At 62.5% G+C, this 93,572-nt stretch carries 92 protein-coding genes and 2 tRNA genes; 52 read left to right on the top strand and 42 right to left on the bottom strand.

What is annotated here, in order from left to right:
- Window positions 1-99 precede the first annotated feature (99 nt).
- The 7 genes from FJ979_RS21350 to FJ979_RS21320 all read left to right on the top strand — a co-directional run bounded on the left by FJ979_RS21350 (window position 100) and on the right by FJ979_RS21320 (window position 4,130).
- Entirely contained in the window at window positions 100-456 is a 357-nt protein-coding gene (locus FJ979_RS21350) for an HNH endonuclease signature motif containing protein (protein ID WP_140583484.1), read from the top strand.
- Window positions 453-1,085: a hypothetical protein gene (locus FJ979_RS21345; protein ID WP_140583481.1), complete on the top strand. Its 633-nt coding sequence runs from the start codon at window positions 453-455 to the stop codon at window positions 1,083-1,085. Before FJ979_RS21350 ends, FJ979_RS21345 begins: the two co-directional genes overlap by 4 nt.
- Window positions 1,078-1,719 carry a hypothetical protein gene (locus tag FJ979_RS21340; RefSeq protein ID WP_210239646.1) on the top strand — a complete coding sequence of 214 codons (642 nt, stop codon included), beginning with the start codon at window positions 1,078-1,080 and terminating at the stop codon, window positions 1,717-1,719. Before FJ979_RS21345 ends, FJ979_RS21340 begins: the two co-directional genes overlap by 8 nt.
- Complete coding sequence (locus tag FJ979_RS32625; RefSeq protein ID WP_181175163.1) at window positions 1,716-1,880, top strand: hypothetical protein; 165 nt, start codon at window positions 1,716-1,718, stop codon at window positions 1,878-1,880. Before FJ979_RS21340 ends, FJ979_RS32625 begins: the two co-directional genes overlap by 4 nt.
- A gap of 154 nt (window positions 1,881-2,034) precedes the next feature.
- Window positions 2,035-2,232 (top strand): hypothetical protein, encoded by a 198-nt coding sequence (locus FJ979_RS21335; protein WP_140583478.1) that lies wholly within the window; start codon window positions 2,035-2,037, stop codon window positions 2,230-2,232.
- Window positions 2,229-2,723, top strand: a complete 495-nt coding sequence (locus FJ979_RS21330) for a hypothetical protein (RefSeq protein WP_140583476.1) — start codon at window positions 2,229-2,231, stop codon at window positions 2,721-2,723. The genes FJ979_RS21335 and FJ979_RS21330 overlap by 4 nt, the downstream gene beginning before the upstream one ends.
- A gap of 219 nt (window positions 2,724-2,942) precedes the next feature.
- Complete coding sequence (locus FJ979_RS21320) at window positions 2,943-4,130, top strand: site-specific integrase (RefSeq protein ID WP_140583469.1); 1,188 nt, start codon at window positions 2,943-2,945, stop codon at window positions 4,128-4,130.
- A gap of 85 nt (window positions 4,131-4,215) precedes the next feature.
- Here the strand turns inward: FJ979_RS21320 and FJ979_RS21315 are convergent, their stop codons facing one another.
- The 4 genes from FJ979_RS21315 to FJ979_RS21300 all read right to left on the bottom strand — a co-directional run bounded on the left by FJ979_RS21315 (window position 4,216) and on the right by FJ979_RS21300 (window position 8,834).
- On the bottom strand, window positions 4,216-5,505 hold the full coding sequence (locus tag FJ979_RS21315; RefSeq protein WP_140583467.1) for an O-antigen ligase family protein: 1,290 nt from the start codon (window positions 5,503-5,505) through the stop codon (window positions 4,216-4,218).
- Entirely contained in the window at window positions 5,502-7,037 is a 1,536-nt protein-coding gene (locus FJ979_RS21310; protein ID WP_140493986.1) for an undecaprenyl-phosphate glucose phosphotransferase, read from the bottom strand. The genes FJ979_RS21315 and FJ979_RS21310 overlap by 4 nt, the downstream gene beginning before the upstream one ends.
- Before the next feature lie 93 nt (window positions 7,038-7,130).
- On the bottom strand, window positions 7,131-8,261 hold the full coding sequence (locus tag FJ979_RS21305) for a glycosyltransferase family 4 protein (RefSeq protein WP_140583464.1): 1,131 nt from the start codon (window positions 8,259-8,261) through the stop codon (window positions 7,131-7,133).
- A 9-nt stretch (window positions 8,262-8,270) separates the two neighbouring features.
- On the bottom strand, window positions 8,271-8,834 hold the full coding sequence (locus FJ979_RS21300) for a polysaccharide biosynthesis/export family protein (RefSeq protein WP_140493982.1): 564 nt from the start codon (window positions 8,832-8,834) through the stop codon (window positions 8,271-8,273).
- A gap of 253 nt (window positions 8,835-9,087) precedes the next feature.
- Between FJ979_RS21300 and FJ979_RS21295 the strand changes: the two genes are divergently transcribed.
- Window positions 9,088-11,337, top strand: coding sequence for an exopolysaccharide transport family protein (locus FJ979_RS21295; protein ID WP_140583461.1), 2,250 nt, complete (start codon window positions 9,088-9,090; stop codon window positions 11,335-11,337).
- Between the two features lie 46 nt (window positions 11,338-11,383).
- Here the strand turns inward: FJ979_RS21295 and FJ979_RS21290 are convergent, their stop codons facing one another.
- Complete coding sequence (locus FJ979_RS21290) at window positions 11,384-12,610, bottom strand: GNAT family N-acetyltransferase (RefSeq protein WP_140560588.1); 1,227 nt, start codon at window positions 12,608-12,610, stop codon at window positions 11,384-11,386.
- An 88-nt stretch (window positions 12,611-12,698) separates the two neighbouring features.
- On the opposite strand from FJ979_RS21290, the gene FJ979_RS21285 reads away from it, so the two are divergent.
- Window positions 12,699-13,757: a polysaccharide deacetylase family protein gene (locus FJ979_RS21285; RefSeq protein ID WP_140583458.1), complete on the top strand. Its 1,059-nt coding sequence runs from the start codon at window positions 12,699-12,701 to the stop codon at window positions 13,755-13,757.
- 17 nt (window positions 13,758-13,774) lie between these two features.
- Here the strand turns inward: FJ979_RS21285 and FJ979_RS21280 are convergent, their stop codons facing one another.
- A complete protein-coding gene (locus FJ979_RS21280; RefSeq protein ID WP_140522178.1) occupies window positions 13,775-13,990 on the bottom strand; it encodes a DUF2842 domain-containing protein in 216 nt (71 codons plus the stop codon).
- 183 nt (window positions 13,991-14,173) lie between these two features.
- On the opposite strand from FJ979_RS21280, the gene FJ979_RS21275 reads away from it, so the two are divergent.
- Window positions 14,174-15,262, top strand: coding sequence for a COX15/CtaA family protein (locus tag FJ979_RS21275; RefSeq protein WP_140565223.1), 1,089 nt, complete (start codon window positions 14,174-14,176; stop codon window positions 15,260-15,262).
- Window positions 15,263-15,344: 82 nt separating this feature from the next.
- Here the strand turns inward: FJ979_RS21275 and FJ979_RS21270 are convergent, their stop codons facing one another.
- Genes FJ979_RS21270 through speB form a run of 3 tightly spaced genes read right to left on the bottom strand, consistent with a single transcriptional unit; the run spans window position 15,345 to window position 18,147 of the window.
- On the bottom strand, window positions 15,345-16,187 hold the full coding sequence (locus FJ979_RS21270; protein ID WP_210241477.1) for an aminoglycoside phosphotransferase family protein: 843 nt from the start codon (window positions 16,185-16,187) through the stop codon (window positions 15,345-15,347).
- The gene (gene argC, locus FJ979_RS21265; protein ID WP_140493968.1) at window positions 16,184-17,110 is read right to left on the bottom strand and encodes an N-acetyl-gamma-glutamyl-phosphate reductase; all 927 of its coding nucleotides are present in this window, start codon (window positions 17,108-17,110) and stop codon (window positions 16,184-16,186) included. Before argC ends, FJ979_RS21270 begins: the two co-directional genes overlap by 4 nt.
- A 29-nt stretch (window positions 17,111-17,139) precedes the next feature.
- Window positions 17,140-18,147, bottom strand: coding sequence for an agmatinase (gene speB, locus FJ979_RS21260; protein WP_140493966.1), 1,008 nt, complete (start codon window positions 18,145-18,147; stop codon window positions 17,140-17,142).
- A 123-nt stretch (window positions 18,148-18,270) separates the two neighbouring features.
- Here speB and FJ979_RS21255 point away from each other — a divergent pair, with 123 nt between their 5' ends.
- From FJ979_RS21255 to FJ979_RS21245, 3 genes are all read left to right on the top strand, one after another.
- A complete protein-coding gene (locus FJ979_RS21255; RefSeq protein WP_140583452.1) occupies window positions 18,271-19,479 on the top strand; it encodes an acyltransferase in 1,209 nt (402 codons plus the stop codon).
- Between the two features lie 96 nt (window positions 19,480-19,575).
- Entirely contained in the window at window positions 19,576-20,634 is a 1,059-nt protein-coding gene (locus FJ979_RS21250; RefSeq protein ID WP_140583449.1) for a glycerophosphodiester phosphodiesterase family protein, read from the top strand.
- 81 nt (window positions 20,635-20,715) lie between these two features.
- Window positions 20,716-22,104, top strand: a complete 1,389-nt coding sequence (locus FJ979_RS21245) for an MFS transporter (protein WP_224684444.1) — start codon at window positions 20,716-20,718, stop codon at window positions 22,102-22,104.
- Between the two features lie 61 nt (window positions 22,105-22,165).
- On the opposite strand, the gene rpsI is transcribed toward FJ979_RS21245, so the two are convergent.
- From rpsI to FJ979_RS21225, 4 genes are all read right to left on the bottom strand, one after another.
- Window positions 22,166-22,648: a 30S ribosomal protein S9 gene (rpsI, locus tag FJ979_RS21240; protein WP_140493960.1), complete on the bottom strand. Its 483-nt coding sequence runs from the start codon at window positions 22,646-22,648 to the stop codon at window positions 22,166-22,168.
- 1 nt (window position 22,649) lies between these two features.
- Window positions 22,650-23,114, bottom strand: a complete 465-nt coding sequence (gene rplM, locus FJ979_RS21235; RefSeq protein WP_010915638.1) for a 50S ribosomal protein L13 — start codon at window positions 23,112-23,114, stop codon at window positions 22,650-22,652.
- Window positions 23,115-23,388: 274 nt separating this feature from the next.
- Window positions 23,389-24,036 (bottom strand): LysE family translocator, encoded by a 648-nt coding sequence (locus tag FJ979_RS21230; RefSeq protein ID WP_140521827.1) that lies wholly within the window; start codon window positions 24,034-24,036, stop codon window positions 23,389-23,391.
- A 62-nt stretch (window positions 24,037-24,098) separates the two neighbouring features.
- Window positions 24,099-24,545: a PaaI family thioesterase gene (locus FJ979_RS21225; RefSeq protein WP_140583446.1), complete on the bottom strand. Its 447-nt coding sequence runs from the start codon at window positions 24,543-24,545 to the stop codon at window positions 24,099-24,101.
- 152 nt (window positions 24,546-24,697) lie between these two features.
- Between FJ979_RS21225 and FJ979_RS21220 the strand changes: the two genes are divergently transcribed.
- The 6 genes from FJ979_RS21220 (at window position 24,698) to FJ979_RS21195 (ending at window position 29,126) form a co-directional block, all read left to right on the top strand.
- Window positions 24,698-25,519 (top strand): enoyl-CoA hydratase, encoded by an 822-nt coding sequence (locus FJ979_RS21220; protein WP_140583443.1) that lies wholly within the window; start codon window positions 24,698-24,700, stop codon window positions 25,517-25,519.
- 11 nt (window positions 25,520-25,530) lie between these two features.
- On the top strand, window positions 25,531-25,953 hold the full coding sequence (locus FJ979_RS21215) for a VOC family protein (protein WP_140521831.1): 423 nt from the start codon (window positions 25,531-25,533) through the stop codon (window positions 25,951-25,953).
- Complete coding sequence (locus tag FJ979_RS21210; protein ID WP_140521833.1) at window positions 25,953-26,735, top strand: AAA family ATPase; 783 nt, start codon at window positions 25,953-25,955, stop codon at window positions 26,733-26,735. Before FJ979_RS21215 ends, FJ979_RS21210 begins: the two co-directional genes overlap by 1 nt.
- Window positions 26,732-27,253 carry a CoA-binding protein gene (locus tag FJ979_RS21205; protein ID WP_140583440.1) on the top strand — a complete coding sequence of 174 codons (522 nt, stop codon included), beginning with the start codon at window positions 26,732-26,734 and terminating at the stop codon, window positions 27,251-27,253. The genes FJ979_RS21210 and FJ979_RS21205 overlap by 4 nt, the downstream gene beginning before the upstream one ends.
- Window positions 27,254-27,411: 158 nt before the next feature.
- On the top strand, window positions 27,412-28,692 hold the full coding sequence (locus tag FJ979_RS21200) for an O-acetylhomoserine aminocarboxypropyltransferase (protein WP_140583437.1): 1,281 nt from the start codon (window positions 27,412-27,414) through the stop codon (window positions 28,690-28,692).
- 83 nt (window positions 28,693-28,775) lie between these two features.
- On the top strand, window positions 28,776-29,126 hold the full coding sequence (locus FJ979_RS21195; protein ID WP_181165167.1) for a cupin domain-containing protein: 351 nt from the start codon (window positions 28,776-28,778) through the stop codon (window positions 29,124-29,126).
- A 35-nt stretch (window positions 29,127-29,161) separates the two neighbouring features.
- Here FJ979_RS21195 and FJ979_RS21190 read toward each other — a convergent pair whose 3' ends face one another.
- Window positions 29,162-30,412, bottom strand: coding sequence for a cytochrome P450 (locus tag FJ979_RS21190; protein WP_140583434.1), 1,251 nt, complete (start codon window positions 30,410-30,412; stop codon window positions 29,162-29,164).
- 104 nt (window positions 30,413-30,516) lie between these two features.
- Between FJ979_RS21190 and FJ979_RS21185 the strand changes: the two genes are divergently transcribed.
- Entirely contained in the window at window positions 30,517-31,620 is a 1,104-nt protein-coding gene (locus tag FJ979_RS21185; RefSeq protein WP_140583431.1) for an FAD-dependent oxidoreductase, read from the top strand.
- 2 nt (window positions 31,621-31,622) lie between these two features.
- On the opposite strand, the gene FJ979_RS21180 is transcribed toward FJ979_RS21185, so the two are convergent.
- The gene (locus FJ979_RS21180; RefSeq protein WP_140583428.1) at window positions 31,623-32,213 is read right to left on the bottom strand and encodes a hypothetical protein; all 591 of its coding nucleotides are present in this window, start codon (window positions 32,211-32,213) and stop codon (window positions 31,623-31,625) included.
- Window positions 32,214-32,548: 335 nt separating this feature from the next.
- Between FJ979_RS21180 and clpP the strand changes: the two genes are divergently transcribed.
- From clpP to FJ979_RS21160, 4 genes are all read left to right on the top strand, one after another.
- Window positions 32,549-33,178, top strand: coding sequence for an ATP-dependent Clp endopeptidase proteolytic subunit ClpP (clpP, locus tag FJ979_RS21175; RefSeq protein ID WP_027028064.1), 630 nt, complete (start codon window positions 32,549-32,551; stop codon window positions 33,176-33,178).
- Between the two features lie 295 nt (window positions 33,179-33,473).
- Window positions 33,474-34,748 carry an ATP-dependent Clp protease ATP-binding subunit ClpX gene (clpX, locus tag FJ979_RS21170; RefSeq protein ID WP_140493939.1) on the top strand — a complete coding sequence of 425 codons (1,275 nt, stop codon included), beginning with the start codon at window positions 33,474-33,476 and terminating at the stop codon, window positions 34,746-34,748.
- Between the two features lie 272 nt (window positions 34,749-35,020).
- Complete coding sequence (gene lon, locus FJ979_RS21165) at window positions 35,021-37,432, top strand: endopeptidase La (protein ID WP_140583425.1); 2,412 nt, start codon at window positions 35,021-35,023, stop codon at window positions 37,430-37,432.
- A gap of 196 nt (window positions 37,433-37,628) precedes the next feature.
- Window positions 37,629-37,901 carry an HU family DNA-binding protein gene (locus FJ979_RS21160; protein ID WP_006201846.1) on the top strand — a complete coding sequence of 91 codons (273 nt, stop codon included), beginning with the start codon at window positions 37,629-37,631 and terminating at the stop codon, window positions 37,899-37,901.
- A gap of 90 nt (window positions 37,902-37,991) precedes the next feature.
- Here the strand turns inward: FJ979_RS21160 and FJ979_RS21155 are convergent, their stop codons facing one another.
- Entirely contained in the window at window positions 37,992-39,014 is a 1,023-nt protein-coding gene (locus FJ979_RS21155) for an aldo/keto reductase (RefSeq protein ID WP_140583422.1), read from the bottom strand.
- Between the two features lie 187 nt (window positions 39,015-39,201).
- On the opposite strand from FJ979_RS21155, the gene FJ979_RS21150 reads away from it, so the two are divergent.
- Together FJ979_RS21150 and FJ979_RS21145 are read left to right on the top strand one after the other, a co-directional pair.
- Window positions 39,202-39,768, top strand: a complete 567-nt coding sequence (locus FJ979_RS21150) for an SIS domain-containing protein (RefSeq protein WP_140583419.1) — start codon at window positions 39,202-39,204, stop codon at window positions 39,766-39,768.
- Window positions 39,769-39,772: 4 nt separating this feature from the next.
- Window positions 39,773-40,516, top strand: a complete 744-nt coding sequence (locus FJ979_RS21145) for a creatininase family protein (RefSeq protein ID WP_140583416.1) — start codon at window positions 39,773-39,775, stop codon at window positions 40,514-40,516.
- A gap of 45 nt (window positions 40,517-40,561) precedes the next feature.
- On the opposite strand, the gene FJ979_RS21140 is transcribed toward FJ979_RS21145, so the two are convergent.
- From FJ979_RS21140 to FJ979_RS21130, 3 genes are all read right to left on the bottom strand, one after another.
- Window positions 40,562-41,479 (bottom strand): carbohydrate ABC transporter permease, encoded by a 918-nt coding sequence (locus FJ979_RS21140; RefSeq protein WP_140493928.1) that lies wholly within the window; start codon window positions 41,477-41,479, stop codon window positions 40,562-40,564.
- Window positions 41,480-41,492: 13 nt separating this feature from the next.
- Window positions 41,493-42,614 (bottom strand): sugar ABC transporter permease, encoded by a 1,122-nt coding sequence (locus FJ979_RS21135; protein ID WP_140515760.1) that lies wholly within the window; start codon window positions 42,612-42,614, stop codon window positions 41,493-41,495.
- Window positions 42,615-42,710: 96 nt separating this feature from the next.
- Entirely contained in the window at window positions 42,711-44,375 is a 1,665-nt protein-coding gene (locus FJ979_RS21130) for a sugar ABC transporter substrate-binding protein (RefSeq protein ID WP_140493924.1), read from the bottom strand.
- Between the two features lie 289 nt (window positions 44,376-44,664).
- On the opposite strand from FJ979_RS21130, the gene ugpC reads away from it, so the two are divergent.
- The 3 genes from ugpC to rbsK are packed head-to-tail and all read left to right on the top strand — an operon-like array spanning window position 44,665 to window position 47,128.
- Window positions 44,665-45,714 carry a sn-glycerol-3-phosphate ABC transporter ATP-binding protein UgpC gene (gene ugpC / locus FJ979_RS21125; RefSeq protein ID WP_140515762.1) on the top strand — a complete coding sequence of 350 codons (1,050 nt, stop codon included), beginning with the start codon at window positions 44,665-44,667 and terminating at the stop codon, window positions 45,712-45,714.
- A gap of 27 nt (window positions 45,715-45,741) precedes the next feature.
- The gene (locus FJ979_RS21120; RefSeq protein WP_140515764.1) at window positions 45,742-46,194 is read left to right on the top strand and encodes an RbsD/FucU family protein; all 453 of its coding nucleotides are present in this window, start codon (window positions 45,742-45,744) and stop codon (window positions 46,192-46,194) included.
- A gap of 4 nt (window positions 46,195-46,198) precedes the next feature.
- On the top strand, window positions 46,199-47,128 hold the full coding sequence (gene rbsK, locus FJ979_RS21115; RefSeq protein ID WP_140560598.1) for a ribokinase: 930 nt from the start codon (window positions 46,199-46,201) through the stop codon (window positions 47,126-47,128).
- Between the two features lie 25 nt (window positions 47,129-47,153).
- Here the strand turns inward: rbsK and FJ979_RS21110 are convergent.
- Window positions 47,154-47,229 (bottom strand) — tRNA-Val (locus tag FJ979_RS21110).
- Between the two features lie 216 nt (window positions 47,230-47,445).
- Here FJ979_RS21110 and FJ979_RS21105 point away from each other — a divergent pair.
- A tRNA-Asp gene (locus FJ979_RS21105) sits at window positions 47,446-47,522 on the top strand.
- A gap of 115 nt (window positions 47,523-47,637) precedes the next feature.
- Here the strand turns inward: FJ979_RS21105 and FJ979_RS21100 are convergent.
- The 10 genes from FJ979_RS21100 to FJ979_RS21055 all read right to left on the bottom strand — a co-directional run bounded on the left by FJ979_RS21100 (window position 47,638) and on the right by FJ979_RS21055 (window position 57,349).
- Window positions 47,638-47,823: a hypothetical protein gene (locus FJ979_RS21100; protein ID WP_140583413.1), complete on the bottom strand. Its 186-nt coding sequence runs from the start codon at window positions 47,821-47,823 to the stop codon at window positions 47,638-47,640.
- Window positions 47,824-47,847: 24 nt separating this feature from the next.
- On the bottom strand, window positions 47,848-49,563 hold the full coding sequence (locus tag FJ979_RS21095; protein ID WP_181181804.1) for a sulfatase-like hydrolase/transferase: 1,716 nt from the start codon (window positions 49,561-49,563) through the stop codon (window positions 47,848-47,850).
- Window positions 49,564-49,635: 72 nt separating this feature from the next.
- Window positions 49,636-51,042, bottom strand: coding sequence for a class I SAM-dependent methyltransferase (locus FJ979_RS21090; protein ID WP_140583407.1), 1,407 nt, complete (start codon window positions 51,040-51,042; stop codon window positions 49,636-49,638).
- On the bottom strand, window positions 51,039-51,161 hold the full coding sequence (locus FJ979_RS33375; RefSeq protein WP_281406007.1) for a hypothetical protein: 123 nt from the start codon (window positions 51,159-51,161) through the stop codon (window positions 51,039-51,041). The genes FJ979_RS21090 and FJ979_RS33375 overlap by 4 nt, the downstream gene beginning before the upstream one ends.
- A 936-nt stretch (window positions 51,162-52,097) precedes the next feature.
- Window positions 52,098-52,301, bottom strand: a complete 204-nt coding sequence (locus FJ979_RS21080) for a CsbD family protein (RefSeq protein ID WP_140493912.1) — start codon at window positions 52,299-52,301, stop codon at window positions 52,098-52,100.
- Window positions 52,302-52,458: 157 nt separating this feature from the next.
- Entirely contained in the window at window positions 52,459-53,244 is a 786-nt protein-coding gene (locus FJ979_RS21075) for an SDR family NAD(P)-dependent oxidoreductase (protein ID WP_140583404.1), read from the bottom strand.
- Window positions 53,241-54,236, bottom strand: coding sequence for an ABC transporter permease (locus tag FJ979_RS21070; RefSeq protein WP_140556947.1), 996 nt, complete (start codon window positions 54,234-54,236; stop codon window positions 53,241-53,243). Before FJ979_RS21070 ends, FJ979_RS21075 begins: the two co-directional genes overlap by 4 nt.
- Window positions 54,237-54,341: 105 nt before the next feature.
- Window positions 54,342-55,382, bottom strand: coding sequence for a sugar ABC transporter substrate-binding protein (locus FJ979_RS21065; RefSeq protein ID WP_140515774.1), 1,041 nt, complete (start codon window positions 55,380-55,382; stop codon window positions 54,342-54,344).
- A 39-nt stretch (window positions 55,383-55,421) separates the two neighbouring features.
- Window positions 55,422-56,186 carry an ATP-binding cassette domain-containing protein gene (locus tag FJ979_RS21060; RefSeq protein ID WP_140583401.1) on the bottom strand — a complete coding sequence of 255 codons (765 nt, stop codon included), beginning with the start codon at window positions 56,184-56,186 and terminating at the stop codon, window positions 55,422-55,424.
- Entirely contained in the window at window positions 56,186-57,349 is a 1,164-nt protein-coding gene (locus FJ979_RS21055) for an ROK family transcriptional regulator (protein WP_140515776.1), read from the bottom strand. The genes FJ979_RS21060 and FJ979_RS21055 overlap by 1 nt, the downstream gene beginning before the upstream one ends.
- A 148-nt stretch (window positions 57,350-57,497) precedes the next feature.
- Here FJ979_RS21055 and FJ979_RS32620 point away from each other — a divergent pair, with 148 nt between their 5' ends.
- On the top strand, window positions 57,498-57,665 hold the full coding sequence (locus FJ979_RS32620; protein WP_181168489.1) for a hypothetical protein: 168 nt from the start codon (window positions 57,498-57,500) through the stop codon (window positions 57,663-57,665).
- A 36-nt stretch (window positions 57,666-57,701) separates the two neighbouring features.
- Here FJ979_RS32620 and FJ979_RS21050 read toward each other — a convergent pair whose 3' ends face one another.
- On the bottom strand, window positions 57,702-59,006 hold the full coding sequence (locus tag FJ979_RS21050) for a M23 family metallopeptidase (RefSeq protein WP_140583398.1): 1,305 nt from the start codon (window positions 59,004-59,006) through the stop codon (window positions 57,702-57,704).
- Between the two features lie 159 nt (window positions 59,007-59,165).
- Complete coding sequence (locus FJ979_RS21045; protein WP_140583395.1) at window positions 59,166-59,633, bottom strand: peroxiredoxin; 468 nt, start codon at window positions 59,631-59,633, stop codon at window positions 59,166-59,168.
- Window positions 59,634-59,728: 95 nt separating this feature from the next.
- Between FJ979_RS21045 and FJ979_RS21040 the strand changes: the two genes are divergently transcribed.
- Window positions 59,729-63,118 (top strand): DUF3971 domain-containing protein, encoded by a 3,390-nt coding sequence (locus FJ979_RS21040; protein ID WP_140583392.1) that lies wholly within the window; start codon window positions 59,729-59,731, stop codon window positions 63,116-63,118.
- Window positions 63,119-63,125: 7 nt separating this feature from the next.
- Here FJ979_RS21040 and tyrS read toward each other — a convergent pair whose 3' ends face one another.
- Window positions 63,126-64,379 carry a tyrosine--tRNA ligase gene (tyrS, locus tag FJ979_RS21035; RefSeq protein WP_140583389.1) on the bottom strand — a complete coding sequence of 418 codons (1,254 nt, stop codon included), beginning with the start codon at window positions 64,377-64,379 and terminating at the stop codon, window positions 63,126-63,128.
- Between the two features lie 299 nt (window positions 64,380-64,678).
- On the opposite strand from tyrS, the gene FJ979_RS21030 reads away from it, so the two are divergent.
- Genes FJ979_RS21030 through FJ979_RS21015 form a run of 4 tightly spaced genes read left to right on the top strand, consistent with a single transcriptional unit; the run spans window position 64,679 to window position 68,290 of the window.
- Window positions 64,679-65,413, top strand: a complete 735-nt coding sequence (locus FJ979_RS21030; RefSeq protein ID WP_140493891.1) for a glycosyltransferase family 2 protein — start codon at window positions 64,679-64,681, stop codon at window positions 65,411-65,413.
- On the top strand, window positions 65,406-65,738 hold the full coding sequence (locus FJ979_RS21025) for a lipid-A-disaccharide synthase N-terminal domain-containing protein (RefSeq protein WP_140493889.1): 333 nt from the start codon (window positions 65,406-65,408) through the stop codon (window positions 65,736-65,738). The genes FJ979_RS21030 and FJ979_RS21025 overlap by 8 nt, the downstream gene beginning before the upstream one ends.
- Window positions 65,739-65,781: 43 nt before the next feature.
- On the top strand, window positions 65,782-67,431 hold the full coding sequence (locus FJ979_RS21020; RefSeq protein ID WP_181168488.1) for a glycosyltransferase family 39 protein: 1,650 nt from the start codon (window positions 65,782-65,784) through the stop codon (window positions 67,429-67,431).
- 25 nt (window positions 67,432-67,456) lie between these two features.
- Window positions 67,457-68,290 (top strand): phosphatase PAP2 family protein, encoded by an 834-nt coding sequence (locus FJ979_RS21015; protein ID WP_140560975.1) that lies wholly within the window; start codon window positions 67,457-67,459, stop codon window positions 68,288-68,290.
- Between the two features lie 17 nt (window positions 68,291-68,307).
- On the opposite strand, the gene FJ979_RS21010 is transcribed toward FJ979_RS21015, so the two are convergent.
- Complete coding sequence (locus FJ979_RS21010) at window positions 68,308-68,958, bottom strand: FMN-binding negative transcriptional regulator (RefSeq protein WP_140583386.1); 651 nt, start codon at window positions 68,956-68,958, stop codon at window positions 68,308-68,310.
- Window positions 68,959-68,974: 16 nt separating this feature from the next.
- A complete protein-coding gene (locus FJ979_RS21005) occupies window positions 68,975-69,649 on the bottom strand; it encodes an alpha/beta hydrolase (RefSeq protein ID WP_140493883.1) in 675 nt (224 codons plus the stop codon).
- A gap of 241 nt (window positions 69,650-69,890) precedes the next feature.
- Between FJ979_RS21005 and FJ979_RS21000 the strand changes: the two genes are divergently transcribed.
- The 7 genes from FJ979_RS21000 to sufA all read left to right on the top strand — a co-directional run bounded on the left by FJ979_RS21000 (window position 69,891) and on the right by sufA (window position 77,133).
- A complete protein-coding gene (locus FJ979_RS21000) occupies window positions 69,891-71,054 on the top strand; it encodes a cysteine desulfurase family protein (RefSeq protein ID WP_140522190.1) in 1,164 nt (387 codons plus the stop codon).
- A 185-nt stretch (window positions 71,055-71,239) separates the two neighbouring features.
- Window positions 71,240-72,757, top strand: coding sequence for a Fe-S cluster assembly protein SufB (gene sufB / locus FJ979_RS20995; RefSeq protein ID WP_140583383.1), 1,518 nt, complete (start codon window positions 71,240-71,242; stop codon window positions 72,755-72,757).
- Between the two features lie 27 nt (window positions 72,758-72,784).
- On the top strand, window positions 72,785-73,540 hold the full coding sequence (sufC, locus tag FJ979_RS20990; protein WP_140583381.1) for a Fe-S cluster assembly ATPase SufC: 756 nt from the start codon (window positions 72,785-72,787) through the stop codon (window positions 73,538-73,540).
- A 25-nt stretch (window positions 73,541-73,565) separates the two neighbouring features.
- Window positions 73,566-74,834 carry a Fe-S cluster assembly protein SufD gene (gene sufD / locus FJ979_RS20985; RefSeq protein ID WP_140583378.1) on the top strand — a complete coding sequence of 423 codons (1,269 nt, stop codon included), beginning with the start codon at window positions 73,566-73,568 and terminating at the stop codon, window positions 74,832-74,834.
- Between the two features lie 183 nt (window positions 74,835-75,017).
- Complete coding sequence (locus tag FJ979_RS20980; RefSeq protein ID WP_140494998.1) at window positions 75,018-76,253, top strand: cysteine desulfurase; 1,236 nt, start codon at window positions 75,018-75,020, stop codon at window positions 76,251-76,253.
- Between the two features lie 5 nt (window positions 76,254-76,258).
- Window positions 76,259-76,651 (top strand): SUF system Fe-S cluster assembly protein, encoded by a 393-nt coding sequence (locus FJ979_RS20975; protein ID WP_140547766.1) that lies wholly within the window; start codon window positions 76,259-76,261, stop codon window positions 76,649-76,651.
- Between the two features lie 101 nt (window positions 76,652-76,752).
- Window positions 76,753-77,133, top strand: coding sequence for a Fe-S cluster assembly scaffold SufA (sufA, locus tag FJ979_RS20970; RefSeq protein ID WP_140560976.1), 381 nt, complete (start codon window positions 76,753-76,755; stop codon window positions 77,131-77,133).
- 161 nt (window positions 77,134-77,294) lie between these two features.
- On the opposite strand, the gene FJ979_RS20965 is transcribed toward sufA, so the two are convergent.
- Window positions 77,295-77,792: a GFA family protein gene (locus FJ979_RS20965; protein ID WP_140583375.1), complete on the bottom strand. Its 498-nt coding sequence runs from the start codon at window positions 77,790-77,792 to the stop codon at window positions 77,295-77,297.
- Between the two features lie 91 nt (window positions 77,793-77,883).
- Here FJ979_RS20965 and FJ979_RS20960 point away from each other — a divergent pair, with 91 nt between their 5' ends.
- Window positions 77,884-78,207 (top strand): TfoX/Sxy family protein, encoded by a 324-nt coding sequence (locus FJ979_RS20960; RefSeq protein WP_140583373.1) that lies wholly within the window; start codon window positions 77,884-77,886, stop codon window positions 78,205-78,207.
- A gap of 197 nt (window positions 78,208-78,404) precedes the next feature.
- Here FJ979_RS20960 and FJ979_RS20955 read toward each other — a convergent pair whose 3' ends face one another.
- The gene (locus FJ979_RS20955) at window positions 78,405-79,322 is read right to left on the bottom strand and encodes a pseudouridine-5'-phosphate glycosidase (RefSeq protein WP_140583370.1); all 918 of its coding nucleotides are present in this window, start codon (window positions 79,320-79,322) and stop codon (window positions 78,405-78,407) included.
- A 46-nt stretch (window positions 79,323-79,368) separates the two neighbouring features.
- Window positions 79,369-80,313 carry a carbohydrate kinase family protein gene (locus FJ979_RS20950; RefSeq protein ID WP_140583368.1) on the bottom strand — a complete coding sequence of 315 codons (945 nt, stop codon included), beginning with the start codon at window positions 80,311-80,313 and terminating at the stop codon, window positions 79,369-79,371.
- Window positions 80,314-80,595: 282 nt separating this feature from the next.
- Between FJ979_RS20950 and recA the strand changes: the two genes are divergently transcribed.
- Window positions 80,596-81,693, top strand: a complete 1,098-nt coding sequence (recA, locus tag FJ979_RS20945) for a recombinase RecA (RefSeq protein ID WP_010909075.1) — start codon at window positions 80,596-80,598, stop codon at window positions 81,691-81,693.
- A 304-nt stretch (window positions 81,694-81,997) separates the two neighbouring features.
- Complete coding sequence (alaS, locus tag FJ979_RS20940) at window positions 81,998-84,664, top strand: alanine--tRNA ligase (protein WP_140583365.1); 2,667 nt, start codon at window positions 81,998-82,000, stop codon at window positions 84,662-84,664.
- A 150-nt stretch (window positions 84,665-84,814) separates the two neighbouring features.
- On the opposite strand, the gene FJ979_RS20935 is transcribed toward alaS, so the two are convergent.
- Window positions 84,815-85,441 carry a glutathione S-transferase N-terminal domain-containing protein gene (locus FJ979_RS20935; protein ID WP_140583362.1) on the bottom strand — a complete coding sequence of 209 codons (627 nt, stop codon included), beginning with the start codon at window positions 85,439-85,441 and terminating at the stop codon, window positions 84,815-84,817.
- Between the two features lie 86 nt (window positions 85,442-85,527).
- Window positions 85,528-86,739 (bottom strand): NADP-dependent isocitrate dehydrogenase, encoded by a 1,212-nt coding sequence (locus tag FJ979_RS20930; RefSeq protein WP_140493857.1) that lies wholly within the window; start codon window positions 86,737-86,739, stop codon window positions 85,528-85,530.
- A 213-nt stretch (window positions 86,740-86,952) separates the two neighbouring features.
- On the opposite strand from FJ979_RS20930, the gene FJ979_RS20925 reads away from it, so the two are divergent.
- Genes FJ979_RS20925 through FJ979_RS20915 form a run of 3 tightly spaced genes read left to right on the top strand, consistent with a single transcriptional unit; the run spans window position 86,953 to window position 88,902 of the window.
- The gene (locus FJ979_RS20925) at window positions 86,953-87,876 is read left to right on the top strand and encodes an RNA methyltransferase (protein ID WP_140583360.1); all 924 of its coding nucleotides are present in this window, start codon (window positions 86,953-86,955) and stop codon (window positions 87,874-87,876) included.
- The gene (gene murI / locus FJ979_RS20920; protein WP_140493853.1) at window positions 87,869-88,657 is read left to right on the top strand and encodes a glutamate racemase; all 789 of its coding nucleotides are present in this window, start codon (window positions 87,869-87,871) and stop codon (window positions 88,655-88,657) included. Before FJ979_RS20925 ends, murI begins: the two co-directional genes overlap by 8 nt.
- 59 nt (window positions 88,658-88,716) lie before the next feature.
- On the top strand, window positions 88,717-88,902 hold the full coding sequence (locus FJ979_RS20915; protein WP_140493851.1) for a DUF3008 family protein: 186 nt from the start codon (window positions 88,717-88,719) through the stop codon (window positions 88,900-88,902).
- 169 nt (window positions 88,903-89,071) lie between these two features.
- On the opposite strand, the gene FJ979_RS20910 is transcribed toward FJ979_RS20915, so the two are convergent.
- A complete protein-coding gene (locus FJ979_RS20910) occupies window positions 89,072-89,278 on the bottom strand; it encodes a hypothetical protein (protein ID WP_140583357.1) in 207 nt (68 codons plus the stop codon).
- 412 nt (window positions 89,279-89,690) lie between these two features.
- Here FJ979_RS20910 and rpsD point away from each other — a divergent pair, with 412 nt between their 5' ends.
- From rpsD to FJ979_RS20895, 3 genes are all read left to right on the top strand, one after another.
- On the top strand, window positions 89,691-90,308 hold the full coding sequence (gene rpsD / locus FJ979_RS20905; RefSeq protein ID WP_140493847.1) for a 30S ribosomal protein S4: 618 nt from the start codon (window positions 89,691-89,693) through the stop codon (window positions 90,306-90,308).
- Between the two features lie 129 nt (window positions 90,309-90,437).
- Entirely contained in the window at window positions 90,438-91,331 is an 894-nt protein-coding gene (ttcA, locus tag FJ979_RS20900; protein WP_140493845.1) for a tRNA 2-thiocytidine(32) synthetase TtcA, read from the top strand.
- Window positions 91,321-92,148: an inositol monophosphatase family protein gene (locus FJ979_RS20895; RefSeq protein ID WP_140522050.1), complete on the top strand. Its 828-nt coding sequence runs from the start codon at window positions 91,321-91,323 to the stop codon at window positions 92,146-92,148. The genes ttcA and FJ979_RS20895 overlap by 11 nt, the downstream gene beginning before the upstream one ends.
- Before the next feature lie 47 nt (window positions 92,149-92,195).
- Here the strand turns inward: FJ979_RS20895 and FJ979_RS20890 are convergent, their stop codons facing one another.
- Window positions 92,196-93,464, bottom strand: a complete 1,269-nt coding sequence (locus FJ979_RS20890) for a multidrug effflux MFS transporter (RefSeq protein WP_140493841.1) — start codon at window positions 93,462-93,464, stop codon at window positions 92,196-92,198.
- Window positions 93,465-93,572 lie beyond the last annotated feature (108 nt).

Raw genomic sequence — 93,572 nt, 5'->3', positions numbered from 1 at the left:
GGGCAGTGGCCACGCTAGCGGGCAGGGCGGTGGCGGTGCCGGTCGGCGATCAAATAGCGACCTTGACGACGACATCCCATTTTTTATGGAGTGGCGCTGATGACCGAGGTTTGGAAGCCGTCGGTCGACGGGCTTGAGGTCAGCAGCTTCGGCCGCATCCGCGTCTTGGCTTATCAGAGGGAGATGCCTTACGGCGGTGTCCGCACCTATGGCGGGCATGCTTGGCTTGGCAACATAGCCCGCGATGTCAGTAGGCCGCGCCGCGTGATCCGCTTCCGTGGCAAGACTCACAAGGTTCATCGCCTCGTTTGCGAGGCGTTCCACGGTCCCGCGCCGTTCGACAACGCCGACGTCCTGCACCGCAACGGCGACACGCTCGACAACGTTGAGACCAATCTCCGTTGGGCGACGCGCGCCGAGATCCTTGCACAAGTTCCGCTGGGTATCGCAGCATGAGCGACGATCATATCCAGGCTATTCGCACGCACGTCGAGAAGCACGCCGGCAAGGAGCGAGCGACGTTCTCAGTCGCCGGCATCACAGCTCTGCTTGCCGCGCTACCCGCCGCCAAGGGAGACACGGCACTCGCAGCGCTCACCGATATTTTGCGATGCGATGACGAGGCCCGGCAGGCAACCATGGCCGGTGCCACGTTGAATGGATACGGCCTAACAGACATGTTCGACTACGCACCGAACAAGGCGAGCCGATCCGCCGATTTAGACCAATGCCTCGCACGCGCACGCCTCGTCATCGCATCCCTATCCCCGCCACCCGCTCCAGGGGAGGTCAGGACGGCGTTCTTCGCAGGCTTCAGCGCCGGTGAAGCAGCGGGCAAGTTCGGAGACGACACCGATAGCGAAGCTTGGGACCGCTTTGCCCTTTCCACCCCCACGGCGCCAGAACTGGGAGCGGTGCACCGCATCGAACACGACGGCTTCGAAGGCACGGCGCAGGGCAGCTATGTCACGCGCGAGGGCAAGCATGGCGTCGTTTTGCAGCAGGTCGGCACGAAAGTCGTCCACGTCTATGGGGAACGCTGGCTGAAGCCGGCGGCGGCCTCAGAGGAGGGTGGCTGTGGCTGATCTCCCCATCCTGTTTTCCGCCCCGATGGTCCGCGCGCTGCTCGCCGGCACCAAGACGCAGACGCGGCGGGTCGCTACCGAGACAACTCTGCCGCACCTCCGTCGTGTCGACGATTTCCATTTGTCTACCGGCGCCGGTCTGTTGACGATGAACCATTATTTCCGCATTCCGTATGCCGTCGGCGACCGCCTTTATGTCCGCGAGGCATGGAAAACCCATGCGGCGTACGACGACGTTTCGCCCGCGGCTATGGGCGGCGATGAAGCCATTTTATACGTGGCGGACGGTGTCCATCAGACCTGCGGGTATCCAGCCATCACCAAGCTCGGCCGCTTCCGCCAGGGCATGCACATGCCGCGCTGGGCTTCGCGGCTGACGCTGACCGTCACCGATGTTCGGGTGCAGCGCTTGCAGGACATCAGCGAAGCCGACGCGGTCGCCGAGGGTGTCCAGTCCGTTGATGGGCTGTTTCATATCGCCAACGACCATCATGCCGCCAGCCCGATCACAAGTTATTGCGGGCTATGGGACAGCTTAAATCACGATCGCGGCTTCGGATGGGACACCAACCCGTGGGTTGTGGCCGTCACCTTCAGCGTTGAATGCCGCAATATCGATCAGGTGGCACCATGATCGAAGCCGTCCTCACCCGCCTCCGCGCTGGCGACAGCATGCACATGCAGTTCGTCGCCATCGCCGATCGGCTGAAGACTGCCGGCGAGATCATGGAGTTCGGCGACAGCCTCTTCGGCCTGATCGGCAATTCGCAGTCGTGGGGAGGTGAGCGTGTCTGACCGGACCCCATGCCTCAACCCGCGCTGTGGGCGCACATTCAAAGCTGAAGATGGCGTGGGAACTGTCGTCTGCGGAAAGTGCTGGAAGCTGCTCCCGATGTCGCTCCGCCATCGCGACAGGCAGCTCCGTCGTCGATCGAAGTTGATCACCCGCATGGCTGCCAAGGGCAACGATTTCCGCCGGCGCGGTAGGAAGCACGATTCTCCAGATCGAGGTGCCCCACAGGCGTTCACCATGGGCACCAAATTTGACCGGCTATGGAACCGCCATTGGGATCGCGTCCGCGCGTTCTTCTTGACGCCGGACAAGCCGGCCGGGCTGGAAACCTTCCTCGAGGAGATCGGGCTATGACGCCAACGCTCGTCCACCGCTACACATGGCCGGTCCGCGAAGCGATCGAGCACCTGCTCGGTGGCGCCGCCGGCGATTGTGATGCTTGGCGCATCCGGATCGAGGGCGATGAAGTCGTCATCGATGTTGTCGGGCCGGCGGAGGTCAGTTTCCGCGTTGGCGAGTACGAATACACGGTCGACGGCCGAGCGCAGAGCACATCCGAAGCGGAGGAAAAAATCAACACGGCAACGGCGGCGCCCGTCGATCCGCCACGCAAGGGCGGTCCGCTTGCCCGCCAGGCCGGGATCATCTGCGGTGAGAAGGGGTTCTGGACGTTCTTGGCGAAGAAATATGGAATGACCATCGCGTCGGTTGACGATGCCGCGAAATGCCTGAAGGCGCTGTGCAGCGTCGAGAGCCGGATCGATTTCGACTACGATGAAGGTAAGGCCGCCAGCTTCCGCGAGATCGACAAGACCTACCGGCTTTGGCTGGAGGGCTACGACTGATGCCATATCATCCAGAAACATGGGGACCATCGCCATGCCGCTCTTGACGCCTGAGGAGGCATGCGCGGAACTGGGCATAGGCGAAGACACCTTGCGCGCGATGCGCAAGGCTGGCGAGATCCCGTACATCAACGTCGGGCAGGGAAAAAAGCGCGAAACTCCACGGTACGAGCTCGACGACCTCAATGCCTGGAAGGCGCGGAGAAAGAAGGTCGCAGAATGTCCGTCTATCGAAGGCCCGACGCCAAGGATGGCGCGTTCTCGTACGATTTCCAGCTCGGCGGTCGCCGATTTTCTGGAAGCACTGAACGCAAAACGGAGCGGGAAGCCAAACAGATAGAGAAGATTAAGCGCGAGGAGGCCCGCGCTGTCATCAAGGCTGAGGCCGCCCTGTTTGCGCCAGACCTCACCCTTCTCAACGCCACGGCAAGATATTGGCAGGAAGTCGGTCAGCACCACGAAAACGCGTCAAACACGCTCTGGTCGATGGGCTGGCTGAAGGATCACTTCGGCGAATTGACCCTCCTCCAGGAGATCGGCGACAGCAAGGTTGCCGCTATGGTGGCGAAGCGTCGCGGCGAGTTCGTGCCGTCACAACGATTACCTGGCCGCAAGTACAAGACGCCGGAGGTGCGACGGCGGGTCAGCAACGCCACGGTGAACCGGACGGTGACGCAGCCGCTGCGCGAGATCATTCTGCGCGCCGGCGCCCTCTGGGGCGCCAGGACGGCGACGATCGACTGGTCCGAACATCTGTTGCCGGAGCCCAAGGAGCGAGTTCGCGAAGCCAGCACTGGCGAGGAGGCCGCAATCATGGCCGAGCTCGGCCGCGGCTACGATGTCGCCGTCGAATTTGCCTTCATCAACGGCTGCCGGCGGATGGAGATCCTCGGCCTCGAGTGGTCTCGGGTCGATTTCTTCGGCCGCCAGTTCACCGTGATCGGCAAGGGCAACAAGAGCCGGGTCGTGCCTATGACGAAGCGGACATTCGAGATCCTCTGGGCCCAGCAGAACTTCCACGCCGAGAAGGTGTTCACCTATGTTGCCGCCCGGACGGTCAAGATGGGCAATCGCGGCCTCATCAAAGGCAACCGATACCCGCTCACTGAGGCCGGCCTGAAGATCGCGATGCGCCGGGCGGTGCCGAAGGCGGGCGTCAAGAACTTCCACTTCCACGATACCCGCCACACCGCGGCGACGCGCGTGCTGCGCAACAGCAATCTGAAGGTGGTGCAGCAGCTGCTCGGCCACGAAGACATCAAAACCACGACGAAATACGCGCATGCGATGGTTGAAGATGTCCTCAACGCCCTAGAAGCCGCCGGCGCAAAAGGTCCCACGGAAAGTCCCACGAAAACGAGAGAGACGACGGTCAAGGGCTTGAAAGATTTGGGGAAAGCCGGCTGAGAGCATTTTTCCCCCAGTCAAGTGCGCTACCGGGCTGCGCTACACTCCGGACCGGTCGCGATGTATCGTGATAACCCCGCTCGGGTCAACCGAAATTCGGCGCTTGTCGCGCTGGTGTGAATGCGATGGCTGTTGAGCCCGGCATCGCCAGCCGTAATTGCCGCTGATGACGGTGTTCCAGCGCGATCGCGCCCCAGACCAATCCGAGCAGCAGATAGACGTGGCGCCAATGGTCGATGTCGATGAAGGTGCCGAGCCCGACATTGCCGATGAAGGCGACATAGGCGCACAGGAGATAGGGCTGCCATGGCCGGTCGCGCAGCAGGATACGGAATCCGGCACATATCGTCCAGAGGACAAGCGTCAGGAACGATACGAAGCCGAGCCAGCCATAATCCATCAGCATCTTCAGCCAGATGTCGTGGGTGTCCTCGCCGAAGATGGTGCCGAACACCAGAGGCCCGATGCCGAACGGGTGCTCCATCGCCATTTGGAAGCCGATCGCATAGCGGGCGAAGCGGCCGAGGCGGGCGGTGTCGTAGCTCTGTTCGAGATGGGCACGGTTGGAGAACATTTCCGCCACGCCCGGCAGCTGCAGGATGACGATCATGGCGATCGTCAGCAGCGACAATGCCGCGATGGTCATCACCACCACGCGCAGCCGGAACATGCCGCTGTTGCTCTGCAGGAACAGGCAGCCGGTAAGCAGAACGGCAGAGACGGCAAACATGCCCCAGGCGCCGCGCGAGAAGGAGAAGAAGATGCCTGATGTGATGATGAGCAGCGGCACCGCCAGCAGCGGCATGCGCGAGACCGGCCCGGTCAGCAGCAGATAGAGCAGATAGATGCCGGGCAGAACTAGGAACGGCCCGAACACGTTCGGGTCCTGGAAGGCGCCTGCGGCGCGGTCGTATTTGGTGAACATCTCCGCGCCCGGGAAGGCATGGAAATACCCTGCTATGCCGAGCAGCGAAGTCATCACCGCGGATACGACATAGGCAATGAAGATCAGCCGGTAGAGGCTCGGCTGCGTGGCGGTGACCGATGCGAAGAAGACCGCGCTGAAGGCGAGAAACAGCGACACTGCAAGGTAGAGCGGCGTGTTGGCGAGGTCTGACATCTGCGTCATGGCGATCATGCCGCCGATATTCATCGTCACCAGAAGCACCAGCAGCGGCGCGGCCGCGTGCGAAATCCTCAAACCGAAAAGCGCCCAGATGGCGATCAGGCCGGCCATGTAGATCTCGTAAGGAGCCGGCTCGCTGATGACGAAGCCGGAAAGCAGGATGCCGAGCCCGACCGCGCCCGAGGAAATCAGCGCGATCAGCTTCGCATTGACCGCCGCGCGCGGCAGGTCATGGGTGACCGCGCTCAATAGGCGTTTTCCGTGTTGAGCAGCCGAATCGGCGTCAGGAACAGGATCCGCAGGTCGAACAGCATCGACCAGTTCTCGATATAATAGAGGTCGTATTCCGTCCGCATGCGGATCTTCTCGTTGGTGTCCATCTCGCCGCGCCAGCCATTGATCTGCGCCCAGCCGGTAACGCCGGGCTTGACCTTGTGGCGCGCGAAATAGCCGTCGACCACTTCGTTGTAGAGCAGGTTGTGCGACTGCGCGGCAATCGCGTGCGGCCGCGGGCCGACCAGCGACAGCGAACCCAGCAGCGAATTGAAGAACTGCGGCAGCTCGTCGATCGAGGTCTTGCGGATGAAGCGGCCGACGCGGGTAACGCGCGGGTCGTTCTTGGTGACCGTCTGTCTGGCGGTCGGGTCCGACCGGTCGGCATACATCGAGCGGAATTTGTAGACTTCGATCACCTCATTGTTGAAACCATGCCGCTTCTGGCGAAACAGCACCGGTCCCTTGCTGTCGAGCTTGATGGCGATAGCGGTCGCCAGCATCACCGGTGAGAACACGACGATGCCGATCAGGCTGAAAACGATGTCGAAGGCGCGCTTGGCCACCGAATCCCAGTCGTTGATCGGCTTGTCGAAGATGTCGAGCATCGGCACCGAGCCGATGTAGGAATAGGCGCGTGGACGAAACTGCAGCGCGTTCGAATGCGCCGACAGCCGGATGTCGACCGGCAGCACCCACAGTTTCTTCAGCAATTGCAGCACGCGCGATTCGGCGGTCAGCGGCAGCGACACGATCAGCATGTCGATGCGGGCGATGCGGGCGAATTCGATCAGCTCCGAGATTGTGCCGAGCTTGGGATAGCCGGCGACGATAGGCGGCGAGCGTTTGTCGCTGCGATCGTCGAAAATGCCGCAAATGCGGATGTCGTTGTAGGGCTGCCTCTCGACCGAGCGGATCAGGACCTCCGCTGCCTTGCCGCCGCCGACGATGACGGCGCGCCGCTCCATGTGGCCGTCGCGCGCCCAGCGCCGGATCAGCTTCGACATCACCAGCCGCAGGCCGAAGATGAGAATGAAACCGACGGCGAACCAGGTGCCGAACAGCAATCGTGAATAGTTTTCAGATATCTTCATCACGAATGCCGTCAGCGCCATGAGGGCGAACGTGCCGGCCCAGACCAGCAGCAAACGTCCAAAATTGGCGATCGGCCGCATGAGCGAGACGATCTGGTAGCAATCGGTGACGTCGAGCAGCACCACTGCAAGGAACGACGCGGCGGCGATCGTCAGCGGATATTGCCAGGCGAAATAGTTGAAGAAGCCGACAAAGTAGAAATAGACGCCGAGGCCGGAAAGGAACAGCACTGCGAACTCGACCATCCGCAGGACGCCGCTGACCATGATCGGCGACATCGTATCGCGCCGGTATTGCGAGGCGACCTGACGGGCGACATCATTCATGCCGCCCGGCATGCCGCCATCGGTCGGGGTGTCGAGTTTGCGCACAGCCTCTGCCGAAAAGCGGTGCACGGGATCGATCTCGTTCATGGGATTTCCGCAAGCTTCCCCCAGGCAATAGCAAAAGAGAGCTAAGAAACCCTTGAAACAACGCGTGGCTTTGGAAGGGCTTGGGCTTGTGGTTTATTTGGCCAGCGCCGCGAAATACGCTTTCTCGATCTCGGCGGCCATGACATCGGCTCCGAAGCGTGCCTCCAGATCGGCGCGATCGGGCATCAGTTTTCGATAGGCGGCGGGATCGGCCAGCGCTTCGGCCATCTTGTCGGAAAGCTGCAACGGATCAGGTCTGATCAGGGCAGGGGAATCGGCGCCGAAGATCTCCGGTATGCCGCCAACGGCCGTGGCGATCATCGGTTTTCCTGCCGCCAACGTCTCGAGCACGACATACGGCAATGCTTCGGCGCGCGAAGGAACGACGACCAGCGCGGCCAGCGCAAAGGCATCCCTGGCCGGCATCGGCGGCAGGAAACGCACATTGCCGTCAAGCCCGAGCCGCCTCACTTGCGCGCGGTACCGAGGCAGGTTGTCGCCGTCGCCCACCATGACCGCGCCCAGCGGGCGTCCGAGCCGTGTCCCGGCAAGGGCCAGCGCGTCGATGAAGATGTCGGGTCCCTTGAGGTCACGCATCATGCCGATGTAGAGCAGGTCCACCATTCCGGGCTTCTCCGGAACGGGGTCGAACTCAGCCGCGCGCAGGCCATTGTAGATCAGCGCGTTCGGAATGGGCGGCTCGCCGACCTTCCTGCGATAGGTGCGTCGCTCATAGTCCGAGACGAACAGCAGACAGTCGGTGAAGTGAGCCATGGATCGCTCGAGCGCGAAGAACAGCTTTCCCGTGAACGTGCTCTCGTCATAGTGGAGAGAACCGCCATGCGGCGAATAAAGGCGGGCTACGCGAGACCTTGATACCCGCAACAGTGAGCCGAACAGACGGGCATAGGCGCCACCCTTGGCGCCGTGCCCGTGCAGCACGTCCGGCCGCAATTCCTTGATGATTCCGTAGGTGCGCCAGGCCGAGGCGAGATCGCCCAGTCCGACATGGCGCTGCATCGGCGTGCGATGGATGCCGAGCGCCAGCATGGCCTTCATCCGCTCGAACAGGCGCTCCTCGTATTCCCCGCCTGTGGTCGAATCGCACACGACGCCGACCGAATGGCCGGCGGCGACCTGAGCTTCCGCGAGGTCCCGCACATGCCGAAAGATCCCGCCGACAGGTGAACGAAAGCAATGGACGATCCTGAGTTTGTCCGCCACGTGTGTTCGTCAGAACAGACGTTCACGCACATAGACAGTATCTCCGGGCAGCAGCGGGTCTGACGTGACAACCCGGCCGGTCATCACCTTGCCGTTGATATCTCGGGTGATGTCGACGCTTTCCTGGTTGGCGCGCGGCGTGAAGCCGCCGGCAATGGCGACGGCTTTCTGAACGGTGAGGCCGGGCACATAGGAATACTGGCCGGCGGCGCCCACTTCGCCCATGACGAAGATAGGCCTGTAGCGGTCGATCTCGACGGAAACATCGGGATCGCGCAGATAGCCTTGGCGCAGTTTGTCGGCGATTTCCTTTTCCATCTGCTGGGCGGTGTGGCCGCGGGCCGGCACGGCGCCGACCAGCGGGAAGGAGAGATATCCGGACTGGTCGACACTATAGGTGTTGGTCAGCCCGTCCTGCTCGAACACGGTGACGCGGACGCGGTCACCGGCGCCCAGGCGATAGGGTTGATCGAGCACCTCGTGGAAGGCGGCCGGCGTCGGCCGGTAGCTGGAGCAGCCAGCAAGCATCGACACGGCAAGCAGCGCGCGAAAGAGGGAAGCAGTGCTTTTCATGACAGGACACATACCTTCGACTGGCCGCTGCGGCGGCGCAGCAAACATCTGAGAGCGCGTCCGTTATCGTCCTGTTAGGGTTAATGGCCGGTAAAGGGCGCGATCGATACGGCATCGATCGGCAGGAGTTTTATAATTTTGACGGTTTTGCTTGGCGCCTGCCAGTAAGCCCTGACGGAAGCTTCCTGTGATCTTAACGGCTGAGTTACCATAGTTGTTTACGGTGCATGCGATCCGTATCGGAGTAGGATGCATGTCCGTTCAGTCCACGGCCGCAGACGTTGACGTCGATCTCAGGCAGCTCTTTGCCAGCCTGGCGAGGAACTGGCTGCGAATATTGGTCGTCTCCCTGGTGGTTACCGGGTTGGCGTTTGCGCTCGCTTCGCTGGCAACCAAGCACTACAAGGCCCAGACGCAGGTTCAGATCGATACGCGTGAATCCGTCTACACGCGCCCGGCCGGCAGCAATGACAGCGACAAGCCTATCCTCGATGAGCAAGGCGTCGCCACCCAGGTCCAGATCATTTCGTCCAACGAAATCCTCAAGCAGGTAGCGCAGAAGCTTGATCTGTCGCGATTGCACGAATTCGACGAAACTGTCGATATGTCGCCTCTCAACCGCCTGCTGATCCTGGTGGGGTTGAAGAACGATCCCATGGATATTCCGGTCGACGAACGCGTCCTGAAGAAGATGCGCGAGAAGCTCAACGTCTATGGCGTCGAAAAGACGCGTATCATCGCCATCGAGTTCTCCTCGGAAGATCCCAAGCTCGCGGCTGCTATCCCCGATGCCATTGCCGCCGCCTACATTGCCGGGCAGGGCGCGGCCAAGCTCGAATCCAACACCGCCGCGGCGGACTTCCTGGCTCCCGAGATCGCCGATCTGCAGAAGCAGGTCAGGGATGCCGAGGCCAAGGTCGCCGCCTATCGCGCCCAGTCGGACCTTCTGGTGGGCGGCAACAATTCTGTGCTCGCCACCCAACAACTGGCCGAACTGTCGACCGAATTGTCGCGGGTGCGGGCCAACCGCGCCGCCGCCGAGGGCACCGCCGACAGCGTGCGCAAGGCGCTGCAGAATGGCGGCTCGCTGGATTCGCTGCCCGAGGTGCTGTCATCCGATCTGATCCAGCGCTTGCGCGAACGGCAGGTCGAACTGCGCGCTAACATCGCCGACCTGTCGACGACGCTGCTCGACAATCATCCGCGCATTCGCGCGGCAAAATCACAGCTGGCCGATCTCGACGCGCAGATCCGCAGCGAAGCTCAGAAGGTGATGAAGGGGCTGGCTATGCAGGCCGATGCCGCCAAGTCACGTGAGAGCCAGCTCGTCGCCGACGTCAACACGCTGAAGGCGGCTTCCGCGGAGGCAGGCGAACAGCAGGTCGGTCTCGATGCGCTGCAGCGTGACGCTGCCGCCAAGCGCCAGCAGCTCGAACTTTACCTGACCAACTACCGCGAGGCGGCTTCGCGCCAGGATCGCAATTACGTGCCGGTCGACGCGCGTGTCATCTCGAAGGCCGTAGTGCCTTCCGAGGCCTACTTCCCCAAGATCGGGCCGATCGTCGGTGCTGCTTTTGCCGCCTCGCTTTTGCTCATGTCGGTGTTCACGCTGCTGCGCGAACTCTTTTCCGGCCGCGCCATGCGCCCGGCCAGCGGCGCTCGCTTCGAGCCGATCGACGAGGTGGCGATGCCGGTCGCGGCCAGGGAAACGACGATCATTCCAGAGTCCGGGCCTGAGCACCACGCTGAGAAAGCGGTGGAACCGGAGATGATGGTGGAACCGGATCTGCCCTCGCCGGCGGAATCTGCCATAGAGGTCGAACCCGCCGCCGGCGCACCGGTCGCCGAAACCGTCCCTGTTGCCGAGGCCGTCCCGGTCGCCAAAACCAGGCCGCGTTCGGTGCTGGGCGAGATCGACGTTGAAAAAGCGGCGGAAAAGCTGATCGCAAGCGGCGCCGCGCGCGCCATCTTCGTGTCGCCGGAAGGTGACGAGGCGGCCGCGTCCGCGATCCTGGTGGCGCGCGAGGTCTCCGACGCCGGCCTGCGTGTGCTGCTGCTCGATCTCACGGCTTCCGGCGCCGCCTCGCGACCGATGCTCGACAGCGGACTGTTCCCGGGCATCACCAATCTGCTCGCGTCGCAGGCGCAGTTCAGCGAAGTCATCCACCCCGACCTCTATTCCGACTGCCATGTCATTCCTGTCGGCACCGCCGATCCGGTTCGCGCCATGCGCGCCGCCGACCGGCTGCCGATCATCATGCAATCGCTGACCACCGCCTATGACCTGGTGGTAGTCGAATGCGGTCCCGCCGACGCCCGAGGCATCAGCCGTCTGGGTGGCGATGCGACCGAGGTGTTCCTCTCCATGCTGGAGCCGGATGATGAGGTGACGCAGGCCGCCGTCAAGCTTATCGAGAATGGCTATCCGGAGTTGACGCTGGTGACCCCGCTCGGCCACGAACCGCCGGGCACCCCGGTGCCGGGAAGGCGCTCGGCGGCTTGAGTCCGATGAGCGGCGCTTGTGGTCATCACGTTGGAAGGTGGGCGGGTTAGCTACCGTCCTCGGCGGGCGCCGGCGCCTGGCCAGCGGCCTTGCGACGCAGCAGCTTGGTCAGCTTCCAGATCGTCGGACTGTTCTTGACGACGGCTTTCAGCCTGGCGCTTTGCCGCAGCCCCAGCGCCAGTGCCCGGCCTTTCGACGTCAGCGGAACCAGCACCTCGAAGTGCTGCGTTTCGATATCGCACCATAAACGCTTGTACGGCTCGTCGCCGACCGAGAAATCATAGACGTCGAAACCCGCCTCGCAGGCTTCCTGGATATTGTCGAAGAACAGGAAGTCGCCGGGGCTGGTGTGGGCGAGGTCATCCTCGGCGATCGCGCCGAACTCGCAGATCAGCCGTTTGCCCGAGCGGCTCGATCCGGTCACGGCGCGAAGCTTGCCGGCGACCTCGAGCCCGTGCAGCACGAAGGAGGGCTTATCCTCGGCAAGCGCCTCGGTGAACAGAGCACGGAAGAACGCGCGCACTTGATTGTCGCCGAAGACGTTGGCGATGCCCATCCTGCGGAAGCGGGATTCCTTCATCTCGAAAAAGCCGTCGAGCAGCCGGCCGACCTCGTCCACGGTCCGCGCCTCGATGCGCCGATGGCTGCCGATGGCCTCGAACTTGCGCGTCTGCGAGCGGTGCTTCTTGCGTTTGCGCTTTCCGTTTGCGCGAGAGAGCAGTGCATCGAAACCGCCGACCAGGTCGACGGCGAGCGACAGGTTCGGGCTGTCGAAATAATCGAACGAGGCGAGTGGGTTGGCTACGCCATCGAGGTCGGGCAGCAGGCGTTCGAAGGCGACGAGATCGATGTCGGGGCGAGCCTCGGCTATGGCCGCCAGGGTCGAACGAATAGCCGCACTGTCCGCCCTGGCAAGCCATTGCGGGTCGGCGGCGACGAAATTGCCATTGGCGTGGCGGCCGCCCATGAAGCGCGCAACGCGGAACGGCCCACGGCCGACGACCTCCAGCGCCAGTGCGAAAACCGGTCTGCCTTCGCAATTCAGCATCGCCACGACCGGGTCCGGCTCGACCTGCGCGGCCCAGTTGCGGACCCAAACCGCACTCTGCGCCGGCGCGAACACGGCGGAGCGGCAGAACGCGGCATAGGCCGCGAGCCCATCGGCGGAAGCGGTGGAAACCGACAGCCCAGCCGGCTCTATTGGCGGCACACTGGGCGAGGCTTCGATTGCCGCCAGGCGATTGCCGTCAAATGACGCGGCCGCGTCAACCATACCTCAATCCTTAGGGCGTATTGCTGCCGATTTGGGGGCGCTCAGGCGTATCCGTGCTTGGTTCAGCCTAGGCGCAAAAGGTGAAGGAATGATCGACGGCGGGGAGGCAATCCGAAAGCTGGCGCTCAACGTCGCCCGCTATACCGGCCTCGCACCGCTGGCCAAGCCGCTGGTCGGCGGTATTGGCGCCATCCTCATGCTGCACCGCGTTACGGCAAAGCCCGAAAAGCCCGACAGCGTCAACCGTCATCTCAACATTGCGCCCGGCTTCCTCGACGCCATGATCGCCGGCCTGAAGGCGGATGGCTACGCCTTCGTCTCGATTGACGAGGCGGTGGAGCGTATCGCGGCGCGCGGCAAGGGCGGCCAGTTCGCCGCCATCACCGCCGACGACGCCTATCGCGACAACATGACCGAGGCCTTGCCGGTGCTGGAAAAGCACGGCGCGCCGATCACCATCTATGTGGCTCCGGGGCTTATCAACGGCACTGCGGATCTGTGGTGGGACGTGGTCGAGGATCTCGTCAACGCGGGCGATCGCCTGACCCTGACGACGTCCGAAGGGAAAACGACGATCGACTGCACCAGCCCGGCCAAAAAGCTCCAGGCCATCGCACGGCTGCACACCTATCTCACCAGCGAGGTTCGCGAGGAGGACCTGCGCGCCGTGCTGCGCGAACTGGCGCATGCGAACGGCGTCGACGCCGGCCGGCCGCGCGTCGACACGCTGATGACTTGGTCGGAGATCCGCGCGATCGCAGCGCATCCGCTCGTAACGATCGGTGCTCATACGATCAATCACAGCAATCTGAAGCGGCTTTCAGAAGCCGACGCGCGGCACGAAATCGTCGGGGTGAAGTCCATCCTGCGAGCCGAGCTGGGCGAGGAGCCGCGCCATTTCGCCTATCCCTACGGCTATGCCAGCGCCGTCGGCTGCCGCGAAGTGGGCTTTGTCCGCGATGCCGGCTACACCTCGGCCGTGACCACCCGTCATGGCGTGCTGCGCGCCGAACACGCCGGCTTCCTGCACGCATTGCCGCGCATCTCGGTCAACGGCCGTTATCAGAACCTCGCCCACATCCGCACCATGCTGTCTGGCGTGACGACGCCGCTCGCCAACGCCGGAAGGATGGTGGTCACCATCTGAGGCCGGCCGGCAACGGTTCAGCGCTTGGGCCGAGGCTCCAGCATCAGCCATTTGATGATGCCCATGGCCGGCAGCACCCAGAGCAGGCCGCTTAGCAGGAAGAACAGGAAATGCGTCCACGGGCCCGCCTCGGACAGCCGGGCGACCGCGAAGATCGATGCGACCAGCGCGTAGATGATGACAAGCGCCACCAGCAGGAACATTCCGATCAGCTTTTTCAGGCGCACGGGCATGGTTGGCCTCCTGGAGCCGGGGTAAAGTGCGGCCCAGCTCAATGTGTCGGCTTCGCCATAGGCCTTGACGCGAAGCTGTGCAACCCGACAGACGCGGCGCGACGGCGTGCCGCGCCGCCCGGTCTTGCATGCGGGAGTGCGATGGTCCACCAATCCGCGACTTCAACCTGCCGGGATAAATCCATGGCCGCCATTACTGCCGCGCCTTACGAGGCGCGTGACCGCGATCTGCACAACCGCGCGCTGGTGCGCGGCTGGCTCTACGTGGTGCTTCTGGTGCTGTTCGCGCTGGTGCTGGTCGGCGGCGCCACAAGGCTCACCGAGTCCGGCCTGTCGATCACCGAGTGGCAGCCGATCCACGGCGTCATCCCGCCGCTCAACGACGCCGAATGGCAAGAGGAATTCCAGCGTTATCAGCAGATCCCGCAATATGCCGAGCTCAACAAGGGCATGAGCATCGAGGCATTCAAGTCGATCTTCTGGTGGGAGTGGGCGCATCGTCTCCTGGCGCGCAGCGTCGGCCTGGTCTTCGCCTTGCCGCTGCTGTTCTTCTGGGCGGCGCGCCGCATCGAGCGCGGACTGGGGCCGAAGCTGGTCGGCATCCTGCTTCTCGGCGGTCTGCAGGGCGCCATCGGCTGGTGGATGGTTGCCTCGGGTCTGGTCGACCGCGTCTCGGTCAGCCAATACCGGCTCGCCACCCATTTGACGCTTGCCGCCCTGATCTTCACGGCGACCATGGTCGTCGCGCGCGGCCTGGCGCCGCATTCGGAACCTGCGGCCGATCGTTCGACCCAGAAACTGGCTGGTTTCATAGTGCTTCTGGCGCTGATCCAGATCTATCTCGGCGGTCTGGTCGCCGGGCTCCACGCTGGCCTGAGCTACAACACCTGGCCGCTGATGGACGGCAAGATCATTCCCGGCGATCTGCTGATCCTGGAGCCGGCATGGCGCAATTTCTTCGAAAGCCCCAAGACGGTGCAGTTCGTGCACCGGATCGGCGCCTACACGGTGTTCGTCGTCGCCCTGTGGCACATGATCGCCACGCGTCGCCGTCTGCCCGGTTCAACGCATGCTCGTCGCGCGACGCTGTTGTTTGCCCTGGTGCTGGTGCAGGCCTCCGTCGGCATCGGCACGCTGTTGATGCATGTGCCGCTGCACATGGCGCTGATCCACCAGGGATTCGCGTTGATCGTGCTGGGGTTCGCCGCCGCGCATTGGCGCGGCACCAAGGGCGCATATCCCTTGCCCCACGAGATCGCCCTCGGACGCTGAGTCTCTCCGGTCACATCCAGAACGTTCGACTGCGCCATCGTCTTGTCGCCGTCGAATTCCGCCTGACGCAAGGCGGCACGGATCAGAAGCCGAGCCGTACCGTTCGGATCGCTGCTGCGACCGACAGTTCGCGGTTCTCCTCGATCGCGTTGTCGTCCTCATGGTGCCAGGAAGCCGACAGGCAGCCATAGGCGATGGCGTGATCCAGTATTGCCGCCGGCGTCTGGCTCAGCGTTCGCGCAAAGACTTCAGCCATCCCGGCAATCCGTGGGGGATCGAGACAAAGGTCGTCGCGATCAAGAGGATTGTAGAACATGTTCGCGGCATCGAATCCCGGGTCGCCGAGAACGCTCTTCGGATCTATCGCCAGCCAGCCGCGTGCTCCGTGCATGATGTTGTCGTGATGGAGGTCGCCATGCAGCGGCCTGACATCATGCGGACCACCCAGCAGCCGGTCGGCGATTTCCGCCGCTTCGACATAAAGGCTGTTCCGGCCAACGACACGGTCGGCCTCCGCTTTCTTGAACAGGCTGGAAAATCGTTCCCGAAGCGGCTGCAGGTCGGGCGGAGCGGGGTGATCCGATGGCGAAAACAGCTTTGCCATCACCTCCGCCGCGATTTCCGTGGCGGCCAAATCTCCCTGCTCGGCAAGAACATGCGACAGCATGGTCTCCCCGGCATATTCGAGCAACATGGAATGCCCGTCGCGGCCCAGCAGCCGCACGGCGCCTTCGCCGCGCCGCCAGGCAAGGAAATGCTCGCCGCGCAACTCGTCTGCGACGCCATCGAATGGCTTCAGCGCCTTGACGATCGCCGGCGAGCCGTCCTCGCGCCGCACCTTCCAGATGCGGCTCGAAAAGGTCTCGGCGATGAGCTCGGGCGCGCTGATCTTCCAACGGTCCGGAAATGCCGGTGCCGCCATCAGAGGCCGAGCATCAGGTCCATGTTCTGTACGGCAGCCCCCGATGCCCCTTTGCCGAGATTGTCGTAAACGGCGAGCAGCAGGGCCTGCGCGCGCTTGTCATTGGCAAAGACGTAGAGCTTCATTCGGTTGGTGCCATTGTAGATTTCCGGATCGATCTCCGGAATGCGCTCCACATGCGCATAGGGCGCCACTTCGACCACGCCGCCCTTGATGGCGGCGAAATGGTCGGCGATGGCTGCATGGAGTTCCGCACCGGTCGGCACATGGTCGAGGCCACCGAGCTGCAGCGGCACCACCGTGATCATGCCTTGCGCGAAATTGCCCACCGCTGGCTGCATGATCGGATCGTGCGACAGTTTCGCATAGGCCCTGAGCTCCGGCACGTGCTTGTGCTGGAGGGTGAGCCCGTAGGGCAGGAATTCAGAGGCGTCCTCGCCCTTGGCGACATAGTCCTCGATCATCGGGCGGCCGCCGCCCGAATAACCCGAGATGCCGTTGACTGTGACCGGGAAATCCGCAGGCAGCAGGCCGGCGGCGACCAGCGGCCGCAGCGTCGCGATCGGTCCCTGCGGCCAGCAGCCGGGATTGGCGACGCGTTTCGCCGCCCCGATCTTCTTCGCCTGCTCCTTGTCCATCTCGGCAAAGCCATATTCCCAGCCTTGCGCTACGCGATGCGCGGTCGAAGCATCGATGACCCTGGTGGTCTCGTTGGAGATCAGCGACACGCTCTCCTTCGCCGCATCGTCCGGCAGGCACAGGATCGCAACGTCGGCGGCATTGAGGAATTCGGCTCGCGCCGCCGTTTCCTTGCGGCGCTCGGCGGGAATTGAAATGATCTCCAGGTCGCCGCGCTCGGCAAGCAGCGCCCGGATTTGGAGACCGGTGGTGCCGTGCTCGCCGTCGATGAAGATTTTCGGTTTCATTGGCTGATCAAATTCCCTGATATCGAAAACTATATGCCGTTGCCTTGGTTCACCGCGGCACCGTTGTGGCTGCCGTTGTTCAGCTCTTCGAGCCGTGCTTTCCGCTCGGCCAGCAGGCCGAGATACTGCATGGCGATCATCGAGCCGGCAATCGCCGTTATATCGGCGTGATCGTAGGCCGGCGCAACCTCCACGACATCGGCCCCGACAATATCGATCTGGTTGAGCTGGCGCAGCGTCGACAGGATCTTTGCAGAGGACGGCCCGCCGGCGACCGGCGTGCCGGTGCCGGGTGCATAGGCGGGATCAAGGCAGTCGATATCAAAGGTGAGATAGGTCTTCTTGCCGCCCGTCCTGTCGACGATGGCGTAGGCGATGTCGGATGCACGCATCTCCTCGATCTCGTGACCGTAGAGGATCTTGATGCCGAACGTGTCGGGCGCGTGGGTGCGGATGCCGATCTGGATCGAGCGGTCGGGATCGATAATGCCTTCCTTGACCGCGCGGCCGACGAAGGATCCATGGTCGATGCGTTTGCCGTCATCCTCCCAGGTATCCTGGTGCGCATCGAACTGCACCAGAGCGAGCGGGCCATGGATTGCGGCATGTGCCTTGAGCAGGGGCCAGGTGACGAAATGGTCGCCGCCCAGCGACAGCAGGAAGGCACCTGACTTCAGGATCTTGGCCGCCTCGCGTTCGATCGTCCCCGGCGTCTTCTGGTGGTTGCCGGTATCAAGCAGACAATCGCCATAGTCGACCACCGCGAGGTGCTCGAACAGATCGCGCGAAAAGGGATATTGCGGATCGTTGTCGAGGATTGCCGAGGCGCGGCGGATCGCCTGCGGCCCGAAACGCGCGCCGGGCCGATTGGTGACGGCGGCATCAAAAGGGATGCCCCAAACCACAGCGTCCGCGCCCTTCACATCCTTCGTGTATTTGCGTCGCATGAACGACAGCGCGCCGGCATAGGTCGGCTCCAGCGAAGCGCCCGTCTTCGAGCGGGCTGTGAAGGCATGGTCGATGTTCTTGTTCGCCATTACGGATCCTTGGTTTTCATCGGGGTGCAACAACTACAGAACCGGCACGCAACATGCCAGTCACAGCTTGGGGAAACGAAACGGCGCGGGCGCGGTGCCGCCGCGAGACAGGATTGTATCATCATGACGCAGACCGCGTTTCTTGATTCTCCCCATGGCGCGGCGTCGATCCAGTCCGGCACGGTGGCGGGTGAGCGGTTCCCGGTTCTCGATTCGTGGCGCGGCATCTGCGCCCTGCTGGTGGCGCTGTTCCACTTCCCGACCGCTTCGACGATCTCGCAAAGCGCCTTTGTCGGTTCGTCCTATCTGTTTGTCGACTTCTTCTTCGTTCTCTCCGGTTTCGTCATCGCCAGCTCCTATGGCTGGCGGCTGAACCAGCCGCGGGAGGTCGCACGCTTTGCGCTGGTGCGCTTCGGCCGCATCTATCCGCTGCACTTTCTCATGCTCGCCGCTTTTGCCGGATTCGAGCTGCTGCGGCTGATGCTGCCGCAGGTGCATGGCGCCGGTGCCGCTCCCTTCACCGGCGGCTTCAGCCTCGAGAGCCTGCTTAGCAATCTGCTGCTGCTCCAGGGGGTCGGCTTCGATGACCAATTGACTTGGAATGCGCCAAGCTGGAGCATTTCGGCGGAGTTCTTCGCCTACCTGTTGTTCGCGGGAGTGGTCTTCACCGCCGGGGCACGCGCCTGGGTGTGGTTCGTCGCCGCCGCCATCACCGCGCCTCTGTTTCTGCTTGGCTTCTCGACCCACCATATGGATGTGTCCTTCGATTTCGGCTTCATACGCTGCCTGTACGGCTTCTCGCTCGGCGCCTTGCTTGCCTCGTTCCAGCATGATTCCATTGCAGGCGCGCGACAGGCGCTTGCCCGGACCGGCCCGTTGCTGAGCTGGACCCTTGCCGAAATCGTCATGGCGGCTGTCATTGTGCTTTTCGTCGCACTGGCGGGCGACAATGATGCCGGGATCGCAGCACCGCTGGTGTTTGCACTGGCATTGTTTCTCTTTGCTCATGAGGGGGGCTGGATCAGTGTCTTTCTGAGAACCCCACTCATTCTGACGCTCGGCGCGCTGTCCTACTCGATCTACATGGTCCACATCTTCGTCCAGGCGCGCATGATCAATGTCGCCGGCCTGGTCGAGCGCAAGCTCGGCCTCGGTCTTGTCGGCGACATCGTCTTGCGCGGAGAGCCGGCGACCGGCTTCGGCGCCGGCTGGGCGGGGGACGTTGCGATCCTCGTCATGCTCCTTGCCACGATAGGTGTCTCCTGGATTACCTGGCGTTTCGTCGAGATGCCTGCGATGGCCTGGTTCCGCCGACTGTCGAAACGCATCTGAGGCGACATATCGCTGGCAACCGCTAGCCGGCTTCGTTCACCTAGATGTCACGGGCATCGCCTATTCCCGGTTCGATCCGGAATGGAGCGATTCTCGATGCGGACCTTCTGGCCGAGCCTTCTGTTTTCCGTCACGCTGGCGGCTTCCGCCAGCCAGTCAATGGCGGGCGAAACCCGTGCGAGGCAGATCCTCGACCGCTTCGAACATGCCAATCAGTGGCGCGACCACGTCATGGTGGCCGCGCATCGCGCCGGCAGCATGCAGACCGGCAAGAGGCTGTATGCGGAAAATTCGCTCGCCGCCGTCGAAGGCTCGATCGCGATCGGCGCCGAGATCGTCGAGGTCGACATCCGGCGCTCGAAGGACGGCGAGTTCGTCGTCATGCATGACAGCTGGCTTGATCGCACCACGACCTGCAAGGGTGAGGTGGTTAAGTACACGCTGGCCGAACTGGAGAGCTGCCGGCTGGTGATCGAAGGCACGGGCGCCGTCACCGACGAGACAGTCTCGACGCTGCGCGAGATGCTGCTGGCGACCCGGGACAAGATCCTCATCAATCTCGACAACAAGCTCGAGGTTGGGGACCTGGCGGGTATGGTCGCGGTGGCGCGAGATCTCGGCATGGCCGACCAGGTCATCGTCAAGGAAAACCTGTGGAGCCAGACCAGGATCGCTACGGTGAAGGCTGCCATGGAAGCGGTCGGCAGCGGCTTCCAGTTCATGCCGATCATCGCCGACGACGCAGTGCATGACGCCGGTTTCGTCGCGACGGTCGACCATGCTTTTGCGCCGCGCGCGATCGAGCTGATCAACTGGCGCGCCGGCGCGGAGACGTTGACCGAGACTGGCGGAGCGCTGTTCAGCACGCGCATGCGCGCGGCCGCGGTGAGGGGCGACTGGCACATCTGGGCCGACACCTACGCCATCGTCAACAAGCCCGGCGGCTTCCTTGCCGGCGGTCGGGGCGATGAACTGGCGGTTCAGGCCAGCCTGCCGCGTGAAGCCTGGGGCTTCTGGGCCGATCGCGGCGCCACAATCATCCAGACCGATGAGCCGAAGGCGGCGATAGGCTGGCTGGCAGCAAATGGGTTTCGCGTGCCCTATGCGGGGACGGGCGAACGCGTCGAACCTGCCGCGACCGCCAGCATCAATTGATTTGCCGCGGCTGAAGTTCCGGCCTGGTTGTCGCAGGCCGGCGCCTGCTGACGCAACGGTGTCAGGGGAAACCCGTTATCCATGGGCATGCCCGATACCATCGTTATCAAGCGCCCTGCCGCCTATGCCGCCACCGTTGCTGCGACCAGCCTCGGCTTCGTGGTCGTGCAGCTCGATGTCTCCATCGTCAACGTCGCGCTGAACAGGATCGGTACTGGGCTGTCGATGGGGGTCGGCGGCCTGCAATGGGTCGTCGACGCCTACACGCTTGCCTTCGCCTCGCTGCTGCTCGCCGGCGGCGCCCTCGGCGACAGGGTCGGCGCTCGCCGCGTTTTCGTTGGCGGCATGGCGCTGTTCAGCATTGCTTCGCTGGCTTGCGGCCTGGCTCAGAGTGCCTGGTTGCTGATTGCGGCGCGCGCTGCACAAGGCGCGGGTGCCGCCTTGCTGATGCCGTGTTCGCTGGCACTCCTCAATCGCGCCTACGCATCCGACAAGGCGCGCCGGGCACGCGCCGTTGGGCTGTGGACGGCGGCGGGCGGCATCGCGCTGTCGGCAGGGCCGGTGCTCGGCGGCTTCATGGTCGCGTCGCTTGGCTGGGCCAGCATCTTTCTGGTCAACCTGCCCATTGGCGCTCTCGCCATCTGGATGGCTTATCGGTTTCTGCAGGAAACGCCGCTCAAGGCCGAGCGGCCGCCGATCGACTGGGTGGGGCAGGGACTTGTCGTGCTGGCGCTGTTTTCGCTGACCGGCGCCTTTATCGAAACCGGTTCATCGGGCTGGACCTCGATGCCGGTCATCGGCGGACTGGTATTGGCGGCGGTGGCCGCAAGCCTGTTCCTGCTGGTCGAGAGCCGGACGAGGGCGCCGATGTTTCCGCTCGGTCTCTTTGCCAGCCGCGTGCCGGCTGTGACGAGCCTCGTGGGACTGGCCGTCAACCTGACGCTCTATGGCACGATCTTCATGCTCAGCCTGTATTTCCAGCAGGAAAGGCATTTTTCTCCCGAAATGACAGGGCTGGCCTTCCTGCCGTTCATGGCGGCAGTCACCCTGTCGAACATTGCCGCCGGGCGCATTGCCGCAAATCATGGCCCACGATCGCCCATGGCGATTGGCCTGTTCGTCGGGGCAGCCGGTTTCGGACTGATGGCGCTGATCCAGGCCGATACGTCCTACCTGTCGCTGCTGTGGCGCCTGCTGTTCCTGCCGGTCGGCATTGGTCTTGCCGTACCGGCCATGACCACCGCGCTGTTGTCTTCCATGCCGGCGGAGATGTCGGGAACGGCATCGGGCGTGCTCAACACCGTGCGCCAGTCGGGTGGCGCGATCGGGGTGGCGCTGTTCGGATCCGCCTTGGCGCTGGGCACGATCGAGGGCATGCAACTGGCATTCCTGGCCTCGGCGCTCGCGGTGGCCGGCTCGGCACTTTGCGCGTTCCTGTTCATCCGCGACGCCGACCATTCCGCTCAATAGTGATGCGCAACGCAAAAAGGCCGCCCGGAGGCGGCCTTTCGGTTGTGAAGCTGCGATGCGCTTAGCGCTTCGAGAACTGGAACGAACGACGGGCCTTCGCCTTGCCGTACTTCTTGCGCTCGACGACGCGGCTGTCGCGGGTCAGGAAGCCGCCCTTTTTGAGCACGGCACGCAGCGCCGGCTCGTAATAGGTCAGCGCCTTGGAGATGCCGTGACGCACAGCGCCGGCCTGGCCCGAAAGGCCGCCGCCGATGACCGTGGCGACGATGTCGTACTGGCCCGAGCGGTTGGCGGCGATGATCGGCTGGTTGAGGATCATCTGCAGGACCGGACGCGCGAAATAGGTCGCGAATTCCTTGTCGTTGACGACGATCTTGCCCGAACCTGGCTTCACCCAAACACGCGCGATGGCGTTCTTGCGCTTGCCGGTGGCATACGCGCGGCCCGACTTGTCGAGCTTCTGGACATGGACGGGTGCCGCGGCCTGCGTATTGGTGTTGCCGGTGGCGGCGCCCAGTTCTGCGAGCGAGGAAAGCTCAGCCATCTTATGCGACCTTCTTGTTCTTGGAATTCAGCTTGGCCACGTCGAGGACTTCTGGCTGCTGGGCGACATGCGGATGCTCGGCGCCTGCATAGACGCGCAGGTTCTTCATCTGGCGACGGCCGAGCGGGCCACGCGGAACCATGCGCTCAACGGCTTTCTCGACGACACGCTCGGGGAAACGGCCTTCGAGCAGTTGGCGCGCGGTGCGCTCCTTGATGCCGCCGGGGTGCCCAGTGTGCCAATAATAGACCTTGTCGGTGAACTTCTTGCCGGTGAACACCACCTTGTCGGCATTGATGACGATGACATTGTCGCCGTCGTCGACATGCGGGGTGAAGGTCGGCTTGTGCTTGCCGCGAAGATGATTGGCGATAACGGTGGCGAGACGGCCGACGACGAGACCTTCGGCGTCGATCAGGATCCACTTTTTCACCACATCCGCAGGCTTCTGCGAAAAGGTTGTCATGTTTTCTGCTTTCGGTTCGGACCTTCCCCAATCCACAAACGATAAGGAAGGCGTTTCTTGTTGCTTGGATTGGCGAAAAGCGCTTGCCCGCCGCCAATAACAAAACGGCGGCCTTTGCGGGCCGCTGCTTCGTGAGGGCTTATAGGGGAGAAGGGTAGCCCTCGTCAAGCATCATTGGGAGTCAACGAAAACGAAAAACCGTTAAATTTCAAGGGCTAAGCTATGTGGTATTATTTTACAACACGGCCTACCGCCAAAACGGCTGGTATTTCGCTCACCGCCGGCCACTCGTCACTGCAAGCAGGAGTCTGATGCCGACGGCGACCATAATGGCTCCGGCTAGCCTTCCCTGCCACACGACGAAGCTGCTTCGGCGCGACAGCCAGCCGCCGACCGCGCCGGAGGTCAGCGCGATGGCGCCGAGGACAACCATTCCCATCATCTTCATAGTCGTGCCGAGAATGACGAACTGCAACGCCGCTGGACCGGCCCAAGGGTGAACGAATTGCGGCAGCATCGCTAACATGAAGGCAAGCGTCGTCGGATTGGTGAGATTGCAGATCATGCCCTGCCGGAAAGCGGCAGCAGTGCCACCGGTGTTGGCAAAGGCAGAGGTACGACTTTCATCCTGCCGGCGCGCCAACAGGAATTTGACCCCGATGGCGATCAGATAGATGGCGCCGACGATTTGGAGAAAGCTGTAAAGAGGCGGCGAGGATGTGATCAGCGTGGCAAGTCCCATCGCAAGTAATGGAATTTGTACGACGCCGGCCGATACGCAGCCTGTCGCGGCCGCCAGCGCGTGGCGCCAGCCCTGTCCGACGCCGCGACTGATCACAAGCATCATATCGGGCCCGACGCCGGAAAGCTGGTAGGCAAGCACGGCGCCGAGAAAGGCAAGGTATGTGGCCAGATCGGGCATGCCGCAAAACGGACGTGTCGATCGGGAGTTCCGGCCAGGATGCCGGATCGGCCTTCTCCGTGTCAGCGTTTCGGCGGGATCGAATAGGTTCCGGTGGCGTGCGCCACTGTCTGCCCCTCCGGGCCGGCGACGATGTCGATGTCGAAGACCATCAGGTTCTTTCCGAGCTTCAGGATGCGGCAATGGCCATCGATCGGTCCCGCTTCGGCCTTGCGGACGAAATTGATGTTCAGATTGGTGGTGACCGAGAGCGCATCCGGCCCGGCATGGCTGAGCACGCAGACATAGCCGCCAATGTCGGCCAGCGTGAACAAGGCGGGGCCGGACACCGTACCGCCGGGACGCAAATGCCGTTCGCCGGCATTAAGCCGCACGGTGCAGCCGCCGGGAAACACGTCGGTTGCCTCAAAGGCCGGGCCCTTTTCGTTAAGCTGCGGAAACACGGTCTCCATCAGCGCATTGACCTGGGCTGCTGTCAGCACCGGCTCGAGCTTGGTCTGGGCGGGCATTTCGGTCCTCATTCTGCGCCAAGCCTGTATGGGCGAAGCGGCGCGTTTCTGGCAACACCTTCATCCTACTGGCGCAAGCGATACGGTGTTGATGAAACCCCAGCCGATATTAGATACGCTGCCAGCGGAATGGAATCGCGGAGACCTTAGCCATGGCCGAAATCCTTGCCATCAAGCCTGTCGCAGTTGAAGGGCCGGTTGCGGCTAGCCGCGACGAGGGCGTGCTGCGCCTGACGCTTGCCAATCCCCCCGCGAACGCGCTTTCCCTGGCGGTGATGGCGGCGCTGACGGAGGAACTGGACCGTGCCAGGGCCGACAAGGCCGTTCGCGTCATAGTGCTGTCGGCGGCCGGAAAGGTATTCTGCGCCGGCCACGATCTGAAGGAGATGACAGCGCGCCGCGCCGACGCCGATCGCGGCAAGGCCTTCTTCGAAGAGACGTTTGCCGCCTGCGCTACGCTGATGCAGGCGATCGTGCGCCACCCCAAGCCGGTGATCGCCGAAGTGGATGGCCTTGCCACCGCCGCCGGCCTGCAGCTTGTCGCCAGTTGCGACCTCGCCATCGCCTCGCATGAGGCGACCTTCTGCACGCCGGGCGTCAATATCGGCCTGTTCTGCTCGACGCCGATGGTGGCGTTGTCTCGCAACGTCTCGCGCAAGCACGCCATGGAAATGCTCCTGACTGGCGAAACCATCGATGCCGCGACCGCCAAGGAGTTCGGCCTGGTCAACCGCGTCGTGCCGCGCGAGTACCTGAATCAGATTGTCAACAAATACGCCCAAACCATTGCTTCAAAATCATCTTCGGTGCTGAAGACCGGCAAGGAAGCGTTTTATGCGCAGGCCGAGATGGGGCTGGCGGATGCCTATGCCTATACCGGCCGGGTCATGGTCGAGAACATGCTGGCGCGTGACGCCCAGGAGGGCATCGGCGCCTTCATCGGCAAACGCAAGCCGGAATGGATCGACGAATAGGGACGAAAGTCATGGAGCCGCGCATCTCCATCATCACCATCGCCACCGACGATCTCGATCGTGCGGTGCGCTTCTACGAGACGATGGGCCTGAAGCGTCATGCCGGCATCACCGATGGCGTCGCCTTCTTCCAGATGGGTGGTGTTATACTCGGCCTGTTCCCGCGCGTCAGCGCCGAGGAGGATTCCGGCATCACCTTCGCCAAGGCGCCTTCCGCCGTCTATCTCGCCTACAACACCCGCTCCGATGCCGAAGTCGACGCGGTGCTTGCGATGGCTGAAGAGGCCGGCGGCCGCATCGTCAAGCCGGCAGGCCGTGCCTTCTGGGGCGGCTGGTACGGCTATTTCGCCGATGCCGACGGACATGTCTGGGAAGTGGCGCACAACCCGGCCTTTCCGATCGCGGAAGACGGTACGATCTCGCTGCCCGATTGATGGCTCACCGCAGGCAGCTGACGCGGCTCAAGGCGCCCTATCTCAAGCGCATTCTGCTCGATTCCGAGCGGGTGACCGATTGGGAAAAATACCCGTGGAACCTGCCGCTGTTTCGCGGTCACGCCTTCGAACTCGAATTCACCACACCAATTACCATCATCGTCGGTGAGAACGGCACCGGCAAATCGACATTGCTCGAGGCGATCGGCGCGCTCGCCGGTTACGACGAAGCCGGAGGCGGCAAGGGCTACCGGCCTGTCGACCATTCCGGCGCCATCGACAGGAGTGGTGCCGCGCTGGCAGATACCTTCCGTGGCCATTGGTTGCCAAAAGTCACCGCCGGCTGGTTCTTTCGCGCCGAATCCTTCTACTCGGTGGCTCGCTATCTTGACCAGGTGGCCCTGGAAGATCCGTTCAAGCCACCTCCGCCCGACTTTCTGTCCTGGTCGCATGGCGAAGGGTTCATCCGCTTCTTCGAGGAACGTTGCCGCAGGCAAGGCATCTACATCCTCGACGAGCCCGAAAGTGCGCTGTCTCCATCGCGCCAGATCGAACTTCTCAAGATGCTGCGGCGCATGGATCGGTCGGGCACTGCGCAAGTGATCATGGCGACGCATTCGCCGCTGCTGATGGCCTGTCCAGGCGCGCGGCTGTTCCGCATCAGCCGGTTCGGGCTAGATTCGACCGATTTTCGTGATACGGACCACTTCCGCATGATGCGCGATTTCAGCAGTGATCCTGATGGCTTTCTCGCCGAGGCGTTGTATGAGGACGAGCCATGAATCACGATAGCTATGACAACGCCTACATCGCCGGCATCCTCAATTCGGTGAAGACCATCGCCATGGTCGGCGCGTCCGCCAACGACGTTCGTCCAAGCTATTTCGTGTTGAAATACCTGCTGGCCAAGGGGTTTGAGGTGTTCCCCATCAATCCGGGCCATGCTGGCAAGGAGATACTCGGCCGTACGGTCTATGGCAGCCTTGCCGAGATTGCCCAGCCCATCGACATGGTCGACATCTTTCGCGCCTCGGCGGCGGTGGCCGGCGTTGTCGACCTGGTGCTGAAGCTCGATCCCCTGCCGAAAGTGATCTGGATGCAACTCGGCGTGCGCCACGACGAAGCCGCCGCACGCGCCGAAGCCGCCGGCGTCAAGGTGGTGATGAACCGCTGCCCCAAGATCGAATATGGCAAGCTGTCCGGCGAGATCGGCTGGACCGGGGTAAATTCCGGTGTGCTGTCGTCGAAGAAGCCGCTGATGCGGTCGGGATTCCAGAGTTTCGGCGTGCGGCAAAAATAGACAAGGGGAAGGCGCAAAATTATTCCGGCAGGAGCCGTATTTTCCTGCTGCCTGGTCGAAGATGACACGCCGAAGGGTATTTTCTTCTTTGCATTCGTGGTCGAGCTTGGCCAAGAATGGCCGGCGAATTTCAGAAGTTTTTTTCGAGGGAGGTTTCAGTGACCCGCACGCCCGGTTTCAACACGCTCGCCGTCCATGCCGGTGCCAAGCCCGATCCGGCCACCGGCGCACGCGCCACGCCGATCTACCAGACGACCTCCTTTGTTTTCGACGACGCCGATCATGCCGCCTCGCTGTTCGGGCTGAAGGCCTTCGGCAACATCTACACCCGCATCATGAACCCGACGCAGGCGGTGCTCGAAGAACGCATAGCGGCGCTCGAGGGCGGCACGGCCGCCCTTGCGGTGGCGTCCGGCCACGCCGCCCAGGTAATCGTGTTCCACAATCTGTTGCAGCCGGGCGACAATTTCGTTGCCGCCAACAAGCTCTATGGCGGTTCGATCAACCAGTTCGGCCATGCTTTCAAGAACTTTGGCTGGGAGGTGCGCTGGGCCGAAGCGAACGATCCGTCAACCTTCGAGAGCCAGATCGATGACAAGACCAAGGCGATCTTCATCGAGAGCCTGGCCAATCCCGGCGGCACCTTCGTCGACATCGAGAAGATCGGCGACATCGCGCGTAAGCATGGCCTGCCGCTGATCGTCGACAACACCCTGGCCTCGCCCTACCTGATCCGGCCGATCGAGCACGGCGCCGACATTGTCGTCCATTCGCTGACCAAGTTCATTGGCGGTCACGGCAACTCGATCGGCGGCGCCATCGTCGATGGCGGCACGTTCGACTGGTCGAAATCAGGGAAGTACCCGATGCTGTCGGAACCGCGCCCCGAATATGGCGGCCTGGTGCTGCACGAAACCTTCGGCAATTTTGCCTTCGCCATCGCCGCGCGCGTGCTTGGCCTGCGCGATCTTGGCCCGGCGATTTCGCCGTTCAACGCCTTTCTCATTCTGACAGGCCTCGAAACCTTGCCGCTGCGCATGCAGCGCCATTGCGACAATGCGATCGCCGTCGCGGGCTGGCTGTCCAACCATCCCAAGGTGGCCTGGGTCAACTATCCCGGCCTTCCCAGCGACAAGAACAACGCCCTGCAAAAGAAATACTCGCCGCAAGGCGCCGGCGCGGTCTTCACCTTCGGCCTCAAGGGCGGTTACGAGGCCGGCGTCAAATTCGTCGAAGCGTTGGAGTTGTTCTCGCACTTGGCCAATGTCGGCGACACCAAGTCGTTGGTCATCCATCCGGCGTCGACCACGCACCGCCAGCTGTCCGACGAGCAGAAGGTCAAGGCGGGTGCGGGACCGGACACGGTGCGGCTGTCCATCGGCATCGAGGACGTCACCGATATCGTCGCCGATCTCGAACAGGCACTCGCCAAAGTTTGATCTATCCTCCCCCTCGTGGGAGGGTCGGCGCAAAACGCCGGGGTAAGGCGAGCCGGCCCGAGGCCGGTTCTTCATGGAGGCAAATCCTGTCCGAGCATTACCTGACGATATCGACGGATTCTGTCGACGCCGAAGAAGGCGCGCCGGCGCCCGATCGCCTGATCTCGGGCGATCCGAAATTCCGCACCTGGAACGTCGAGGAGCGCGAAGGCGGTCTTTATGCCGGTATCTGGGAATCGACTCCGGGCAAGTGGCGCATCGTCTACGACGAATGGGAATTCTGTCACATCCTTTCCGGCGTTTCGGTGATCGAAGAGGAGGGTGGCGAAGCGCGCACCGTCAGGGCCGGCGACAGCTTCGTGCTGCGGCCTGGCTTTAAGGGAAGCTGGGAAGTGCTTGAAACCACCCGCAAGGAGTATGTGATCAGGCTGTGAGCTGCGCGCAGCTCACAGCTCAGGCCTGCGCTCCTTCAGAAGCCGACGGTGAGCGCTTCCAGCCCGTGGAAGTGATACGTGTCGCGGAAGCTTGGGCTTTCGGCAAGACGAAGCTTTGGGTGCCGCTCGAACAATGTTTTCAGCGACACCTGCAATTCGAGCCTGGCCAGGGGCGCGCCGATGCAGAAATGGATGCCGGCGCCGAACGACACGTTCTTCTGGTCGGCACGATCCGGCCGGAAGGCCCGCGGCTCGGCAAAGGCATGAGGGTCATGGTTGGCCATGCCAAGCAGCAGGCCGATCGTCTGGCCGGGCTGCACGACGATCCCGGGAGCGATTTCGATCTCCTGGTAGGCGTAGCGGGTGAACATGTGCAGCGGCGCGTCGAAACGCAGGCATTCCTCGACAGCGGCCGCCGTTGCCTCGGCTGAGGTGAAGAAACGGCGCGGGTCGCCGCCTTGCGCCAAGATCGAGCGCACCGCATTGCCGGTCTGGTGCACGGTCGCTTCGTGGCCGGCATTGAGCAGCAGGATCGCCGAGGACACCATTTCGTCTTCCGACAATTTTTGGCCGCCCTCCTGCGCCGAGATCAGCAGCGACAGCAGGTCGTCGCCGGGATTTTTGCGCCGTTCGGCGATGGTGCCGCGCAGGAAATCGGCGAAATCCTGAGTCGCGCGATTGGCCGTCTCCTCGATCTCGCGAGTGCGGCCATGCACGTACATGGCGACCATTCGATGTGACCAGTCGAGCAGTTGCGGTCCCATTTCGACCGGCACGCCGAGCATCTCGGCAATGATGGTGATGGGCAGGGGAGAAGCGAAGGCGGGCAGCAGGTCGACTTGCTTGCCCGGCTCGAAACGATCGATCAGTTCGTTGGCGAGTGCCTCCACGCGCGGCCGCAGCCGCTCGACCTGGCGCGACACGAAGGCGCGGTTGACCAGTGTTCGAAGCCGCGTGTGTACCGGCGGCTCCAGTTCCAGCATGGAATTGGCTTCGATGCCGTCGAATGCCTTGAGATGTGTTCTATCCCGGCCGATGCCACGACTGTCGGGAATGCCCGCCGGGTTCTGGCGGCCGAAGCGGCGGTCGCGCAACAGCTTGTTGACGTCGTCGAAGCCGCCAAAGCACCAGAATCCGAATTCTTCCCAGAAAAAGACGTTCGATGCATCGTGCAGGAACGTGTAGGCCTCGTACGGATCCTGGAAGAAAGCCCACTCGTGCGGGTCAAGCCTCAGGCGACGGGTCGCTGGATCAAAGGCTAGGTAGGATGGCGTCGATTTGGTCATGCCAGACCAATAGCGCGGCTTGCCAGCCTGGTTCCAGACCGTATGTTGGCGCCCGCAATCCAATGCGTTGAGCCAGCCGCAACGGCTGCGGAAAGTCTGATTTGATGAATGTGATCGTTGTCGGCGCGGGCATCGCCGGTCTCTCCACCGCATGGTCGCTGGTCAAGGCCGGCCATAGCGTTTCCATCGTCGAGCAGGGGCCGATCCCCAATCCGTTGGCGGCATCCGGCGACCATCACCGCATCATTCGCCGTGCCTACCGGGCCGGGACCGGCTACGGCCGGCTGATCGGCGAGGCCTATGAAGCCTGGGACGAGATGTGGGCCGACCTCGGCGAGAACCATCTCGATTCCAGGGGCTTTCTCTGCGTCTCGCGCGAGCCGGGCGACGAAGCCGAGGAATACCGGGAAGGGCTGGAGGAGGGAAACTATCCGTTCGACCTGCTGGAACCTGATGCCGCGGTCGAACGCTGGCCTTTCCTGGAGCCGGGCTCGTTCCGCTACGCCTACTTTTCGCCGGAAGGCGGCGCGCTGCATTGCCGCAAGATCGCGTCCGGCCTGGCCAAGTGGCTGCGCGCCAACGGCGCCAACGTCTACGAGAACAGCAAGGTGACGGCGGTCGACTCCGAGGCAGGGCATATCGTGCTCGCGTCCGGCGAGACGATGCAGGCCGACCGCATCGTCGTCGCTGCGGGCGCCTGGGTGCTGAAACTGTTCCCCGAACTCGGCGGCGAACTGAAGACGTACCGAACCGCGCTCGCCTATGTCGAACCGCCGGCGGACCTCAAGGCCGTCTGGGAAGTTGCGCCCGTGGTCCTCGATGTAGGTGGCAAGACCGACGGCTACATGATTCCGCTGACCCGAGGTGCCGGCATGAAATTCGGTTCAGGCCTGCACAGGGTGCCGACCAGCGACGCCGACTGGAACCGGCAGCCGGTGCCGGGCGAGGGCGAGGCGATCCGCAACCTGTTTTCACCGCCGATCGCCCGCATCGAGGAGTATGAGGTGACCGAAGTGGTCACCTGCGCCTACACATTCACGGACGATGAGAAATTCCTGGCGCATGAGACGGGCAAGTGCCTGATCGTCTCGGCCTGCTCGGGCCATGGCTATAAATTCGGGGCGGCGGTCGGCCGGCGTGTGGCGGCGGCTGTCGATGATGGCGATATTGCCGGCCTGAAACGTTGGTTGCGAGCCGAAATCGCCTGAATTCAGTCCTGGCAATGCCTGGGAATATGCACGCGCCGCCAGCCGGATGAGCCTTCGCGCACCAGCACGCGCCGCGCGACGGTCTGGTAGGCGCCGGGAATGTCGATGACGCGCCTTTGCTCCGGTCGCACCAGCACCTCCTCGGCGATCCTGTCATATTGCGCCGGAATGACGACGCGCCTTGTGCGCTCCGGCCGGATCACCACCGTTTCGGCGACGCGTTCATAGCGCGCCTTGTGCCGGACCTTGCACAGCACCTTGCGGCCGTGGATGACGCGCCATTCCCAGGAATAGCCGCCATCATCGATCTTGACTGTGTGGTAGACCGTACGGGTGATTGCGGGCACCACCTCATAGGTCACCTGTGCCGGAACCGTCATCACCACCCGCTCGCGCGTGCCGTAGATCGGCGCTTCATAGTCGACCTGCTGGCTGGGCGGACTGATCATCACGTCCTCGTAGACCGTGTCATAGACATCAGGCGTTTGGACCGGCTCATAGCATTCGACGGCGCGGCCGCCGGCCGCCGTCTGCGAAATCGAGCCGAGCATGGTCAGCCCGGCCATGGCGAAGCATGCGGTTTTCCTGGACATGACGTTCCCCCTGTTGAACCGCGGACACAAGTTCAACGTTGAATTGTAGGGGAAGCGGTCCGCGAGAAAAGCGGGTTCGGCGCATTCGTTAAGTGACGCGGTTAAGAAACTGCTACCTGTCAGGCCGCAGGTGCCGTCGCGAGCCGGCGGAAGCGCCCGCCGTTGCGAATCTCGCCTGGAAAGCTTGATTCGACTTACCCAGATGGCTAGGAGGGGTCGGCCTTGCACAAGGATGAGCCGGCATCCTATTTACACAATAACGATCCAGAACCGATTCTGCCCGAGTTGCCAGCATGTCCGGCGCCGGAATCCCACCGCGAGACAAGAGATAACGAATGAAGAACCCCGTCGAAACCTACATGAACCTCGTTCCGATGGTGGTCGAACAGACCAATCGCGGCGAGCGGGCCTACGACATTTTCTCGCGCCTCCTCAAAGAGCGCATCATTTTCATCACCGGTCCGGTCGAGGACGGCATGGCGACGCTGGTCTGCGCGCAGCTTCTGTTCCTGGAAGCCGAGAATCCGAAGAAGGAAATCAACCTCTACATCAATTCGCCCGGTGGCGTCGTCACCTCGGGCATGGCCATCTACGACACCATGCAATTCATCAAGCCGGCCGTGTCGACGCTGTGCATCGGCCAGGCGGCCTCCATGGGCTCGCTGCTCCTGACCGCCGGCCACAAGGACATGCGCTTCGCCACGCCCAACGCCCGCATCATGGTTCACCAGCCGTCCGGCGGCTTCCAGGGCCAGGCGTCCGACATCGAGCGTCATGCCCAGGACATCATTAAACTGAAGCGCCGCCTCAACGAGGTGTACGTCAAGCACACCGGCAAGAGCTACGACGAGATTGAAAAGACGCTCGACCGTGACCATTTCATGACCGCGGACGAGGCCAAGGACTTCGGCCTGATCGACAAGGTCATTTCGTCGCGCGAAGCGGCCGAAGGGGCGCTGGCATAACGGCATATTGGCAGTTGGATGGCGGCATCACGCGCTTTTGGCGCGTCTTGCGGCATTTCGGCCACAATTGGCTGTTCCCTCGACGATCGGGATTGCCTACGTTAAGGCTATGTTGATTTTCGACGGCTTAGCTTTGTGTGGGGTTGCTGCGAATCATTGCCACGTTTTCTGATTTGTGTTTCGTACGGAATACGTTGCGGGAGCCGGGATACTGGCGGCGGCGGATTCCCGCGATAAATAGAGTATGCGCCCTTTCAGCCAGACCATCGGCGGGCGGCCATGAAAGGACATGAAAATGAGCAAAGTCGGCAACAACAGCGGCGATTCCAAGAACACGCTTTATTGCTCGTTTTGCGGCAAAAGCCAGCATGAGGTGCGCAAGCTGATCGCCGGCCCGACGGTCTTCATCTGCGACGAATGCGTCGAGCTGTGCATGGACATCATCCGCGAGGAGAACAAGACCTCGATGGTGAAGTCGCGCGAGGGTGTGCCGACCCCGCAGGAGATCCTCAAGGTTCTCGACGACTACGTTATCGGCCAGCCCTACGCCAAGCGCGTGCTCTCGGTGGCCGTCCACAATCACTACAAGCGCCTCGCCCATGCCGGCAAGAACAACGATGTCGAACTGGCCAAGTCCAACATCCTGTTGATCGGCCCGACCGGTTGCGGCAAGACGCTGCTGGCGCAGACGCTCGCCCGCATCATCGACGTGCCCTTCACCATGGCCGATGCCACGACGCTGACCGAGGCCGGCTATGTCGGCGAGGACGTCGAGAACATCATCCTGAAGCTGTTGCAGTCGGCCGACTACAATGTCGAACGCGCCCAGCGCGGCATCGTCTACATCGACGAGATCGACAAGATCTCGCGCAAGTCCGATAACCCCTCCATCACCCGCGACGTGTCGGGCGAGGGCGTGCAGCAGGCGCTGTTGAAGATCATGGAAGGCACTGTCGCCTCGGTACCGCCACAGGGCGGCAGGAAACATCCACAACAGGAGTTCCTGCAGGTCGACACCGCCAACATCCTGTTTATCTGCGGCGGCGCCTTCGCCGGGTTGGACAAAATCATATCGGATCGTGGCCGCAAGACCTCGATCGGCTTCGGCGCCACCGTGGCATCGCCCGAGGATCGCCGCACCGGCGATGTCTTCCGCCTTGTGGAGCCAGAGGATCTCTTGAAGTTCGGCCTCATTCCCGAGTTTGTCGGCCGTCTGCCGGTCCTGGCGACGCTGGAAGACCTCGACGAGCCGGCGCTGATCCAGATCCTGACCGAACCGAAGAACGCACTGGTCAAGCAATACCAGCGGCTGTTCGAGATGGAGAATGTCGACCTGACCTTCCACGAGAACGCATTGTCTGCGATCGCCAAGCGCGCCATCGAGCGCAAGACCGGCGCGCGTGGCCTGCGCTCCATCATGGAAGCGATCCTGCTCGACACCATGTTCGAACTGCCGGCGCTCGAAGGCGTGCGCGAAGTGGTGATTTCGGAAGAAGTGGTGACCGGCAGTGCCCGGCCGCTCTACATCTATTCCGAACAGAAGGAAAAGAAGGGCAATGTCAGCGCCTGACATGCCACTTGAACCCATATTTTTGTGGAACGGCGCCCTCGGGGCGCCGTTTTGCCATGAGAGGCATGCGACCTTCGCGAGGGAATGGAACGCCGGCGATGTTAACTCTTGATCTTTGGCCCTCCTGCATCCACCTAACACGAGAAGGCCGAGGTGCCCGATTTCTGTGCTGTAAAACTCCCGTCACAACGGTGGTAGGCGGAACGATCCCCGGTCGTTAATATAAGATTCGCGGTTGGCCGATTGGCGGCCGCGACATGAAAGGTTGGACAATGGCCAAAATAACCAAGGCTCCCAGCGACGGCGTCTTCGCAGTCCTTCCACTGCGCGACATCGTGGTGTTCCCGCACATGATCGTTCCGCTCTTTGTCGGGCGTGAAAAGTCGATCAAGGCGCTGGAAGAGGTGATGGGTCAGGAAAAGCAGATCCTGCTCGCCACCCAGATGAATGCCGCCGATGACGATCCGGAGCCCGATGCCATCTTTGATATCGGCACGCTCGCCAACGTGCTGCAATTGCTGAAGCTGCCCGACGGCACCGTCAAGGTGCTGGTCGAAGGCGCCTCGCGCGCGAAAATCACCGCCTTCACCGACCGTCCCGACTTCCATGAGGCCCGCGCCACCGCGCTGGTCGAGCCGGAAGAGGAAGAGGTTGAGGTCGAGGCGCTGGCTCGTTCGGTCGTCACCGACTTCGAGAACTACGTCAAGCTCAACAAGAAGATCTCGCCCGAGGTGGTTGGTGCCGCCAGCCAGATCGACGACTATTCCAAGCTCGCCGACACGGTCGCTTCGCACCTCGCCATCAAGATCCCCGAAAAGCAGGAGATGCTGGCCACGCTCTCGGTCAAGGAGCGGCTGGAAAAGGCGATGGGCTTCATGGAGGCCGAAATCTCCGTCCTGCAGGTGGAGAAGCGCATCCGCTCGCGCGTCAAGCGCCAGATGGAGAAGACGCAGCGCGAATACTACCTCAACGAGCAGATGAAGGCGATCCAGAAGGAGCTCGGCGAAGGCGAGGATGGCCGCGACGAGGCCGCCGAGATCGAGGCCCGCATCAAGAAGACCAAGCTCTCCAAGGAGGCTCGCGAAAAGGCGGAAGCCGAATTGAAGAAGCTGAGGACGATGTCGCCTATGTCGGCGGAATCCACCGTGGTGCGTAATTATCTCGACTGGATCCTGTCGATTCCGTGGGGCAAGAACTCCAAGGTCAAGCAGGACCTGGCGTTCGCGCAGAACGTGCTCGACACCGACCATTTCGGTCTCGACAAGGTCAAGGACCGTATCGTCGAGTATCTCGCCGTGCAAAGCCGCCAGAAGAAGCTCAAGGGGCCCATCCTGTGCCTCGTCGGCCCTCCCGGCGTCGGCAAGACCTCGCTCGGCAAGTCGATCGCCAAGGCGACCGGCCGCGAGTTCATCCGCATGGCGCTGGGCGGCGTGCGTGACGAGGCCGAGATCCGCGGCCACCGGCGCACCTATATCGGCTCGATGCCCGGCAAGGTCATCCAGTCGATGAAGAAGGCGAAGAAATCCAATCCGCTCTTCCTGCTCGACGAGATCGACAAGATGGGCCAGGATTTCCGCGGCGATCCGTCGTCGGCTTTGCTGGAGGTGCTCGACCCCGAGCAGAACTCGACGTTCATGGACCACTATCTGGAGGTCGAGTACGACCTGTCGAGTGTGATGTTCGTGACGACGGCGAACACGCTGAACATCCCTGCGCCCTTGATGGACCGCATGGAAATCATCCGTATCGCCGGCTACACCGAGGACGAGAAGATCGAGATCGCCAAGCGGCATTTGCTGCCGAAGGTGGTGCGCGATCACGCGCTGCAGCCGAAGGAGTTCTCCGTCAGTGAGGACGCGATCCGCGCCATCATCCAGACCTACACCCGTGAAGCGGGCGTCAGGAGCCTGGAGCGCGAGCTGATGAAGCTCGGACGCAAGGCGGTGACCGAGATCCTGAAGACGAAGAAGAAGACTGTGAACATCACGGGGGACAATCTCGCCGATTATCTCGGTGTTCCGCGCTTCCGCTTCGGTCAGGTCGAGGCAGACGACCAGGTCGGCGTCATCACCGGACTTGCCTGGACGGAAGTCGGCGGCGAGCTGCTGACGGTTGAAGGCGTCATGATGCCCGGCAAGGGCCGCATGACGGTGACCGGCAATCTGCGCGACGTGATGAAGGAATCGATTTCGGCGGCGGCCTCCTATGTCCGCTCGCGCGCTCTCGATTTCGGCATCGAGCCGCCGCTGTTCGACAAGCGCGACATCCACGTCCACGTGCCGGAGGGTGCCACGCCCAAGGACGGGCCGTCGGCCGGTGTGGCGATGGCGACCGCGATCGTCTCCGTGCTGACCGGCATTCCGGTCAGGGCCGATGTCGCCATGACCGGCGAGATCACGCTGCGCGGCAGGGTGCTGCCGATCGGCGGTCTGAAGGAGAAGTTGCTTGCCGCACTGCGCGGCGGCATCAAGAAGGTGCTGATCCCGGAAGACAACGCCAAGGATCTGGCGGATATTCCTGACAACGTGAAGAACGGTATGGAAATCATCCCGGTCTCGCGGGTCGGCGAGGCATTGCGCCACGCGCTGGTGCGTATGCCGGAGCCAATCGAATGGGTCGAACCGGTCAATCCTCCTGCCGCGACGGACACTGCGGATGACGCCGGAAAGTCGCTTGCGCATTAGTTCTTGCTAAAGTTGCAGCGCAAAAACAGAAAGCCGGGCCTCGCGCCCGGCTTTTTCATGTGAAAAACCCCGGAATTCCGGGCTTTTTTCCATCCTTTCCCGGCTTTTCGACTTGGTTGCGGGAGCGCTTCTTTCTAAAGTCCGTTTCCTGCCGGATGAGTCGAGAGTTCCGGTGTTCTCATGGAAGGGAATTTTTATGAACAAGAACGAACTGGTGTCCGCTGTCGCCGACGCCGCGAGCATTTCGAAGGGTGACGCGCAGTCGGCTGTGGATGCGGTATTCTCCGTCATCACCGGCGAACTGAAGAAGGGCGGCGATGTCCGGCTTGTCGGCTTTGGCAATTTCACCGTGTCAAAGCGCGCAGCCTCGACCGGCCGCAACCCTCAGACCGGCGCCGAAGTGAAGATCCCGGCGCGCACCGTGCCGAAGTTCTCGGCCGGCAAGGGTCTCAAGGACGCCGTCAATTAAGCGCCTTTTTTAAATTTCAAATATCAGAAAAGCCGGGCAAGCCCCGGCTTTTCTTTTGCGCTCGTACTGGGATAGGTTCGCGATTGCGAGCTACCCGGTCGGCGCGTCCGCCCGCATCAGGCCGTCCTTCTTCAGGTCGGCCCAGAGTGCCGCCGGCAGTTTCGCATCGAGCAGTGACCGATTGCTTTCGACCTCGCTTGGCCGCTGGCCACCGGGGATCACCGACACGACGGACGGATGCAGCAACGGAAACTGCAACGCTGCCTCGATCAGGCGCACGTCATGCCGCCGGCAGACCGCCTCGATGCGCGCCACCCGGTCGAGCACGTCCCGCGGCGCTTCGGTGTAGTTGTAGAAGGCACCCGGCTTCGGCCCCGTGGCCAGGATCCCGGAATTGTAGGGGCCGCCCAAAACGATGCCGATGCCGCGCTTCTGGCAGAGTGGCAGGAAGGATGTCAGCGCCTCCTGCTCGAGCAGCGTATAGCGGCCGGCAAGCAGGAACAGATCGAAATCACCGCGCTCGGCCAATGTCTGGGCAACCTGCCATTCGTTGATGCCGCCGCCGAAGGCCTTGATGACGCCCTGGTCGCGCAAGGCAAGCAGTCCGTAATAGCCGGAGCGCATAAACTCCTCTATGCGCTGGTCGGACGCTTCCTTGCTGCCATGGGTGAAGATGTCGACGTCGTGCACGAACAGAATGTCGATGCGGTCGACGCCGAGCCGTTCCAGGGACGCTTCGAAGGAGCGCATCACGCCGTCATAGCTGTAGTCGTAGACCTCCTTGCGCGACGGCGTGTCGAAGAACTTGCCGATGCCGGTGCGCTCTTGCGGCGGACAGGCGCGCATGATGCGGCCGACCTTGCTCGACAGCACGTAGTCGTCGCGTTTCTTGCCGCGCAGGAAGGGGTTGAGCCGCGTCTCCGACAGGCCAAGCCCATAGAGCGGCGCGGTGTCGTAATAGCGGCAGCCGGTCGCCCATGCAGCCTCCAGCGTCGCATTGGCGTCCTCGTCGGAGACGGCGCGGTAGAGGTTGCCGAGCGGCGCCGTGCCGAAGCCGAGTTCGGTGAAGCTGATGCCGCCATTGCCGATGCGGTCGAAATGCCGTGTCTTCATATCCTGCCGTTTGCCTCATTGATTTGTCTGACATGACACTATCATGCTCGTGGCACAGCAAAAGCGCGCAGGGGCGTTGGACACGGATTTTCGCGGTGGTAGCATCAATAAAAACAAGCTGTTCGGGGAGAGACGTGACCGGGAATTTCCACTCTTCTTCGACCTCGGATCGTTGGACGGCACCATCATGAGCGATGCGGGCTCGCAGATGTTCAGGACCGCTCTGGACGAGCTCGGCACTGTGCTGGCGCGCGTCGACGACGGCCGGATCGATGCCGCCTGCGAGATGCTCGCAGGAGCACGGCAGATCGTCGTCTACGGCTGCGGCCGCGAGGCCTTGCAGGTCAAGGGCTTCGCCATGCGGCTCCATCATCTGGGCCTGCCGGTGTCGGTGGTCGGTGACATGACCACGCCGCCCGTGGCGCAGGGCGATGTCTTCCTGGTCAGTTCCGGGCCTGGAGAAACCGCGACCGTGCTAACCCTGATGCAGGTGGCGCGCCAGGCCGGCGCGACGGTTCTGCTTCTGACCGCTCAGCCCGGCGGCAGTGCAGCGCGCTTGGCCGACTTCACGCTGCTCGTGCCGGCGCAGACCATGGCCGACGACCAGGGTCCGCAAAAAACATCGGTCCTGCCGATGGGATCGGTGTTCGAAGGCGCGCTGTTCCTGCTGTTCGAGGTCATGGTGCTGAAACTCAGGGGTCTGACCGCGGCCTCGCCGGAGGCGATGCGGGCCCGTCACACCAATATGGAGTAGTGCGATGCGCTACGAGTTGATGCTGCCGCACCAGATCCGCAAGGCGATCGCCCAGAACTGGCCGATCGCCCTGCCGCTCGGCGTGCTCGAATACCATGGCGAGCACATGGCGGTCGGCATGGACACGCTGGCGGTCGTCAAGACGCTGGAGCTGTTTGAGAAGGAGCGGGAGATCGTCATCCTGCCGCCCTTCTACTACGGCGCGGCGAGCTACGCCGTGGCGCCGCCGGAGGGCACAGGCTCGGTGCAGGTTGGCGGCAATCAACTGGCGCCCTTCGCGGAGGAACTGTTCTACAGCCTGCTGCGCATCGGTTTTCGCAACATCCACGCCATAATCCACCACCAGACCGAGAATTTCGCCGCCGGCATGCCGACCGATCTCGCCTTCAAGGCCGCCGGACGTCAGGCGATCTTCCGCTTCCTTGAGAAGGAACGAGGTGAAGGCTGGTGGGGCTCCGAGGCGATGGCCGCCTACTATGCCGAGCATGCCGAGGGCAGCAATTTTTTCAACTGGGTGCAGGTGCATCCGCTGATGCCGGCCGAGATGAACGGCAAGTACCCGTTCGATCATGCCGGCATCGGCGAGACCTCGCTGATGCTGGCGCTATGCCCTGAGGCTGTCGATGCCGGCCATTTCGCCGACAATACGAGCTGGTATACGGCCAGCGCTCCGGATGCCTCGGCTGCGCTCGGAGCAGAGGGCGTTGCCATGATCATGGATCACCTGCGCACGATCCTGAGGGACTAGCGCGGTTCTCCTTCTCCCTTGTGGAGAAGGTAAGGACGGCGCCGCCTATTTCACCGCTCCCGCGGTCATGCCCATGATCAGATAGCGTTCCAGCGCGATGCCGATGACGGCCAAGGGCGCGATTGCCGCCGTGGCAAGCGCTGCCATCGACCACCAGTTGATGCCTTGCGAACCGGTCTGGCTCGCCACCATGACCGGAATTGTCTTGGCGTCGGTCGAGGTCAAAAGGGCGGCGAAGAAATACTCGTTCCAGCACAGCACCATCGCCAGGATGAAAGCCGCGACCATGCCGGGCAGGGCAATCGGCATGACGATGCGAAAGAACGCGCCCCAGATCGACAACCCGTCGACGAGGGCCGCTTCCTCGAGCTCGACCGGGATGGAATTGAACTGGTCGCGCATGATCCAGATGACGATCGGCAGCACCATCAGCGTGTAGAGCAGGATCAGCCCGATGCGCGTGTCGAGCAGTCCGACTTCGCGGTAAAGCACCAGGAACGGCAGTGCGAGCACGACCGGCGGCAGGATGAGCTGCGACAGGAAGAAGAAGGAAATGTCCTCGTTCTTGAACCAGGCGAAGTGATAGCGGTAGCGCGTGAGGCCGTAGGCGGCGAGGCTGCCGATGACGATGGCGAGGCTCGACGCGCCGACCGAAGTGATGACCGAATTCATGAAGCGCTTGAAGAATTCGTCGCGGACGGTCGACGTCTGGAAGATCGAATCCGGCGACAGGCCAAGCGATCGCCAGCCCTTCCAGTCCGGCTGGAAGTCGACGAAGGGGATCAGATGCCCCTGGGTCACGTCTACCGCCGACTTGAACGAGGTCGTGATCGTCCAGTAGATCGGAAAGAGGCAGATGAAGGCCCAGAACACAAGCGCGCCATAGATGAAGACGCGGCTGGTGATGAAGCTCGCCGGCGAGTGGATTTCGGAGACGGTATAGTCGGTGGTCTGAACGCTCATGATCCCTGCCGCACTAGTTCACATTGCGCACGAAGCGGTTGGCGACCTTCAGCAGCCAGGTCACGAACACCACGATGATGACGAGATAGGCCATCGCCAGCATCGTGCCGTAGCCGACATTGGAACGGTCCCGGTACTCGCGATAAATAAAGCTCGACACGGAATCGGTGGCGCCGCCGGGACCACCCGAGGTGACCGTGATGATGATGTCTGCCAGTTTCAGCTTGAAGATGATGCGCAACACGACGGCGGTCACCGACACCGGCAGCATCAGCGGGAAGGTGACCTGCCAGAAGGTTTGCCAGGCCGTGGCGCCGTCGACGCGCGCGGCCTCCAGCACCTCGCGCGACATCGCCTGCAGGCCGGCAAGCAGCATGATCATCATGAAGGGGATGAAGGTCCAGGCGTCGAGCATCATGATCGAGATACGGGCGGTGATCGGGTTGGAGAAGAAAGCGGGGTTGTCCCAGCCGAGGTGGCGGGCCAGCGTCGCCGCCGGCCCGAACCGGTACTCCATCAGCGATTTGCCAATCATCCACGAGACCGCGACCGGCGACAGCATCAGCGGCATCAGGAAGACGACGCGGAAGAATTTGCGCGCCCGGATCTGCGCGTTGAGCAGCAGCGCCAGGCCGAAGGCGATGACATATTCGACCAGCACCGCCAGCACATAGAGCACCATGTTGAACAGCGCGTTGCGATAATAGGGATCGCCGAGCATCTGCCAGAAATTGTCGAGCCCGTTGAACTTGCGGCCCGAGAATGAACTCAGGTTCCAGTCGGTCAGCGCGATGTAGAAGCCGAACAGGGTCGGGAAGATCACCATGGCGATGGTGAACAGCAGCGCCGGCAGCAGGAACAGCGCCCGCTGGCCGTCTTCGCCGCGCGTCAGCACCTGGCCGACGCCGAGTGCCACGCCCCACAGCACATAGGCGTAGACCACGGGCCGCCATGTCTCGAAGCCGATCGTGTCGACCTCGCTCTTGTAGAGGACTTGCACCAGGATCGTTGCCAGAAGGCCGAGCGTCGCGACGGCCATCAGGGCCCAACCGAGCCGTTTGCGGCCGGGCGGGATCAGATCGGTCGGTACGGAATTTGCCGGCCACGCATTCGTGGTCGAAGTCTGGTCAGCCACGCCTCTTGCCTCTTTTGCGCAAATGACCGGCCGAAGCCGGCCAAGATACGGCCCGGCGACGATGTTCCGCCGGGCCGTGATCCTCATAACGCCTGCCTACAGGCCGAGCGAGGCCTTGTAGAGCTTGATCTGGTTGTCGCGGCCGATCTGGTCGGTCAGCTTCTCCCAGGCCGCGGCAATGGCGTCTGCGCCCTCCTGCGCCTTCATCTTGCCGGCGAAGGTGTTGGCCAGAATGTCCTCGGCGGCTGAATAGTATTGGAAGATGCCGGGAATGCGTGGCTCGATCGCCGCGTTCGGGTGGTTGTAGCTGTCCGATTCCGACTTGAGATAGGAGGTGATAAAGGCTTCGTCATAGCCCGCCGCCACCCACTCCGGAATGTCGAAATGTGAGTTGCGGTAGGGCTGGAAGCCGGACGGGTACATCGCCGTCCAGATCGACAGGTCCTTGCCGCCGAGATGGGCGGCGGCGGACCATGCCGCCTTCTTCTTCTTCTCGTCGCTATCGACGCGGGCCATGACGTATACGCCCCAGCCGAGATAGGCGCAGTTCGGCGCATAGTTCGGTCCGCTGGCGAGTTTGTCCCACTGCCCGGTCTTGGAGTTGTAGACATCGTCGGAGCCGGGCAGGATCGAGAAGCCGGTGACGTCGCCCACGACGGAGGAGTCGTTGGTCTTGACGTTCGAGCCGACATCGCCCCACCAGGTGACCATCGAGCCGGTGCCGGCCAGGAACTGCTGGAAGGCGGTGGTGTTTGGATCGGCGTTGATCTGGTCGGCAGGCTCCGAAGGCAGCGCGTCGATCACGTCCTGTATGGCGCGCACCCAGGCCGGATTGTTGATGCGCGGCTTCATCGTGTCGGCGTCGAACAGCCAGGCCTTGTCGTCGGGGTGCTTGGCGTACGCGGTGGCGCGGCTGCCGAGGAAATAGAAGCCGAATCCGCCCCAGGGTTTCGGCGCGTCGAGATAGCCGTAGACGTCCTGACCCTTGACCTGCTTGCCCTTGAGGAACTTGGTGACCGCCTGGACCTGCTGCCAGGTCTTCGGCACGCCCCATTCACCGCCGCCGCCGCCGTCCTTCCAGGCCTTGGCGAGGTCGGCATCGGAAAACACATCGGTGCGGTAATTGAAATTATGCGCGTCGCCGTCGACGGTCACGCGGTACTGCTTGCCGTTCCAGGTGCCGACAGGCGGCTTCAGATAGTTGACGAGGTCATCGAAATCGATCTGGGTCTTGACCCAGTCGGGCATCTCGGACGTGAGGCCCTTGCCGCAGACGTCGCCCTCGAACGGCGCGCCCATCTCGATGATGTCGAAGTCGACCGTGCCGGTGGCGATCGACTGCTGCAGGCGGGCATTGTAGTCGGCCTGCGCCAGATCGATCCAGTTGATCTTGGCGCCGGTATAGGTTTCCCAGGGCTTCAGGAAGCCGCGGAATAGCACATTGTGCAGGTTCTGGTTGTTGAGACCCATGAAGGTAAGCTCGACGCCGGCGAATTCGCCTTCCTTGACATTGGCCTTGGTCGCCTCGAGACAGAGCTCGCCGACCTTCTGGAAGTCGGCGTCGGTCGGCTGACCCTTGCCCACGCCGGGGATCTGCAGGATTTTCGAGCGCAGCTCACTGGCGGCGGAGGCCGGGCGCGTGAGGGCGCCGAGCCCGGCGCCGGATGCGGCAGCGATCGCGGCCATCGAGGCCGCGCCCTTCAATATGTCGCGTCGGGTTGCCCCCGCGCGGACCAGCGTTTCGTAGAGACCTGTTTTCATCGATGTTCCTCCCAGAATATCTGTTGTGAATGCGGCCAAATTTCTCAGGCGCTGGAGCGCCAAACGATTCTCCCGGTTCGGAAACGAACGATGCAGGACCCCACCTGCTCGATTGAAGTTCCGTTTTTTTGGTTCGGGCAACCGGTATTCGGACCAGCGCCCGTCACTATTCTCGCAACCAAACGCCGTGTCAACGAGACCGGGTTTTTGTCGGGAAGAGACCGGCTTGCCCTGGCAGGTCGCGTTGGTTAGCTTCTGCGCATACGGCAATGGAGCCGATGGGGGAGATATGGCTCAAGTCGCGATCAGCAAAGTGGCCAAGGCGTTTGGAACCGTCAAGGTTCTGCACGAAGTCAGCGTCGATATATCTGACGGCCAATTCGTGGTGCTGGTCGGTCCTTCGGGTTGCGGCAAGTCCACGCTGCTGAGAATGGTGGCGGGGCTGGAGACCGTCTCCGGCGGCACGATCGCCATCGGCGACCGTGTGGTCAACCACTTGCCGCCGGCCAAGCGCGACATCGCCATGGTGTTCCAGAACTATGCGCTCTATCCGCACAAGACAGTCGAGCAGAACATGGCCTTTGCGCTCAAGCTGCGCAAAACCGATCCGGCCGTGGTTGCCGAGCGGGTCAAGCGCGCCGCCGACATCCTCGACCTCAACCCTTATCTGAAACGCTATCCCCGGCAGCTTTCCGGCGGCCAGCGCCAGCGCGTCGCCATGGGCCGCGCCATCGTGCGCAACCCGCAGGTGTTCCTGTTTGACGAGCCGCTCTCAAATCTCGACGCCAAGCTGCGTGTGCAGATGCGCACCGAGATCAAGGAACTGCACCAGCGGCTGAAGACCACCACCATCTATGTCACGCATGACCAGATCGAAGCCATGACCATGGCCGACAAGATCGTGGTGATGCGCGACGGCCGCATTGAACAGGTCGGCGCACCGCTGGAACTGTTCGACCGGCCTGCCAACTTGTTTGTCGCCGGCTTCATTGGCTCTCCGTCGATGAACCTGCTCAAGGGCGTCGCGCGCAAGGGCGGTGTCGACATCGCCGGCGCTCTGTTCCCGGTCGCGCCCGGCAGCGCTGCGGAGGAAGGGCGCGCCGTCGTCTATGGCGTGCGGCCGGAGCATCTCGAGATTCATGCCGATGGCGTGCCTGCCAAGATTTCGGTGGTCGAGCCGACTGGCTCGGAAACCCTGGTCTTCCTGCGTTTCGGGGACGGCGAGATGGTGGCGCTGTTCCGCGAACGCCACGACTTCAAGCCCGGCGATACGCTCAAGCTCAGGCCGCGGCTCGACCACATCCATCTGTTCGATGCCGAGACCGGCAAGCGTCTCTGATCTCAAACTCATTTCACGAGGAATATCATGCTCAAAGGGATCAATCCGCTCCTCAATGCCGACGTGCTCCAGGCATTGCGGGCGATGGGACACGGCGACGACCTGATTATCGCCGACACCAACTTCCCCTCCGATTCGGTGGCGCGCCAGACGGCGCTCGGGCGGCTGCTGCGCATCGACGCGCCGGCGGCGCAAGTCGTGAAGGCGGTGCTGTCGCTCTACCCGCTGGATACGTTCGTCGACGATTCAGCCGCGCGCATGGAGATCGTCGGCAAGCCGGACGAGATCCCGCCCGTTCAGCAGGAAGTGCAAAAGGAGATCGACGCCGCCGAGGGCAAGCCATGGCCGATGCTGCCGGTCGAGCGCTACGCTTTCTACGAGCGCGCCAAGCAGGCTTACTGCGTCATCCAGACCGGCGAGCGCCGGTTCTACGGCTGTTTTGCCTTCCGCAAGGGCGTGGTCCCGCCGGATGCGGAGTAGCGGCATGCTGGCCGGCAAGCCGATCGTCATCCTCGGAGTCTTCGTCGCCGACACGGCCTATCGCGCCGCGCGGCAGCCGCGCATGGGCGAGACGATCCTTGGAACGTCCTTCACCCTCGGTCCCGGCGGCAAGGGTTCGAACCAGGCGGTTGCGGCCGGTAAGCTCGGCGCCGAAGCAACCTTCCTCACGCGCCTCGGCGTCGATGCCTTCGCCGACATGGCCAAGCGCACCTGGAAGGACGCCGGCGTGAAGAATGCCGTGATCGATACGCCCGACAGCTATACGGGCGCTGCCTATATTTTCGTCGAGGAGGGCACCGGCAACAACGCCATCATCGTCAGCCCCGGCGCGGCGATGCTGATCTCGCCCGACGACATCGAGGCCAATGCCGCCCTGATTCGTGGTGCCGGCGTCTTCGTGACGCAACTCGAACAGCCCATCGAGGCGGCGCTGCGGGCGTTGGAGATCGCGCGCGGGGCAGGGGTGACGACCATCCTCAACCCGGCTCCGGCGGCCAGGCTCCCCGACCGCATCTATTCGCTCTGCGACTACCTCACGCCCAACGAGACCGAGACGGAGGAGTTGACCGGCACGAAGGTCGCCTCGGTCGATGACGCCCGCGCAGCCGCCGGCAAGCTGCTCGAAAAGGGCGCCGGCGCCGTCATCGTCACGTTGGGAGAGAAAGGCGCATTGCTGCACACGAGGGATCGGTCCGAACATGTCGCCGCCGTCAGCGCCGGCCCGGTGGTCGAGACCACGGGAGCCGGCGATGCCTTCAATGGCGGCCTGGCCGTCGCGCTGTCGCGTGGGATGGAGCCCCTGCAAGCCGTGCGCTTTGCTTGCGCCGTTGCGGGCATTTCGGTGACGAAGCCAGGCACCGCGCCGTCCATGCCGGACTTGCATGAGGTCGAGGCGCTGCTGGCAAGGGGCTGAGGCGTTTGAATGAAAGGCGCCTGAATGGTGGGCGATGACGGGCTCGAACCGCCGACATCTTCGGTGTAAACGAAGCGCTCTACCAACTGAGCTAATCGCCCGCTCCGGGCCGGACCTTTAAGCGGTCGGGGCCAGCTTCGCAAGGCCAAATGAGCGTGGGACGCCGTCGTTGCGGGCCGTATTTGCGAACAACACGCCGGCTGTCAAAAAACCTTCTCCAGTTTGATGTTATGATGGTTTCGTGCGCTTGACACCCGGTGGCGAACCCCTTATCCAGCGCCCAACGACGAACGCGGCTGACACGTGCTCGTCAATGCGCGGGTGTAGCTCAGTTGGTTAGAGTGCCGGCCTGTCACGCCGGAGGTCGCGGGTTCGAGCCCCGTCACTCGCGCCATTAGTTTCAAGGGGTTAGCTACCGCCCCTTGAAAAAGTTTCAACTCTCATTTTCCGGAGAGTTTCAACTTTTCGTATTCATTCCGTTCCTGGCCGAGCAGTTTCCTGCCCCTACGTCAGGCTGCGCAGACGGCTACCAGATTGACCGGCATGTACATCTTCTGGAGCGCCTTGTTCTGGTCGATTGAATTGGCCATCTTGGCCGAGATCGCCTCGATCGAAGCGCCGCTGGCGCGGCGTTGGCCTCGACCGCACCGGAACGCCCAACGTCCATGAACCGGGCGGGCCGAGGGGGGACGCATCGCGATATTCAAGCGGTTCAACCGCTACGGCACCGGTATAGTCTCGGTTTGTGTGAAGACTGCATGTCCGGCCGTGAACACTACGGTATTGGCTAGCAGCGGAGAAATGCCCCCATCGTGCGGATAGACAAAGAATTTTTGCGGGCGCACGCGGATGCTTTCACAGGATCCCGTTAGGCAGGGCAACAAACTCAGGCCATCGTGAGGTCTGTTAGGCTGGTGCCCGATCGCGTCCATTATTGTGGGATAGACGTCGATCAACTGCGATTCTCCGTCAGATACCGCAAAATCAGAGTCCGATTGAGATGGCTTAATCATGAGGGTTGCCATCGACCTGCTTTCAAATGCTGCGGTGGTGCCTCCAAATGCGGTGATGCCGGAGTGATACGGCGGACTCATCTCTGAGCCACCGAGTCCATTCAAAAAGCCTGCCCACCCGGACCCGTGGTCAGATTGTATGACGATAATGGCGTCGTCATAGCGGTCCAGTCGCTTGAGCTCTTGCAAGAACTCCACAACAAGCTTCATGGCGCAACTGGCCTGAGACCTATAGGCAGCCTGGACCCCGACCGCCGCACGTTCGGGATCGACCATGCAATTTGCATCGAGCACGTAGGGGCCATGAGGAAGGATCGCTTGGAACAATGTGTATCTACCGCGTGCGGCAAACCGCTGTTCATTCGCGATCAGATATTTCATCCCCACAACAGCCTGAAATGGATGGACGCCTTGTTCTACGGTCTTCGGGATGTAGCTTTCCGCTTTGCGCTCAAATACTGCGCTAATCCGCTCGCCGGCCGAGTGTCCCCACCCCAAGGCCTCATTTGTCAAGAAATTTGGAAACAATTTTGCAAACAATAATCCAGAAAATTCGACAATTTGCGGGTGTTTGAGCGAGTATTGGTACTTGGTGATCTGCTCTGGCGTGAAAAATACATCTGCAACATTTGTCTGCAATATCTCCGGAAGCCCCACAACATCAACTGCGTAACCATCCGTCCGAAGATCTTTCAGCAATCCTTGATCGAAGGCCGCCCTCCAGGCGGGAAAGCTTCCATTCCGAAATATGGTGCCGGTCAGATAGCTCGCAACCGACGACAACGTATAAGGATAATTTGAAATATTCCGGCGCATAAACGTAAACCCGCGAAAAATGCTCCGGTCATTCATCTCTTCGATCGCGGCAAGTGCAAAATCTGACTGCATCTCATCGAGATGAAAGTGATATATATTTGGAAGGTCCGAGCGGCCATTTATAGACAAGCCGGATTTAGGAGAGTTTTCGGTTTCAGCCGGTGGCACCGGCAGGCCCGCAGCGACAGTGGCCAATCCGGCAATTAACGCGATCGACAGGATGGCAAAAACCCGAACCAGCGTGCCTAGAGTCGTAACTGCACCCACCGCCAACAGCGCGACCAAGATGGCAACTTCTACCGCAGTGATGGAGATGGGCTCCGGGCTTGCGAATGATGCGCCATCTAAGCGACTCAGCTGAACGGGGGCAAAAACGTCGGCGAGTAATACGAAGGCCCCTAGAAGCAAATACGCCTTTTTTACGAAATCCCGAATTCCGAACAAGGTTAGAGTGGATACAAATATCAAAATAAATGCGCCACCATAAATGAAAATAGTGGGAAGCCAAATATCATACCCCAATTCCTTGGCGTTTTTCGCATAAAGTTCCAATGGAAAAAATACGAAAAGAACTAATATTGGAAACAGTAAGGCGAGAAATGCCATCGAAATTCTAACAATGCGATTGGAATTAATGCCCATTCGAAAATACCCGATGAAGTACCATCTCTTTTTAATTCATCGCCTATCGAATTGATAAAGTGTACGGCCGGTGGCCGACACTGTTTGTTTCTTCGCAATGCGGGAAACGGACGTAAGTGCGCATTCGAACGAAGAAGGGTTATAATCGGGGAAGATATCCTCTCGAAGAGCAAGCATCTGTCGAATTGTTGGATCATCCTTGGGGACGAACTCGATTATGCCGGTGGGAGCAACGTCAACAATCCATTTGACGGCCTGGTGCAAAGGCACGTTTCTGCCAATGGCAAGATGGTGCTCAAAAGCGAGAGCAAGAACCGCATCAGCTCTGAATCTCGACGAGAAACCCTTTCGTTCCTTCTGAGCCCATCCTTGATCAGGGCTGGGGTTCGCAGCATCCAGCCACAACGGAAGAAAGTTCATTTTAGCTGACGCGGCCCGCAAAAATCCGATGTCGACTGCGGTCTGATCGAAATCGAAGCCAACTACCGCTTTCGCGCCACCCTCCAAAGCGGCGACCGAAAAGTCGCCAGTATTGCAGCCCAGATCGATTGCGGTGGCGACTTGGCCGGATGCCGCGAAATCGTGGATCATTTGCCGCTTTGTCGAGGCCTCTTGACTGGAGTAGGTGTTCATACTCGCGTATGCGCCCCACACAGTCTTGCCGGTGTCGGCCGGCTCTAGACGTGCGATCCACCGGCGCAATTGGGATAAAATGCCGTGATACCCCGCCCGCGGTAGCTTTCTGCTTCGGCTAACCCTTTTGACAGCGTTGCTGGGATCATTCACGGAGCTCTGTTCAAGGCGACTTTGCAGCGTGACGTGGGTCAACATGTTCCACGAAAATCGCTCAGAAAATGTGAGCAAGCGAGCAAAATCGCGGGTGGAAATGCCCTCCAGCGCACCCCTGAACCATGAATTGTGGGCGATTCCCTTCACAGCTCGGAGAAGCAGCGGATTAAGAAACTGCTCGCAGAATTGTCTGTGACCCGTCCAATACTCCCCGTCCCGATATGGCCTAACAGAGAGGATATCGATGAAGATGGGCTTGGAGCCAACGAACTGCACATTGTAGGCGCTTGCGTCAGAAAGGACAAAATTCTCGGTCAATAGTTGTATTTGCAGGTCAAGATGATGCAGGGCTGCTGCCTTCAACGCACCGAAAGACCATTCGTAGGGATAGCTCACGAATGGTATCGCTCCGTGTTCCAACACGTAAGCTGGTTTTCCTACGACCTCGGGCCAATCTGCGGGGGCGACCTCACTGGTCCGGACTATTTTATCCAGCTCGGCGTAACGTAGCAGGATGCCCGCATCCCGGGCGGCCTCATAGCTCGCTTTGCCCTGGTCGGTCACTGTGCGGAAAACCCGGCCATCGGAAACAAAGACCGACCCGGAAGGATCTCGGAACGATCCATCCTCAAAAACTAGTCCTGAACCTTTCATTTCCGGTCTGTACGATTCTTACCGAAAATGCGCGCCAACAGCAGTTTGAGGCGATTGTAATAGATGGTTAACACGGTGGTGCCCGCCGCGACACCTGCAATCAAGCCCTGCAGCAGCATGCTCCCGGTGCCCGGGTCGAGATATGCGTGAGCCGACACCGTCAGACTCAATAAATATAGCATCCCAAGTGAAGCTGTCAGTCTCATCTTGTACAAAGGCCCATACTCCCCATCGGCTCTGCGCGCGGTTGCTGTTTAATGCGCCTTTAATGCGATCCAACGCGTTTGACCAGACATTTGTCACAAATCTTTCACACTTCGAGAAACTTGTGGTGACGGAAATGGCCGCGACAGCGTGTCGCTAGTGAGCCACTCTGTCGCTGTGCGGCGCCAAACATTTCGGATTTTTGCGATCGAACATGTCTCCGCCAAAATGGTCAACGAACGCCTTCGTCGCGGCGGGTCGGCGAAGTGAAGGCGATAGTCCTCATATTTGCCGCTCTACCATATCGACGGCACGTGCCCGTTCGATGAGTGATGGCGCCGGGGGTTAACACGATTACGTTTGGCATCAGTGGGAGGTCGGCTTCTCGGTTGCTGCCGCTTGGGCGTCGATTGCGTCGCTCCTTGACCTGCAACATCATGGCGTGGGGCTGCTTGAATAACGATGTACTTGGCGCCGTGCCGAGCCAAGGTGGCCGGCGCCCTTTTTTGGGGGCGGGTGGGGTAAACCCGACTTGCAGGACGCCGGCCAGGCGGGTTGGGGTCCGCCAAGAAGTATAATGCCAGAAAACCTTCTGGTTCGATATTCCGCGATAACGGAACATCTGCGCGACATGCGCGAGTTCCAGCCGATCTCAAGGGGCTTGTGGTTCGGCTGTTCATCCCTAGCGTAGATAGCGCATATCGGCTTTCTGGCCGCAGATATTGAAGGTGTAGACGTTGTGCTTCTTGTGCGCCGCGCGCCATCATGCGGACGGCCGGGAGAGGCGGGGAGCCCGTCGACCGTAGGCATAACGGCTCTCGGGAAGACGCCTTTTATGGCAGCTCTGCTATCTACCAGCCCTGCCGACTATACCAGTCGTCGACGTCTCGGCGTACGCGATCCTTCTCGATGCCGTAGCGTTCCTGGATAATGCCCTCAAGCTGATCGCGTTTGCCGGCGATGCGGTCGAGATCATCATCAGTGAGCTTGCCCCACTGCTCCTTGACTTTACCCTTGACCTGCTTCCAATTTCCTTCGACGCGGTTCCAATCCATTGTGGCTATCTCCTGAATCACACATGGAAGAACGGGTGTATCGCCATGAGGTTCCGGTGGGCCAAATCCCCGCCGATCACCGCCAGCGGGAACGCTGCGGCTGCGCTTGGCATCAGTGATGATGTGCGCCGGCTTTCTTGTTTCCCTCACGCGTTGTTCACGGCGGCGCCAGCCTGAAGTCGCTCCCCTCTGGCAGCAATTGCCCGCCATCGACGACAATCGTGGTGCCGGTGATGTAGCTGGCATCGTCGGAAGCCAGGAACAGGAAGGCATTGGCGACATCGCGCGGACTGCCCAGCCGGCCGAGCGGAATGGCGTCTTCCATGTTCTTGATGAAGGCAGCACCCCGGTGAAGCTCCATTCCCTCGGTGAGAATGTTGCCGGGTTCGACGCCGTTGACGGTTATGCCGTAGCCGGCGAATTCGAGCGCCGCCGAACGGATCAGCCCGTTTATGCCTGCCTTGGTCGCGGAATAGTGGCCGTGGCCGGGACTGGTGACGTGCGGTCCGGTGATCGAGGAGGTGAACAGCATGCGCCCGCGGCGCTGCGCCTTCATCGGCACCAGTGCGGCCCGAGCGGCATTGAAACTGCCGCGCAGATTGACCGCCATGACGCGATCCCAGTCGTCCGGGCTGGTGTTCTCCAGCAATTGCCAGGGATAAATGCCGGCGTTCTGGACGATGATGTCGAGGCGGCCGTGGCGCGTGAGCGCCAGCGCGACGGCGGCCTCGACATCGGCCAAAAGCGAGATGTCCGTACCGATGAAGGCGGCGTCAAGTTCACTGGCGGTCGCTCGCCCCACCTCGATCTCGGTGTCGGCAAGTACAAGCCTGGCACCTTCTTCGGCGAAACGTTGGGCGATGCCCTTGCCGATGCCGCGCGCGGCGCCGACGATCAGCGCCACCTTGCCCGACAGTCTTCCGGTCTCTGGCCCTACGGTCATGCGAGCCTCTGGCGAATGGTTTGCTTGAAGGCGTCGAGCAGGACCGCCGCCAGCACCAGCAAGCCGTGAATGACCTGGGTGAAGTTGGCGGGCAGGCCCATCAGATTGATCGCCGTGTTGATTGCCGACAAAAGCAGCACGCCGGCATAGACGCCGGGTAAGGTGCCGACGCCGCCTTTCAGGCTGACGCCGCCGATGACGACGGCGGCAAAGGCGTTGAACAGCAGGCCGACGCCGAGATTGGCGGTGGCGCCCGATGTGCGGATGGCGAGCAGCCAGCCGGCAAGGCCGGCTATGGCGCCGGCAAGTACGAACGCGATGATCAGGTTGCGGTTGACGCGGATGCCGGCGCGGAAGGTCGCCGTCTCGTTGCCGCCGATCATCACCAGATGCCTGCCGAAAGGCGTCTTGGCCATAATCAGCGAGAAGACGACGAAGCAGGCGATCGCGATCCAGGCGGTGAGCGGCAGACCGATCAGCCGCTGGATGCCGAACCAGCGGATGGCAGGCGCCAGATCCTGCGCCGAGCGGCCGCCCGAAATGACCAGCACCAGGCCGCGCACCCAGATGTAGGAGGCCAGCGTGATGATGAAGGCGCTCATCTTGACCTTGACGACCAGGAATCCGTTGAAAGCGCCGATGACGCCGCCGACGGCAAGCGCCAGCAGCAGCGAGACCGGCACCATCAGCCAGTCCGGATGCAACTGTACGCCGAAGCCGATGCCCGAAGAGCAGAACAGGATGCCGACCACCATGGCGCTGAGCGCGGCCACCGATTCGACCGACAGGTCCATGTGCCCGGCGATGATGACCAGCGCCAGGCCGATCGACATCACGCCTAGCACGCTGGAGGCTTCGATGATGTTGGCGAAAATACCGAGCTGGAAATAGTTGGGAATGAAAAGGGAGAACACCACCAGCACGAAGACCAGCATGAACCAGACGAGATTATCGAGGACGAACTCGAGGATTTGACGGGTGCGGGGGCTCATGGGCTGATCCGGTTTGGGTTCGAATGCCGCGGCGGCTCTATGCCGGGCAATTCTGCCGGGCAGGGCGGCTCCGGGCGGGTGGCCCGGAGCCGTTCTGGGGAAGGTTTATTCGACGGGCTTAACGGTGTCCGTCGGCGGCTTCTGGTTGCCCCAGAAGGCTGGATTGTCGACGTTCTCCTTGGTGATCGCGGCACCCGGGATCTTGATGTTGGGGCCCCAGGCCTCCTTGGTCACCACTGATTTCAGCCCAAGCACGTCATAGTCGCCGGGCTTGATTTCCTGCTTGTTGACGACCTTGTCCATGAACATGGCGACGGCCGCGGCCTGCGCGTAGAGCGGCTGTTCGACTTCGACGTTGAGCCAGCCCTTGCGGATCAGGTCGAGGCCGACCGGCGCGCCGTTCGAACTCATCAGCATGACGTCGCCCGGCTTCTTGCCGGCGGCCTCGAGCGAGGCGACGGCGGCGACCGAAAGATGCGCGGCGTGGCTGAAGATCAGGTCGATGTCGGGGTTGGCAAGCATCTGGTCGGCGACGATGGTGCCGGCGTTGCTGGCCTCCCATTGCATGGCCGGCAGCGAGATAATCTTGACGTCCGGGAACGCCTTCATCTTCTCTTCAAAGCCTTTCTGGATGTCCAGCGTGTAGGGATCGCCGGGGTCGCCGAGCACCTGCAGGATCTTGCCCTTCACAGCGCCGTTCTTGGCCTTCAGCAGCGCTTCGGCCTGTTCGGCGGCGACGTGGCCGATCTCGACAGTGCCGGCTACCGAGGTGAAGTCGGACGGAGTGGAGGTGATCTGGCGATCGAATTCCACGACAGGTATGCCGGCCGCGCGCGCGGCCTCGATCGACGGCTTCAGCGCGTTGAAGTCGACGGCGGCCAGGATGATCGCCTTCGGTTTCAGCGCGATGACGTCGTTCATCTGCGATTGCTGGGCGTCGGTCTTGTTGTCGGCGTTCAGCGTCTTCATCTCGTAGCCGACCTGTTTCAGGAACAGTTCCAGCGCGCTCACCGAGCCGGTCTGGAACTCATCGAGCAAGGTCGGCACCATGTAGTAGACGGTACCCTTGGACTGGGCGAATGCCGGCGTGAGCGTGGCAACTGCCAGTGCCAGGATACCTAGGACAGAAAGAAGTATTCGTTTCATGTCGTTGGCTCCTCTAGTGCCGGACCCCTCTTTTGTCCCTCAGCCCGCCGGTCCGGCACCGGCAAGCGTCTCCCCGGTGATCATGTTGATCACCGCATCGGGACTTGTTTTGTTGCGTGCGACATCGCCGGCCACGACGCCTTGCCGGATCACCACGATCCGGTCTGCGACCTGGAAGGCCTGCTGCATGATGTGGGTGATGATGACGACGCCGATGCCCTGGTTCGCCACTTGGCGGATCATGTCGAGGCCGCGCCGCGTCTGTTCGACGCCAAGCGCTGCGAACGGCTCGTCGAGCAGCACAAGCTTGCCGCCCCAGTGCACGAAGCGGTTGAGCTCGATGGCTTGCCGCTGGCCGCCCGAGAGATGCTCGACATTGGTGCGCAATGACGGAATACGGGTGCCGGCGCTGGCAAGCGCCTTGCCGACCACGGCCTCCATCGCCCGCTCGTCGAGCACTGGAATGCCGAGCACCTTGCGCGTGATCTCACGGCCCATGAAGAAATTGGCCACCACGTCGACATTGGTGCACAGCGACAGGTCCTGATAGACGGTCTCGATGCCCGCCGCCTTGGCCTCGGCGGGGGATTTGGCAAGGAACTCCTTACCTTCGAACAGCATGCGGCCGGAGGTGGGCTCCAGGCCGCCGGCGATGATCTTGACCAGCGTCGACTTCCCGGCGCCGTTATCGCCCAGCAACGCGACCACCTCGCCCTTGCCGATCGAGAAGCTGATACCCTTCAGCGCCTGGATCGCGCCGTAGTTCTTGGTGACGTTGTCGAGCACCAGCAAGGGTGCGCTCATCAGGCAACCTCCCTGGCTGTCAGAATATCGCGGCCGCGTTCGCGCTCGGCGGTGAACATCTGGCCGAAGCGTGGCGACAACACGCCAGAGACGGCCAATGCGGCCGCGCCGCGCAGCACGGCTTGCTGGCCGCCGCCGGCGACGACGATGCGTGGCGTCTTGCGGTCCTTGCGGGCCGAAACCGAATTGTGCAGAGGCGCAGCCGATCTCGCCAGGCGTTCGAGCAGGTCCGGGGCCGCCAGCCCGCCGAGCACGACCGTCTCGGGGTCGAAAAGGTTCTCGATGATGGCAATGGCGTTGCGGAAGATCGGGCCGACCTCGGCGACCCAATCGGCATCGCTGCCCTTCCAGCGCCCTCGCGCTTCGAGCGAGACATAACGTTCGAGGCAACCGCGATTGCCGCACGGGCAAAGCTCGCCATTGGGAACGACGGGAATATGGCCGATCTCGCCGGCATTGCCCCAGGCGCCGCGCAGCACGCTGCCGTCATGCATCATGGCGCTGCCAAGTCCGACGCCGAAATAGAGATAGTAATATTCGGAATGCTGGGCGCCGATGCCGTAGAGGCGCTCGCCCATGGCGGCCGCAGCCATGTCGCCGTCGAAAAAGGCCGGCAATCCCGTCGCCGCCGTCAGCCGCTCGCGCAGCGCCACGTCCTTCCAGCCGGCCATTGTGGTCGGCCCGATGAAGCTCATCGTGTCCACGCCGAACGGGCCGGGAAGCGCCATGCCGATGCCGATGACGCGGCCCGCGGCGCGCGTTCCGGTCAGGTCGCGGACCATGGCGCGGACCTGGTCGAACGCATGATCGGGCGTCGCGTTGGGGGCCTCGCGGTGCAAGCTGTCGATCACGTCACCGCTGAGATTGATCAGCGCCGCGTCGATCCCCAGCGGCGTCAGGTGGATGCCGACGGCATAGCCGCCCTCGGGATTGATGCGCAGCGTCGCCGGTGGCAGGCCACGGCCCTTCGGCTCCTCGCGTACGGACAGGACGTAACCCTGCTCCTCCAGTTCGCGAACGATGGTCGATACGGTTTGAACGGTGAGGCCGACGTGCCTGGCGATATCGCCTCTGGCGATGGGGCCGTACCGGCGGATCGATTCGAGCACGATGCGCCGGTTGTACGGCCGCCCGAACTCCTGATTGGTCCCTCGCAATGCCATGCCTTGCGTCCCCGGTTGAGGCAAGGTTGGCACCAAATATTTATTCAGTCAAATGGAATTCAAAAATGCGCCGCATTTGAGGGCGCGCCCGCTACGGCGGAAAAGCCGGCCGGTGTCCGGCTGATCACCGCGCCCTAGATAGCGGGACATGGATAAGATTTATGTCTTGCTGATTTTCGCCGCGGCCATTGCCATCATCTGCCTGGGCGGCAGATGGAACACATCTGATACCGACCACTATATGGGCTTCGACAATTTGCGGTCGCCTCGAAAGGGAAAAGCCCTGAACGGCGACAAGGATGCGAAAAAGCAATGAGGACGGCGCGGGATGGCGGCGGCCTGGGCCCGTGCGTTAGAGATACTGCGCGACCTTCTTGCCGACCGTGAGGAAACGCAAAGGATCGATCGCTTCGCCATTGTGGCGGACTTCGTAATGCAGATGCGGGCCGGTCGAGCGACCGCTGCTGCCGGTCTTGCCGATGACAGCGCCGGCATCCACTTTTTCGCCCACGGTCACGTCGATTTCGCTGAGATGTCCATAGCGCGTGGCAAATCCATTGCCGTGATCGACTTCGACCATGCGGCCATAGCCGCCATTCCAGCCCGCCTTGGTGATCACGCCTGGCGCGGTGACCTTGGCCGCCATGCCGATCGGCGCCCTGAAGTCCATTCCCGAATGCAGGGCGGCCGTGCCGAGGATCGGGTCGGTGCGCACGCCGAACGGGCTGGTAACGGAATGACCGGGTGCGGGATTGGCGAGCGGCAGCCGGCGTGCTTCCTTCTTGAGTTGGTCGAGCGTGTCCAGCGCCTCGTCCAGTTCCTTGACCTTGCTGTCGAAAAACATCGAGCTGTCGAGCGGGATCAGCGGTCCGCCGACATCGCTTTCGTTCTTGCCGAAATCACTGTCGACCGGCAGTCCGGCCGCCTCGAGCGCCTGGGTTATGGCGTCGGCATTCTTGTAGGCGTTATCAGCAAGTATGCTGATGCGCGTGAGCTGGTCGTTCTCGATGGATTTCAACGACTTGTTGATCGAAATGAACAGTTTGTCGGCACGATCGGCGGCTGAATCGTTCGGCAGCGGATCGGAGCGGGTCGCCCACAGGGAGAACGGCCTGGTGTCGGCGGTGCCAGTGGCGGCGCCGAGGCTGGCCAGCGCGTAGCTTTGAGCAGGCTGGGCGATGCTGCCGGTCACTTCGGCGTGTTTGTCAGGCTTTGCCGGCACTGCCGGATCTTCGGCCGTCGCTGCGCCGACTTCATTTTCGGCGCGGTCGAGTAGCGGGCCGAGGCGGCCGTGGCGCTGGCTGAGCTGCGTCTGGCGCTCCAAAAGCTCGCTCACCTTGGTTTCCATCAATTGCTGGTCAAGCAACTGCCGGCTGGTGATGCGGTCGACCTGGGCGCGAAGCGCCGAGATGCGGTCTTCGTAAGCCTGCTGCATGCGCGCCTGGCGCGCGGTCGTGGCGCCGATCAGGTCGTCGCGCAGCACGAGATAGGAGGTGGCCAGCAGGTAACCGATGGCGATCGCCGCCAGCGCCGAACCGAGAAATACAACCAGCCAGGGCCGGATCGTGAAGTGCCTGATCTCGCTGCCGCGGGCGATGATGACTGTATGCGGTTCCTTGCGCCTGCCAAAGATCGCGGACTGACCGGTTGCGTTCACGGGACCAAGCTTTCGTTTACGACACCACGACAGCCCGACTACACATTATTAAGGTTAACAAAGCTTTGCCGAAGCAAGATGCCGGCAAGAATTGCCCGCAAAGCGAGCATGGGGTTGCTTCGCGTCGCTTTCTGAAAACAAGGGCGCGGAGGCGCCCCCTCAAATCGCCCGCACAGCTTCCAGCACCTCCTCGGCATGGCCCTTGACGCGGACCTTGCGCCAGATCCTGGCGATGCGCCCGTCGCGGCCGATCAGGAACGTCGCGCGCTCGACACCCATGTATTTGCGGCCATACATCGATTTTTCGACCCAAAGGTGGTAGGCCTCGATCACCTTGCGCTCCTCGTCGGAGGCAAGGTCGATGCTAAGATCGTATTTCGACTTGAACTTGTCGTGCTTCCTGGCGCTGTCGGGCGACAGGCCGATCACGACGGCGCCGGCCTTCTCGAACTCCGGCTTCAGCTGCGAAAAGCTGATCGCTTCGGCGGTGCAGCCGGTGGTGTCGTCCTGTGGGTAGAAGTAGAGGACGACAGGTCTGCCGGCAAAGCCGGCCAGGCTGAGCGAACCACCGCCGTCCCGCGGCAACTCGAATTGCGGCGCGGGATCGCCCACATTGAGGTCAGCCATATCCATGCCCTTGTTTGAGGTTACGCGCGAAGCCACACCGATATAGTGTCGAGCGGGGATTCGTCCACGAGCGAGTTCGTAGAACGGAAAATTGCGTGGATCAGGAGCAACCGCAGCACGAGAAGATCAGGTTCAGGCGGGATGAAATCACCGACCTGGGCGCCTTGCCATCGGCTTGCCGCGTTCCGCCGCTCGGCCAGGCGGCGATCGGGCGCGGCTTTCGTATCCTATCGCGGCTGTTTGCCGGCGCCGTTGCGCTGGTGCTGCTGGCGGGGGTGGCTGTCTATCTCATCGGTGTCTCCGGAATAGGGGCCGACCGGCTGCGCGTCGAGGCGGAGGCCGCCATCGAGAAGCTAGCGGGTGTCGATGTCGATGTTGCGGTCGGGCCGGCCCGCATCACCCTCGACAGTTCGAGCTTCGTCGCGCTCCAGGTGAGCGACGTCAGCCTGAAGGCCAGCGACGGTAAACCCATGGCCGATGCGGGCAGGGTGCGTTTCGGCATCCGCCTGCTGCCGCTGCTTCGAGGCGAGGTGCGGCTGACCAGCGCCAGGATTTCCGATGCGCGCATCGTTACCGCGGCGATGCCGTCGGGCGGCGACTGGACGGCCGAACTGCGCAATCGGGACGGGCTGATCGATCCCGAAAAACTGTCCGATTCGCTCTTTGCCAACATCAATCACGCTCTCGATGCGGTGCGCGAGGAATCGCTGCACCGTATCGATCTTCACAATGTGGCATTCGTTTTGCCCGACACCGAGGCGGTCAGGTTGATCACAGTCGCCGACGCGGTCGTCCTGCAGTCGGGGACAGGCGGCATGGAGTTCTCCTCGCAGGCAAATGTCGACGGCAAGGCGGTGACCGTCGCCGCATCCGCCAGCCGCGATGCCGTGACCCGGCGCGTGATGTCGCTGGATGCCACCGTCGGCATCGCCGAAGACGGCGGCGAAAGCGGCGCAATGGCGTCCGGCGGCAAGTTGGGGGCGCTCAGCGTGACGCTCAAAGGGTCGCAGGGGGCCGACGACACCGCGTCGCGGCTGACGGCTGCCCTGTCGTCCAGGGGATCGGTGCTTGATCTCGGCACGCGTGGCCTGTTGTCGGCCGATGTCGATGTCGGCGCCACGCTCGTCCGCGGCAGCAACAAGATCCAGGTGGACAGGCTGTTGCTGAAGACCGGCCGCTCGACCTTCGATTTCGCCGGCTCGATCGGACCCAGGCCCGCGACCGGCGCCGCCGGAGAGGAGCCGGCCTACCGATACGATCTGACCAGTGACGGCTCGACACTGGCGCCTTCGGAATCGCCGGAGCCAGCGCTCACCTTCCTTGCCCGCATCGCCGGCGTCTACCAGACCAAAAGCCATAAATTGGTAGCCGATCAGATCGCAGTCCGGTCGGCCGCTTCCAGCGAGGTCCTTGGAACCGCGGCCGTGCAGTTCGTTGACGGCAAGGCTCCCGGCATCAATCTGGCGCTCAACGTGCACGACATGCCGGTCTCGCACGTCAAGCAGCTTTGGCCATGGTTTTCGGCGCGCAACGCGCGGCTCTGGGTATTGGACAATCTGTTCGGCGGCCGCGTCGTCGACGCCAATCTTCAATTCCAGGTGGTGCCTGATCGCCTCGGCAATGGCGTGCCGCTTTCCGCCGACGAGGTGTTCGGCCGCTTCCAGATCGAAGGATCGCGTTTCGACACGGCTGGCCGCATTCCGCCGATACGCGATGCCGTCGGTGTCGTCGCCTTCCACGGCAATGACGTCGATATCTCCCTGTCCTCTGGCAACGTCTTCATGCCCAGCGGCCGCACCGTGGCGGCCAGCAACGGCACGCTGACCGTCAAGGCGGCCAACCGCCCGCCGGTCGTCGGCGCGCTCGACATCGACGTTGCCGGCGAAGCGTCCGCGGTCGCTGAACTTGCCTCCTACGAGCCGATCAATGCCATGCGCCATGTCGGCTTCCTGCCCGAAGACCTGTCCGGCAGCGTCACCGGCCATGTCAGGGCCGATATTCCGCTGCAATCCGGCGTCGACAGCTCGAAGCTCGATTGGCTGGTATCGCTCGACTACAGCGGGCTTTCCTTGGCCAAGCCGTTCGAAGGCCAGACCGTGACGGATGCCGATGGTTCCGTCACGGTCGACCCTGAAAAGGCTGTCATTTCCGCCAAGGCCTCCTTGAACGGCATTCCGGCCGAACTCGACCTGATCGAGCCGCTGGAGGATGGCGGACCGGCACGCAGCCGCAAGGTGGCCCTGGTGCTCGACGACAAGATCCGCGCCGCCGCCATGCCGGGGCTGGCCCCGTTGCTGGGCGGAACAGTGAAGGTAGCGATCGACAAAAGCGGGGAGGGCAACCAGAACGTCTCGGCCGACCTGACCAATGCCAGGCTCGACATTCCCTGGGCCGGATGGAGCAAGGGGGCAGGGGTCCCCGCAAGTGCTACATTCATCATGACCACGTCCGGCGACACCACGACGCTGTCCGACTTCGACCTCGACGGCAAGACATTCTCCGTCGACGGCAACATCGTGCTGGTCAACGGGGCCCTGTCCTCGGCAAAGTTCAGCAAAGTCGCCCTGAATCGCGGCGATGACGTGGCGGTGTCCGTCAAGCGATCGGGCAGGGGCTATGCAGTCAACATCAACGGCAATGCCCTGGATGCCCGCTCGCTGATCAAGCAATTCACCTCCGACGTCGACACCGCGACCAAGACGACGGGCGCCGACGCGATTTCCGTCAGCGCCGACGTCGATCGGCTGACCGGTTTCCACGACGAGCAACTGTCCAACCTCAAGCTCGACTACAGCGCGGCCGGTTCGAAGGTGAACGGGCTGAAGGTCAGCGCCACTGCAAGTTCGGGAGCCGCCATAGCCATCAGCAACACGAGCAGCGCCGGCCGGCGCTCGCTTAACGTACAGTCGGCGGACGCCGGTGCGATACTGAGATTCCTCAACATCTACGAGCACATGGAAGGTGGGGCGATTGCCCTGGCCTTGTCAGGAGCGGGCGACGGGCCGATGAAGGGCAAGGTGGACACGACGAACTTCTTCGTCGTCAACGAGCCGAAGCTCGCATCCATCGTCTCGACCACGCCGGCAGGCGACAGCCGCAGCCTTAATCAGGCGGTTAAGGGCAAGCTCGACACCTCGCGGGTACAGTTCGAACGCGGCTACGCCGAGATCGAGAAGGGCAGCGGCTATCTCAGGCTGGCCAACGGCGTGCTGCGCGGTCCCCGCATCGGCACGACGTTCCAGGGCACGCTCTATGACCAGAACAACAATATGGACATGACCGGCACCTTCATGCCGGTATACGGCCTCAACCGCATCTTCGGTGAACTGCCCATCGTCGGCGCGCTTTTGGGCAATGGCCGCGACCGCGGCCTGATCGGCGTGACCTACCGGCTCAAGGGCAACGCCAACAAGCCGCTGCTCGACATCAACCCGCTCTCGGTGATCGCGCCGGGGATATTCAGGTCGATCTTCGAGTACCGGTGAAGGGGCCTCAGATCGGCCGCACCAAAATGTGTTTTTTCCTGCCCAGTGAAAGCTTTACGACGTTTTCCGGACTCAAATCCTGAAGCGTGACCGTGCGACGGTCATCGCTGACAGGCTGATCATTGAGCCGCACCGCACCGCCTTGCACATGCCGCCGCGCTTCGCCGTTGGACGCCGCCAGCCCGGCGGTCACCAGCAGCGCCAGGATGCCGACGCCGGCTTCGAGCTTGGCGTTTTCAACCTCGACGCTCGGCAGCGTCTCGGCGAGGGCACCTTCCTCGAAGGTCTTGCGTGCGGTTTCGCTGGCCTGTTCGGCGGCGCCGCGACCATGGAGCAACGCGGTGATCTCCGTGGCGAGGATCTTTTTCGCCTCGTTGATCTCGGACCCGCCGAGCTTCTCCAGGCGCGCCACCTCGTCCAACGGCAGCGTCGTGTAGAGCTTCAGGAAGCGGCCGACATCGGCGTCCTCGGTGTTGCGCCAATACTGCCAGAATTCGTAGGGCGAGAGCATCTCGGCATCGAGCCAGACCGCGCCCGTGGCGGACTTGCCCATCTTGGCGCCCGACGAGGTGGTGAGCAGCGGCGTCGTCAGCGCATAAAGCTGCGCGTCCTCCATGCGGCGACCGAGATCGATGCCGTTGATGATATTCCCCCACTGGTCGGAGCCGCCCATCTGCAGACGGCAGCCGAGGCGCTTGTAGAGCTCGACGAAGTCGTAGGCCTGCAGGATCATGTAGTTGAATTCGAGGAAGGACAACGACTGCTCGCGGTCGAGCCGCAGCTTGACGGAATCGAACGCCAGCATGCGGTTGACCGAAAAGTGACGGCCGACGTCGCGCAGGAAATTGACGTAGTTGATCTCCATCAGCCAGTCGGCGTTGTTGACCATGATCGCATCATTCGGGCCGCTGCCGAATTTGAGATACGGCATGAAATTGCGGCGGATGCCGGCGAGATTGTCGTCGATGTCGCGCGGTGTCAGAAGCTTGCGCGCCTCGTCCTTGAAGGAAGGGTCGCCGATCATCGAGGTGCCGCCGCCCATCAGGGCGATCGGCCGATGGCCGGTCTGCTGCAGCCAGTACAACATCATGATCTGGATCAGCGAGCCGGCGTGCAGGCTCTTGGCCGTCGCGTCGAAGCCGATATAGGCCGTCACCGTCTCCTTGGCGAAGAGATCGTCCAGCCCGGCATCATCCGAAGTCTGGTGGATGAAGCCGCGCTCGCTCATCGTGCGCAGAAAATCGGATTTGAAGGCAGGCATTTTTTCTTTCCCGAAGCGTCCGCCCGTCCGGCGCGGGCGTATGTGAAAGCGCGCGTTTAGCACCCAAGCGCGATCAGCAAAAGTGGATTCCGGTTTTGCGCCCGATCGCGCTTCGACCAGGGGCTTGGCAATCACTTGTTGTTGAAACGCCGCAAGCCGCCTCTCGGCGCGGATGCTTGCTTCATTGTTTGTGCTGGCGTAATGAGGCGCGCGCCAAAAGGTCCTTGCAGCCCACGACCTTAAGCGGCACCGCACGGCATCCACCCAATGCCATATCCGACGACAGAGCCCCACGCGACATGCCGGACGCATTGATATCCATTGTCATTCCTTGCAGGAACGAGGCGGCAAACCTGCCGCTGCTGATCGATGAGATCGAGGCGGCGATGACCGGGCGCGACTTCGAACTGATCATCGTCAACGACGGCTCGACCGACGAAACCACAGCCGTTCTCGCCAGGCAGGCAGCACTTCGCCCGTTTCCAGTCAGGGAATTGCGGCACGAGAAATCCGCCGGCCAGAGCCTCTCGGTACGCTCCGGCGCCTGGGCGGCGCGCGGAAGCATCGTCGCCACGATCGACGGCGATGGCCAGAACGATCCTCAGTACATTCCCATGCTGGTCGACGCCTTGCGGCGGGCCGGGCCCGGCTACGGTGCCGCGCAAGGGCAACGCCTGAAGCGCCGCGACAGCAAGGTCAAGCAACTGGCATCGCGGTTCGCCAACTGGCTGAGAAACGCCATCCTGCATGACGAGACGCGCGACACAGGCTGCGGCCTGAAGGCGGTCCACACCGAGATCCTGCGCAAGCTGCCGTTCTTCGACGGCACCCATCGTTTCGTTCCGGCGCTGGTCATCCAGGAAGGATACCATGTCGTGCATTGCGACGTCGTCGACCGCTCCCGCCGCCACGGCAAGTCGAACTACGGAATTTTCGACCGTGGCCTGCAGGGCGTGCTCGATCTCTGCGGCGTCTGGTGGCTGCGCCGCAGGCGTCGCCGGATGCCAAAAGTAGAGGAAATCACGCATGGTTAACGTGCTTCAGGAACTGGTGACCTGGATCCACCGGGTCTTCATCGAACAGTTCAACGCGTGGATCCTGCTCGGCTTCGTCGCCCAGTTCTTTTTCACCATGCGCTTCGTCGTGCAGTGGCTCGCATCGGAAAAGGCCAAGCGAAGCGTCGTGCCGATCGCCTTCTGGTTCTTCTCGCTGTTCGGCGGAGGTCTGTTGCTGATTTATGCCATCAAGCGGCAGGATCCGGTGTTCATCGCCGGCCAGGGCATGGGCTTGTTCATCTACATCAGAAATCTCTGGCTGATCGCCAATGAACGCAAGGCGGCGATGACGAAGGTCGATTGAGCGGCTTTGCGCATCAGGGAAGAATAGTCGGAGAGGCTGGAATATGGCGCTGAACAGGAACTACATCCTTCTTTTCCTGTTCAGCCTGGTGATGACGGTGTCGGGACTTGCGTCCATGCCGCCGCTGGACCGTGACGAGCCGCGCTTCGTCCAGGCCACCAAGCAGATGGTCGAGAGCGGCGATTATGTCGACATCCGCTTTCAGGACGCTTCGCGCTACCAGAAGCCGATCGGCATCTATTGGCTGCAATCCGCGGCCGTGGCTCTGAGCGGCAAGGGCGCCGCCGCACCAATATGGGTCTACCGCCTGGTGTCGACGCTGGGCATCGCCCTGGCCGTTCTCGGCATCGCCTGGACGGGCACCAGGCTTTTCGGAGCCAGTGCCGGCATCGCCGCCGGCCTGGTGATGGCGGCGATCTTCGCCACCGCCTTCGAGGGCCGCGACGCCAAGACCGATGCGATGCTGCTGGCCTGCTGCGTGGCGGCGCAGGGCGCGCTGGCGCAGATTTACCTGGCATCGCGCCGCAACGAGCCCGTCGCCGGCCATCTGTGGTGGATATTCTGGCTGGCGCAAGGGGCCGCGAGCCTCATCAAGGGGCCGATCGCCCCACTGCTGTCGGCGCTCACCATCGCTGTCTTGTTTGCATTCGAACGCGACGGGCGCTGGCTGTCGAAGCTCAAGGTGGGGCGCGGCCTGCTGCTCGTCGTGCTGATCGTGTTGCCCTGGCTCGCCCTGATCACCTGGAAAAGCCACGGCGCCTTCCTCCAGCAGGCCGTCGGCAAGGATATGCTCGGCAAGGTCGCCCAGGGCGAGGAATCGCACGGCCTGCCGCCCGGCTTCTACATGTTGACCTATTCGCTGTTCATGTGGCCGTTCGGCCTGATCGCCGTCGGCGCCGGCCTGCAAGCCCTCAACCGGCTGCGCGACGATGTCAGGCTGCGCTTCTGCCTCGCCTGGTACATCCCCTTCTGGCTGGTATTCGAACTGATTCCGACCAAGCTGCCGCACTACGTGCTGCCGGCCTATCCCGGCATGGCGCTGCTGATCGGCTGGCTTTTGACATTGCAGCCGCAGGAAGCCAATGCGCCGCTCCGGCGCTGGCAGCAATGGTTGTGGTGGTCGACTGCCTTCGGCCTGGTCGTGGTCAGCCTCGGCCTGGCCGCGGTCTGTGTAGGCGCCCCGATCTATCTCACCCACACTTTCTCGTGGTGGAGCATTCCGGCGGCCGCATCAGCGCTCGGCGCCGGCTACCTGGCCTTCTCGCGACAGCTGCAAGTGCCGCTTGCCCGTATCGGCGCCGTCGCCGCCTGTGCGGGCATCGCCTACGGGTTGCTGTTTGGTGTCATCGCCCCGTCCTTGAAGCCGATATGGCTGAGCCCGGCGATCGACCAGGCTGTGCGCGTCTACAAGCCTTGCGACACCTCGGTGCTGGCGTCGTCGCAGTATCACGAGCCGAGCCTTGTGTTCCTGGTGGGCACGAAAACGATACTGACCGACATCGATGGCGTGGCAAAGCATCTGCTTGCCGACCCCGCCTGCGCGCTGGGACTGACGCCGGTCGAGGATCAGCAGAAACTCGATGGATTGCTGGCAGGGCAAGGCAAGGCGGCGAGCCATCTTACGACGGTCGACGGGCTCAACTTTTCATCGGGAGACAAAATGTCGCTCGGCCTCTACCGTATCGCCCAATGAGTTCGACAATGGGATCGGGTTTTCAATGCTGGTGAAACCGCGCCCTTCCGTTTCCATTGCGCCCGCTGCGGTGGTGCGTCGGTCCGTTGGAAATTTCCGCGACACGCTGCGGATCGTCAGAGGGCGCTTCGCCGCTCGTTCCGCCTCGTATCCCAAGGTCCTATGGCCGCTCTGGATCTCGGCCTGGATTTTGCTCACGGCAGCGGCATTCGCCGGCCTCGACACGCCTGCGGGATTGCTGCACGGCCGGTGGTCGGCGGGCTTCGGCCGGCTCGCCGAGTTCCTGACACAGTTCGGCCTGGGCGGCTGGTATCTCATCCCGCCGGCACTCTTGCTCATAGGGGCCAATCTGACGGACTGGCGAAACCTGTCGCGGCGGTCATTGATGCTCGTCTACAACTGGACCTGCCTGGCGTTCCTTGCACTGAGCGCCGTCGGTCTGTCCGGCCTGCTGGTCAATGTCCTGAAATATGCGGTCGGCCGGGCGCGTCCGCTCTATTTTCAGGATCTCGGCGTGCTCTCGCTGCGTCCCTTCGCCTTCGATGCGCGCTTTGCCGGTTTCCCGTCCGGTCACGCCACGACCATGGGGGCCGTGTTCGGCATCCTGCTGCTTTTGTTCCCGCGGCGCTGGTACATCGCCTTGCCGATCACGGCCTGCATCGCCTCGACGCGGGTCTTCGTCGGCGCGCATTATCCGAGTGATACCGTCGCCGGCTTTGGTCTTGGCTTTGCCTTCGCGCTGGTTTGCGGACTGGTCTTTGCCCGGCTCGGCTTCATCTTCAGCCCGACACGATCGGGATTGCCGGTGCGCAAGCAGACGTTTCGGCTGATCGGTCGAACAAGCCGAACGGCCGTCTGATCCATCGAGCCTGGGATTTAGTCGCCGTTCAGTCCGCCATAGGACCTTACCAGGTTCACCATGTCGGACGAATTTGCCGTCTCGCTTTCAAGCCCGTGCGCAACGCCTGCGCGATCCGCGACGGGACGGTTCTGGCTGACCTTCCATTTGCCATGGATTTCGGCGATATCGATCTCCAGCCCGATGATGCCCTTGATCTGCGACTGGATGAACGGGGCAGGCGCATCCGTTACCGCCCATGGCGCCTCACGCGTGCCTTCCTGCGAAGCCGTCAGGTCGGCGATCTGCCGCGCCAGCCAGTCCTGATCATCGATCACCTTCGCGGTGCCGCGCACCTGCACGATGGCATAGTTCCAGGTTGGCACCACCTTGCCGGTCTCGCGCTTGGTCTCGTACCAGGACGGCGTCACATAGGCGTCGGTACCCTGGAAGACGATCAGCACCGTCGAGGCCGGATTGTCGGCGATAAGCCGCCATTGCGGATTGGCTCTAGCCAGATGTGCGCGCAGCCTGCCGTTTGGCCCGACATCGGCGTCGATCAGGAACGGAATGGCGTCGGCGACCGGCCCTTCGGGTCCGCTGGAAACCAAGAGGCCGAGCGGATGTGCCCGGATCAGCCCGTGCAGCACCTCCGGCCGTGTTTCCTGGAAATGAGGAGGCTGGTACATCGCGATCATCCGTCCTTTAGCGCAGCCGCTTCGGGCGCGGATCCGACAATTCGCCGGCCAGCCGGCGATCGAGATAATCCGCGCATTCCTCGATCAGCAGTTCGGCATCGTTGGCGAAGAAATGATTGGCGCCGGGCAATGTCTTCTGCGTGATGGTGATGCCCTTTTGCGTGTGCAGCTTGTCGACCAGGCCTTGCACGTCCTTCGGCGGCGCCACCTTGTCAGCGTCGCCATGGATGATGAGCCCCGAGGAGGGGCAGGGGGCCAGGAAGGAAAAGTCGTAGGTGTTGGGTTGCGGCGCGACCGAGATGAAGCCTTCGATCTCGGGCCGGCGCATCAAAAGCTGCATGCCGATCCACGAGCCGAACGAATAGCCGGCAACCCAGCAACTCTTGGAATCCGGATGCAGCGACTGCACCCAGTCGAGTGCGGCGGCCGCATCCGACAATTCGCCGGTGCCGTGATCGAATTCGCCCTGGCTGCGCCCGATGCCGCGGAAATTGAAGCGCAGCGTGGTGAAGTCGCGCTTCTGGAACATGTAGAAGAGGTCGTAGACGATTTTGTTGTTCATCGTCCCGCCGAATTGCGGGTGCGGATGCAAGACAATGGCAATCGGCGCGCTCTTTTCCTTCGAGGGCTGGTATCGACCCTCCAGACGGCCGGCCGGACCGGTGAAAATGACCTCAGGCATGAAATACTCCAACTTGGGTAATAAGAATGCGCGGCGCCCGGAGAACCTTCCTCTGGCCTTGACGCAGGGCGAGCGTCTTCATAGAAGCTAGTTTAGAATTGTTCAAAACTGGGTGGCCGGAACGCAATCGTCCGGCTGCCCGCGCCGCAAGCCGCGTAAATAGGACGGCTTGCCTTGGAATTTCAAGGAAATAACGCGATATCTCGGTGGAATGGCTTCTGACGGGACCAACTGGAAGAAAATGGCCGGAATGCGCGCCTATCTCGACTACAATGCCAGTGCGCCCCTGCTTGCAGCGGCACGCGAGGCTATGGTCGCGGCGCTCGATGTGGCCGCCAACCCATCATCGGTCCATGCCGAAGGGCGTGCGGCGCGTCGCCTGATCGAAACTGCAAGGCGTGATGTGGCGGAATTGGTGAAGGCCAAGGCTGGGCATGTCGTGTTCACGTCAGGCGCCACGGAAGCCGCCTCGACGCTGCTGACGCCCGATTGGCGGATGGGGCGCGGGACCATCCGCATGAGCCATCTCTATGTCTGCGAAGCCGACCACCCCTGCCTGTTGAACGGCGGGTCCTTCCCGGCCTCGCAGGTGACGCGGATCGGCGTCGACGCCAATGGAATTGTCGACCTCGAAGCAATGGCAAACGCGCTTGCCGCGCACGATAAGGCCGCCGGCCTGCCGCTGGTGGCAATCCATGCCGCCAACAATGAGACTGGTGTCATCCAGCCGGTCGATCGTATCGCCGAAATCGTAAAGGCGGTCGACGGTGTCCTCGTCGTAGACGCGGTTCAGGCGGCAGGGCGCATTTCGATCGACATTTCGGCGGGTTACGCCGACTATCTGATACTGTCGTCGCACAAGATTGGCGGCCCCAAGGGCGTCGGCGCCATCGTCGCCGCTGCCGATCTGATGATGCCGAAGCCGCTCATCAACGGCGGTGGCCAGGAAAAGGGCCATCGCGGCGGCACCGAGAACCTGCCCGGCATTGCGGGATTTGGCGCGGCGGCGCGGGAGGCTCTCATCGGATTGGAGGCCATCGACGCCCTGCGTCGGTGCCGCGACGAGATCGAGGCCATCGTTAAAATGTTGATACCGGACGTGGAAATCTTCGGAACCGGCGCACCGAGGCTTGCCAACACGACATTCTTCGCTATTCCCGGCGCCAAGGCCGAAACGGTACAGATCGCCTTCGACCTGGCCGGTGTGGCGCTGTCGGCGGGTTCCGCCTGCTCGTCGGGTAAAGTCGGTCCGAGCCATGTGCTGAAGGCCATGGGTCAAGGTGACAGTCCGGGTGCGTTGCGCTTGTCGATCGGCGCGGCGACCGGCGCGCAGGACATCGAGGCGTTCCGCCTGGCGTTGGCAGAAATCGCCGCACGTCGGGTGGGCAAGGAGAAGGCCGCGTAGCGGTTGGACGAATTTGGGCCTTTCGGCCTGGTAGAGCCGTGCGTTTCATGCTGGCCGGGTGAATTTCCGGCCGAGGCGCACTATATGAAACTTACGCCGCCGCGGGTGCTCCTTGGGTGCTTATCCGGCGGTGCCATAGTTTGAAAACTGTCGGGCCTTGACCCCGGCGTGGATGGAGAACGCATATGCCTGCTGTGCAGGACACGATCGATCGGGTCCGAAAGATCGACGTCGACCAATACAAATACGGGTTCCAGACCGAAATCGCTGTCGACAAGGCCCCCAAGGGCCTGAGCGAAGACATCATCCGTTTCATTTCAGCGAAGAAGGACGAACCGTCCTGGATGCTGGAATGGCGTCTGGAAGCCTATCGGCGCTGGCTGACGCTGGAAGAGCCGACCTGGGCGCGCGTCAACTATCCCAAGATCGATTTCCAGGACATCTATTACTACGCGGCGCCGAAGAGCACGCCCGGACCGAGCTCGCTCAGCGACGTCGATCCGGAGATCTTGAAGGTCTACGAGAAACTCGGCATTCCGCTGAAGGAGCAGGAGATCCTGGCCGGCGTGCAGAAGACCGATGCGTCCGAGCTCGAGGAAGCCAGCGACAACGTCTACAAGTCCGGCCGCGTCGCCGTCGACGCCGTGTTCGATTCGGTATCCGTCGTCACCACGTTCAAGAAGGAACTGGCGCAGGCGGGCGTCATCTTCTGCTCGATCTCGGAAGCCATCCGCGAGCATCCGGAACTGGTGAAGAAATATCTCGGCTCGGTCGTGCCGACGTCGGATAATTTTTATGCGACGCTGAATTCGGCCGTCTTCACCGACGGCTCGTTTGTCTTCGTGCCCAAGGGCGTTCGCTGCCCAATGGAACTGTCGACCTATTTCCGCATGAACGAGAAGAACACCGGCCAGTTCGAGCGCACGCTGATCATCGCCGAGGAGCGGGCCTACGTCTCCTATCTCGAAGGCTGCACGGCGCCGCAGCGCGACGAGAACCAGCTCCATGCCGCAGTCGTCGAACTGGTGGCGCTAGACGATGCCGAGATCAAATATTCGACGGTGCAGAACTGGTACCCCGGCGACGCCGAGGGCAAGGGCGGCATCTATAACTTCGTTACCAAGCGCGGCGATTGCCGTGGCCACCGCTCGAAGATCTCGTGGACGCAGGTCGAGACCGGCTCGGCGATCACGTGGAAATACCCGAGCTGCATCCTGCGCGGCGACGATTCCAGCGGCGAGTTCTATTCGATCGCCGTGTCGAACGGCTACCAGCAGGTCGACAGCGGCACCAAGATGATCCATCTCGGCAAGAACACGTCGAGCCGCATCATCTCCAAGGGCATCGCCGCCGGCTTTTCGCAGAACACCTATCGCGGCCAGGTTTCGGCGCACCGCAAGGCGACCAACGCGCGCAACTTCACCAACTGCGACTCGCTGCTGATCGGCGACCAGTGCGGCGCCCACACGGTTCCCTACATGGAAGCCAAGAACGCGACGGCTCAGTTCGAGCATGAGGCGACGACGTCGAAGATTTCCGAGGACCAGAAGTTCTACGTCATGCAGCGCGGCATTCCGGAGGAGGAAGCGATCGCGCTGATCGTGAATGGCTTCGTCAAGGACGTCATCCAGCAGCTGCCGATGGAATTCGCCGTCGAGGCACAGAAGTTGATCGGGATTTCGCTCGAGGGCTCGGTCGGCTGACCGGACAGATATTCAGGAAACAAAAGAATGCTTGAGATCAAGAACCTGCATGCCCGCATCGTCGATGACGGCACCGAAATCATCCGCGGCCTGAACCTCTCGGTGAGAGCCGGCGAGGTCGCGGCCATCATGGGGCCGAATGGCTCGGGCAAGTCGACGCTGTCCTACATTCTCGCCGGCCGCGAGGACTACGAGGTCACCGAGGGCGATATCCTCTACAACGGCCAGTCGATCCTCGAAATGGATCCGGCCGAGCGCGCGACTTCGGGCATTTTCCTGGCCTTCCAGTATCCGATGGAGATACCGGGCGTGGCGACCATGGAATTCCTGAAGGTTGCCATGAACGAGCAGCGCAAGGCGCGCGGCGAGGAGCCGCTGAAGATCCCCGAATTCCTGAAGCGGGTGAAGGATGCCGCAGCCTCGCTCAACATGGACATGAACATGCTCAAGCGGCCGCTCAATGTCGGCTTCTCCGGCGGCGAGAAGAAGCGCGCCGAGATTCTGCAGATGAAGCTTTTGGAGCCAAAGCTCTGCGTGCTTGACGAGACCGATTCCGGGCTCGACATCGATGCGCTCAAGATCGTCTCCGATGGCGTCAACGCGTTGCGCTCGCCCGAGCGCGCCATCGTCGTCATCACGCACTATCAGCGGCTGCTCGAACACATCGTGCCCGACACCGTGCACGTGCTCTACAAGGGCCAGGTCATCAAGTCCGGCGACAAGTCGCTGGCGCTCGACCTCGAGGCCAATGGCTATGCCGGCGTGATCGGTGAAGCCGCGTGAGATGCCAGAAGGCAAGGCAAGACTGATGAACATGCACACACAACCCCAGCGGACACCGGCCGAAACAGCGTTGATCGACGCTTTCGGCGAACGGTTGTCGCTGCTGCCAGGCGACGGCGCGGTGATGTTGAAGCGCGACGACGCCATCGAGGCGGTAAAGCACGGACTGCCGACACGGCGCATCGAATCCTGGCACTACACCGACCTGCGGCGGCTGCTGAATGCGGTGCCGGACTTCGACCCGACGGCCGTGGCCAAAGCCATCGCGCCAGTTGTTGAAGGTTCCACCGTGTTGCCGCTTCTCAATGGTGTGTCGAGCGCCAAAACGCCCGCAATCGAAGGCGTCAGCGTCCAGGCCCTGTCGGAGAAACTGACCGACGGCAGCATCGCGCCTGGGCTCGATCTCTATGGCAGCGACGATGCCATCGGGGCGTTGAACACGGCTTTCGTCGCCGATGGCTATTTCGTCGACATCGCCGATGGCACCCAAGTGGAAAAGCCGATCGAATTGCAGAACCTGCAGGCCGGCGGCCAGACGCATGTACGCCTGGCCGTTCGCGTCGGCGCCGGCGCCAAGGCTGTGATCGTCGAGCGCCAGGCCGGCGAGGGCGCGGCCCTTGTCAGCTCGGTCAGCCAGCTCGTGCTCGGCGAAGGCGCCGAGGTGACGTGGCTGATCATCCAGGAGCAGCCGGACACGGCGACGCATCTGGCGCAGTTCAAGGCTCATATCGGCAAGAATGCGAAGCTGACGCTGTTCGTCATGAACGCCGGCGGCAAGCTCGTGCGCCAGGAGGTCGTGGTGAAGACGACGGGCGAGGGCGCCGACTTCCAATTGCGCGGCATCAACCTGCTGGCCGGCGACGCCCACACGGACACCACCATGGTGCTCGATCATGCGGTGCCGCACACCACGTCGACGGAAGTGATCCGCAACGTCGTGACCGGCAAGGCGCGTGGCGTCTTCCAGGGCCGCATCAACGTCCATCAATACGCGCAGAAGACCAACGCCAAAATGGCTTGCAACACGCTGCTTCTGTCGGACGACGGCGAGTTCTCGACCAAGCCGGAACTCGAAATCTTCGCCGACGACGTGGTCTGCGGTCATGGCGCCACCGTCACCGAGATCGACCACAACCATCTGTTTTACCTGATGGCGCGCGGCATCGACGAGAAGAGCGCCCGTGGTCTGCTGGTGAAGGCCTTCATCGCCGAGGTGATCGAGGAACTGGACGACGAGGTGATCGTCGAGGCCCTGGAGACCAGGCTCGACGGCTGGTTTGCGGCGCATGGATGAGTGGATAGGGCTCGCTCCGGCGAACACCCCTGATCCGGCTGCTTCGCGGCCACCTTCTCCCACAAGGGGAGAAGGAAGAGCGCCTGACCTTCTCCCCTTGTGGGAGAAGGTGGATCGGCGCGTAGCGCCGAGACGGATGAGGGGTGTTGGACGGAATGAGGCAGTGCCTCAAGAGAGCTTATGATGGACCAGAAAGTCGAAACCTACGACGTCGAGGCGATCCGCCGCGATTTCCCGATTCTGTCACGCGAAGTCTACGGCAAACCTCTCGTCTATCTCGACAATGGCGCCTCGGCGCAGAAGCCGCAGGCGGTGCTCGACGCGGTCCAGCACGCCTATGCCCAGGAATACGCCAACGTCCATCGCGGCCTGCACTTCCTGTCCAATGCAGCGACCGACGCTTATGAGAAGGCGCGGGAGACGGTTCGCCGCTTCCTCAATGCGCCGAGCACCGACAATATCGTCTTCACCTCGAACACGACATCGGCGATCAACACGGTCGCCTATGGCTATGGCATGCCCAATATCGGCGAGGGCGACGAGATCGTGCTGTCGATCATGGAGCACCACTCCAACATCGTGCCATGGCATTTCATCCGCGAGCGGCAGGGCGCCAAACTGGTCTGGGTGCCGGTCGACGATCTCGGCGTCTTCCACATCGAGGAATTCGAGAAGCGACTGACCGACCGCACAAAGCTGGTCGCCATCACGCAGATGTCGAACGCGCTGGGCACGGTGACGCCGATCAAGGAGATCGTGCGCATCGCGCATTCGCGCGGCATTCCCGTGCTCGTCGACGGCAGCCAGAGCGCTGTCCATATGCCCATCGACGTGCAGGACCTCGACTGCGATTTCTTCGTCTTCACCGGCCACAAGGTCTACGGTCCCTCCGGCATCGGTGTGCTCTATGGCAAGAAGGACATCTTGCAGCGCATGCGTCCGTTCATGGGCGGCGGCGAGATGATCGAGGAGGTGACCGAAGACATCGTCACCTACAACGACCCGCCACACCGCTTCGAGGCCGGTACGCCGCCGATCGTCCAGGCGATCGGGCTGGGCGCCGCGCTCGATTACATGGAAAAGATCGGCCGCGAGCGCATCGCCGCGCACGAGGCCGATTTGAAGGACTATGCGCACGAGCGGCTGCGCGCCATCAACTCGCTGCGCATCTTCGGCGACGCGCCCGGCAAGGGCGCCATCATCTCGTTCGAGCTGCAAGGCATTCATGCCCATGACGTGTCGATGGTGATCGACCGGCAAGGCGTGGCTGTGCGCGCGGGCACCCATTGCGCCCAGCCCCTGTTGAAACGCTTCGGCGTAACCTCCACATGCAGGGCGTCGTTCGGCATGTATAATACGCGAGCCGAAGTCGATGCTTTGGCTGATGCGCTGGAAAAAGCGCGCAAGTTCTTCGGGTGACGATAATGGAAGATGCCAGCACAGCCACCGACGCTGTTCCCGACGCGGCCGCTAAGGCGGTGGTTTCCGCCTCCGCAATTCCCGCCGACGAACTGGCGCGGCTGACCGACGACATCGTTTCGGCGCTGAAGACGGTCTACGACCCGGAAATCCCGGCCGATATCTACGAGCTTGGCCTCGTCTACAAGATCGACATCGAGGACGACCGCTCAGTCAAGATCGACATGACGCTGACCGCGCCCGGCTGCCCGGTGGCCGGCGAGATGCCGGGCTGGGTTGAGAACGCCGTCGGCGCCGTCGAAGGCGTGTCGGGCGTCGAGGTCAACATGACATTCGACCCGCCCTGGTCGCCCGATCGCATGTCGGAAGAGGCGCAGGTGGCGGTGGGCTGGTACTGACGTCGAGTCCGGCACACTTGCGCCAGTGGTAAAACTTCACCATTTTAGGTGAGGAATCATTCGGCAGGCCTTGAACCTGCATGGAATGGAGAAGGAAAAAGATGGGATGCTTTGCCGTCATCACGATGACCGAAAAGGCCGCCGACCGGGTGCGCGAGATCGTTGCCACGCGTGAGAATGCGCATGGCATTCGCCTCGGTATCAAGAAGGGCGGTTGCGCCGGCATGGAATACACGGTCGACCTGGTGACCGAACCCAATACCAAGGACGACCACATCGAGCGCGACGGCGCCCATGTCTATGTCGCGCCGGAAGCAGCACTTTTCCTGTTCGGCACCGAGATGGATTTCGAGCAGACGACGCTGCGCACCGGCTTCACCTTCCGCAACCCGAACCAGAGCTCGGCCTGCGGCTGCGGCGAATCCGTCGAACTGAAGCCGGCCGACCTCAAGGCGCTGGCAGAAGCACGCGCCTCCGCCTGACCTTCCTTCGTCCCGTTTACGGGGAGAAGGTGTCCCCCAGGGCCGGATGAGGGGCAGCGATAGCCCCGCTGCCGGCGTTCGTCATTCGAAAAGCCGCGCAATTGGCTTCCCGCCTGCTGCGCAGACCACTCCTCACCTCCCTTAGAACGCAGCGAAGACACTCACTCCACCCACGTCCCGGTCCGCTTATGCCAGTCGGCGATCGATTCCTCGGGATAGACGTCGAACACCTTGTCGCTCGGCCCGACATCGGGCTCGACCCAGTTGGCCTTGTATTTCAGCATCAGATGCACCTTGCTTGGCGGTTTCGGCAGGTCGCTGTCGATCGCCGAGGCGAAGGGATGGACGAGTTCCGGCCAGGTCGGGTCGTAGAGCCACAGCGCCGATCCGCATTTGCGGCAGAAATTGCGCTCTCCGGTCGAGATTTCGCAATGCGGATGTTCGTCGTCCTCGATCTCGGCCCGATAGACGCCGAGGCTGCTCTTGCCGCGGATGGTCATCGTCTCGTAGTCGGCGCCGAGATTGATGGCAAAACCGCCGCCGCCCTGCTGCTTGCGGCAGATCGAGCAGTAGCACAGCATGAACGGCACGGGCGTGTGGCTTTCCACCTCGAAACGAACGGCATTGCAGCGGCAGGACCCCTTGAGCAGGACAGGCATGGCGGGAACTCCGATCGATCCCCTTTCAATCTGTCAGCATGGTTTTGGTTGCGCCGATGACAAGGCCGAATCGCGGTGACATGATCCGCGCATGGACAATGAACGCATAGAAGAATTCTTCCAGAGCCTGGGCCCGGTCAGCATCCGGAAACTGTTCGGCGGCAAGGGCATCTATGCCGACGGCGTCATCGTCGCCATCGTGCTGCGCGGCGAATTGATGCTGAAAGCGGACGAGCAAAGCGCGCCCGACTTCGAGGCCGCCGGCTGCACGCAGTGGACCTACACCGGGTCCCGGCACGGCAAGCTGGTGGCGATGCCCTATTGGAGCATTCCCGATAGTGCCTTCGACGACCCCGACGAGATGGCGGTCTGGGCGCGGCGGGCCTATGAGGCGGGGCGAAGGGCGGGGAAGTGAAGCGCAGCCGTCGAGTTCCTTCACACCCCCCTCTGGCCTGCCGGCCATCTCCCCCGCAAGGGGGGAGATTGCCAGTTTCACTGTCGGCCTGTTTCTTCAACGTTGAAAATCGGCGAAAGCCGGTGTGACGTCTGATCTCCTCCTTGCGGGGGAGATGTCCGGCAGGACAGAGGGGGTGCCGTCCCGCCCACATCGGCCTACAGCGCCCTGGCAATCCGCGCCGCCAGCCGAGCATTGTTTTCCACCAGCGCGATGTTGGTCTTCAGGCTCCGGCCACCGGTGAGTTCGAGGATTTTGGAGAGCAGGAAAGGCGTCACCGCTTTGCCGGTGACGTTGAGCGCCTCGGCGGCCTTCTGGGCGGCCTCGATGTAGCCGGCCATCTCGCCGGCCGGGATTTCGTGATCCTCCGGCACCGGATTGGCGATCAGCATGCCGCCGCTCAGGCCCAGCGCCTGTCGCGTCTTGTAGAAATGCGCGATCTCTTCCGGTGCGTGCAAGGTCAGCGGCGCGCGGAACGGCGACTGCCGCGACCAGAAGGCCGGCATGGTCTCGCAGCCATGGCCGATCACGGGCACGCCGCGGGTCTCCAGCACCTCCAGCGTCTTTTCGATGTCGAGGATGGCCTTGGCCCCAGCCGAGACGACGATGACGGGCGTGCGCGCCAGCTCATCGAGATCAGCCGAAATGTCGAAGCTTTTTTCGGCGCCCTTGTGCACGCCGCCGATGCCGCCGGTGGCGAACACCTTTATCCCAACCATATGCGCGGCGATCATTGTGGCGGCAACCGTGGTGCCGCCGGTGCGCCCTTGCGCGACGGCGAAGCCGAGATCGGCGCGAGAGAGCTTCATGGCGTCGCCGGTCATGGCGAGCGATTCGCGTTCTCCGTCGGAGAGGCCGATCTTGATGCGGCCCGCCACCACGGCGATCGTCGCCGGCACCGCGCCGCCGTCCGCAATGATCCTTTCCACGTCGGCCGCCATGGCGCCATTGTCGGGGTAGGGCATGCCATGGGTTATGATGGTGCTTTCCAGCGCAACCACGGGCTTCCCGGCGGCCAAGGCTTGCGCCACCGGCGCGTGGACATCGATGAAGGGGCGGGCGGTGTCTGGGGTCATCTGGATCTCCAATCCGAAGTGCGGCGCATCCTTTCGGATGCCGGTCTCATGCCATTTCCTGCTCTTCGGGCACAAGAGCCAGCGCTTGCGCGAAAGTCGCCGTGGTGAAATCGGGAACGGCGCCCGCGCTTTCAATAGCCAGCGTCGCGGCGGCGACGCCCTCCCGCAGCGCCGCGCGCAAGGGCATGCCGCGCAGTAGGGCGGCGACCGTCGCGCCGGCAAGCGCATCGCCGGCGCCGGTGACGTCCACGACCTTTCTTGGAGGGGGCGGGACGACGGCAAAGCTGCCGTCGCGGTCGAAGCCCAGCACCGGGCCGCCGCCCGCCGTGACCACCGCGCTGTCGAGGCCGGCGCTTCTCAGCCCGTCGAGGACAGTTTTTTGAGAGGCGGCATCGTCAAGCCCGGCAAGCGCCACCGCCTCGCGCCTGTTCATGAAGGCGACGGCCAGGCCGCCGAGCACTGGTGTCAAGCGCACGACCTTGGCCGGTGAAATGGCAATGGCGAACACGGGCTTGCCGGCGGCAAGCGACACCAGCCGCTCCAGAGCCGCCGATGGCAGATTGGCGTCGCAAAGGACGGCATCTGCGGCGGCGATCTCCTCCCTCACCCTGGAGCGGCGGATCTGCTTTGCAAATGCCAGCTCATAAAGCGCCATGTCGGCAAAGCCGACGAGCAGTTCGCCCTCGCGGTCGATCAGCGCCGTATAGCTCGGCGTCGTGCGGTCGAGGAACACCGCGGACAGGTCGGCAATGCCTGCTTCGGCGATGGCGCGCGAAACCGTGTCGGCGGCGGCATCGCCGCCGCGCACCGACAGCAACGAGCCCGAGACGCCTCGCCGCACCGTGCTGCGCAAAGCGTTGAAGACGCCGCCGCCGACATCCTCGCGCATCGTGCCCGGGTTGGAGGCAGCCGGCACGTAAGCGCCGGACACCTGGCCGCGCCTGTCGATATGGGCGCCGCCCACCGCCAGGACTCTTGGAGATCTCACCATGCGCCGATATGACCTTTGTTGGCGGTCACGCACAAGCGCCATGCTGTGCGACGGAGCTTCGCAGGCAACAACCAGCGATTCGTGAGACCGGCACGGCGAACCAGCCTGGCCCAATATTCGGACCATGTTGGAGCCGAATCGTGAGACAAAAAAAGAACAAATCAGGATGTTGCTTATTTTTCAGATGCTTGATCCCTCTTGCCAAATGAGAACAAAAAAGGTACAAATAACCAAGGATTACGGATTGTCCGGCCTTCATTGACGACTACGGGGTGATGTATCATGGCTCAGAACAGCTTGCGGCTTGTAGAGGATAAGGCAGTGGACAAATCAAAGGCTCTGGATGCGGCGCTGTCGCAAATCGAGCGGGCTTTCGGCAAGGGCTCGATCATGCGGCTCGGCGCGAACGAGCAGGTCGTCGAGATCGAAACCGTGCCGACCGGCTCGCTCGGCCTCGACATCGCGCTTGGCGTCGGCGGCCTGCCGCGCGGCCGCATCATCGAGATCTACGGGCCGGAAAGCTCGGGTAAGACGACGCTGGCGCTGCACACGGTGGCGGAAGCCCAGAAGAAGGGCGGCATCTGCGCCTTCGTCGATGCCGAGCATGCGCTCGATCCGGTCTATGCCCGCAAGCTCGGCGTCGATCTCGAAAACCTCCTGATCTCGCAGCCTGACACTGGCGAGCAGGCGCTTGAGATCTGCGATACGCTGGTGCGCTCCGGCGCCATCGATGTGCTGGTGGTCGATTCGGTCGCGGCGCTGACGCCGCGCGCCGAAATCGAGGGCGAGATGGGCGATTCGCTGCCCGGCCTGCAGGCCCGCCTGATGAGCCAGGCGCTGCGCAAGCTGACCGCCTCGATCTCGCGCTCCAACACCATGGTCATCTTCATCAACCAGATCCGCATGAAGATCGGCGTCATGTTCGGCTCGCCCGAAACCACCACCGGCGGCAATGCGCTGAAATTTTACGCCTCGGTGCGTCTCGATATCCGCCGCATCGGCTCGGTCAAGGACCGCGACGAGGTCGTCGGCAACCAGACCCGCGTCAAGGTGGTCAAGAACAAGCTGGCGCCGCCCTTCAAGGTGGTCGAGTTCGACATCATGTACGGCGAAGGCGTGTCGAAGACAGGCGAGCTGGTCGATCTCGGCGTCAAGGCCGGCGTGGTCGAGAAGTCGGGCGCCTGGTTCTCCTACAATTCGCAGCGTCTCGGCCAGGGCCGCGAGAACGCGAAGCTGTTCCTGCGCGACAATCCCGATACGGCGCGCGAGATCGAACTTGCGCTCAGGCAGAACGCCGGACTGATCGCCGAGAAATTCCTTGAGAATGGCGGCTCCGAAGGTGGCGATGATGGGTTCGAGGATGAAGCCGGCGCGATGTAAGCGTTCGCCGGCGCAATTCAAGCGTTCGCCGGCGCGATCTAGCGTTCGGTTTATGGCCCGAGTTCGGCCATAATCCCGGTTCATCAATTTGAGCTTATGTAATCGAGTTCTGTAGTATTGCGTTTCGAACCGCCGGCCCCGTGCCGGCGGTTTGCGTTTTGGGTGGCTGGTGAACCGCGAATTGGCCGGCTTGCGTGTTTCTGGACAGGGTGCCAAGCGGCGGCTAAAAGGCCAGCTCCATCTTCTAAAGCAGAGCCCATTTTCCGCCGGTCCGGCCGGCGGCTCTCTCGAAAAGGCAGCATTCATGAGTGGCGTGAACGAGATCCGGTCGACATTTCTCGACTATTTCCGCAAGGAGGGTCACGAGGTCGTGGCGTCGAGCCCGCTTGTACCGCGCAACGATCCGACGCTGATGTTCACCAATGCCGGCATGGTGCAGTTCAAGAACGTCTTCACCGGCCTGGAGAAGCGGCCCTATTCGCGTGCCACGACCGCCCAGAAAAGCGTTCGCGCCGGCGGCAAGCACAACGACCTCGACAATGTCGGCTACACCGCGCGCCACCTGACCTTCTTCGAGATGCTCGGCAATTTCTCCTTCGGCGACTATTTCAAGGAGCGCGCCATCGAGTTGGCCTGGAACCTCATTACCAGGGAGTTCGGGCTTAAGAAGGACAAGCTGCTCGTCACCGTCTACCACACCGACGACGAGGCGGCCGGCTTCTGGAAGAAGATCGCCGGCTTTTCCGATGATCGCATCATCCGCATCCCAACCTCCGACAATTTCTGGGCGATGGGCGACACCGGGCCGTGCGGGCCATGCTCGGAAATTTTCATCGATCGCGGCGAGCACATCTGGGGCGGTCCGCCCGGCACCCCGGAGGAGGATGGCGACCGGTTCCTGGAATTCTGGAACCTGGTGTTCATGCAGTACGAGCAAGTGACGAAGGACGAGCGCATTGACCTGCCGCGCCCGTCGATCGACACCGGCATGGGGCTGGAGCGCATGGCCTCCATCCTGCAAGGCGTGGAAAGCGTGTTTGAGACCGACCTGTTCCGCCATCTGATCGATGCGGCGTCGTCCGCGCTCGGCCGCGGTCCCGACGCCGAGACCGTCGCATCCTATCGCGTCATAGCCGATCACCTGCGCTCGTCCTCGTTCCTGGTCGCAGACGGCGTGCTGCCATCGAACGAAGGCCGCGGCTATGTGCTGCGCCGCATCATGCGCCGCGCCATGCGGCATGCGCAATTGCTCGGTGCGAACGAGCCGCTGGTGTGGCAGCTGGTGCCGGCGCTGGTTCGCGAGATGGGTCAGGCCTATCCGGAACTGGTGCGCGGCGAACAGCTGATCACCGAGACGCTGAAGCTTGAGGAGACCAGGTTCCGCAAGACACTGGTGCGTGGCCTCGGTTTGCTGTCGGAGGCGACGGAAAAGCTCGGCGCCGGCGACATGCTGGACGGCGAGACGGCCTTCAAGCTTTACGACACCTATGGCTTCCCGCTCGACCTGACGCAGGATGCGCTGCGCCAGCGCAACATCTCGGTCGATCTTGCCGGCTTCACCAATGCGATGGAGCAGCAGAAGGCCGAGGCGCGTAAGCACTGGGCGGGTTCCGGCGAGGCGGCGACGGAAGCGGTCTGGTTCCCGGTGCGCGAAAAAGCCGGTGCCACCGAATTCCTCGGCTACGAGACCGAGCAGGCGGAAGGCATCATCCAGGCGGTTGTCCGCGACGGCAAGACCGTCGACAGCGCCGGCAAGGGCGAAGCGGTAGCCGTGGTCGTCAACCAGACGCCGTTCTATGCCGAATCCGGCGGCCAGATGGGCGACACCGGAACCATTTCAGGCGAAGGCTTCTCGATCGAGATTTCCGATACGCAGAAGAAGGCCGACGGGCTGTTCGTGCATCTCGGCAAGGTGGTCAGCGGCACTGCCAGGACGGGTGCCGCCGTCGAGCTGAAGGTTGACCATGCGAGGCGCTCCAGGCTGCGCGCGAACCATTCCGCGACGCATCTGATCCATGAGGCGCTGCGCGAGGTGCTGGGCACCCATGTCGCACAGAAGGGCTCGCTGGTCGCGCCCGAGCGCCTGCGCTTCGACATCTCGCACAACAAGCCCATCTCGCCCTCGGAACTCGAGGAGGTCGAGCGCATGGCCAACGAGATCGTGGTGCAGAACAGCCCGGTGATCACGCGCCTGATGTCGGTCGACGATGCCATTGCCGAAGGCGCCATGGCGCTGTTCGGCGAGAAATACGGCGATGAGGTGCGCGTCGTGTCTATGGGCACGGGCCTACATGGCGCCAAGGCCAATCGCCCCTATTCGGTCGAGCTTTGCGGCGGCACGCATGTCAGGGCAACCGGTGACATCGGCCTGGTGCGCGTCGTGTCCGACAGCGCCGTCGCCGCAGGCGTGCGCCGCATCGAGGCGCTGACGGGCGAGGCCGCGCGCAAGCATCTCGACGAACAGGACCGGCGCCTGAAGGCGGCCGCGGCAACACTGAAAATCTCGCCGGCCGACGTGCCGGCGCGTGTTGAAGCCCTGCTCGAAGAGCGCAAGAAGCTCGAGAAGGAGCTCACCGAAGCGCGCAAGAAGCTGGCGCTGGGCGGCGGGTCGCCCGCTGACGCGCCGGCCGCCAACGAGACCGTCGCGGGCGTCGGCTTCCTCGGCAAGTCGGTTTCCGGTGTCTCGCCGAAGGATCTGAAGCCGCTCGCCGATGCCGGCAAAAGCTCGCTCGGCTCCGGCGTGGTCGTGTTTGTCGGTGCGGGCGAGGACAACAAGGCGAGCGTCGTGGTCGCTGTCACCGATGATCTCGTCGGCCGCTTCAGCGCCGTCGACCTGGTGCGCGTCGCCTCCGCGGTACTCGGCGGGCAGGGCGGCGGCGGCCGGCCCGACATGGCGCAGGCCGGTGGCCCCGATGCCTCGAAGGCCGACGACGCGATTGCTGCGGTGAGGGCGGCGCTGGAGGCGGCGTGATTCATTGCAGAATTGGGGGGCAACGCTCCAGGCCGGTTGCTTCCCTTCGAGGTCGCGCGGCCCCTCATGATGGGCGGCGCGACATCAATGATCGGTTATCCGCGAAATCGTTGACCTGAATCGAATATCGCTGCGCTGCGCTGTCGCAGATCAGCCGGCCTTTTCAGTCCTGGCAAAGCTTGTCTGTTTAGCAATACAATCCCACCAGTCCTGTATGTCGGCAAAGCGAGCCAGCAGTTTGCGCCCTTCCGCCACCCTGACGAAATAGCCGATGATCGGTGCCGCATGCAGGTCGGCGAGCGTCAGTTGATTGCCGAGCAACCACGGCCCCGGGGATCTCAATGATGAGAGCACCTGAAGGACCGCTCCTGCTTGTCGTAATCCGCTGACAATCAGCGCTTCGTCAGGCGACGCCTTCTCCAGCCGCTCCACGGCGACGTCCCAGACCATGGCCCGATAGCCATAAGCGTCGAGCATGCCGATGATCTGGTTCATCCGCGCGCGGCCGCGCGGATCGTTCGGCTGCAAGGGCGGTCCGTCGAAAGCTTCATCGACATAGCGCGTGATCGCGCTGGCCTCGAACAGGCGAAAACCGTCATGCTCGAAGGCCGGGATGCGGCCGAACGGGTGGTGCTCGAAATACCAGCCGGGGATGCCCTCGGCGGCAAAGACATCGACCGGCACAAGCTCATAGTCGACGCCCTTCTCCTCCAGCGCCATGCGCGCTATGCGCACGTAAACGCTGTAGTCCGCGCCGTAGAGGACCGGTTTGGCCATGTTGCCAGTCCCTTGCTTTCGATTTCGTTGGCCCAAAAAAGCGAAGGCTCCTTCCGGAGCCTTCGGCGTGTTGAACCCGCGGGTGCCTACGCCATCGCCTTCTGCAAATTCTCGTCGATCTTGTCGAGAAATCCGGTGGTCGACAGCCAAGGCTGGTCGGGGCCGATCAGCAGCGACAGGTCCTTGGTCATGAAGCCGGATTCGACCGTCTGGATGCAGACCTTTTCCAGCGTTTCGGCAAAACGCTTCAATTCGGCATTGTCGTCGAGCTTGGCGCGGTGGGCCAGCCCTCGGGTCCAGGCGAAGATCGAGGCGATCGAATTGGTCGAGGTTTCCTCGCCCTTCTGGTGCTGGCGATAGTGGCGCGTCACGGTGCCGTGCGCGGCTTCCGCTTCCACCGTCTTGCCGTCCGGCGTCATCAGCACCGACGTCATCAGGCCAAGCGAGCCGAACCCCTGCGCCACCGTGTCGGACTGTACGTCGCCGTCATAGTTCTTGCAGGCCCAGACATAGCCGCCCGACCATTTCAGGCTGGAGGCCACCATGTCGTCAATCAGGCGGTGCTCGTACCACAGCTTCTTGGACTTGAACTCGGCCTCGAACTCAGCCTCGTAGACCTCCTGGAAAATATCCTTGAAGCGGCCGTCATAGGCCTTGAGGATGGTGTTCTTGGTCGAGAGATAGACCGGGTAGTTGCGCAGCAGGCCGTAGTTCAGCGAAGCGCGGGCGAATTCGCGGATCGACTCGTCGAGATTGTACATGGCCATGGCGACGCCGGCGCCGGGCGCGTCGAACACGTCGTGCTCGATCACCTGGCCATCCTCGCCGACGAACTTGATCGTCAGCTTGCCCTTGCCGGGAAAACGGAAATCGGTGGCGCGGTACTGGTCGCCATAGGCGTGGCGGCCGACGATGATCGGCTTGGTCCAGCCGGGTACCAGCCGCGGCACGTTCTTCATGATGATCGGCTCGCGGAAGATGGTGCCGCCGAGGATGTTGCGAATGGTGCCGTTCGGCGATTTCCACATCTTCTTCAGCTTGAATTCCTCGACGCGCTGCTCGTCGGGCGTGATGGTCGCGCATTTCACGCCGACGCCGTATTTTTTGATGGCGTTGGCCGAATCGACGGTCACCTGGTCGTTGGTGGCGTCGCGATGCTCGATGCCGAGGTCGTAATATTCAAGCTTGAGGTCGAGATAAGGGTGGATCAGCTTGTCCTTGATGAACTGCCAGATGATGCGGGTCATCTCGTCGCCGTCGAGTTCGACGACCGGGTTCGCCACCTTGATCTTCGCCATGGAAAGAATGCCTCGTTGCTGGGAAATGGGACGGCCTTGCCCGCGTGGCGTTCGGCCGGGGATGCGCCCCTATATCAAAGCGTTTTTGGCCGCGCAAACGACGATCGGTCACGAAAGCGAAGCGATCGCCCCGCCATTTGCGAATGGTTCATTTTCGCGGCCGAATATGGCAGGGGACGCTGAAATGCCGCAAACAGCAGTTCATTGACAATCATGCCCGTCACCAAAGATTCCGATACCGCTTCAGTCGCCAGCCCCGCCATCATCCTCGTGGAGCCGCAGCTCGGCGAGAATATCGGCATGGTTGCGCGCGCCATGGCCAATTTCGGCCTGGTCGAACTTCGCCTCGTCAACCCGCGCGACGGCTGGCCGAACGAGAAGGCGCGGGCGGCGGCCAGCCGCGCCGACCATGTCATCGACGCCGTCAAGGTTTTCGACGATCTCGCCACGGCGATGGCCGACCTGAATTTCGTTTTCGCGACCACCGCAAGGCAACGCGACGGCTTCAAGCCCGTGCGCGGGCCGGTCGAGGCGGGCAGGGTGCTCCGGGCTCGCCATGGCATGGGTCAGCGAACCGGCATCCTGTTCGGCCGCGAGCGTTTCGGCCTCTATAATGACGAGGTTGGCCTCGCCGACGAGATCGTCACTTTTCCGGTCGATCCCGATTTTTCCTCGCTCAACATCGCCCAGGCCGCGCTTCTCATGTCCTACGAGTGGATGAAATCCGGCCTCGAGGACGAGACCAAGACCAACTTTACGGGTCCGGACATGAAGCCGGCCAGCAAGGAAGAACTGCACGGCCTGTTCGCCTATCTCGAAGGCGCACTCGAAGCGCGCGGCTATTTCCGGCCGGCGCCGAAGAAGCCGAAGATGGTTGACAATCTGCGCGCCGTATTGACCCGGGCGGGATTTGCCGAGCCGGAGCTCAAGGTGCTGCGCGGCATCATCTCGTCGCTGGACAGGTTCTCGCCGGCGATGCCGCGCGGCGACGGCTCTCCGGGAGATGATCCAAGGCGGCTTCCGGCAGCGGCGCGCGCCGGCGGTCCCGGCCGCAAGACCAATGCGGATCGTCAGGTGGCCGATGACGACGACAACCCCGCGCCGCCGCTCGGCGGCAAGGGAACCGACAATGACTGATCAGCCGATCCTGATGTTCGATTCCGGCATTGGCGGGCTGACTGTGCTGCGCGAGGCGCGCGTGCTGATGCCCGACCGCCGCTTCGTCTACATCGCCGACGATGCCGCCTTCCCCTTTGGCGCCTGGGAGGAACCGGCGCTGCGGGTCCATATTCTCGACCTGTTCGGCAAATTGCTGGACCGGTTCGCCCCGGCCATCTCGGTCATCGCCTGCAACACCGCCTCGACGCTGGTGATCGATGCGTTGCGCGAGAGATTTCCCGGCCATCCCTTTGTCGGCACCGTGCCTGCGATCAAGCCGGCGGCGGAGCGTACCCGCTCCGGCCTCGTCTCCGTGCTGGCGACGCCCGGCACGGTGAAACGGCAATACACGCGCGACCTGATCAGCAAATGGGCGCAGAAGTGCCATGTCCGGCTGGTCGGTAGCGACCGCCTGGCGGGGCTGGCCGAAGCCTATATGCGCGAAGGGTTCGTCGACGAGGAAGCCGTGCGCGCCGAGATCTCCCCGTGTTTCATCGAGCGCGACGGCATGCGCACCGACATCGCCGTGCTCGCCTGTACGCACTATCCTTTTCTGGTTAACCGCATGCGCAAGACCGCACCCTGGCCGGTCGACTGGATCGATCCTGCCGAAGCGATCGCCCGGCGGGCGATGTCGCTGCTGTCGCCGGTCAATGGGCCGTTGCCGCATGGTGAGCCGGACATCGCGGTCTTCACGTCCGGCAAGGCGGATTTTGCCACCAGCCGTTTGATGCAGGGCTTTGGACTGGCGGTCGCCTGATTTCCGGAACATTGGCGAGGCCGTTTCGTTTTCTCCCAGGCAATGAAGGGAGAAAAACCATGCCTGCCACCTCGAAAGCCCAGCAGAAGGCCGCCGGCGCCGCATTGTCGGCCAAGCGCGGCGAGACCAAGAAGAGCGAGCTCAAAGGCGCTTCCAAAGGGATGTACGAATCCATGAGCGAAAAGCAGCTCGAGGAATTCGCCGAAACCAAGCGCAAGGATCTGCCGGAGAAAAAGAAGCACTGAGGGAAGCGCCATTTGGCAACGCCCTTTGTGAAGGGCTCGTCCAATGGCAAGAAATAGGCCCGCGACGGGGTCGCAGGCCTTGGTGTTATTGTCTGGTCAATGGCCGACGTAATCAGCGCCAGTGGCGGCTGTTAGCGCCAGTGGCAGCTGTTAGCGCCGGTGGCAGCTGTTAGCGCCAGTGGCAGCGTCGCACTTTTTGGCGAATGACATGGCGGTTACCATGGCGCCAGACGACGCGCTTCTTGACCACGATCCGGCATACCTGATGAGGCCGGTGACCTTGCCAATGCCTGGCCATCGCCGGCTCCGGCGTGATGACGGCCATCGATCCGGCCAACACCGTCGCACCAGTCAGGCTTAGAAAGAACTTCTTCATCCGAATTCGGGCTCCTCTGCTCAAGTCCCTTCCTGGAGCGGTTCAGCTTCAGGGAATCGCCGCCCCGCTCCGATTTTTTACACAATCCCGGGTAGAAACCGCTAGCGCTTTCCGGGAATTGTTCTAATAGCGCGGGCGGCGCCAGTTGGAACCTTGACATCGGTTAAATCTCTGTTTAACAGCGCTCCCAACACCGGGCCGCAACGCCCGGTGGTTTGTTTTGCATGCGCAAGACCCCGACGGAAGCCAGTCTGTTTTCCAAGGTCTTGTTTGAACTGACGTGTCCCGTGGGTTTTTCGCCGCGTTGCGTGGAAAAACCCTGTCAGGTCTCGAAAACGGAGGCCAGAGGAGGGCGCGTTTCCTTCACCCGGACCATGAGGCTCCGGGTTATGTTGTTTTGAAAGGGAATGCGATGAGCAAGCGCGAATCCGCGAAGTACAAGATCGACCGCCGTCTCGGCGAAAACATCTGGGGCCGCCCGAAGTCCCCGGTCAACAAGCGTGAATACGGCCCCGGCCAGCACGGCCAGCGCCGCAAGGGCAAGCTTTCCGATTTCGGCCTGCAGCTGCGCGCCAAGCAGAAGCTGAAAGGCCACTATGGCGACGTTTCGGAAAAGCAGTTCCGCAAGGTCTATGAAGAGGCCGATCGCCGCAAGGGCGACACCTCGGAGAACCTGATCGGCCTGCTCGAGTCGCGTCTGGACGCGGTCGTCTATCGCGCCAAGTTCGTTCCGACCATTTTCGCCGCCCGCCAGTTCGTCAACCACGGCCACGTCAACGTCAACGGCAAGCGCGTCAACATCGGCTCGTACCGCTGCAAGCCGGGCGACGTCGTCGAAGTGCGTGAAAAGTCGAAGCAGCTGGTGATCGTCCTGGAATCGGTCGGCCTCGCCGAGCGCGACGTGCCGGACTACATCGAAGCCGATCACAACAAGATGACCGCGACCTTCTCGCGCATCCCGGGCCTGGCGGACGTTCCGTTCGCCGTCCAGATGGAACCGAACCTCGTCGTCGAATTCTATTCGCGTTAAGCGAAGGCTTTTTGCGAGACCGGAAGGGGCCGCCCATCGAGGCGGCCTTTTCTTTGTCGGCCATGTCCGCTAATCCGGGCGGCAACGAAGCTCCGAACGTTCGTTGCTCCAGGATTTGGAACCGACGCCATGAACATGCTGCCAGACGCTCAATCGCTTGAGCAGGCCGCCGACATCGAAGGCGGTTTTCACCCGCTGTTCGCCGATGTGCCGTCTTCGGTCGAGTTCAACAAATTGCGCAAGCGGCTGCTGCGGCTGACCCGCCAGGCGATCGAGGATTTTTCGATGGTCAGGCCAGGCGAGCGCTGGCTGGTGGCCCTGTCGGGCGGCAAGGATTCCTACGGCCTGCTTGCCATGCTGCTGGACCTCAAATGGCGCGGCCTGCTGCCGGTGGAGCTGCTGGCCTGCAATCTCGACCAGGGCCAGCCGAACTTTCCCAAGCACATCCTGCCCGATTACCTCAATGCCCACGGCATTGCACACCGCATCGAATACCAGGACACCTACTCCGTCGTCACCGACAAGCTGCCGCAGGGCAGCACCTATTGCTCGCTCTGTTCACGCCTGCGGCGTGGTCATCTCTATCGCGTAGCCCGAGAGGAGGGGTGCTCGGCGCTGGTGCTCGGCCATCATCGCGAGGACATTCTCGAAACCTTCTTCATGAACCTGTTCCACGGCGGCCGTCTCGCCGCCATGCCGCCAAAGCTGCTCAACGACGAGGGCGACGTCATGGTGCTGCGGCCGCTGAGCTATTGCGCCGAAATCGATCTGGAAAAGCTCGCCGCGGCGATGCGGTTCCCGATCATCCCTTGCGATCTCTGCGGCAGCCAGGAAGGTCTCCAGCGCAACGCGATGAAGGCCATGCTTGACGATATCGAAAAGCGCATGCCCGGCCGCAAGGACACGATGCTGCGTGCGTTGTCCAACACCAGGCCGTCGCATCTGCTCGACAGGAAACTGTTCGATTTCGCCGCACTCGATGAAACGCTCTCCAGCAGGCAAGACATTTCCGATGACATTTGACGATACCGCGATCGACTGGCTGGCCAGCACCCTGGCCGAAGCAGCCGAAGCCGAAATCATGCCGCGCTTTCGCCGGTTGGGCGGCGGCGACGTCCGCCAGAAGACGTCGGCCGCCGACCTGGTGACGGAAGCCGACGTCAGTGCCGAGCGGCTGATCACCGCCAAGCTGCGTGAGCGCTACCCAACGGCCATGATCGTCGGCGAGGAAGCCTGTTCCGACAATCCGGCGCTGCTCGACGGTCTTGGCGATGCCGATCTGGCTTTCACCATCGACCCGGTGGACGGCACTTTCAATTTCGCTTCCGGCGTGCCGTTGTTCGGCGTCATGCTGGGTGTCGTGGTCCGGGGTGAGACCGTCGCAGGCATCATCCACGATCCGGTCGGCAAGGACTGGCTGATCGGCGCCAGGGGCGCCGGCAGTCATATCAGGCACGCGCATGGCAACCTGGAAAAAGTGCGTGTCGCGGCGCCCGTGCCGATCTCGGGAATGACCGGCTCCGTCTCCTGGCAGTACATGGCCGAACCAGAGCGGTCGCGGCTGGCGCGCAACCAGACGAAAATCCTGTCGCAATTCGCCTATCGCTGCGCCGCGCATGAATATCGCCTGCTGGCCAGCGGCCATGCCCATTTCGTCGTCTACAACAAGCTCATGCCGTGGGACCATCTGCCCGGCGTGCTGATCCATGCCGAGGCCGGCGGCCACGCCGCGCGTTTCGACGCCAGTGCCTACCTACCGTCGCATGTCGGCGGCGGCCTGCTTGTCGCACCCGACCGGGAAAGCTGGCGCGAGTTGCGCAGCGAACTCTGGGCGCAATAGCCGGCTGCCAATTCGATTACCCAGCCGAGCGCCGCAAAGGCGACAATTCAATGCAGATCGGCAATGTGCCCCGAGACGGGTTGATTCTGCGGCTGGAACATCTTGCCGCGTTCGGCGATGAAGATCATCAGCAGGGCTGCGACCGAGACGCTGCAGAAGCCGGCGGCCAACGGCGTCACCGTGCCGTTGAAAGCCTGGCCGATCAGCGTGCCGAGAATGCCGCCGAGAAACGTCTGCATGAAGCCCAGGATGGACGAGGCCGTGCCGGCCAGCTGACCAAGCGGCTCCATAGCCAAGGCATTGAAATTCGCGCCGAGCGCACCGAAAGGGAGCATGGCGCAGGCAAAGAAGGTGACGAACAGCCAGAGCGGCATCTTCATTTCCAGCGAAACGACCAGCCAGGCCAGGCTGATGACCAGAAACAACAGCAGCGCGCTCTGCGACAGGCGGCGCATGCCGATGCGGCCGACAAGACGCGAGTTCAGATAGTTGGAGAAGGCGAGCACGCCGGCAACGCCGGCAAAGATGACCGGAAACAATTCGCCGACATTGAATATGTCGACATAAATCTGCTGCGCCGAGGCGATGAAGCCGAACATGGCGCCGAAGATGAACGTACTGGCGAAGGCATAGCAGATCGCGACGCGGTTGGTCAGCACGATGCGGAACCCGCCGACAATGGCATTGACGGTCAATGGCCGGCGATATTCCGGATGTAGCGTCTCGGGCAGGCGCAGCAGCGACCAGGCCGAGACGACAAGCGCGCCGACGGCCATGGTGACGAAGATCAAATGCCAGGTCGCGAACAGCATGATGAACTGGCCGATGCCGGGAGCAATCACCGGGATCGCCATGAACACCATGAAGATCAGCGACATCACCTCGGCCATGCGCCGGCCATCGAACGTGTCGCGCACGATCGAGACGGCGATGACGCGGGTCGCGGCCGCACCGATGCCTTGCACGGCCCGGCAAAGTAGAAGCGTTTCAAAGCTTGGCGATATGGCGGCCGCGGCGGCCGCCGCCACATAAATGATCAGGCCGGCGACAAGCGGCGCACGGCGCCCGAATCGGTCCGAGAGCGGTCCGAAAAACAGCTGTCCGCCGCCAAAACCCAGAATATAGGCGGTGATGACATATTGCCGGTGGTTTTCGTTCTCGACGCCAAGCGAGGCGCCGATCTGCTGCAGCGCCGGCAGCATGATGTCGATGGCCAACGAATTGAGCGCCATCAGCGCTGCGCACAGCGCGATGAACTCCCAGCGCGGAATGGGCAATTTGCTTGCCGATTGCGGTGCTGACGTCTGCTGGTCCACGGCAAGTCCGATCTCTCAAACGAAAACGCGCCGGTGGCCCGGCGCATTGGCTCGTCCTGGTCCGGGTCCCGGACGCAAAATTGCCGAGGCGGGGCTGCCCCGGTGCTC

The organism is Mesorhizobium sp. B1-1-6 (assembly GCF_006443035.1).
Lineage (GTDB): Bacteria > Pseudomonadota > Alphaproteobacteria > Rhizobiales > Rhizobiaceae > Mesorhizobium.
Note: the sequence above shows the minus strand (reverse complement) of the source record. Positions and strands in the feature narration are given on the sequence as shown.

Coding starts and splice junctions, on each gene's coding strand:
- FJ979_RS21000 (WP_140522190.1), top strand. CDS start 69,891: ATGGCCGGAATGCGCGCCTATCTCGACTACAATGCCAGTGCGCCCCTG.
- lon (WP_140583425.1), top strand. CDS start 35,021: ATGGCCAAAATAACCAAGGCTCCCAGCGACGGCGTCTTCGCAGTCCTT.
- rpsI (WP_140493960.1), bottom strand. CDS start 22,648: ATGGCTGAGCTTTCCTCGCTCGCAGAACTGGGCGCCGCCACCGGCAAC.
- FJ979_RS20935 (WP_140583362.1), bottom strand. CDS start 85,441: ATGGCCAAACCGGTCCTCTACGGCGCGGACTACAGCGTTTACGTGCGC.
- clpP (WP_027028064.1), top strand. CDS start 32,549: ATGAAGAACCCCGTCGAAACCTACATGAACCTCGTTCCGATGGTGGTC.
- rpsD (WP_140493847.1), top strand. CDS start 89,691: ATGAGCAAGCGCGAATCCGCGAAGTACAAGATCGACCGCCGTCTCGGC.
- FJ979_RS21280 (WP_140522178.1), bottom strand. CDS start 13,990: ATGCCCGTGCGCCTGAAAAAGCTGATCGGAATGTTCCTGCTGGTGGCG.
- FJ979_RS21245 (WP_224684444.1), top strand. CDS start 20,716: ATGGGCATGCCCGATACCATCGTTATCAAGCGCCCTGCCGCCTATGCC.
- FJ979_RS21225 (WP_140583446.1), bottom strand. CDS start 24,545: ATGCCCGCCCAGACCAAGCTCGAGCCGGTGCTGACAGCAGCCCAGGTC.
- tyrS (WP_140583389.1), bottom strand. CDS start 64,379: ATGCCTGCCTTCAAATCCGATTTTCTGCGCACGATGAGCGAGCGCGGC.
- FJ979_RS21345 (WP_140583481.1), top strand. CDS start 453: ATGAGCGACGATCATATCCAGGCTATTCGCACGCACGTCGAGAAGCAC.
- FJ979_RS20965 (WP_140583375.1), bottom strand. CDS start 77,792: ATGCCTGTCCTGCTCAAGGGGTCCTGCCGCTGCAATGCCGTTCGTTTC.
- FJ979_RS21210 (WP_140521833.1), top strand. CDS start 25,953: ATGGCTCACCGCAGGCAGCTGACGCGGCTCAAGGCGCCCTATCTCAAG.
- FJ979_RS21180 (WP_140583428.1), bottom strand. CDS start 32,213: ATGTCCAGGAAAACCGCATGCTTCGCCATGGCCGGGCTGACCATGCTC.
- FJ979_RS21330 (WP_140583476.1), top strand. CDS start 2,229: ATGACGCCAACGCTCGTCCACCGCTACACATGGCCGGTCCGCGAAGCG.
- FJ979_RS20930 (WP_140493857.1), bottom strand. CDS start 86,739: ATGGCGAAGATCAAGGTGGCGAACCCGGTCGTCGAACTCGACGGCGAC.
- sufD (WP_140583378.1), top strand. CDS start 73,566: ATGAACATGCACACACAACCCCAGCGGACACCGGCCGAAACAGCGTTG.
- FJ979_RS21185 (WP_140583431.1), top strand. CDS start 30,517: ATGAATGTGATCGTTGTCGGCGCGGGCATCGCCGGTCTCTCCACCGCA.
- FJ979_RS21275 (WP_140565223.1), top strand. CDS start 14,174: ATGGCCGCCATTACTGCCGCGCCTTACGAGGCGCGTGACCGCGATCTG.
- FJ979_RS21255 (WP_140583452.1), top strand. CDS start 18,271: ATGACGCAGACCGCGTTTCTTGATTCTCCCCATGGCGCGGCGTCGATC.
- FJ979_RS20960 (WP_140583373.1), top strand. CDS start 77,884: ATGGACAATGAACGCATAGAAGAATTCTTCCAGAGCCTGGGCCCGGTC.
- FJ979_RS21150 (WP_140583419.1), top strand. CDS start 39,202: ATGAGCGATGCGGGCTCGCAGATGTTCAGGACCGCTCTGGACGAGCTC.
- FJ979_RS20980 (WP_140494998.1), top strand. CDS start 75,018: ATGGACCAGAAAGTCGAAACCTACGACGTCGAGGCGATCCGCCGCGAT.
- FJ979_RS21075 (WP_140583404.1), bottom strand. CDS start 53,244: ATGACCGTAGGGCCAGAGACCGGAAGACTGTCGGGCAAGGTGGCGCTG.
- FJ979_RS21010 (WP_140583386.1), bottom strand. CDS start 68,958: ATGTACCAGCCTCCTCATTTCCAGGAAACACGGCCGGAGGTGCTGCAC.
- FJ979_RS21220 (WP_140583443.1), top strand. CDS start 24,698: ATGGCCGAAATCCTTGCCATCAAGCCTGTCGCAGTTGAAGGGCCGGTT.
- FJ979_RS21015 (WP_140560975.1), top strand. CDS start 67,457: ATGCTGGTGAAACCGCGCCCTTCCGTTTCCATTGCGCCCGCTGCGGTG.
- FJ979_RS21205 (WP_140583440.1), top strand. CDS start 26,732: ATGAATCACGATAGCTATGACAACGCCTACATCGCCGGCATCCTCAAT.
- FJ979_RS21155 (WP_140583422.1), bottom strand. CDS start 39,014: ATGAAGACACGGCATTTCGACCGCATCGGCAATGGCGGCATCAGCTTC.
- FJ979_RS33375 (WP_281406007.1), bottom strand. CDS start 51,161: ATGCTGCTGCAGGGCTTGATTGCAGGTGTCGCGGCGGGCACCACCGTG.
- FJ979_RS21070 (WP_140556947.1), bottom strand. CDS start 54,236: ATGAGCCCCCGCACCCGTCAAATCCTCGAGTTCGTCCTCGATAATCTC.
- FJ979_RS21065 (WP_140515774.1), bottom strand. CDS start 55,382: ATGAAACGAATACTTCTTTCTGTCCTAGGTATCCTGGCACTGGCAGTT.
- FJ979_RS21100 (WP_140583413.1), bottom strand. CDS start 47,823: ATGCGTCCCCCCTCGGCCCGCCCGGTTCATGGACGTTGGGCGTTCCGG.
- FJ979_RS21350 (WP_140583484.1), top strand. CDS start 100: ATGACCGAGGTTTGGAAGCCGTCGGTCGACGGGCTTGAGGTCAGCAGC.
- rplM (WP_010915638.1), bottom strand. CDS start 23,114: ATGACAACCTTTTCGCAGAAGCCTGCGGATGTGGTGAAAAAGTGGATC.
- FJ979_RS21295 (WP_140583461.1), top strand. CDS start 9,088: ATGTCCGTTCAGTCCACGGCCGCAGACGTTGACGTCGATCTCAGGCAG.
- ugpC (WP_140515762.1), top strand. CDS start 44,665: ATGGCTCAAGTCGCGATCAGCAAAGTGGCCAAGGCGTTTGGAACCGTC.
- FJ979_RS21020 (WP_181168488.1), top strand. CDS start 65,782: ATGGCGCTGAACAGGAACTACATCCTTCTTTTCCTGTTCAGCCTGGTG.
- FJ979_RS21130 (WP_140493924.1), bottom strand. CDS start 44,375: ATGAAAACAGGTCTCTACGAAACGCTGGTCCGCGCGGGGGCAACCCGA.
- FJ979_RS21300 (WP_140493982.1), bottom strand. CDS start 8,834: ATGAAAAGCACTGCTTCCCTCTTTCGCGCGCTGCTTGCCGTGTCGATG.
- FJ979_RS21030 (WP_140493891.1), top strand. CDS start 64,679: ATGCCGGACGCATTGATATCCATTGTCATTCCTTGCAGGAACGAGGCG.
- FJ979_RS21160 (WP_006201846.1), top strand. CDS start 37,629: ATGAACAAGAACGAACTGGTGTCCGCTGTCGCCGACGCCGCGAGCATT.
- FJ979_RS21290 (WP_140560588.1), bottom strand. CDS start 12,610: ATGGTTGACGCGGCCGCGTCATTTGACGGCAATCGCCTGGCGGCAATC.
- FJ979_RS20925 (WP_140583360.1), top strand. CDS start 86,953: ATGCCCGTCACCAAAGATTCCGATACCGCTTCAGTCGCCAGCCCCGCC.
- FJ979_RS21145 (WP_140583416.1), top strand. CDS start 39,773: ATGCGCTACGAGTTGATGCTGCCGCACCAGATCCGCAAGGCGATCGCC.
- FJ979_RS21045 (WP_140583395.1), bottom strand. CDS start 59,633: ATGGCTGACCTCAATGTGGGCGATCCCGCGCCGCAATTCGAGTTGCCG.
- FJ979_RS21055 (WP_140515776.1), bottom strand. CDS start 57,349: ATGGCATTGCGAGGGACCAATCAGGAGTTCGGGCGGCCGTACAACCGG.
- FJ979_RS20910 (WP_140583357.1), bottom strand. CDS start 89,278: ATGAAGAAGTTCTTTCTAAGCCTGACTGGTGCGACGGTGTTGGCCGGA.
- sufB (WP_140583383.1), top strand. CDS start 71,240: ATGCCTGCTGTGCAGGACACGATCGATCGGGTCCGAAAGATCGACGTC.
- FJ979_RS21320 (WP_140583469.1), top strand. CDS start 2,943: ATGTCCGTCTATCGAAGGCCCGACGCCAAGGATGGCGCGTTCTCGTAC.
- FJ979_RS20975 (WP_140547766.1), top strand. CDS start 76,259: ATGGAAGATGCCAGCACAGCCACCGACGCTGTTCCCGACGCGGCCGCT.
- FJ979_RS21005 (WP_140493883.1), bottom strand. CDS start 69,649: ATGCCTGAGGTCATTTTCACCGGTCCGGCCGGCCGTCTGGAGGGTCGA.
- FJ979_RS32620 (WP_181168489.1), top strand. CDS start 57,498: ATGGATAAGATTTATGTCTTGCTGATTTTCGCCGCGGCCATTGCCATC.
- recA (WP_010909075.1), top strand. CDS start 80,596: ATGGCTCAGAACAGCTTGCGGCTTGTAGAGGATAAGGCAGTGGACAAA.
- ttcA (WP_140493845.1), top strand. CDS start 90,438: ATGAACATGCTGCCAGACGCTCAATCGCTTGAGCAGGCCGCCGACATC.
- FJ979_RS21310 (WP_140493986.1), bottom strand. CDS start 7,037: ATGAACGAGATCGATCCCGTGCACCGCTTTTCGGCAGAGGCTGTGCGC.
- alaS (WP_140583365.1), top strand. CDS start 81,998: ATGAGTGGCGTGAACGAGATCCGGTCGACATTTCTCGACTATTTCCGC.
- FJ979_RS21120 (WP_140515764.1), top strand. CDS start 45,742: ATGCTCAAAGGGATCAATCCGCTCCTCAATGCCGACGTGCTCCAGGCA.
- rbsK (WP_140560598.1), top strand. CDS start 46,199: ATGCTGGCCGGCAAGCCGATCGTCATCCTCGGAGTCTTCGTCGCCGAC.
- FJ979_RS21335 (WP_140583478.1), top strand. CDS start 2,035: ATGGCTGCCAAGGGCAACGATTTCCGCCGGCGCGGTAGGAAGCACGAT.
- FJ979_RS21190 (WP_140583434.1), bottom strand. CDS start 30,412: ATGACCAAATCGACGCCATCCTACCTAGCCTTTGATCCAGCGACCCGT.
- speB (WP_140493966.1), bottom strand. CDS start 18,147: ATGGCGAACAAGAACATCGACCATGCCTTCACAGCCCGCTCGAAGACG.
- sufA (WP_140560976.1), top strand. CDS start 76,753: ATGGGATGCTTTGCCGTCATCACGATGACCGAAAAGGCCGCCGACCGG.
- FJ979_RS21230 (WP_140521827.1), bottom strand. CDS start 24,036: ATGCCCGATCTGGCCACATACCTTGCCTTTCTCGGCGCCGTGCTTGCC.
- FJ979_RS32625 (WP_181175163.1), top strand. CDS start 1,716: ATGATCGAAGCCGTCCTCACCCGCCTCCGCGCTGGCGACAGCATGCAC.
- sufC (WP_140583381.1), top strand. CDS start 72,785: ATGCTTGAGATCAAGAACCTGCATGCCCGCATCGTCGATGACGGCACC.
- murI (WP_140493853.1), top strand. CDS start 87,869: ATGACTGATCAGCCGATCCTGATGTTCGATTCCGGCATTGGCGGGCTG.
- FJ979_RS21215 (WP_140521831.1), top strand. CDS start 25,531: ATGGAGCCGCGCATCTCCATCATCACCATCGCCACCGACGATCTCGAT.
- FJ979_RS21140 (WP_140493928.1), bottom strand. CDS start 41,479: ATGAGCGTTCAGACCACCGACTATACCGTCTCCGAAATCCACTCGCCG.
- FJ979_RS21250 (WP_140583449.1), top strand. CDS start 19,576: ATGCGGACCTTCTGGCCGAGCCTTCTGTTTTCCGTCACGCTGGCGGCT.
- FJ979_RS21060 (WP_140583401.1), bottom strand. CDS start 56,186: ATGAGCGCACCCTTGCTGGTGCTCGACAACGTCACCAAGAACTACGGC.
- FJ979_RS21025 (WP_140493889.1), top strand. CDS start 65,406: ATGGTTAACGTGCTTCAGGAACTGGTGACCTGGATCCACCGGGTCTTC.
- argC (WP_140493968.1), bottom strand. CDS start 17,110: ATGAAACCGAAAATCTTCATCGACGGCGAGCACGGCACCACCGGTCTC.
- FJ979_RS21080 (WP_140493912.1), bottom strand. CDS start 52,301: ATGGATTGGAACCGCGTCGAAGGAAATTGGAAGCAGGTCAAGGGTAAA.
- FJ979_RS21095 (WP_181181804.1), bottom strand. CDS start 49,563: ATGGCATTTCTCGCCTTACTGTTTCCAATATTAGTTCTTTTCGTATTT.
- FJ979_RS21285 (WP_140583458.1), top strand. CDS start 12,699: ATGATCGACGGCGGGGAGGCAATCCGAAAGCTGGCGCTCAACGTCGCC.
- FJ979_RS20950 (WP_140583368.1), bottom strand. CDS start 80,313: ATGGTGAGATCTCCAAGAGTCCTGGCGGTGGGCGGCGCCCATATCGAC.
- FJ979_RS21090 (WP_140583407.1), bottom strand. CDS start 51,042: ATGAAAGGTTCAGGACTAGTTTTTGAGGATGGATCGTTCCGAGATCCT.
- clpX (WP_140493939.1), top strand. CDS start 33,474: ATGAGCAAAGTCGGCAACAACAGCGGCGATTCCAAGAACACGCTTTAT.
- FJ979_RS20915 (WP_140493851.1), top strand. CDS start 88,717: ATGCCTGCCACCTCGAAAGCCCAGCAGAAGGCCGCCGGCGCCGCATTG.
- FJ979_RS20955 (WP_140583370.1), bottom strand. CDS start 79,322: ATGACCCCAGACACCGCCCGCCCCTTCATCGATGTCCACGCGCCGGTG.
- FJ979_RS20895 (WP_140522050.1), top strand. CDS start 91,321: ATGACATTTGACGATACCGCGATCGACTGGCTGGCCAGCACCCTGGCC.